The organism is Methylomonas defluvii (genome assembly GCF_033949435.1).
GTDB lineage: Bacteria > Pseudomonadota > Gammaproteobacteria > Methylococcales > Methylomonadaceae > Methylomonas > Methylomonas defluvii.
Map to the genome: position 1 here is coordinate 57,672 of NZ_JAXARY010000013.1, position 105,253 is coordinate 162,924.

Sequence of the window (105,253 nt, forward strand, 5' to 3'; positions counted from 1 at the left end):
TCGACCGAGGCCACGTTGGCCAAGGTACGCACCGGTTGCTCGCCGCTACCCAAATCGATCCGGCCGCCGGCGCTCTCGCGCTGGATTTGCCGCAATTGCCGGGAAATGTCCGACGCCGTGGCGCCCAAGGCTTGTAGCTTGACCGGGTCCAGCGCAATCGTTACTTCCCGGCTGACGCCGCCCACCCGATTGACCGCACCGACGCCGCGTACCGCCAACAGGCGTTTGGCTACCGTGTCTTCCACAAACCAGGACAGCGCTTCTTCGTCGCGCTGCGGTGAACTGACGGTTAAGGCCAAAATCGGCGAACCGGCCAAATCCAGTTTGGTGACGACTGGATCGCGCAGGTCGCCCGGCAAATCGGCGCGGACTTTGGACACTGCCGAACGCACATCGTCCAAGGCTTCCTGCACCGGTTTTTCCAGACGAAATTCGGCGGTAATCGTGGCGCTGCCGTCCTGGACCTTGGAGGTGATGTGTTTCAAACCCTGCAAGGTGGCGATGGCGTTTTCGATTTTCCGTGCCACCTCGGTTTCCAGTTGCGACGGCGAAGCACCGGGCAGCGAGGTCGAAACCGTGATGGTGGGCAAATCCAGATCAGGGAAGTTCTGGATTTTCATCGATTTAAAGCTGAGCAAACCGGCGAAACTGAGCAGCACGAACAACATCATCGCCGGAATGGGGTTACGGATACACCAGGCTGAGACGTTCATTGTGTCACCACCCGCACGCTATCGCCGTCTGCCAAAAACGAGGCACCGCCAGCCACCAACCGGTCTTCGGCGGCCACGCCGGCTAAAATTTCCACCTGGTCGCCGTTTCTGCGGCCCAATTGCACTTTGACCTGCTTGACGCGAGCCCGGTCTTCGGTTTGTTCGGTCAACAAGAATACATAACTAAAGCCATCCCGTAGCGACAGCGCCTCTTGCGGCACCGTTAGCGCCGTGGAACTGCCCAATTCAAATTCGCCGCGGGCGAACATACCGGCACGCAAACCGGTCTGCGCGGCATGAGGTAAGTCAACATAAACCAGGCCATTGCGATTTTGCACATCCAGGGTAGGCGCCAGGAAACGCACTTCACCGTCGATACTGCCAACATTCGGGACCTCCACCCTCACCTTATTGCCCGGTTTCAGTTGCGTCATTTCGGCGGCGGTAAGCTCGCCGCGCCATTCCAGGCGGTTTTGCCGAATCAAGCGAAACAATTCCTGACCTTTCGTGGCGACCGCGCCCAAGGTGGCGCTGCGCGCGGAAATCACGCCGTCGTCGCTGGCCAATACCTTGGTGTATTTCAGGCGTAACAATTGCGCATCCAACTGCGCTTTGGCGGATTGCAGTTTGGCCTCTGCGGTTTTCGCGCCGGTCAGGTACTGGTCCACTTGTTGCGCACTCAACGCTCCGGATACCGAGACCTTGCGAGCCCGCTCGGCGTTAAGCCGCGCTTCGGCCAGATTGGCTTCGGCTTCGGCCACTATTCCCCGGGCTTGCGCGACATCGGCCAATACGCTTTCGTCCGAAAAGGTGGCCAACACCTGGCCTTTTTTAACGGCTTCGCCGATTTGCACGTTAACCGCGCTCAGGCGCAGATCGCCGATTTCGGCGCCGATCACGGCTTCCTGCCAAGCCGCAATCGAACCGTTAGCCGTGAGACTGAGCGGAATATCATGCGTCTGCGGACGGATCGCGGACACACTGAGCGCCGGATTGGCAGCCGGTGCTTCGGTAGATGGCGCGGGCTGGCTGACGCGGCCGATCGCTACACCAATGCCGATTAATAGTAGTAAGGCGGCGAATAGCACGCCTATTTTTCCCTTGGTCATGAGTTTCCTCCGTTGAGCATGTCGTTTTGATTCGGATATAAATGCGTGTTGCCGATGACTCTAAGTTTGGCTGGGCCTGCTGCTGCCGCTTCCGGATTCGGCGACTCGCCAGCATCGGTCCAGCCTCCGCCCGCCGCGCGATACAGCGCGATCCAAGCACCGACCTGTTCCTGCTCCAGTTCTTCTAGCGCCAATTCAGAGGCCAGCACGTTGCGGCGGGCAGTTTCCACATCCAGCAAATTACCCAGTCCGCTTTGGTAGAGCGTTTGCAGCGCCTGAAAGTTTGCCCGGTAACCGCTGACCGCCTCGCGGCCTTGCGGCAAGCGTTGGCGGGTGCTATCCAGACGCACCAGGGCGTCTTCGACTTCCTTGACCGCCGTGCGCACTTTGGCGCGGAAACGGCTTTCCGCTGCTTGGTATTGCACCTTGGCAACTTCCACGTCGGCCGCGCGCTTGCCGGCGTCGAACAGCGGCAAGCTCAGCGTTGGCCCTATCGCCCAAGTCTGTGCCAGCATCAGCGCCGCGCCGTTGATGTTTTGCAGGGTCGGGGTGATGTTGCCGGACAGGCTCAGTTTCGGAAATTGTTTGGCCCGTTGCACACCGATATTGGCGCTGGCCTCGGCAAGATCGCGTTCGGCAGCAGCCACATCGGGCCGTTGCAATAACACCTTGGCCGGTAAGGACGCGATTTCGAACGCTGGCGGAATGGGCAGTTTCGCCGTCTGATCGGCCGAGCCGTTCAGTAACGACCGCAAGTCGGCTTCCGCGAGGCCGGTCATCGCCACCAGGCTTTTGATGGAACGTTCGCACTGGGCTTGTTGTTGCAGCAAGGTTCTGCTGCCTTCGGCGGCACTGGCGGTAGCCAAGGCTACATCGCCCGGTGAGCGGAACCCGCTCTGGCCGGCAGCCGCCGCTACCCGCGCCGATTCGCGGCGCGAATCGCTGTCGGTACGCAATAGTTGCACTTGCGCTTCGCAATAGCGGTAAGACAGGTAGGCATCGGCCACTTCCACCGCTACCGCGACCCTGGCGTCGTGCCAGGAGGCGTTGCGCGATTCCAGTTGGCTTTGGGCCGCTTCCTGCTGCCGGGCCAAACCGCCGAACAAGTCTATTTCCCAGCTGGATTGCAGTCCGGCCGAGAATTGGTTCCAGATGAACGGCGTGCCGCCAAACGAAGACGAGGAGCGTTTGGAGGCGAACTCTGAATCCAGTTTCGGCAGGATGGCCGCATCGGCGCCCACGAGATTTGCTCTAGCTTCTTCGATGCGCGCTCTGGCGTCGGCGACCGAGGCGCTCACCTGTTCGGCGGCGCTTAACAGGCGAGTCAGAGCCGGGTCTTGAAAACGCTCCCACCAGCGCATCAGCTCGGCGGGGTCGCCTTGATGCGCCTGTTGGCGCTTGGCCGCATCGGCTTGCGGCGCTTGCCAGCTCGCAGGCGCCGGCAATGGTTCTGTTTGATAATCAGGGCCGACGGTCGTCAATAAACCGCCGGACCCGCAAGCCGAAAGCAGCAAGGGGATCAGACTCAAACCCAGCGGCCGCGAGATATTATTGTTCATGGTCGCCATCCCGAGCCCGGCGCGCGGCTTCGCCTTCGATCATGGCCAGTGCGTAGCCGGCCAGACGTTCCGCTAGTACGTCGATGTTTTGTGGAGAATTTAAAATTTGCGGGGAAATCATCGAGATGACGTCTTGTCCCACATAGAAATGCACCGCCATGCCTATCATCGCGAAAACCAGCCGATGCAAGTCGTCGTCGATGCCGCTCAATCCCAAATGTTCCTTGAGCAGCAACACCAGGGATTCATGCTGCGGTTTGATTTCCGCATCGATTTCCTGCTGCCAGGCGCCCGTCGGCTCGATCATCTCCCGGAAGTGCAGCTTCATCACAAGCCCAAAGTCCTCGCCTTCTTTCAGCGGCTCCAGGAATTCGCTGAAAAACCGGGTCAATACTTCGGGCAACGGTAAGTCGGCATAGGCCGCGACATCGGAACCGCAACGTGCGTCGCCCATCGGTTCGAAGAATGCGGCGCGATATAGACCGGCCTTATCGCCGAAGTAGTAGCGAATGGCCGAAATATTGGCGCCAGCCGCCTCGCAGATTTCCCGCGTGGAGGCCGCCTTGTAGCCTTTTTCGGCAAACAGCCGCAACGCTGCCATGACCAGCCGGCTGCGTGCGTCGTGAGTTTCGGTTTCGGAGTTTTCAGGTGCGACCATGCTGCCTCTGCGGAAGTGCTTGTTAGAAAAAATCAATCGATTGATTTAAACAATATCAATCAATCGATTGATTGTCAATTTTTGGATTGTGTTTAAAGGACAACTTTTCCTCGATTCCTACCGAAGAATGACTTCCATTGCAGCTGATTTGCACAGAAAAATCAGGTCATATGCCACAGGTAATTGCGTTAAATGACATAGTTTTAAACGTAAGTCTCCCCCTACACCTCCCCTCAACAACCTTACAGCCGAGCACTATTGGAATTGGACGGCTTTATGCGTTTATTGGCACACAGCTTGCGGCAGTTTCCGTCTTTCGTTCACAAAAATCCGGAGCTAGTCGCTTGTCCGTCATCGCCATTAAGCACGATCAGATAGCCGAATTATTTCTGACTCATAAAGAAGCCATCGTCGATTTTTTGCTGCGCAAGGTAAAGTGCCCCGATGCCGCACAAGATCTGAGTCAGGAAACTTATTTGCGTTTGCTGGGCAAGGACAGTCTGACACACACCGACAATCTGCCCGGTTATTTGTTTCGTACCGCCGAACGCCTGTCGATAGACTTTATTCGCCACCATCAGCGCAGCGGTGCAAAAACCCAAGAATTGGACGACGAGCTGACTTGCCCGCTGATGCAACCGGAAGACTTTGCCATTCTTAGCCAACAATGCGAACGCCTGTTGCAGGCTATCGCCAGCCTGCCGCGGCAATGCCGGCATATTTTGCTGCTGCGCAAGATCGACGAACTCACTTATGCCCAAATCGCCGGAAAACTGGGTATTTCCGAGAAAACCGTGCAACGCCAATTGGTCAAGGCCATGTTGCACTGCCATCACATGCTAATCGGCACGCAGCACTAAACCGGCCAATCGATGACGGCGCCCAAGCTTTCGCAACCGCCAAAAATTCTTCAGCAAGCCGCGACGTGGTTTGTGGAGTTACAGTCTGAATCCTGTGATGAGCAGCGGCGTCAAGCATTCGCGCAATGGCTTCTGCAAAATCCAGCGCATCAGACGGCTTACGACGACATCGCCAGCCTTTGGGGCAATCTGGACGAGCTAAAAACCACTGAGGTCGCCGGCTTGAATACCGCGCGTTCCGCAAGGCCCCGCGTCTGGCGAAACGGCAAAATGTTAACCATTAGCCTGCTGCTTGCCACCGTGTTGACCGGCGCATGGCTGGACTTCAAGGCACCCAGCACAGTTTACCAAACAGGCATAGGCGAACGGCAAACCGTGCAACTGGCCGACGGTTCCCAACTGCAATTGAATACCGATACACAACTGCGCGTACGTCTGTCCTGGTGGCGCCGTGAGATCGAGTTGCAGCAAGGCGAAGCCATGTTCAACGTCGCCCATCAGGCCTGGCACCCGTTTACCGTTCATACCGGCAATCTACAGATTAAAGACATCGGCACCGTGTTTAACGTGCGGCATGATAATCACGGCACCGCCGTATCGGTCTTGGAAGGCGAAGTTGCCCTACATGCCGGCCGCAGCTGGTTTGGCGAAAATTTACCCGCCGGCTTCAGCCGCAAAATAGATGCGGGCGGCCACTGGCAAAAACCCGAAAAAACCAATACCAAGCAAGTGGCGGCATGGCTCAACGGCCAACTGTTGTTCGACCACACGCCGCTGACGGAAGTCGTCGCGGAATTGGAGCGTTATCACGCCGTGCGTTTTGCGTTTGCCGATCCTGCCTTGGCCAAGCAAACCCTGAGCGGCAGTTTCAATAGCGCCGATCTCAAGCCGTTTCTGCAGGCCCTGGAAAAAATCCTGCCTATCCGCGTGCAGCGCCAAAAACAAACCGTCGTGCTTTACAGCCGCTAACAAACAGGTGTTCGTGTTTGGGTTAAAAAAATATTCCCCAAACCTGTCCAGTTTGACCTGTCTGCTTCGTTAATGGGGTATGGCGAGTCAAAAAATATTGCCACCCACGACTAACAGGAGACGATCATGGATTGCAAACTTAACACCACACCCGCGAAAAAACCGCGCCGACAGGCGCCCCTGCTGGCGTTGGCCCTAGCCGCTTCAATCGACGCAAGCGCGGCAGGCAGCACCAGCGCAAGCATAGACCTTCCCGCTCAGCCGCTGGCAGCGACGCTGGAGAACTTGGCAAAGTCCACCAATACCAAATTGATCTATGCCGACTCGATGGTGCAAGGCTTGCAAGCCCAGCCGCTGAAGGGCCAATACACTGTACAACAGGCGCTAGAAAAAGTGTTAAGTCAGAATAGCTTACAGTACGAGCAAGTAGGCGAAGGCGTCATTGCGGTTAAAAAAGTCCCCACGCCAAAAACACCAGCCGTTAAGGACGATTCGACTTTCGAACTGGGTGCGGTCACAGTGAGTGATCAAACCGAGAGCATGAAATTAACCAGCAAGGACATTGCCACTTCAGTGGACATCATGTACGCCGATAAAATTGCCGACCAAAACGTATTAACGGCCTACGATTTGTTCCACCGCATGCCCGGCGTTCAAGTGACCCAATTCGGCCAAGGCATCACCACCGGCAAAATGTCGTTTCGCGGCTTCAATGGCGAAGGCCGGGTTAACGCGGTCAAATTATTGATCGACGGCGTACCGAGCAACACCAACAGCGGCGACACCTATTTTATCGACTCGCTGTTTCCGCTGGACATCGAGTCCATAGAAGTGGTGCGCGGCACCAACGATGCCCGCTACGGCCTGCACTCCTTCGCCGGCAACATCAGCATGAACACCACCACCGGCGGCAACTACGCTAAGGCCCGGGCCAGTTTTGGCAGTTTCAATACCCACGACATCCAATCCGGACTGGGTTACGAAAAGGACGGTTTCTCGCAGAACTATCAAATTTCCTACCGCGCCAGCGACGGCTACCGCGACCATAGCGACACCGACAAAAACAGCTTTTCCGGGAAATGGTTCTATACGCCTGACAACCAAAAATACAAAATAGGTTTGATCGCCCGCTGGAGCGAAGCCGGCGCCCAAGAACCCGGCTATATGACTTACCAGGAACAGTTACTCAATCAAACCCAAACCTTCACCCGAAACGCCACTGACGGCGGCAAACGCACGGTTGGCCAGGTCAGCACCCACTTGGACGTCAACCTCAGCCCGACCTTATTCTGGTCGTCCAAGGTCTACGGCACTTTATTCGACGACCAGCGTTATGTCACCTATGGCCCTGGCGCAGCACAGCAAGAACGCGACCGCGACGAAATTCAGTACGGCGCGATGACCTCGCTGACCTACCATCCGGTGGTCAGTTGGCTGGACGACTTTTCGCTGGAAACCGGCTTCGACTTCCAACAACAGGAAAACAAATATCTGCGTTATCTAACCGATAGCAGGGTTCGCCGTAGCAGCGGTTTGCGTAACGACGAAAAGTGGGATTTCTTGAACTACGGCGGCTACATCCAGGCGATCATCAAGCCTTTCAAATGGTTGAAACTGACGCCAGGTTACCGCGCCGACATCGTCGACGGCAGCTTCTTCAGCTATCGTCCCGGCTCAGCGTTTGGCTCCTACCCCCTTAACGACTACGGCACGATTTCGCAACCCAAAATAGGCGCGGTGATTACGCCGATAGAAGGTTACAGCCTTTACGGCAACTGGGGCCGCACCTTCCAGGTCGGCCTGGGCCAAGCCACCTTCATCGGCCGTAACCAAGCGAATATCGGCCCGTCGTTGAACGATGGCTGGGAAGTGGGTATCAAGCTGAAACCGGTCGAGTGGGCCGAGGGCCGGGTCGCCTACTGGTCGCAAAAAGCCAGCAACGAAATTAGCCGCGATCTGGCCAGCGTGGAGTCGAGCCAAATAGGCCCCACACTGCGTCAGGGCGTGGACATTGAAGTCAAGGTTTATCCAACCGATAAAGTCGGGGTTTGGGCCGCCTACTCGTTGCAGGAAGCTAAAGTCACCAATCCACCGGCGGTTTCGGCTGGCACGATGGAATACGTCGCCGGCAATCAGGTCGTCAATACCCCGAATTATTTGTTTTCGGCCGGTATCGACTACCAAATCCTGCCGCAACTGCGCTCTTCGCTGTGGACCAGCGGCCAAGGCGACTACTTTGTCGATCAAGCCAACCAACGCGGCCAATACGGCGAATACGCCCTACTCAACCTGGATTTAGGCTACCAGGTGACCAAGGAAGTGGAATTGCAATTTCAAGCTAAAAACCTGACCGACGTTCGCCGGGAATATGTTTGGTATTCCGAATCATTCGGTGCCACCGCCCAACCGTTCTTCTCGCCCGGCGACGGCATTGCCTTCTACGGCGCCGTCAACGTCAAGTTCGACTACTAAGCTCGTATCGCCATGAAATCGACGGCCAACAAGAAACAGGCTAGACGCCAATTCTGGCTGGCCGTACATTTATACCTCGGGCTGTCGTTGGGCTTGATCATCGCCCTGGTCGGCCTGACCGGCAGCCTTTTGGTGTTTTATATCGATCTGGACGAGTGGCTGAATCCACAGTTGATCATTTCCGAATCCAGCGCCCAGCGGCAAAGCTACGAGGATATTTTTCAAGCCCTACGTCGCGCGGAGCCCACGCGGCAACGCGGCTGGCGGCTGGAAATTCCCGACGATCCACAGCGCGCCATCACCGCCCGCTACTATAAGCCGCAAGAAACCGAGCATCACGGCTTTGCGCCGCTGATGCTGTCGGTCGATCCCTATACAGGCTCGGTACTCGCCAATCGTTTCTGGGGCGAGTTTGCGATGACCTGGCTCTACGACTTGCATTACAAGCTGCTACTGGATAATCCCGGCAAAATTTTGATGGCCATCGTCGGCGGCTTGTTGCTGATTTCCTTGATCAGCGGTGTTTATCTGTGGTGGCCGCCGTTGCATAAATTAAAAAGCGCCTTGAGCCTAAAGCGCCACGCCAGCCGCGAACGCCTAAATTATGATTTACATAAACTGGCGGGCGTCTACAGCTTGATCGTGATGCTGGTATTGGCGGTAACCGGGGTAGCCTTGGAGATTCCGCAATACGTCAATCCGATACTGGGCTATTTCTCGCCTTTGCAAGCATCGCCCGCACCGAAATCGGCCATCACCGAAAACAACCCGGCGCGCATCAGCCTGGATCAAGCCGCCGCGGTCGGCCAAGCCCGGTTTCCGCAGGCGCGCCTGTGTTGGATAGAGACACCGCACGACGCCAATGGCAGCTACCGCATCAATCTGCGCCAGGCCGGCGAGCCCAGTCAGCGCTTTCCCAAAACCAACGTCTGGGTCGATCAATATTCCGGCCAGGTGTTGGCGGTCAGCAACCCCGAAGAACTGGGCGGCTCGGACACAATCATCAACTGGCTGCATCCGCTACATACCGGAGAGGCGTTTGGCTTGACCGGGCAATTGCTGGTGTTGGTTGCCGGCTTGCTCTGCCCGCTGCTGTTCATCACCGGCGTGATACGCTGGCTGCAAAAACGCCGCGGCCGGCAACTGCGTCCTCGGCACCAGCAATCGGTAAAAAACTCGCCCCTACCGCCCGCCTTACAGAATCGATAAGCTCTCTATTGCCTAATTGACAGTCAATAACTCAAGTTGTCTGTCAACACCTAAGTATTTGCAGCAAATCCGCTCGACTCATCTAAAATCTGCATAAATACCTGATCTGTTTCGGTGCTGTCTGCCGCAAATAATCGCTGCCTAATTATTAATTTTATTTGGCCTATCACTCATGTCTCATAGCAATTCCGCCTCAGCCATCATTTATGCGTTCGCCGCTAATCTGGGTATCGCTTTGATCAAAACCGGCGCAGCAGTCTGGACCGGTTCCGGCTCGCTGCTGGCGGAAGCCATTCATTCCTTTGCCGATTGCGGCAATCAGGTCTTGCTGTTTATCGGCATGAAACGCTCGGCGCGGGCGGCAACCCAACACCACCCGATGGGCTATGGCCGGGAAGCGTATATCTGGTCGATGATGGTCGCGATTACGCTATTCTCGGTGGGCGGCTTGTTCTCGATCCACGAAGGTTGTTTGCGTTTTCACGAAGCGCACACCGTGGAAAACGCCGGTATGGCTTTGGCGATACTGGCTATCGCCGTGGTTTTGGAAGGTTTTTCGTTGCGCGCGGCCTTGGGGGCCATGGCAAGCGAACGCGGCGAACGGGGCATGTGGCAATGGTTTAAAGAAACCCAATCCAGCGAATTGATGGTGGTCATCGGCGAGGATCTAGCCGCGCTGCTGGGTCTGGTGATCGCTGCGGCAATGCTGGGCTTGACTATGCTTACCGGTAATTCAATGTACGACGCAGTGGGTTCGATGTTGATTGGTGCATTGTTGGTCGTCGTGGCGGTGTTAGTCGGCCGGGAAGTGCATTCTTTGCTGCTCGGTGAAGCCGATGCGGGGATTCGCGATGCCGTTCGCGGTTATCTGGAAAAGCAAGGCTGCGTCAATCGCGTACTGAATATTTGGGCTATTAGCCACGGCAGCCAAGTGATGCTGGCCATTAAAGCCGAACTGCTGGCGGATTTAAGCGTGGGGGAAGCTGTTGAATTAATTAACGGAATGGAAAAACAGATCAAAACCGACCATCCCCGCATTAATTGGGTCTTTTTCGAAATCGATAATTCTGATTAAATAATATAGTCAAATGTTTAGGCCACATATCTGGAGCAAAGTAATAACTTGAGCACCCTACCCAAAACCCATTTAGCGTTACTTTCTCTAGCTTGCCTAATGCTGCAAAGCGCTCCTGCGGCCGCCAGATATGCGGCGATTGTGATCGACGCCGACACCGGCCGCGTGGTTCACGAAACCGAATCCACTCAACGCTGGTATCCCGCGTCATTGACTAAAGTCATGACTATCTATTTAACCCTGTCGGCATTGGAAAATGGCCGTCTGCGACTGACCGACACCGTGTTTGCATCAAAACACGCCGCCTCGCAACCGCCTTCCAAGCTGGGTTTGCGCACCGGCCAAAGTTTGACGGTGGAACAAGCCATCATGGCCGTCACCACCCGTTCCGCCAACGACGCGGCGGTCGTGCTGGCGGAAAAACTGGGCGGCACGGAAAGCAATTTTGCCGCGATGATGACCCAGCAAGCGCGTACGCTGGGCATGTACAACAGCTCGTTCGAAAACGCCAGCGGCTTGCCGGACGACGGGCAAATCAGCAGCGCCCGCGACCTGGCCTTGTTATCTGCTGCGTTGATTCGCGATTTCCCGCAACATTATCATTATTTTTCGGCGACGGAATTTAACTACAAAGGCCGGGTAATGCCCAATACCAACCGCATCCTGAAAAGCTATCCGGATGCCGACGGCCTGAAAACCGGTTTTACCTGCGGCTCCGGCTACAACCTGATCGCCTCGGCCAAACGCAACGGCCACCGCTTGATAGGCGTGTTACTGGGCGCACACAGTAGCGGCGAACGCTTCGAACAAATGGGTAATTTATTGGACATGGGCTTTGCCAATAGCGAAAAAGGCCTGTTCGGCGAGCATATTTCGCAATTGAAGGATTACAGCGCCCTGCCGCCACCGTTTCAATTGTCGTCCAACCGTTGTGCCGGCAGTGCGGAACAAATGGGTGCCGACTCCGGCAGTAGCCGTTATGAGCCGATTCGCATTAATGCGCCATACAACAGCCGCCGCGAAAAGCTCACGCAATTGGCGCAAGCCAAACCGCAAAGCCGCGGCAATGTTTGGACCGTCAGCATGGGAAGTTTCCCCAGAAAAATCGACGCCGATGTCAATCTACAGCGTGCGCGTAATGCGCTCGGCCCGTTAGCTAAAACCGGGCGGGCCGGCATTGTCAAAACCAAAGTCAAAAACGCCACATCTTGGCGGGCGCAATGGACCGGCTTACAGCAAGACGACAGTCAGGATTTTTGTCGACGCTTGCGCGCCAAACATATGGATTGCAGCGCCTCGCCGCAACCTCGAACCAGCTTTGCAACAGCATCCAACCCGACGAAGCAGCTACGCCGCGTCAGCCATCGCAAATCGTAATTGATAAGTCAGTAATGGGGCGGACGCTCATCGACCGCCCCCGCTTGGCGCTCATCCAGCGCCAGGCTTTTGATCTTGTCGTGCAGCAACTTACAGGTTTCTTCCAGTTTGCCGATTTGCTTTTGCTGGTCCGCCACCACTTGGTTCAACGCCTGAATCAAATCTTCCTGATACGCTTGTTTGATCTCCAATTCGATGAATCTTTCTTCGCTCATGGTCCCGCCGCTGACTGTGTAAATTTGCCATTCTAATCGAAAATCCCGACAGTTTTGCCGCATGCACTCGCACAGCTTCTATAAACTCGCTATCATTGATAAGTCATCAACATAGCGAGGATGCAACTATGGCAACTATTACAGATCCGGTCATTGGCCGTTGGTATAAAGACCTGGAAAGTAATCTCACCTTCAAGGTGGTAGCGATTGAGGGTAACGACGAATCGGTGGAAGTTCAGTTCGCCAACGGCGATTTGGGCGAATACGACAACGAATCCTGGTACGGCTCCACTATCGATTACATCGAAGATCCGGAAGACTGGAGCGCGCCGTTCGACGAGTTGGAAGCCGACGATCTGGGCTACACAGACCCCGATAGACACGCCCGCCCGGATGCGGAAGATTTGGACATTAGCGATTTGTTGGATTGAGATAATTTATGAGAATGACCCCGCAACAATTTCTGGACTGGGAATCCAAGAGTATCACCCTGCTGGCCATGTCCGGCGCCGGCAAAACCACCCTCTCAGCCAAGTTACCCAGGGATAAATGGTTTCATTATTCCGGCGACTACCGCATCGGTACCAAATACCTGGAAGAGCCGATTCTGGACAACATCAAGCAGCAAGCCATGGGCGTACCGTTTTTGCGCGATTTGCTGAAATCCGACTCGATCTACATCTGCAGCAATATCACCGTGGAAAACCTGGCACCCGTATCCAGCTTTCTCGGCAAAATCGGCGATCCGGCTAAAGGCGGCTTGTCGCAAGCCGAATTCAAACGCCGCCAAGCGCTGCATCATCAAGCCGAAATCGCAGCGATGAACGACGTGCCGGACTTTATCCATAAAGCCGAAGACATCTACGGCTACAAACATTTCATTAACGACGCCGGTGGTAGCGTTTGCGAACTGGATTGTCCGGAAGTCCTGGAAAACCTGGCCAAACACACATTGATCGTCTACATCAAAATTCCGCCGGCTTTGGAACAGACCATCATCGACCGCGCCAAAAAAGACCCCAAACCCCTGTACTACCGCCCTGAATTCGTCGATGAAAAACTGGACCAATTCATGAGTGAGCGCGGTTACAGTTCTACCGATCAGATTCCACCGGACGAATTCGTCAGCTGGGTATTTCCGGAGTTGTTCAAAGCCAGGGTACCGCGCTACGAAGCGATTGCCGCCCAGTACGGCTATACCATCAGTGCCGACGAAACCGCTAAAGTCAATAACGAAGACGACTTTATCCGTCTGATTGCCGAGGCGATTGCCCGGCAACAATCTTGAGACCGTTCTTGTAATGCCGCTAGTTGCCCATACTGCTTTACCCACTTTTCAACGTCTGCACGAAGAAGGCGAAGAAATTCTCAGCCCGGACCGCGCCAGCCATCAATCGATTAGAGAATTGCACATCGGCTTGTTGAATATCATGCCGGACGCGGCGCTGGAAGCCACGGAGCGCCAGTTTTTCCGCTTGGTCGGCGCTTGCAATCAGATTGCCCAGTTTCATGTGCATCCGTTTACGATTGCGGGCCTGGAAAGAAGCCCGCAAGCCCTGGCGCATATTCAGCAATATTACGAATCCTTCGAGCAAATCAAGCAAGACGGTCTGGATGCCTTGATTATCAGCGGCGCCAACGTCACCCACGACCATTTGCAGGAGGAAGATTTTTGGCGGCCGTTAACCGAAGTGTTCGAATGGGCCACGCAAAACGTCACCTCGGTACTGTGTTCGTGCCTGGCCACCCATGCCTTTATTCAGCATTGTTACGGTGTGGAGCGCACGCGCCTGCCGGCCAAGCGTTGGGGCGTGTTTTCCCATAAAGTGGTCGATAGGCAGCATCCCCTGGTGGCGGAAATCAACACCCGCTTCGATGTGCCGCATTCGCGTTTTAACGAAGTGTTTCAGCGCGACATGGAAACACACGGACTGAAAGTCCTGGTGACCAGCGAATCCGCCGGTGTGCATCTGGCCGTTAGTCCGGACGGTTTTCGGATTGTGTTTTTCCAGGGTCATCCGGAGTACGACGATATTAGCCTGCTCAAAGAATACAAGCGCGAAGTACTGCGTTATTACAACGGCGAGCGCGACGACTACCCACCCTACCCCGAGCATTATTTCGATAACGAAGTGCAACAGCTACTGGCCGAGTACACAGAACACGTGAAAGAAGCCAAGCTTGGTAACTGCCCACTGCAAGCCATGCCTGAGCAACAAATCATCGAGCACTTGGACATCACCTGGCGGGATTCCGCTAAAGCCGTGTTTAATAACTGGCTGGGGAAGGTTTATCAGATCACCAACGAAGACCGCCGATTGCCGTTCATGGACGGTATTAATCCTGATAATCCGCTGGATTTGTAATGCACGAAGGCTTTCTAAACCAAGCCATCGCACTAGCCTGCGATAACATCGACCAAGGTGGCGGGCCGTTCGGCGCGATTGTCGTTAGAGACGGCGAAATTATTGCCGCCAGCGGGAATCGGGTGACGCCGGATCTGGACCCGACCGCTCACGCCGAAATCGTCGCCATTCGGCTGGCTTGTCAAAAACTAGGCGATTTTCAATTAAGCGGTTGCACGCTCTACACGAGTTGCGAGCCTTGCCCGATGTGCTTGGGCGCCATCTATTGGGCAAGACTGCAAGCCGTTTACTTTGCTTGCGACCGTTTCGACGCCGCTAAAGCCGGGTTCGACGACGGTTTTATTTACACCGAAATCGACAAACCCGCCCTGCAACGCCGGATCGTCATGCAGCAACTCTCGCTCGACTCGGCCAATCGCCCCTTCCAAATGTGGCGGATCAAAACAGATAAAATTCGCTACTGAGCCGCCGCCGGCTGTTCCGCCGGTTTAGCGGTTGCCTCACCTTTAATTTTAAGCAACCAGCCATCCTGACCCAAACAGCCGCTCTCCAATTTGCTTTCTGCGGATTTAGCGGTGACATGCACACGGGCAAATCCCGGCGTCAATGGCGGCAATTTCGCGGTCACAAAGTAAAAGTTCTTTTTATCCACTACATTGACTTTCATTTTTTCGCCACGCGCTTCGGCGGTCACGGTCAATGGATCGGCATTGTGGGAGATATGAAAAGAGATTTCCGTACCCGCATCGACCTCGGCTTTTTGTTCAGGCACAAAATCCCGGAATTTGGGCCTTTTACACTCTTTCAAGCGCTCTTCTTCTTCCGGCGATAAAGCCAGGGCCGCCGTTGAAAACACCATAGCACCCAGCAAGCACGCACCTCTCCAGCGATTTGACAATTTCATGACTAGCTACCCTCTTGTTGTTATTGTAATGTTGGAAACGCCGGTCAATGCGGCGCATCCTTTAAAATACCAGCACTTTGAACTTTAATCAGTTTTCTTGCTTTGTTCAATCTTTGCGCCTTTTACCCACCCGGCTTACGGTTTTAAACTTCTACCCTATCGCCGCCGAGAACATGTAAAATCGCCGCCTTTCCCTTTCTCATTCACAGACATGACGAACTTCAGAGGCACCACCATTCTTTCCGTCAGACGCGGCGACAAAGTCGTGATCGGCGGCGATGGCCAAGTCACCCTGGGCAACACCGTGATGAAGGGCAATGCCCGTAAAGTCAGACGCCTGTACCACGACAAAGTGATTGCCGGTTTCGCCGGCGCGACGGCCGATGCGTTTACCTTATTCGAACATTTCGAAGGCAAGCTGGAAAAACATCGTGGTAATCTGACCCGTGCCGCCGTGGAAATGGCCAAAGACTGGCGCACCGACCGCGCCCTGCGCAAGCTCGAAGCCTTGTTGATCATCGCCGACAGCAAAACCTCGCTGGTCATTTCCGGCACCGGCGACGTCATCGAACCGGAATACGACTTTATCGCCATCGGCTCCGGCGGCGCGTTTGCCCAAAGCGCTGCGCGCGCCTTACTGGAAAATACCGAACTCAGCGCCCGCGAAATCGTCGAGAAATCGCTAGGCATTGCCGCCGATATTTGCATTTACACCAACCACAATCTGCGCATCGAAGAATTAGACGCCGAACCCCAACCGGCACAAGAGTAAAACCATGAGTCAAATGACCCCGAGAGAAATCGTCAGCGAACTGGACAAGCACATCGTCGGCCAAGCCGCAGCCAAACGCTCAGTAGCGATTGCCCTGCGTAACCGCTGGCGCCGTAGCCAGGTTACCGCCGAGCTGCGCGATGAAATCACCCCGAAAAACATTCTAATGATAGGCCCCACCGGCGTCGGTAAAACCGAAATCGCCCGCCGTCTGGCTCGCTTGGCTAACGCGCCTTTCATCAAAATTGAAGCCACCAAATTTACCGAAGTGGGTTATGTCGGCCGCGACGTGGAATCGATTATTCGTGACTTGATCGATAGCGCCGTGAAAACCACCCGCATCTCGGCGATGGAACGTGTGCAAAACCGCGCCGCCGATGCCGCCGAAGAAAAAGTGCTGGATATATTACTGCCACGCGCCGAAGGCGGCATGCTCTCGGAAACCGAGGAATCCACCCGGCAGAAAATGCGCAAAAAACTGCGCGAAGGCGATTTGAACGATAAGGAAATTCAAATCGACGTCGCCGCACCGGCAGTGGGTGTGGAAATCATGGCGCCACCGGGCATGGAAGAAATGACCAGCCAGTTGCAAGGCATGTTTCAAAACCTAGGCAATGGCCGCACCAAAACCCGCAAATTAAAAATTAAAGATGCCTTGAAACAGTTGCAGGAAGAAGAAGCCGGCAAACTGGTCAACGAAGAAGAAATCAAGCAAGCCGCGCTGGAAGCGGTTGAGCAACATGGCATCGTGTTTCTCGACGAAATCGACAAGATCTGCAAACGCGCGGAAATGGGCGGCGGCGAAGTGTCCCGCGAAGGCGTGCAGCGTGATTTATTGCCGCTGGTGGAAGGTAGCACCGTCACCACCAAATACGGCATGATCAAGACCGATCATATTCTGTTTATCGCCTCCGGCGCGTTTCATTTGACCAAGCCGTCGGACTTGATTCCGGAATTGCAAGGCCGCTTTCCAATCAGGGTCGAGCTGAACGCCTTGAGCGCCGACGATTTCGTGCGGATTTTGACCGAGCCGGACGCCTCGCTGACCGAGCAATATCAGGCACTCTTGAAAACCGAAGGCGTAGACGTACAATTTACCGCCGACGGTATTCAGCGCATTGCCGAACTGGGCTGGCAAGTCAACGAAAAAACCGAAAACATTGGCGCCCGCCGTTTACACACCATTCTGGAAAAACTGCTGGAAGACATTTCCTTCAATGCGCCGGATCTGGCCGAAAAATCCATTACCATCGATGCCGCTTACGTGGACTCACACCTGATGGAACTGGCCGACGACGAAGACCTTAGCCGCTACATTTTGTAATTATGCGCGTCAAAATCACCCCCACTCAGCGTTTCCCGACCGAAATCAAGCTGCATAAGGTTTCGGCAATCCTGGAAATTCATTTCGACGACGAGAGTATTTACGAGCTGCCCAGCGAATACCTGCGGGTGTTTACCCAATCGGCAGAAGCGGTCGGCCACGGCCCCGGCCAGGAAACCCTGCAAATCGGCAAGGAAGACGTGACGATTACCGACATCCAGCCGGTGGGCAATTACGCCATCAAACTGGTGTTCAGCGACGGCCACGACACCGGCATTTACAGCTGGGATTTGCTGTATAAATTGGGTTCGGAGTTCCCGTTGCTTTGGTCGCAGTATCTTGAAACCCTGAAAGCCGCCGGCCTCAGCCGCCGCTCGCCCATCCATAATTAAACGACATCATGACAAACGACAATACCACCCATTTTGGTTTCAAACAGGTTCCTAAACAGGAAAAAGTGGCGCTGGTGCGCGGCGTGTTCGACTCGGTCGCCAGCCAGTACGACGTCATGAACGATCTCATGTCGATGGGTATCCACCGCATCTGGAAACGAGTGGCCGTGCAACTGGCGAATGTTCGTGAAGGCGACAGCGTGCTGGACCTGGCGGGCGGTACCGGCGATTTGACCAAACTCTACGAAAAGCGCGTTGGCAAATCCGGCCAGGTGATACTGGCGGACATCAACGCCGCCATGCTGCGCACCGGCCGCGACCGGCTGATCGACCATGGCTTGAGCGGCAATATCCGCTACGCCCAAGTCAATGCCGAATGCCTGCCTTTTGCCGACAACACCTTCGATTGCGTGACCATCGGTTTTGGCTTGCGCAACGTCACTGACAAAGACGCCGCCTTGCGCTCGATGTACCGCGTGTTAAAACCCGGTGGCCGCGTCATCGTGCTGGAATTTTCCCACCCTATCGATCCAATTACAGAAAAAGTCTACGACTTTTATTCCTTCAAACTACTGCCAAAAATCGGCGCCGTGGTGGCGAAGGACGAAGACAGCTACCGTTATCTGGCCGAATCGATCCGCATGCATCCCAAGCAGGACGAACTCAAGCAAATGATGGAAAACGCCGGCCTGGAGCGTTGCGAGTATTTCAACATGACGCAAGGTATCGTTGCCGTACACCGGGGCTATAAATTTTAAGCTCCCGTTCGCCGGTCGTGAAAGCGGAGAATTGCCAATGGCACTAAAACCAGCTCAGCATTACATCAGTGAAGCCGAATACTTGGCCGGCGAAATGATCAGCGACATCAAGCATGAATTGATCGATGGCGAAGTTTACGCAATGGCGGGCGCCAGCCGTAACCACAATTTATTAGTCAGCAATATTGCCCGGATAGTTGGCAATCATTTACAAGACAGTCCCTGCGCCACCTTTTCATCCGATTTAAAAATCAAAGCTGCGGCGAATTTTTTTTACCCCGATGTAATGGTGGTTTGCGCCGATGAAAACGGCGACGAGTACTACACCGAAAAACCGACCATTATCGTTGAAGTACTCTCCAAAGCCACGCGCCGCATCGACAAGACCGTCAAGCTCAATGCATACAAAGCCTTGCCCAGTTTGCAGGAGTACGTGTTGATCGAACAAGACCATGTCGAAGTGGAAGTATTCAAACGCTCGGCGAATTGGTCGTCGGCGCATTACTTTCTCGGCGACAGCCTCACCCTGGAATCAATAGACTTAACCGTGACAGTCAGCGATTTATACCAACGAGTTAATAACGAAGACATGCAAGAGTTTCTGCAACAACAGCAAGCACAGGCGAGTGATGTCGAGCAGCGTTAAGTCCTTATTAATCTCCGCGCTGGAAACCGCACTGAATCGTTATTTAGCGCTGGACGATCACATCGAACAGTATCTAACGCCCATGACCGGCAAAGTCATCGCCCTGCATGTGACGTCTTTCGACAGCAGCCTGTATCTTTGCCCTACCGCGCAAAGCATACAAATTCTGGAGAGCTATCCGGGCAGCGTGGACGCCACGCTCAGCGGTTCATTGTCGGCTTTGGGCTTGATGGGTTTAAGCGCCACACCGATGCGCTCATTGTTCAAAGGCGAAGTCCGCATCGACGGCGACACCCAAGTCGCGCGCCGCCTGCAACGTCTGTTTGAAAAACTGGACATCAACCTGGAAAGCAAAATCGCCCGTTATACCGGCGACGCCTTTGCTCAACGCTTGGGCCAGCTGTTCCGCGGCAGCCGCGACTGGACGCAGCACACCCTGACCACCTTTCGCCTCAACTTAGAGGAATTCCTGCAAGAAGAAACTCGTGAGCTGCCGGCCAAATCGGAAGCCGAGTTATTTTTCCGGGAAATAGACAACTGCCGCAGCGACTGCGACCGCCTCGATGCCCGCCTCGACCGCCTGGAAAACTCGCTCCACTCAACATCCGCGCCTCAATAACAAGGACCTGCCCCGTGATTCGCCCGAAAATTCTGATGCGCCTCATCCACATCAACTGGGTGATGATGTACCACGGCCTGGATGAAATTGTTTTAAAAACCCATCTATTCCGCCCCATCCGCTATCTGGCGTTCTTGTCGCCCAACTACTGGACCAGCAACTCCCGCGAACCGCGCGGCGCCCGCATCCGTAAAACCCTGGAAGACCTGGGGCCGATTTACGTCAAATTCGGCCAAACCCTGTCCACCCGCAAGGATTTACTGCCGGAAGACATCGCCGAAGAACTGGTCAAACTGCAAGATAAGGTGCCGCCGTTTTCCGCCGACACCGCCCGCAAAATCATTGAACAACAACTGGGGCAATCGATAGAAGAGGCCTTCGCCGAATTCGATCCGCAACCGCTGGCCTCGGCATCGGTCGCGCAAGTGCATACCGCTACACTGAACAGCGGCGAAAAAGTCATCGTTAAAGTCTTGCGCCCGGACATCGAAGACAAAATCCATTCCGACGTCGGCTTGCTGTACGAACTGGCGCGCCTGGCAGAACGCTTCTGGAGTGATGCCCGCCGGCTGCGGGCGATGGAAATCGTTGCCGAGTTCGAAAAGACCATTCTCGACGAACTGGATCTGGTCCGCGAAGCCTCCAACGCCAGTGCGATCCGCGCTAATTTCAAGAACTCTGAGATGCTCTACATCCCGGAAATTCATTGGCCGCTGACCCGCCGCAAAGTGTTGGTGATGGAACGCATCTACGGCATTCCGGTCGGCGACATCGACGCCTTGCGCAAAGGCAATGCCGATTTCAAAAAGCTGGCCGAGCGCGGCGTGGAAATCTTTTTCACCCAAGTCTTTCGGGATAATTTCTTCCATGCCGACATGCATCCGGGCAATATTTTCGTGCAATTGCCGGACAAATATCTGGCGGTGGATTTCGGCATCGTCGGCAGCCTGTCCAGCTCGGATCAACGCTATCTGGCCGAAAATTTCCTGGCCTTCTTCAACCACGACTACCGGAAAGTGGCGCAAATGCACATCGAATCCGGCTGGGTGCCGGCGACGACGCGGATCGAAGAATTCGAAGCGGCAATCCGTAGCGTTTGCGAGCCGATTTTTGAAAAACCGCTAAAAGACATTTCTTTTGGTTTGTTGCTGTTACGGCTGTTCCAAACCGCCCGCCGTTTCGATATGGTGGTGCAACCGCAATTGGTATTGCTGCAAAAAACCCTGCTCAACATCGAAGGCCTGGGCCGCCAGCTTTACCCCGATCTAGACTTGTGGCAAACCGCCAAACCTTTCCTGGAAAACTGGTTCAAAGAGCGCGTCGGTCCCGGTAAAAAGATCAAGGAGCTGTTTGCCAAATTCCCGGAAATCGGCGAACAAATTCCTGAAGTGCCCGGCCTGGTATTCCAAGCCCTGCAAAGCGCCGCGCACATGCAGCAGCAGCTTCAGCAGCAGCAAAAAGACATGCTGGAGCTACGCAAACAACTTAAGCGGAATAATACCCGCACGTTGCGGGCGATTCTCAGCGCGGCGGTGTTGATTGCGGCGGCGATAGTGTTGCAGTCGCCGTTGTTGGGGGGGTGAGTTGCCGCTTATCCCTGCGGAAGCATCTGATGGGTAATTTGCAAGACAGGGACGATAGACAAAAGGAAATATGCATTAATAAACATATATTTATCGGGAGAATATATGATATGTGGTAGATATACAGTTAACCATCAAATTACTTGTTAGAGGCTAAACATCTCGTGTCGCATATCCCTCTCCCTTTTCTGAGCTTCGCTGCTGATATCTTGGCCGATACCAGCCGAGGCTTGAGTGGAAACGAAGTTGTGAAATCCTTTAACGCTTACGCTGTCGAGTACAACATCAATATTCCTCATGCGGCGTATCCGTTTGAGGCCCCAAACAAGCGAACGGCGCTGCTAGAAAATCTGAAGTGTTTCCCTCCCCATCTTCAGTTCAAAATTATTAGAGAGTTGTGTGATCACCGAATCTTCTCCAACAAGCAATACGACGAGCTGAAATCACTAAAGGTAAAGCTAGTCTCCCAATTCGCGCACCTCGCACCAAAAGACGAATTTTCTAAGCTTAACGAGACACTCACCGAAGAAACGCGCCACTGGCTCGACAGCTTCCCTAATGCACTAGAGTTGTACTTGCAGGCAATTCAAAAATACAAACACGGAATCTTTAGCAGAAACTTGCTTGATGATCTCCGACTCAGTTTGGAACTATTGCTGAAATGTGTTTTTAAAAACGATAAGTCTCTCGAAAATCAGCTCGGCAATGTCGGTAGTTTCGTCAATGAGGCCGGAGGTTCGAAAGAATTCTCGAATATGTTCTCGAAGCTGATCGACTACTACGCGAAATACCAAAACACATACATCAAACACGATGACGCTGTGGTGGAGGAAGAAATCGAGTTCGTGTTTGAAATTTCATCATCTTTTATGCGCCACATAATTCGGCTTCATGCAAAGTCACCAAGCCTATAACATAGCGATCAACCTCCCTCCATTCGGTCGCTGGACGCTAAGAGGTAAAGGCGCGCAGCCCTTAGGGCGCATTAGCGACAGCGCAATGCGCCGAATGAACATCACATGGCGCAATAGCCGTTGGTTTTTATGCCCACCCGTTTAATAGGCTTTCGTGTTTGGTGTCGCTAACGCGACGGCTGATTTTAATGTCGGGTCTCGGCCCGACAGCCGAGATACTTTTCTTTGCTTGTCCAAAGAAAAGTATCCAAAAGAAAAGACACCCGGATGCCGCTTATTTCCTGCGCTCCGAAGCTTTTGAACGGGGTTGCCGAAAGGGGCTTCCTGCCCCTTCGGCAACGCGCCGCATCCCTGCGGCGCCCCTAGCGGGCTGATCCGTTCAAAAGCTCCGGTGCTCGGCGCGGCATACGGGGAGAAAACCATCCCGGTTTTCGGTGGGGTTTCGAGAGACCGTAGGGCGCATTAGCTTTAGCGTAATGCGCCGAATGAATCGACACACAGCGCAATGCCCGTTGGTTATTGCGCCCTACGAGCTGTTCGAACACATGTTGGCAATCCCTTAATCACTCTGGGCGTGTGCTATCTCGCAAATGGTCCAAACGATGTTTCGCATACCCCTCGTTCCTCCGAATACGCTTCGCTATTCGCAGCTACGCCACTGATTTTTCACCGCGAGGAGAAACCCGGCTAGCCATTTTCGATGGCTTGGAAGACAGTCATAAGGAAATACATTCTATAAAACATAGGCTTATTGCAGCCAGATCGGATTCGTGCTAGATGTGCAGTTAACTATCTAATTCTTTGTTGGGCATCAAAATGGAAAATGTTTCAATGCACTCACAAGTCACAGCAATCGGATTTGTCGAAGCCGTTCGGCTTCATGCGGAAGATGACTTTTGGGGAGGAGAGGAAGCGTGTATTGCGCTGACATCGGAATTTACTTTTGAGGCATTGCAAGGGATTTCTGATTTTTCCCATGTCGAAGTACTGTTTCTTTTCCATGAAGTCGAGCCATCAAAAATTGTCAAGGGCGCGCGCCACCCTCGGAACAATAGCGCGTGGCCAGCCGTAGGCATCTTCGCGCAACGTGGTAAGAATCGGCCAAACCGCATCGGCAGCACGATCTGCCGTGTGATTCGTGTGGAAGGGGCGAAGCTTTTCGTCGCTGAATTGGATGCCATCAATGGCACGCCAGTGCTCGACATCAAACCCGTCATGGCTGAGTTCCTGCCACGCCAGAAAGTTCATCAACCAGTCTGGTCACATGAACTCATGCGTGACTATTGGCTGCACAAGTAGCCCGTAGGGCGCATTAGCTTCTGCGTAATGCGCCGAATGAATCGACACACGGCGCAATGCCCGTTGGTTATTGCGCCCTACGAGCTACGAGCAAAATCCAAAAGAAACGTCAAAGCCCTGAGCTCGCGACGGGGTTTCCCCGTATGCCGCGCCGAGCACCGGAGCTTTTGGTGGGAATAGCCCGAAGGGGTGCGGCAGGGATGCCGCACGTTGGCGAAGGGGCAGGAAGCCCCTTTCGCCAACCCCCGCCAAAAGCTCTGGAGCGCAGGAAACAAGCGGCATCCGGGTGGCTTTTCTTTTGGTGACTTTTCTTTGGCCAAACAAAGAAAAGTTACTCGGCTGTCGGGCCGACAAATCGGCAGGATAGCCGATTTGCATGTGTTAGCACCCGAAGGGCGAAAAACAAGGACGTTTTTCGTGAAACCGACATTAAAACAACCGTCGCGCTAGCGACACCTAAAGTGCGATTGGCGTCTAGTGTTATCGCCTGCCCGCTGGCCTCGATACAGACTTTTAAGTGCAATTTCCCCCAGTTTGAATTAGCATCGTGCGACCATTTTCTTGAAGCGCCAGAACCTTGTACCAGCAATACTTCAATTTCAGCGAATTGCCATTCTCAATCTCGCCTGACCCGCATTTCATGTTCATGAGCGAGCGGCATCAGGAAGGCTTGGCGCATTTGCTGTATGGCATTAATCAAGGGGGTGGGTTTGTCGCTTTGACTGGCGAGGTAGGCACCGGCAAGACCACGTTATGCCACTGCTTGCTGCAGCAATTGCCGGAAAATGTGGATATTGCCTTGATTTTGAACCCTAAATTAACGGCACAGGAATTACTGGCGACGATCTGCGATGAATTGGGCATCAGCCATGCCGGTTTCGCGGCCAAACAGCTGATCGACGCCATCAATCAATACCTGCTGGCCGCTTATTCGCAAGGCCGGCGGACGGTGTTGTTGATCGATGAAGCGCAGAACCTTAGCTTGGATGTTTTGGAGCAAATTCGCTTGCTGACCAATCTGGAAACCAGCAAAGCCAAGCTGTTACAGATCATCTTGGTCGGGCAGCCGGAACTGAATGCGCTGCTGCTTCGCCAGGACTTGCGCCAGCTCAATCAGCGCATCACCGCACGCTATCATTTGTTGCCGCTGTCGCTCGACGAGACGCGGGCTTATATTCGGCACCGGTTGCGGGTCTGCAAGGGTAGTCATCGTCTATTCAACCCCGCGGCCATCGGCAAGATTTATCAGTATTCGCAAGGCGTGCCGCGCTTGATCAACATTCTGTGCGACCGGGCCTTGTTGGGCGCTTACGCCACCAACGCGCGGGAAATCAGCCCGGTGATTATTCGCCGGGCGGCGCAGGAAGTGTTAGGGTCGGTAACAGCCAAACGCCGCTGGTATGCCGCAACCGCCTTGGTTTTGGCAGTCGGCGCTTGGGCGGGATTGCAGTTTTGGTCGCCGCCGGTGCCCGTTGTTGAACCGGCTAAACCGGCTGTTACCCAACCAACCGTGCTGTCGATACCGGCAGCGCCCATTCCCGCCGCCAAACCGATCAGTTTTGCCGATCAGCTGGATCAGGCCGGCCTCAGCTTTGCCGAAGCCGTGACCGAGTCTCTAAAGACTTGGCATCTATCCGCCCCCGCCGGCCGCGCAGCGGATTGCACCGCGGTGGCCGCTCTGGGTTTGAATTGCTCATTCGGCAAGGCCAATTGGCAAGAACTCCTGACATTAAACCGGCCGGCGATTTTGGCTTTTGCCGACCCGAGCGGCGGCAAACGCTATGTGTTGTTGACCGGCGTTGACCATGATTCGGCGATTATCCGTTTGAAGGACACCGTCAAAATCCCGCTGGCGGAACTTTTAACCATCTGGGACGGCAATTATTTGCTGCTGTGGCGGCCGCCGCATCCGGGGATCACGGAAATCGCCCCGCCGCAGCAATCCGCAGCCGTGCTCTGGCTGCGCGAACGGTTAACTAAAATCACCGGCAAACCTGCTGGCGACATGGCGTCCCGAGTTTTCGATGAAACGCTGAAAGCCGAGTTGTCTACTTTCCAACGCCGGCAACATCTGACGCCCGACGGCATAGCCGGCGCCCGCACTCTGATACACCTGGATAACCAAAGCGGTGCCTCTGCTGCGCCTCATTTGGCAATCACCACTCGCTAGGCTTGTTGATATGTCTTACATTTTGAATGCATTGCGCAAATCTGAACGAGAACGCCAAGCCATGCAGCCCGACTCGGTGACCAGCCGCATCGCTATCGAGCAAATGCCGGAACGACACGGCCTGACTAAGATCATCGTGGCACTGGTCCTGTTGAATTTGGCGATTTTGATTTATTTTCTGGGCATCGCGCCGCACTCACCCGCAGACAAAGCGCAACCCCTCGCCAATATCACAGAACCCGCACCACTATCGGCGAAAACCAACCCACCGACACCGGCTAGAGTCTCTCCCGCGCCCAAAATTGAGCCACCGCGCAACCAGGCGCCGGCAGCTGAAAAACTTGCATCCAATACCAAACAAGCAATAGAACGGGTTAAACCGACCGTTGCATCACAACAACCTGTCAAGCCTATCCCGACGGCAATTCCCGATACGACGCCGGCCAGCAAGCCGATTACCGAGCCTGAATCGCGCTCCAGCATCGCTCCACAATCGCACGCGGAACCCGACGAAGCTGCGGCCAAAAAACCGGAACTCGTCAAAACCCCGCCAGCACAGAGCGCCTTGCCCACGTTACAAGACTTGCCCCCAGACGTGCGCCAGTCGCTGCCGGCACTACCGATTAATGTATTTAGCTATTCACCCACACCGGCGGAGCGTTTCGTGATGATAGACATGATCAAATATGTGCCGGGCCAAACTATCAAAGACCAGTTGGAACTGAAGGAAATAGTAGAAGACGGAATCATCGTCCGTTATCAGGGCCGAGTGTTCAAGATCAAACGCTAATAACCGTTGGCGGCACACCTAACGCCTGCCGCCCGGCACATTGGAATTTGTTGCCGCCAAGCTCAAAAACTATATTTGGCTGAAAACTGCACGCGCTGCAACACGCCGTCCCGCCCATCAATCAACTCGCGCGTCGCATAAGTATATTCCACGCCAAACATGGCCTGACTGACCGGGCTCCACAGCAAATTGGCATGCACGGATTGCACCTGACGGCTCAGCACCGTATTTGCGTAACTGGGGTAATCCGCCTGCGCAAAACCATAAGTAACATTAGACCGCCATTGCTTATCCCACCAATGTTGATAAGACAACATACTGCCGTAGGCATTGACCAGCTCGATAGCGCCATGTTGATCCAGCGCCGCGTCGGCGAAAGTGTTATTGGTGGACACGTAGCGCCCGTCGCCTTTGCCGTAATGCGCCATAAAGCGCATATTATCCAAACCGAAGGTACTTATCCGTCCGGCCAAGTTAACCCCGCCGCCCCACTCGGCTTGCCGATAACCGGTCGTGCCATGGGTATAGCGCAACTGCCTGCCGACCGCCGCCAAAGACACATTACCCCAATCCGGATTCAGGTTGAGCCTTGCCATCAAATCCGGATAACGATCAGCGTTGGGTGTCGTGTAATAACCTGCATCCAAATTGGGATTGGTACTTTTACTGGAAGAAGCCTCCAGCGCACTATCGACCCACAAACGGCTGCGCGGCGCCTCCAACGCCACTTGCCACTCCATCGGCGTATCCAGCCAATTAAACGGCTCGCTCCAGCGCACCAAAGGATCGCGCAAGCTCGCGACAGCGCCAGCAGAGCCACCCACATCCAACGTATCCGGCAATGCGGATACGTTGAGAAAGGTAGTCCAGGTTTGTCCGGCCAGGAAATGACCGATGGAGCCGTAAGCATGGCGCAAACGCGGCGTGTATGTGTACATTGCCGGATCGCCGTAAAAGTCAAACTCGATATAGGTGTTGATGTCGCCCCAGTCAGTCGTCGGGGTAAACGATTTGAACCACAAGCGGCTTTCTTTGCCGTGAAAGGTGATTTGCCCACGTTCACCGGCCGCACCCACCGGGATTTGCGCCATCGCCAACTGCTGATCGCCCAGCCTGTCTCGCCCGGCGCTGACGCTGTTAAACAAGGTGTCCATTTTCACGAACCCGCCCAAACCCACCGAAGTGTCTGTGCCGGGAATTTTAAACGTGCCTTTCACATCGCCAACCGTCACCGCCGGTTTCTCTTTGGCCTTATCGCTCACCGAAGCGGAACCGGTGCCGCCCGTCGCTACCGCTGTCGGCGACGCCGCCGCAGCTTGCACCGTGCCGACCGGTGCCTTGCCGGCGGCAACTTGCTCGGGGCGGACATGCTGTAACTCCTGCTCCAGCTGTTCGATCCTGGCATTGGAACGCTCAACCTGGCTCTGTAATTGATTGACTTGCTGACTCAAGGCTTTCAGCAAAGCCTTAATATCTTCGTCGGCCGCTTGCGCGGGATTAACCATCCAACAGCACATCAACATGAAACATCGTTGTAGGAATTTGCTCATTTTCTAACCCCCCAGCTTTCTAAACAACGCATGACAAGAGGTACAGGTGGTATTGATTTCATGCAAGCTATCCGGAATGGCGTCTATATGATTTTGCTCGGCCAGCTGCTGCAATTGGCGCATCTCTTCGCGCAGCTTGCCGGCCAGGGCCAGAAACGTGGTTTGTTCGGCCGCGTTTAACTGCAAACCGGGCATACGGGCAATCATGATCTCGACAGTAGCCGCCAAATCCCGCGCCGCTTCGCCGATTTGCCTTGAATATTTACGGCGCTCCACGTCTAGTTGCTGTTCGGTCATAAACCGCTCCTGCATCAGGCTGTTCATCCGGTCCATCAGTTCATGCAAGCGCTTGTCCCGCACCGCATGTAAGGCCGGCTGGCCGGTTTGGCTGCGCCCACCCTGCAAATACGCATACTGATTATTTTGGCTACAAGCGCTCAACATCAATAGTAGTGCGGCTAGATACAGGGTTTTCATACGTTGCGCTCCGGTTCGATCAATCTGCATGATGCGGCGTTCAGCCGCATCATGGCCTGGTTTAAGTTTACCCGATTCCTGTGTGGATATTTTTTCAGCCGCCATCTAGGGTAGCGTCTGCAGTTTAGGTATCATGCTGCTTCCGTTCTTCCGACAGGATCCCGCCTATGTCACTTTTCGATTCGCTGTCCCAGCACACGGTACTGTTGCCGGATGAACTGCGGACTTTGGCCTCCGACTTTTGCACCAAGCTCGACGAAAAGCTTAGCCCGGAGCAACGCCAGGTTTTCGACAACGCCGTATTTTGCGCTTCGGTACTAAAAGTTTGTGTTTGCAGCCAATTTATCAGCGAAAGCTGGCTGCGCCATCCCGATTTGATTCCGGAGCTGGTGACATCCACCGATCTATTCGCCCCGCTACGCCGCGCCGATTACGCCGCCGCGCTGCAACAAAACGGCAATGCCGACGGTGAACCCGCCTTGGCCAGGCAATTACGCATATTCCGCCGCCGGGAGATGGTCAGAATCGCCTGGCGCGATCTGGCCGGCTGGTCCGATCTGGACGAAACGCTGTCGGATTTAACCGCCTTGGCCGAGGCCTGCATTCAAACCGCGCTGGATTTTTTATACCGGCAGGCTTGCGCGCGCTGGGGCACACCCACGTTGGCCGACGGCACGCCGTTTAACATCGTGGTGCTGGGGATGGGCAAACTAGGCGCCTGGGAATTGAATTATTCTTCCGACATCGACCTGATTTTTGCTTACGCCGAAGACGGCGTCCTCACCGAGAAAAAAGAAATCAGCTACGGCGAATTCTTCACCCGCATCTGTCGTTCCTTGGTGAAAATGCTCGACGAAATTACCGTGGACGGTTTTGTATTCCGTACCGACGTGCGCTTGCGCCCGTTTGGCGACAGCGGCCCGTTGATTATGAATTTCGATGGCATGGAGCAATACTATCTGACCCAAGCCCGGGAATGGGAACGTTATGCGATGATCAAGGCCCGGCAAGTGGCGGGCGATTTCCATACCGGCAAACACCTGGCCGCGCTAATCAAACCGTTTGTGTATCGCCGCTATCTGGATTACGGCGCGTTCGAGGAGTTACGTTCATTAAAATTCCAGATTGCCCAAGAACTGAAACGCCGCGACCGCGCCGACAATGTCAAACTCGGCCCCGGCGGTATCCGTGAGGTGGAGTTCATCGGCCAGGCTTTTCAATTGATCCGCGGCGGCCAAGATGTAGCGTTGCAGCAGCGCGAAATCCAGACCATCCTCAGCGTACTGGAAGAGTTGGGCCTGATGATGGTCGAGGATGTGGCGAGCTTAAAATTTGCCTACCGGTTTTTACGGCGCGTGGAAAACCACATCCAGCAATACCAGGACAGACAAACCCACGACCTACCCGCTAACCCGCTGGTACAACAAATTCTGGCCTATTCACTGGACTTTGAGGATTGGAGCGCGTTCAAAGCCGAACTGGACCAGGTCCGCGAGTCGGTGCAGGATATTTTCGAGCAAGTGTTTTCGCTCAGCGAACAGGACAATAAACAGCAAAGCGCGCGCTTGATCTGGGCCAGCCCCGCGGACAACGAACTGGCGCTGGAAGCACTGGCCGACTATGGCTTTGCCGATCCGCTGAACATCCAAAAAGCGCTCGTCAATTTTAAAGAATCGCATGCGATTAAACGCATGACCAGCAAAGGCGCCGGTGTCCTGGACCGGTTGATGCCGCAATTGATAGAACAAGTGGCAAACAGCGAAAAAAGCGATGCGAGCTTGCTGCGGATTCTGGATTTATTCGAAGCCGTAGCCGGCCGCAACGTCTATCTAGCCTTGCTGGCCGAAAATCCGGACGCGCTGAATCAGCTGATCAAGCTGGCCGCAGCCAGTCCGTGGATTTGCGAATATCTGTCGCTGTATCCGATTCTGTTCGACGAACTGCTGGATACCCGTTCGCTGTACGACCCGCTGCAAAAGCAGGCCTTGCGCGAGGACTTGCAGCGCGAACTGGCGCGCGTCGATACCCAGGACAGCGAACAACTGATGATTGCGCTGCGCCAGTTCAAGCATCTGAATGTGTTGCGGGTGGCCGCCGCCGACATCATGGGCGTGATACCGGTGATGATCGTCAGCGACTATTTAACCTGGACCGCCGAAGCCATTCTGGAGCAGGTATTGCAATGCGCCTGGCAAATGCTGGTCAGCAAGCATGGCCACCCGCCCGGCACCGGCCCCGATCCGCAAAACTTTGCGATCATTGCCTTCGGTAAATTCGGCGGTATCGAACTGGGCTATGGCTCGGATCTGGATTTGGTATTTTTATATGCCTGCGCCGACGGCGACGCGCAAACCAACGGCGAAAAACCGATCAATTCCGGCCAGTTTTATTTACGCCTGGGCCAAAAAATCCGCCACATTCTGGATACCAAAATGCTGTCCGGCATCCTCTACGAAGCGGACTTACGCTTGCGGCCCAACGGTGACTCCGGCTTGCTGGTCACGCATATTGACCATTACGAAGCGTATTTAAAAAACGAGGCCTGGACCTGGGAACACCAAGCCTTGGTGCGCGGCCGTTTCGTGGCCGGCGACGAAAGTTTGAAACACAGCTACGAAGCCATCCGCGGCCGGATTTTAGCCTTACCGCGGGATCGCGAAGAACTGAAAACCCAGGTGCGGGAGATGCGTGAAAAAATGCGCGACAACCTGGCCCCCAAAGACCCGGCAATATTCGATCTAAAGCAAAGCCAGGGCGGCATCGCCGACATTGAGTTTATCGTCCAGTTCGGCGTCCTCGCAGAAACCGCGCAGCAGCCGAGTCTAGCGACTTACACGGACAACGTCCGCCTGTTGGAAGGTTTACAGCAGCACGGTTTTATCTCGCCAACCGATGCCGCCTTGCTAAAACAAGCCTATTGCGCCTACCGCGATTACGGCCATCATCAGGTACTGCAAGGCCTCAGCGCCACCGCACACGGCGACGAATTTCAAGAACTGCGCAAGGAAGTGGAGCGGATTTGGCAGCAGTTTATGCTCTGATACTGAGCTAAAAAATATAGACGGCGAATTCCTCGCCCTAAACTCTAAGACTTGGAGAAATTTATGAAAGCTTGGTTACTGCTGTGTTTGGCAGCGTTCTCGACCGCCCTGGCCGCCAACGGCAAGCCCGGCAAGTTTGATGGGTATGTGCTGGCCTTATCCTGGTCACCCACCTATTGCGAGGAACAGCCCAAAGACCGCGAACAATGCGGCAAAAAACTGGGTTTGGTACTGCATGGCCTTTGGCCGCAATACAACGTTGGTTATCCAAGCTTTTGCACCAAGGAAGCCTACGCACCTAGTCAAGCTCAAGCGTTTCCAGAGCTTTATCCGTCCGAATTTCTGTTCGAACACGAATGGGAAAAGCACGGCACCTGCTCCGGATTAACCCAAGCCGGTTATTTTCAATTATCGCAAGCACTGAAAAGCAAAGTCGCCATCCCGGAGGCCTACCAGCGGCCGCAAAAACCTTTCCGAACCACAGCCGAAGTTTTGAAAAACGCCTTTGCCGACGTCAACCCCTGGCTGAAAGAGCAAGCCATCGCCCCATTCTGCAGCGGCGGCGGACGGTTTTTCAAGGAAATGTTCGTGTGTTTGGATAAGAGCGGCGCGACAGCTAGTTGCAGCGCCGACGTGGTGAAAAGTGCGGCGAAATCTTGCGGGCAAAAGGATTTTTTGGTGCGGAATATTAAATAGCTGCGGGGGCTTTACAGCGATTTCTTGACGCTTGCCAGCCTCGCAACCGAGGGTTAACAGACCTAAACTTGTCATCCACTCTATCTAAACGGAGACGGCCATGCGTAGCGAAATTAATATCAGCCCCAAGGGCTTGCAAGTCAGAGCGATCGCCGGCACCTACGTGGTGCTGCTGGCATTTACCTGCCCGAAAGCCTATTGCAGCGGCTTGCTCGGCTTCGGCATCCAACGCACAGACCATGAAAACGGCGAAATCACTTGGCTGCGCGGCTTAAAGCGCTTCGAGCTACCCGGCGACGACGGCTCCAGCGTTAGCAGCCGTCATCACCCGATCCAGAAATTTCATTGGGGTGACTACACTACCAAGCCTGGGCGCAGTTATACCTACACCGTCCATGCGCTGACCGGCAAACCAGGCGCGTTAAAGACTTTCGATTCGGTAGCCGTGCAAGTCAATTGCGAACAACCCGCCGCCATCGGCAGCCAAGGTCATGCGGTGCATTTCAACCGCAGTGCGGCTGCCAGCCAAGCTTTTGCATCGCGCTTTCCACATTTGCCGGCCGGCGAGATTGTCGATGAAAACGCCCGTCGCTGGCTGTCGCGTGGCCTGGAGGAGGCCCTGATCGCCTATATCGACGCGGCCCAAGCCAAACAAGGCTTACATTTATTTTTATACGAATTTGCCAAAGACGCATTTTTCGAGGCACTTAAACGCGCGAAGCAACGCAAGGTCAGGCTGGAGATTTTGTACGACGGCTTGCTGGACGCCAAAGGCGACGGCCCTTCACTCGACGCCGCGCCGCAGATCAAAAAATACGGCCTGAAAAGCGTCTGCAAAGCCCGCACCGGTGCCGGCTTGAATATCTCGCATAACAAATTTATGGTGTTGAGCAACGGCAAAGGCAAACCGCTATCGGTGTGGACCGGCTCGACCAATTTCACCGATAGCGCGATTTACGGACAATCCAACGTCGGCCACGTGATCAGCGATGCCGCAGCCGCCAAACAATATTTCGAGTGGCATCAAACCGTCTGGAAAAACCCCAGCCTGCCCGGCGCCGACTCGCGGAAAGTGGCGATGGGTTTAACCCAAACGCCGGCCACGACCGCAGCGGGTTCGCATCTGGTACTAAGCCCACGCAAATCTACCGAAGCCATCGGCGAATGCGCGGAATGGGTAACGGCAAGCAAACGCCTGATTTGTTTTACCGCGCCGTTTGCCATGCACGACGACCTGGAAGCGGCCCTGGCCGCAGCGCCTGCTCACGTCTTGGGCTTGTTGAACACCCGCAGTGTAGTCGGTCAAGCCTTGCACGACGCGCCCAACACCCAATTGGCGGCCAGTGCCGCTATAGATGAAAAATCTATTTTGGAGCAATGGCAAGGCCGGCTGCTGGCCGAATCCAAACATCATTCCGGTGCACATGTGCATACCAAAATCCTGCTGGTAGATCCGCTTTCCGACAAGCCCTTGGTCGTCACCGGCTCGGCCAACTTCAGCACCAACTCCTGCCGCTTTAACGACGAAAACCAGTTATTCATCATCGGCGATACCGCGGTCGCCGACGTGTATTTGGGCGAGTTCATGCGCATGTTCGATCATTACTACTTCCGCGACTATGTCAGCTGGACGGCCAAACAAAAGAAAACCGATCCCAAAGCCGGCTTTCTGGACCCTACCGACCAATGGGCTTTGCGATTTTTCGACGGCGGCGAGCGCGAGGTGGCAAGGTTGGCGTTTTTTTAGTTGAGTTAGGCAAGTCCTTAGCGAACCAATTGTTTGGATTAAGTGGCATTCAATGGGCCTCTTTATCCTGAATACAGACGGGCGGTCAATTCCAGGGATTCGGCCTTTCTGATTGTGGGATAATGGAAACGCCGCCTTTGAGGCGGCTTTTAGACCAAGAATGAAGAGGAATCGCCGGTGGCGACAGAGAAAGAGTTGTTGAAGAAGTTTTTAGACCCGCTGAAGGTATGCAAGCGGTACAAACCAAAGTTTGGACAGGGAAATAAAGAAGAAGGCGTATCCCTTCCGCAGTTTCTTGACTTGTACGGGGCCGACCCGTTCTATGCGTGGTGCGGCCTGAATTCTGAACTGATGTATGCAGCCCACAAAGCCGCAGGCGGTATGACCTCGGTGTACCGGCAAATCGGCAAGGGGTGCGAGAACCTTTTTCGTGAAATCATCATCGATGCCACGGGCTACACGGACAGGAACAGCGCCACATGGTCCTACAAGACTAAGACGAGCGCAGGGAAAGACAAAACACTCTCGCTTGATGGTCGCCTCCAATTCGATGACATTACGAACGCTGCGGTGAAGGCACGGGTAAACGAGTGGGTTGCCGAATACTGCCGAATTCTTGGTGCGAAGATCCCCGACCACGGCGCGGTGTTCGAGGTTCGTCAGGGGTACAAGAGCAAGGATAGTAAACGGCAGAACGGCGATATCGACAACATCGCCGTAGCTTGGGCACAAGGCTACATGCCCGTGTTTGCCATCTTCTCCGGTCAGATTGACGGTGATTTGGTCCTTCGCTATCAAAACAGCCGAGGTGGAGTTTTGGTCGGTCGTGCAGACGACGCATCGACCGCATCCCTGTTCGCCTTCTGCAAGGAGGTCTTGGGCTTTGATCTTGCCGACTTTTTCAAGCGCAACTCCCCCGCAATCCAGAAGGAAGTCCAAGAAGCGCTGGAAGCCTTGTTGAATGCTTGAAGTCACGCGCCATTCCGTTAAGCAACGCTCGGACCTCACGTTTAAGCATAACAAGTCGCTCGGTCGCCACGGCTGGCTCCGGCTTACTCCGGCCTACTCTGTAAAGCTGGTGAAGGAGATAATCGCCAGATTCCCCCCCAATATTGCGATTCTTGATCCGTTCTCCGGGACTGCGACCACGACACTTACGGCGGCGGAGCATGGCAACTCTGCGCTTTCATTCGACATCAATCCGTTCTTGATCTGGCTTGGCAATGTGAAGTGTCGGTCATACTCGTCTGATCACTTGGCCTTAGTGCAAGACGGTGCGCAACAGGCTATCGCTCGGGTTCCCGCCTTGATGAAGAAGGACAATTGGACCCCCCGCCTGTTCAACATCGAGCGCTGGTGGTCAGCCGATACACTCCAAGCTCTAGCGGCACTTCGGACAGGACTTGTCGAAGTGTTCGGAGAGCCGGCGAAAGATCGAGCGACCGGGCTGGCGTGGGTGGCCTTCTGTCGGTTGGTGATAGAGACTTCTGCAGCCGCCTTCAATCACGTGTCCATGTCATTCTCGTCGGAGACGATAGACCACGAAGTCGAGCATGTGACAGACCTGTATCTAGTCATTCTCGATGCCGTGCTTGCCTCTAGCGGTACCCAGCTACGCGGCCAGGGGGCGGTTGTTGCGGTGGATGCCCGCGCTATTCCAGAAATGGGGCGGCGCTTCAACCTTGTCGTCACCTCCCCCCCTTATCCGAATCGCATCAGCTATATTAGAGAACTTCGCCCATACATGTATTGGATGAAGTTTCTTGAAGAAGCCCGAGAAGCGGGTGAGATGGATTGGAAGGCGATAGGCGGCACTTGGGGGATCGCTACAAGTCGCCTAAATGAATGGGGACCAAATGGCAAAGTGCTCCCGGAGGTTCTAACTGATGCGGTTGGACGCATCGCAAAGAGCGACGGCAAGAATGCTCAGCTCATGGCGACCTATGTGCTCAAGTACTTCTATGACATGCACCTGCATTTATCGTCGCTACCAAACGTACTGGAGCCGGGTGCAGAGCTTCATTACATTGTCGGCAATTCCAGCTTCTTCGGAAACATGGTTGATACCCCAGCGATTCTGACTGCCTCCCTGCTGATGCTTGGGTACGAAAACACTGATTCGATGGTCATACGGAAGCGGAACTGCAACAAGGCGCTTTTCGAGTATGACGTTACTGCTCGTTGGCCGGGGTAATTACATTTAGGATCAATTTGGGAGTATTCCTCCAACTCAAATTGCCTATTCAATGACAGCAAGCTGCGAGATGCCGGCCACAATCACTCGATTGTATGACCGCGACCGGCGGCAAAGGCCGTGTAATTAGCTTACAGGCTCAGCACTATACGACTGGAAAGGTCACAAACCTACCCCAGGGCCGTAGGGTGGATAAGCGAAGCGTCATCCACCTATTTGCGTTCCCATGGTGGATGGCGCTTCGCTTATCCACCCTACAATTTTTATTATTTGAATGGCCGATTTAAATTTTAAACCGACATTCAAGATAAATACACGAACTTCCGCGTTGGGTCGACTGCGACTACTTCCCTGCTTGATTGACGCTAACCAAAATCCGATACCTCATCTTTACCAAGCTTTACCTTCCCAGTATTGCCAAGCCCGATACCAAAGCATAAACTCCCTGCAGACTTGGCGGGCGGCTTGAGCTAGCGTTCCTGCATCCCGCCAAGCCATATCCTGCTATCCGCTGTCGAAGCCATCGCCACTACTGCCGGTCGGGAAACTATCCGTCATCCTCAAGTAGACATACATTATTGCCATGCAGCAATCGCTCGTTTCCTCCCCAAACCGCCGGCGTCTGCGCTGGCTTGCTCTGTTTTTATTGGCTATCGCGGTCGCAGTTGGCGGCTGGTATTTTGCCAAGCAACCCAAACACGCAAACCAGGACAAAGCCGATAGCGTGGAAGTAACTTTGGGCGATCTGGAAGAAAACGTCACCGCCCAAGGCAAGCTGGAACCCAAGGAATACGTGGATGTCGGTGCGCAGGTGACCGGCCAGTTGCAAAAAATCTACGTTAAAATCGGCGACAACGTCCAGGCCGGCCAATTGCTGGCGCAGATTGACCCACGGATCTACGCCGCTCGCGTTGCGGCCGACGAAGCCAATATCAAAAATTTGCAGGCGCAACTGGCCGGCCAGCAGGCGCAAGTGGTGTTTGCCCAACAACAATACGACCGCAACCGCGAACTGCTGAAAAGCCAGGGCGTCAGCGTCCAGGACTTTCAGAACAGCGAATTCACCTTGAAAAACGCCAAAGCTACCGCCGAATCGCTGCAAGCCCAAATCGAACAGGTGCAATCGACTTTAAACGGCGACAAAACCAATCTGGGTTTCACCAAAATCTTTGCCTCGATGGACGGCACCATGGTCGATCAGAAAGCCCGCGAAGGTCAAACCCTGAACGCCAACCAAACCACTCCCACCATCCTGCAACTGGCCAAACTGGATACGATGACAGTGCGCGCTCAAGTGGCCGAGGCCGACGTGATGCGCCTGCGTTCGGACATGCCGGTGTATTTCACCACGCTGGGTTCCGGCGAACGCCGCTGGCAAGGCGCGGTGCGGCAGATTTTGCCGACACCGGAAGTGATCAATAACGTGGTGCTTTACAACGTGCTGGTGGATGTCGATAACCGCGACCGGCAACTGATGACCGGCATGAGCACCCAGATGTTTTTTGTGCTGGGCAAGGCCGAACAAGTGCCGCTGATTCCTGTGAACGCACTGGGCCCACGCCAACGCAAGGAAGATAAAGCCAGCGGTCATGCTTACCAAATCAAAGTCCTTACCGAACAAGGCGTGCAAGACAAAATCGTCCAAATCGGCTTGAGAACCCGGCGCTTTGCACAAGTGCTGGATGGCCTGACCGTCGGCGACAAACTACAAATCAACGCCGGCATGGACGACAAGGCTAAAAACCGCAAAAACAATCAAGGCTATCCCGGCGCCGGAGTGCCCAGACTATGAGCACCCTGCCCCTGCTGCAACTTGAGCATATTCAACGCTTTTACCCCAACGGCGATGCCATCGTCCGCGCGCTGGACGATGTCTCGCTAAGCATCTGGCCCGGCGAATTTGTGGCGATCATCGGCCAGTCCGGCTCGGGCAAATCCACATTAATGAACCTGATCGGCTGTCTGGATAAAGCCGATGTCGGCAGCTACCAAGTGCTGGGGCAAAATGTCGCGGATTTAGACCCTGACCAACTGGCAGAGCTGCGCCGGGAAAGCTTTGGCTTTGTCTTCCAACGCTACAACCTGTTGAACACAGCAACCGCCACCGAAAATGTGGAAATTCCGGCCTTGTACGCCGGTCTACCTAAAGCCGAACGCCAGCAACGCGCCTTGCAATTGCTCGGCAAACTCGGTTTGGCAGAACGCAGCGGTCACAAACCCATGCAACTGTCCGGCGGCCAACAGCAACGGGTTGCTATCGCCCGCGCCTTGATGAACGATCCGCCGGTCATCCTGGCCGACGAACCTACCGGCGCGCTGGACAGCCAAAGCGGTACGGAAGTGATGGCCTTGTTGAAAGCCTTGCATCAGGAAGGCCGCACCATTTTATTGATCACCCACGACGACAAAGTCGCCGCCCACGCTCAGCGCATCATTCATATCGCCGACGGCAAAATCGTCAGCGACGGCACCGCCAATCAAAGCGGACAGCGATTGGCACCGCCCCAGCACCGCGGCATCGGCGCGGCTGGGTTGCTGGCCGAACTGGGCGAAGCCGCCAAAACGGCGTTGCGCTCCTTACGCGCCAATTTATTTCGTACCGCCCTGACCTTGCTGGGCATTGTGATCGGCGTCGCCGCCGTGGTCACCATGCTGGCGGTCGGCCAGGGCAGCCAGGAAAAAGTGCTGGATCAGATGCGGGCGATGGGCACCAACACCTTGTCGATTCGCCCCGGCCTGACCGGCTTTCGCGGCGGCGGCGACGTGGCGACACTCACTTTGGCCGACGCCGAGGCGATTGCCGAACTGGACAATGTCGAATGGGCGTCGCCCGAGCGCAGCAGTCGCTTGACGGTGCGTTACGGCGCCGTCGATTACGCCACCAGCGTGCAAGGCGTCGCGCCGAGCATGCCTTCGGTGCGCGATTGGCCGGTCGGCAGCGGCGACTTCTTCGACGAACGCGACCAACGCCGCTATGCGCCGGTGATGGTACTGGGCGAAACCGTGCGCAAACTGCTCTTTGTGGAAGGCGAAGACCCTATCGGCCGCTTTGTGATGATAGGCAATATTCCGTTTGAAGTGATCGGCATTATGTCGCCCAAAGGCGCCGATGCGATGGGCAGCGACCGCGACGATGGTGTGTTTGTACCGATCAGCACCGGTTTGATTCGGCTGTTTGGACAGAAATATCTGGGCGGCATTACCGTCAAAGTCCGTGACTTGAACAAAATTGACGACACCCAACAAGCCATCAGCGATTTGTTGATCGCCCGCCACCAAACCGAAGATTTTCGGATACGCAACATGGCCTCCATCATCGAATCGGCCACCGAAACCCAGAACACCTTTACCCTGATGCTGGGCATCGTCGCGGCGATTTCCTTGCTGGTGGGCGGCATCGGCGTGATGAACATCATGCTGGTCAGCGTCACCGAGCGCACCCGCGAAATTGGCATCCGCATCGCCACCGGCGCCCGCCGCCGCGACATCCTGCTGCAATTCAATACCGAAGCGGCGGTGGTCTGCACCCTGGGCGGGCTGATGGGCGTATTGCTGGGCTTTGCTGCCGGTTATCTGCTGAAGTATTTCGAGATGGCGGTATTGTTCTCGCCGTTGCCGGCGATATTGGCCTTCTCCTGCGCCTTCGGCACCGGCTTGCTATTTGGTTATTTACCGGCCCGCAAGGCTGCCCATCTGGACCCGGTCGTGGCCTTGGCGGCGGAATGAATAAAATGGTTAACCTTGACTTCAGGGACTTTCTAACAGCTCAAAAAGACTCCTTCTCCCTCAGGGAGAAGGCTGGGATGAGGGAATCCAATCAACAGCTTACATCACCATGGCTTCCCGGTTTCGTGGGAATGAAGACCCATGGCGATTCGAGAATACGTTTGATCCAGCCTGTGCGTTTGCTATTGGCCGGCACGGTGCTATTGGCGACCGGCTGCAATCTATTGACCGAATACCAACGCCCCGTCGTGGAAACGCCTACGCAATGGCGGGAGGCCGAACAAGCCAACAGCGCCAACATCAATCCGCAATGGTGGCAGGCCTTTGCTAGCGAGCAATTGAACCGATTGATGACCGACGCGCTGGCTTATAACAACGACTTGAACGCCGCCCGGCAGCGTATCGAACAAGCCCGCGCGCAGGCCCGTATCGCCGGTGCCGGGCTATGGCCGGCAGCGACCCTGAACGGCGATTTTACCGATACCCGCAACAACGCCAGCGACACGCAAAAAACCAGCGGCCAGCTGGACATTGCTTACGAAGTGGATTTATGGGGCGCCAATCGGGCCCGGCGCGATGCCGGCAGCGCCCGGCTGCTCAGCCAGGTGTTCGCCCGCGATGCCTTGCAATTGGTAGTGATGGCCGATGTCGGCCAAGCCTATTTCAATTTGCTGGCCATCCAGGAGCGGCGGCAAATCGCCAGCGATTTTTTGAATACGGTCACCGCGATTTTGACCATCATCGAAGCCCGGCAGCGAGCCGGCGCCGCTTACGAACTGGAAGTGGCGCAGCAGCGCACCGCTCAGGCCAACGCCCGCGCCAACCTCGATTTACTGACGCAACAGCAAACCCTGGCGGAAAACACCCTGGCCATTTTGCTGGGCCATCCACCGCAACATCTGGTACTGGAACCGGCGCAATTCGCCGCACTGAGCGTACCGATCATCGCCGCCGAGCAGCCGGCCACATTGTTGCAACGTCGGCCCGACATCGGCCAATTGGAGATGGAATTGATCGCCGCCAACGCCGACATCGCCGTGGCCCGTGCGGCATTTTATCCCAAACTGCAACTCAGCCTGAGCAGCATATTATCCAATCCGCAACCGGCCGGCGTCGCGGCCAGTCTGGCGGCCGGCTTGACCCAGCCTTTGTTTCAGGGCGGCCGCCTGGAAGGCGCCTTGGGTAACGCCCTGGCAACCAATGCCGAATTGGTGGAAAACTACCGGAAAACCGTGTTGACCGCCTTCAAGGAAGTCGAAGACGCGGCCACCACCTACGCCAACTCCAGCCGCCGCCTGCAAGCCCTGCAACACGCCGCCGCCCAGGCCAAACTGGCCTACGACATCTCGCAAAACCGCTACCGGCTCGGAGCGGTCGATTACCAAGCCCTGCTGAACGCGCAAAGCAGCTACCTGACCACCGAAAACAGCCGGGTACAGGCCAGACTGGACGTGCTGGTTGCTCAGGTGCAGATGTATAAGGCGTTGGGGGGCGGTTGGGCGTTGAGTGAGCAGAATACCGATTTGTCCGACTTGGCGCCGGGGCCATGACGGAGGAATTCGGCGCCATGCCCGTTGATTCTTGTAACCAGGGTTTACGGATTAAAAGTCTTGACGGAATGACTTTGCCGTTAGGCTACTGCATAATCACAATACGTCAGGCGAAAAGAAAGGCACCGTACTGAGATTGACGTATTTGCCCTGGAGCTTAGGATGGGCTAAATTTTGTGTGTTTTTTGTTTTTATCAAGGTTCGGTGGCTCCGTTTGACTTTAGTTAATGGCGGGCCCCGTTACCTTAGCGTTGAGCGACCAGCCGATTTCTTTGCAAACAATGGACTACTACCGATGCCAGAACTAACAGACGCAGAACTCAGAGAAAGGGAACTCAGGCTTCAAGAACAGCAATTGGAGCTTGAACAAAAGAAGCTATATGTCGAATTTGCCAAATATGGTTTTGCAGGGACTCTGACTGCTTCGATTATTGGCTTGCTGGCAGTGGTTGGACTCGCAGCGCTGAATGCATTCACAGACGCTAAAATCGAAACTTGGGGCATAGTTGCCGTTGCAGTGATAGTCTTGCTCGGAGCAATAGCATTCGGCTACTTTTCATTGTGGGAGTTACCTAAGATAGCGGGACAGTTCAGCAAGACCAAAACTGGAATTTCCCTGGGCCCGGGTAACAAGGACAAGGACGGCTCGTAGAAAGATAACGTGCGCCAAATCCTAGCGAAAATAGGATGCAGCCGTCAGACACATCAATCGAGACCGTTGCGCCTCGCATGGCTCGGCACAACCTATTTTGGACTGTGGCTCCAGGACCGTAGCCACATTGGAATGCGGCGCAATGCCCGTTGGTTGTTTCGCCCTACGCGGGCTGAATATCACCTTTAGGCTTCCACAGAGGATCCAACAAAACCACAGCATTCCTGTTTTCGGTTTTAGAATCCCATTCCAATTTTCCACTCGTCCATATGCCGGTCACATGACATACATCGGTTAAATCGTAATATCCAAGTGCTAAATGTTTAGCCCTCATACGTCTGGCTGAACTTATTCCCCAAGCGTCCCAAAAATTTTCAGCTCGTAGGGCGCATTAGCGATAGCGTAATGCGCCGCATGTTTGAAGGCCAACATACGCCGCAATACGGCTGCGCCTATTGACGCCCTACAATTGGACTTGTAACACGAAAACCGTAAGGCACCATATCCAACGGGCATTGCGCCGTATTTTAAATTTACTCAAAGTCATATAAATCTCCGTCAATTCCTGCCCAATCTAACGGATAGACGCCCCTTTCAACCCATCGGTGAAAAGTCGAGTATGGCCAGTCTTTTACTCGTTTTACCCAGCCATGTTTTACCGGGTTGTAATGGATATAATCCAAGTGAACTTGAAAATCAGCTTCATCCGGTATCAGGTGTTCCCAATAACGCCGTTGCCATATTCCGCGTTCTCCCCGCTTTATTCTTACGGTCGATCTCCGTTCGGTTTTGGGTATTGCCTTGGAAAATCCAATTTTTATCAGCCGTATTCGCGTAGCGTAGTCGATGTCGTTTTCCGGCAATTCGATCAAACAATGCATGTGTTCGGTAATACCACCCAACCGTGAATTTTGAACGGGTGATGAGTTTTTACCGTTTTGATCGCATCTTTTAACGGTTGAATATGCCGAATCAACAGATCGTTACCATTCCTTTGTAACAAATTGATGGTAAAAAATAGGTATCGCCGGGGTGCCAAATTCTTCGGTAATCCATTTTTTATTTTCAATAGGAAGTTGATTAAATGCGGCGCAATGCCCGTTGGTTATTGCGCCCTACGTTGGACGCCCCAACACTTGCCGCCAGGCCGCATGTTCCTGAATAGTTGCCAATGCCGCTTGCAGCAAACCGGCACCCGGCTCGGTGCGATGCCAGGTGGAGGCACCGGAGGGATGCGGCAGCGGGATGACGTCGGTGTCGTGGCCGTGAAAATTCAGGCGGTGCAAACCGCCGATGACCTCGCTGAGCTTATCCACCTCCAGCATTTGCTGAATCGCCAGTTTGCCGACCGGGATGATCAACTTGGGCTGCAACAGCGCTACCTCCGCTTGCAGCCACCCCGCGCATTGCTGAATTTCCTGCGGATTGGGTACGCGGTCGCCGCCCTTGGGGTTTTTCCCCGGAAAGCAGCGGCACACCGCCGCCATATAGACCCGCTCCCGAAAACTGGCTTCGTCCAGGCCGATCTGGGCAAACCATTTGAACATCGTCTTACCCGCCGTCCAGGCAAACGGCCTGCCCAACACCCCTTCTTTATCGCCGGGTGCCTGACCGATTAGCAACACCGGCGACAATACCGGCTTGCCGCTGACCACCGGGCGGATCATGGCCGGGCAGCGAGTACAGGCCAGCAGCGCTTGACGGTGTTGTTGTAGCAAATGCTGTTGGTCGCTCATGATTGTCGGAATAAAAAAATTAAAAACATCCCTCACCCTAACCCTCTCCTTTATGCCCTGCGGGTACGGAGGGAGAGGGGACTTTTCGATCATTTCGCTCAAAGCGCCAGCTCGATGCCGACCGGGCAATGATCCGAGCCGAACACATCCGGCAGGATGAACGCATCGCTGATTTGCCCGAGCAGCGCCTGGCTGGTCAGTACGTAATCAATCCGCCAACCGATGTTTTTTTCGCGGGCATTGGCGCGATAGCTCCACCAGCTGTAGGCCACGGTATCCGGGTGCAGATGTCGGAAACTGTCGATCAGACCGGCTTCGACAAAATGACTGAAGCCGTCGATCTCGACTTGGGTATAGCCGGCGGATTTGTTGTAGTTGGCTTTGGGGCGGGCGATGTCGATGGCTTGATGGGCAACGTTGAAATCGCCGCAGGCAATCAGCGGTTTTTGGCTTTGCAGTTTCTGCATATAGGCCAGAAATTCTTTATCCCAGGTCTGCCGGTAATCCAGCCGCACCAGGCCGTCGCCGGAGTTGGGCACGTAGACATTCAATAAATAAAATTTTTCGAATTCCGCGACGATGATCCGGCCTTCCTGGTCGTGCTCGGCGATGCCCATGTCGTGCACTACCTGAATTGGCTCCTGCCGGCTTAATATCGCCACCCCGGAATAACCCTTGCGTTCCGCGGAGTTGGAGTACAGGTGATAGCCGTGTATATTTTCCAAAGCCTTGCTGACTTGGTCGTCTTGGGCCTTGGTTTCTTGCAGCAACACGCAGTCGGCGTCGAGCTGGCTGAGCGTATCGGCAAAACCTTTATCTTGCACGGCGCGAATGCCGTTGACGTTCCAGGAGATGATTTTCATGTGGGGTTCCATTGGGATAGACCGAATTGACTGGGTATTTTACCGGCTTGCGCACCGCAACGGGGACGCGATATGAACAATTGGCGCCAGCGTAAACCCTGGCCGGCTGCTGACAATGTCCCGACAGAACATAGATTAACCGCCACGTTAAGCTGGCCGCACCTGATGGCGCTGGGCGTGGGGGCGATTGTCGGCACCGGCATTTTGACTTTGATCGGCGTCGGTGCGGCCAAGGCCGGACCGGGGGTGATCCTCGCGTTTGTGATTGCCGGGGCGATTTGCGCCTGCGCGGCCTTGGCTTATGCGGAGATGGCCACACTGATGCCGGCTGCCGGCGGCGCTTACACCTATGCCTATATCGTCATCGGCGAATGGGCGGCCTGGTTGGTGGGCTGGAGCTTGATTTTAGAATATTCGCTGGTGGTCAGCGCGGTGGCAGTCGGCTGGTCCGGTTACGCGGCACCACTGTTGCAGGAAGGCTTGGGCGTAGCGATGCAGTGGATGCAAGGCCCTGAATTAGGCGGGTTGATCAACCTGCCGGCGATTTTCATCATCCTGGTCGTCACCGCCCTATTGCTGGTCGGCACTAAAGAGAGCGCCAGCGTCAATGCCATGTTAGTGGTAGTCAAGCTCACCGCCTTGCTAGTGTTTATTGCTGTGGTGTTGCCGCTGTTCCAAGCCGAGCATTTCCAGCCTTTTTTGCCGTTTGGTTTCATTAAAACCCCGGGCGCGGACGGCGTCGAGCGTGGGGTAATGGCTGCGGCGGCCATCATCTTTTTTGCCTTCTACGGCTTCGATGCGATTGCCACCGCTGCTGAGGAAACCCGCAACCCCGACCGGGATTTGGCACTGGGTATCGTCGGCTCAATGCTGATCTGCGTGGCCATTTACGTCGTGGTGGCGGTGGCAGCACTGGGCGCCTTGGATTATCAGCGCTTCGCCGACAGCCCGGAACCGCTGGCGCTGATTTTGCGCGAGTTGGGCAAACCTACCGCGGCGCGCTGGCTGGCGGCATCGGCGGTAATCGCTTTGCCGACCGTAGTCCTGGCGTTTTTTTACGGGCAGAGTCGAATTTTCTTTGCGATGGCCCGCGACGGCTTATTGCCGCGCGGCTTGGCCAAGGTGTCGCCACGCGGTACGCCGGTTCGCACCAGTGTGTTTACCGCCGTGATCGTCAGTATCATCGCCGGCGTGTTTCCGCTGGCGGACATCGCCGCACTGGCCAATGCCGGCACGCTGCTGGCATTCTGTGTCGTGGCGGTTTGCATGTTGTTGCTCAGGCATCAACAGCCGGAAATGCCGCGGAAATTCTCGGCACCGTTTGTCTGGATCACCGGGCCGGTGGCAATACTGGGCTGCCTGTATCTGTTTATCAGCCTGCCGAGCACTACGCAGCTGTATTTTCTGATCTGGAACCTGATCGGCTTTGCGGTTTATGGCGTGTACCGTTTGCGGCAGCCCGCGCCCCAAGGCTGACGGGCCGGGTTTGGCTGCATTACATTTTCAGCTTACCGAGTTGCGCCTCGAATTCTTCCAGCGACATCGCCCCGCTCTTACCAACCCGCTGATGGCCGGCATCGAAGAAATAGGTTCTGGGTAATTCGCCATACCAGGCCGGGTCGATCTCGTAACGCAGTTTTTCGGGATTATCGGAGGCGAAAGCCCAATTCTCCAGCCCGCCGAGTTTATGGCTGTCGATGATACGTTTGATCTCCGGCAAGGCTTCCGCGTCGTCGGTGGCTAGCATGACGATTTTCAGAGCCGGATGTTTCTCGTGCAGTTTACCCAGTATGTCCATGTCTTTGAGGCACGACGGACAATCCACCGACCAGATTGCCAGCATTAACGGCTTGTTGGCGTTTACCGCCAAAATCTGTTGATAGCTGCCGGGAGTGAAGGGTTTTATTTCGGGCTGTTCCGCCAAAACCACACCACAGCCAATGAGATTTAAAGCTAGACCAACCAGAATGGTTCTTGTGTTCATAGTATCCTTATTAAATTAGCTGCCAGGGCCGAATTTGCCATCAAAAAACTAAGCACCTTATCGCCAGTCAAGACCACATTCAAGCCCAAACGGCAGAGGTAACGATAAAGTGGCTGTGGTCCAGGTTCAACTCAGGCGATGTAGTCATTTAACATAGTTTATTACTTTGCTTTTACCTACCGGCTGCTTTAACGAATGGTTGAATCTTTTTAAGCCACTCAATCTTGTGCAAACCAATACGCCTATCAAATTATTGAACTATCCGACTTTTTTTAAACATCTCGCTTGTTTAAAAGTTTATGTCTCAGACATAGCACCTTGGAATAGCAAGGCGTATCGCCCAAAAAAACCTAAAAAATCAGTTAAATAACACAGTTTATTAAATATAAAACGCAACTATTAATTTTTTATCAATAAAATCAAAGCCATTTAATCTTGGCCCCAATCTTGCCGGAAATTCGGAATATTTTTTATCCGGAAAACCTGTTAGCTATCAGCATGATCCAGCTCGGAAAATCGCTCAAATTGAGTAGATCAGAAGGCTAAAACAAACTTAGCAATAATCCAGAAATAATAATTACAACCGAGATCAAACGTGAAAAACCAATCCGAAACACTTGATAAATCAGCGTCTTATAGATTGCCGATGCGTTCTTTATTGTCTACTGCTGTTCTGCTGGCTATTACCAGCAATGTCGCCATCGCTGAAACACAGAAGAAAAGTACAGGCGACGCCACGAAACATACGGCAAAAAATGCAGAAGCTTCCAAGCCATCGGACCAGCCCACTGCTAACAATAGTCAAACAGCATCAAAACAAGTGTCGTCGGAAACGCCGGCTGTGGGCGGTAGCACCAAAGACGAAGTGATGGAAGAAATGGTGATCACCGGTGAAGTGGCGAAAGACTCGCATTTCACCTCGCCATCAACCCGCCTATCACGCGCCGAAATTGAACGGCAAAACGCCCAAACCACCGAAGAAGCGGTCAAGTATCAACCGAGCTTGCAGATACGCCAGCGTTATATCGGCGACCCGAATGGCGTGTTAGGCATCCGCGGGGCCGATATGTTCTCGACGGCCAGAAACATGGTGTATGCCGATGGCTTACCGCTGCACAATCAATTGCAGGCTTCTTTTAACGGTGCGCCGCGCTGGTCGATGGTGGGCCCAAACGAAATCGACGCGGTTGACGTGGTTTACGGTCCTTTTTCCGCGGAGTACAGCGGCAACTCCATCGGCGGGGTAGTGAACCTTAAAACCCACATGCCAATGAAAGAAGAGTACTACGCGGAAACCAGCTACTTTGTGCAGCCTTGGGAGAATATTGGCGCGGATGGCGGCACCTTTGACGGCAATCGGCAGTATTTCTCGTACGGCAATCGTTTGGATAAATGGTCTGCGCTGCTTTCCTACAACCGCTTGGAAGCGGAAAGCCAGCCTATGAGTTACTTCATCGATAATACCGGTTTGCGCAATCCTACCGGCGTAACGACCGCAGTCAATGGCGCGGTGCCGATTCTGGACACCCGCGGCACGCCCAGTTATATCTACGGCGACACTGGCCCCGAATTAATCAATACCGATCTGGTTAAACTCAAAGTGGGATACGACATCACGCCGGATTTGCAGGCCATCTTTACCGGCGCGTTCGAGGAACGTACCCGCAAATCCGAAAAACCGCGCAATTATCTGACCTCTGCAAACGGCAATGCCTATTACGGCGATAACAATACCAATTCTCGCGATGCCGTTTACGCGGGAAGAGCATTCAACGTTTTGAACAGCGGATTCGGGCCGTCCGATGACGAACGACAAACCATGCAAATCGGCATGCAGGTAAAAGGGGCGATTACCGACACCTGGGATATAGACACCACATTCAGCTACTTGGATGTAATCAAAGACGAGCGCAGAACCGCTTTTTTTAATCCTGACGATCCGCGTAACCAAAATACCGGCCAACTGCAAGTATTTGACGATTTCAATTGGAAAAACTACGACTTGAAACTGAGCACCCGAGAGTTTTTAGGCTGGAAACCCTTGGAATTTTTAGGCGGTTACCACTTCGACAACTACAACATGAACTTCAAACAGTTCTCCTATAACAGCTATTCGGCCGATCAGATAGGCTCAGAAACCATAGGACGGCGTAACCAAGGTGAAGTCACTACCAATGCGATGTTCGGTCAGTTCGCCTATCACTTTGCGCCGGACTGGGATTTGACATTGGGCGCACGTTACGAGTGGTGGCTGGCGTCCAGTGGCGTGGGCTCTAACCGTGCATTGTCAGATCGTAGCGACGATGCCATCTCCCCGAAAGCATCGTTGGGATTTGAGCCGTCCAATTGGAAATTCCGTTATTCGTTTGGTCGCGCCTACCGCTTTCCGGTCATCGCAGAGCTGTATCAAAACCTCCAGTCGCCGACGAGCATAACCACGGCAAACGAGAATTTAAAGGCCGAGGACGGCTGGCATCATAACTTTATGATCGAATACGGACTGGACAACGGTTATGTGCGGGTCAATGTGTTCCGCGACGACATTCGCAACACTATCCAGCAGGTTAGACGCGCCACCGGCATCTTGACTGAAAATGCCTTCCAAAACATTCCCGCCACCAGCACTACCGGCGTGGAACTGGTGTATGACCAAGCTCGCGTGCTCGACTCTGACTTTGATCTGAATTTCAACGCCACCTGGATGAACGCTATTGTGGAAGACGGCGGGCCGGACATTAACTTTCAAGAAGCGAACGGATCACTTACCCGCTTTAACCTGACCGGCAAAGAACGTATCCGTTTGCCGGAATGGCGTTTTAATGCGCTGGCGACCTATCATGTGAACGAAGCGCTGGATGTCTCAATGGCGGGCCGGTATACCAGCGACTCTTACAACGATATTGATAACAAAGACCACGTCAACAATGTGTTCGGCTCGCAGGACGGTTTTTTCTTCCTGGACTTTAAAACCAGCTACCGCTTTAAGTACGATTTGCTGGGTAAACCTGCGAAAAGCCGCATCTCATTCGGTATCAACAACCTGACGGACAAAACGGCTTATGTGTTCCATCCTTATCCACAAAGAACGTTCTTCCTTGAGGGCGCAATAAGTTTCTAAGTTCTAAGAAATTTTTTAACCCGGCCTTTACACATCGTTGCTCCCGCAAAAGCGGGAGCGCTGCAGCTGCACGAAACTCCTGAGCCGTCTAACGGCTTCCACCTTCCAGGAAATTTAAGAGCCGGGTTAATAATCATCCAATCTGCAAGGCCATGGCGCTAGCACCAAGCCAAGCAAAATCCGCCCCAGCCTCTTTACAACCCATTTGATTTTGCGGATCCTATCCCCACAGTATCCGACCTAGAAAACAGCCCATGACATCAAACCATCGCGTGCCCGCTACCAGTCGCGCCCGCCGCCGCTTTTTAAAACTGGCGGCTGCCGGCTTGGTCACCAGCAGCATGCCGGCGTCTGCACTGTTTCGCTTAACTAATCCCTGTCTCAATCCAGCCGGGACGCCGGCATCAGCCCTCGAAACCGCCGCTTGGCAAGGCATCGATCCGGCAGACTGGTGGGATTGTCACACGCACATCATCGGCTCCGGCGACGGCGGTAGCGGCATTACGCAAACGCCGGATATGCATGCCCCGCTCAAGCACCCGGTGCAAACCCTGCAACATTGGGCTTACGCCAACGCGGCTTGCATCCCTGACACGAACCAAGACACCGCCTTTGTCAAACGCTTACAAGCCTTGCTGGACAACATGCCCAAGGGCGCCAAGGCCATGTTGTATGCGTTTGACCGCGCGCATGGGGCCAGCGGCGACCCGGATCATGCCAATACCGCATTTTTTGTCCCCAACGAGTACGCTCAGCGTTTGGCACAAGCCTATCCAGAGCGCCTCGAATGGGTAGCCAGCATTCATCCTTATCGCCCCGATTGCGTCTCTGTACTGGAACAGGCCGCCGCCAACGGTGCCCGCGCCGTGAAATGGCTGCCGCCGGCGATGGGCATAGACCCGGCTTCGCCGCAATGCGACCGGTTTTATAAAGCGGCGGCACAATTGAACATCCCGATCATCACCCACGGCGGCGAAGAGAACGCATTGCATGGCGCCGACCAGCCTTTGTTCGGCAATCCGCTACGTTTGCGGCGGGCGCTCGATGCCGGCGTTCGGGTGGTGATTGCCCATTGCGCGACATTGGGCCAGGATGTGGATGAAGACGGCCGGGAAGTGCGAAGTTTTGATTTGTTTGCCAAGTTGATGGCCGATAAACAGTGGCAGGACCGGCTATACGGTGACATTTCGGCGATTGTGTTACGCAACCGCGATATGGGCGTAATCAAAACCCTGCTGACGGAAACCAGCTGGCATAGCCGCTTGCTGTACGGCTCGGATTACCCGTTGACCGGCATTTTGCCGTTGATCTCGCCGTCGGCTTTCGCCGAAGCCGGCCTGCTGCCGGACGATGCCGTCGAACCGTTGCTGGCTCTGCAGGAATATCATCCGTTTCGCTTCGATTTTGTGTTGAAACGCAGTTTGTCATGGCAGGGCAAGCGTTTTGCCGACGGTGTATTTGCGACTCGGCCGTTTTTTACGGGCCAACAACGTTAGAGTTAAAAGACTACCGCTACGCCAAAGCGCGTGCTAGCATTGATAGCACCACCCCTTGGAGTTAGCTATGCCCAGCCTTGTTGTTAGAAATCTTGATGAAACGCTGGTTAAGGCTTTGAAAGCCAGAGCTGCCGCCCACCATCGTTCCACAGAAGCAGAACATCGCGCCATCCTGGCGGAGGTTTTGACCGGGCCGCAACGGAAATCTTTTACGGAAGCGCTAGCCGCCATGCCCAATGTCGGTTCGGATACTGACTTTCTGCGTATGGATACCGAGAGCGATTTGACTGATGTATTTGATTGACACGAATGTGATTAGCGAAATCCGCAAAGGCAGCAAGACAAATCCGGGCGTTAACCAGTTCTTTGCCGGCGTCGCCCAAAATGATCACAAGCTGTATATTTCTGTCGTCACCGTCGGTGAATTGCGGCGCGGCGTGGATCTGATTTATCTCCGCGGCGATTTTAGCCAAGGCAAGTTACTCGAGAACTGGCTAAACCAGCTTATGCAGGAATATCGCCATCATGTCTTGCCTATCGACACCGAGATTGCGCTGGTTTGGGGGAAAATGCGCGTACCAAATCCTCAACACCCCTTGGATAAATTGATCGCTGCTACGGCGTTAATTTACGATCTTACCGTTGTCACCCGGAATGTTGGTGACTTTGCCGGCACAGGAATTCGGGTCCTCAATCCATTCGCGGATTAAGCCGTCGCCCGCAGCAAATTCCCATACAACAAGGCTTTGCCGGTTTGGCTCTGCATCCACAGTTGTTTGATTTCGAGTTGGCGTTTAGCAAAACAAGGGGCGGCGGCGCGGGCTAAATCCTGCAAGTCCACTTTGGGAGAATAGGTGTTCAGGACTAAAAACGCCCCCGGATTCATCAAGCCGCGCGCGGTTTCAATCAGGTCGGCCAACTGATTTTCCAGTTTCCATTTTTCGCCCTTGGCCCCCAAACCCCAGGCCGGCGGGTCCATGATGATGCCGTCGTAATGATTGCCGCGTTTCAATTCGCGCTTGGCAAATTTCAAGGCATCTTCCAGCACCCACTGGATGTCGGTCAACCCGCTACGCACCATGTTATCGTGGGTCCAATCCAACATTTGCTTGACTGAATCCACATGCACCACTTCCGCGCCATTCGCCCTGGCCACCAGTGAGGCCGCACCAGTGTAGGCAAACAGGTTTAATAGTTTGTCGCCCGGTTTGACCCGCTCGGCGATGAACCGCCAGTTGGCTTGTTGTTCCGGAAACAAGCCCAGGTGTTTGAATTTGGTGAGTTTCAAGCCGAACTGCAATTGTTGATAAGCAATTTGCCAGTGTTCGACTGCCTGCGGCTTCAATTTTTTCCAGGTGCCTTCCGTGGATGACAGCTCTACAAACTCCCAATCCGCCCTGGCCTGCCAATCCGCCCACGACCAACCGGGCTTGAAATCAGCTTGAATCTCCGGACGTATCGTCACCACTTCGCCCCAACGCTCCAGCTTCTTGCCGTCACCGGCATCCAATAATTCATAATCCGCCCAGCCAACGGCGTATTCGCGCTGCGTATTTCCAGGTACGGCAAAGCTATTGCTGGCTTTGTTTTCAGGTGACTTGCGGCGAATTGGATCGTTGGGCATATTGCTGGCGGCGCACAGAATGGTTAATCGGCGGATTTTATGCCCGAATGCGGAAACAGGCCACCACAAACGGCGAATATCTGACGCTCAGCGGAAGTAAGCTGAATTTAGCGTCTACATGCCCGTTAACCTACTTGCACAGACAACATGGCAATAGCACCCAGCGTGGTTTTGTCCGTGAAAAAACCGACCTGTTCGCCGTCACCTTGCAAGCCCAGGATGTATAGGAGGGGCAGAAAATGTTCGTCTGTCGGGATGGCCAACGCCGCATCGCTTAATTCGCGGTATTTGACGACGGCGCTGTGATCGCCTGCGGCAATCAAGCGTTTAATCCGCTCGGCAAACGCGACGGCCCAGTCATGGGCAGTATCCCGCCAAATCGCCGCTTGCAAGTTGTGCACGATATTACCGCTGCCGACGATCAACACCCCCTCGTCTCGCAAGCAGCGTAAGGCTTTACCCAGTTGGTAATGCTGTTCAGGCGACTTTTTTATATCCAGACTGAGTTGTAAAACCGGGATGTGTGCATCGGGAAACAGATGGCACAAAACCGACCAACTGCCATGATCCAAACCCCAGTCCTGATCAAGCTCAATCCCAGGCATCCGCGCCTTGATCCTCGCCGCCAATGCTGGGCTACCCGGCGTAGGATAGACAAAATCGAATAAGGCTTGTGGAAAGCCGTAAAAATCGTGGATGGTCCGTGGCTGCGACATCGCAGTAACCCGTGTGCCATCGGTTTGCCAATGCGCGGAGATACACAAAATGGCCTTGGGCCTGGGCAGACGTTGCCCTAGTTCCGCCCAAGCCCGACTGTATTCATTATCTTCCAGCGCATTCAACGGGCTGCCGTGACCGATGAATAAGGCCGGCAGCCTCGGCAAGTTTTGGTTGTCGGGCTTGACCGTATTCATCGTCTCTACTCCCATATGTTTACCTCTAAGCCGCGACGTTAAAACGACCGGCTTGGTAATCGTCTATCGCTTGCTCGATCTGCTCGCGAGTGTTCATCACAAACGGCCCGTGCTGCGCTATCGGTTCACGCAAAGGCTTGCCGGCCACCAGGATCAAACGACTGTCTTGCTTGGCCTGCAATATCACCCCATCCGACTCACCGCTGCTTAACACCGCCATGCGTTGCGCAGCTACCGACCGTTCCGCCACAACCACCTCGCCGCGATACACATAAAAAGACGCATTGTGGCCTGCCGGAAGCGACTGACTGAAACTGGCCCCAGCGGGCAAATGCACATCCAGAAACAGCGGCTCGGTATCCGGCCGCTGAATAGCGCCCGCGATGCCATGGCTGCTGCCGGCAATCACCCGCACCTTGACGCCGTTGGCCGTGAGTAATTCCGGAATCTGCTCGCTTTGCACATCTTGATAACCGGCCGGCTGCATTTTCTCGGCAGCCGGTAGATTGATCCACAATTGAAAGCCTTCCAGCATGCCGTCTTTTTGCTCGGGCATTTCCGAATGGATAATCCCGCGCCCCGCCGTCATCCATTGAATGCCGCCGGTTTCCAATAAGCCTTGATGGCCGGCGTTATCGCTATGCCGCATCCGGCCGGTGATCAAATAAGTCAGGGTTTCGAAACCCCGGTGCGGATGATTGGGAAAGCCGGCGATGTAGTCGTTAGGCTTATCGCTGCCGAAGGCATCCAGCATCAAAAATGGATCGAGGCGTAGCTGCAAGGCTTGGCCCAGCACGCGGGTCAATTTCACGCCGGCACCGTCCGAGGTGGCGTGGCCAACCACTAGCTGCTCGATAGCGCGGGACCGCATTACGTCATCGTTTTTAACTGTGTCTGTGTTCATCGCGAATCTCCTATATTAAGGTTAGGTCAGGCCGCCAAGGCGGCGATTTGCGTAGCGGCAGCTTGCAGGGCCAATTGCTCGGCGTCGCCGCCCATCGCCAAGCCTTCCGCATAAATAAACGTGACATCGGTCATGCCCAAAAATCCCAAGACGGTACGCAAATAAGTGCTTTGGCTGTCGGTCTCGGTGCCGCTGTGCTTGCCGCCGGCGGTTTGAATCACATACACCTGTTTGTTTTTCAACAAGCCTTCCACGCCGTTTTCGGTGTATTGAAACGTCACCCTGGCCCGAGCGATAGCATCTATCCAAGCTTTCAGTTGTGCCGGAATCCCAAAGTTATACATCGGCGCGGTTAACACTAGGATGTTGGCGTGCTGAATCTCGGCAATCAAGGCATCGTCCAGCGCCACCCGTTGCGCTTGCTCGGGGTTACGTTGTTCGGCGGGCGTACTCAGCGCAATCAAAGCCGCTTCATCCAGCAAAGGATGCGGGGTTTTCGCCAAGTCGCGTACGGTCAATTGCGCACTCGGTGCTTGCTGCCGTAAGCCGGCAACCAAGCGATCGGCCAGGCGGCTGGAATAGGCGTTTTCGGCGCGGATGCTGGAATTGATTTGCAGAATGTTCATGTTAGTCTCCCAAAGGTGTTGAAGTTGGGTTGACTATACGCCGGGATAATATTGGGCAGAAGACCGGAAAATGGATAACATTGTTCCATTGGAGGAACAATCATGCAGATAGAACCTAACGACTTATGGCTATTCGCCAAAATCGCCGACGCCGGTAGTTTTTCCAAAGCCGGCGAATTGCTGGGTTTGCCTAAGTCAACCCTGTCGCGACGCATCAGCAATTTGGAAAAACAACTGGGCGAGCGTTTGCTGCAACGCACCACCCGGCAACTGAATTTGACCGAATTTGGACTGCGCTTGTTACAACACGGCCGACAGGTCAGCGAGGAAATCGAAGCGGCGATGGCCTTGGCACAACATCGGCAAATCCAGCCCAGCGGTGTACTGCGCATCTCGATGCCCAACGACTTCGCCAATCTGTTTTTGGCGCCACTGCTGGCAGAATTCAGCAACAGCTACCCGGCCATTGCTTTGGAAATTGATCTATCTGCACGGCGGGTGGATTTACTCAGCGAGAGTTTCGATCTGGCGATTCGGATGGGCGATTTGCCCGATGACGCGACGTTGACAGCCAAGCGTCTGAATCTGCAAACCTGGGGCTTGTATGCTTCCGAAGCTTATTTGCAAAAACGCGGCACACCGGCGCACCCCGAAGAATTGTTGGAACACGATGCCCTCAGCCTGTTGGCCGGCAATCGGGAGGCGCCGACCTGGCGCTTGACGAAGGGCGAACAAGAATGGCTAGGTATGCCGCCGATACGCATCCAAGCCAACTCGCCGGAATTATTGGTCAAACTGGCCATGCAGGATCAAGGCATCGTCGCCGCGCCGGATTCTTACGCCAGCACTTACATGCCTAATCAGGAACTGGTGCGCGTGCTGCCGGAATGGTGTTTGCCGCAAACCACGGCCTGGCTGGTGTTCCCTGGCCGGCGTTTGATGCCGACCAAGACCCGGGTGTTTATCGATTTCTTGGAAACGCATTTAAAAGACTTTGCATGAGACATAATCGGCAACTGGGGAAACGGCAAAACCGCCTAGCCGCATAGCTTATTTGTTTGACTGAAATTACCTGTGCCTATAGAATCGCCGCCGCCTAACGCATGGTTAGGAAGCCTGTCATTTCAACAATTTAAGGAAAATTCATGTTTAGATCTTTGGCTATTTCACGCGGTATCGTTCTGTTAGGCGGCGTGCTGGCGATCAGTTCGGCGCAAGCAACCGTGGTTGCCGGCTCGGATTTTATCAAGACCGCAACGACTCATTACGTTATTAACTCAGCGGGAAGCTTTGCTACCTACATCCCCTCTTTTATCGTAGTCGGCGCAGACGGTTCGGAGCCAAGTGAGAATTTCGGACCGTTCAGCATATCTGGGTCGTTTGACGTCGAACGCTATCAAAGCACGGCAAGTCCTTCTACAACGTCTGCAAGCGGTGAAATTACCGACAAGCTATTGTTTACCAACGCCAACGTCACGCTGAACGGCACAATCCATAGCTTCAATTTCCCGAGTTTGTTTAGTCTTATGACCAGCGACACGGCGTTTCAGTCGGAGTCGGCATCTCTCGGTTGTCCTGTCCCACAGGGCCTTATTCCTTCCTGTGTGACAATGCCCAACCCAAACCCATCGTCTTGGTTCGGAACCCTAAGCAATCAATCCATCAGCATGGACGGCTTCGCGGCAGTCGATAACATAAAAGCGGGTTACAGTTATCACATACAGGCGTCCGTGGTCCCGTTGCCAGCAAGTGTCTGGCTATTTGCTTCAGCCCTGGGACTGGCCAGCATCACGCAAAGAAAACAGCGTGTCATAAAATAGTTCGTAAGGCATCGGATCTGCCGAGCGCAAGGCTTTGCATCTTGCTGGATTGATGCAAAGCCCGCGTGTCAAAGATCCTATCAACGTGTTTCCCGCTAATGCCCAGCCGCAGCCAAGCGGGGTATGAAGACGGCTTCCTGCTCAAGCAATCGAGACTCCAAGGCCAAACCTTGTAATTCCACTTGGATATTGCGATCCGGTGCCGCTTGCAGGAAATCGCTCAGCGTTTCCAGAATATCGTGATCGATAAACAGGGCTTTGCCGCCGTCAATGATCAATTCGCTATCGTCGGCGATACCGGCAAGATAATTACGAAGCAAGGCTTTATTTAAAAAAGACACGTCCTTGTGCAGCCTCAGCAAATAGTTGGGCCCATGCTGGGTTAAGGTAATAGCCGCATGGAAGTTGGCCCGCAATACGAAAAAAATACCGCATACCATGCCAATCGCGATACCTTCCAACAAGTCGGTAAATAAAATCGCGAACACGGTAATCGCAAACGGCACAAATTGATTCAGACCTTTTTGGTAAAACTCCACAAACATGGCCGGCTTCGCCAGCTTGTAACCGGTTTGCAACAAGATTGCCGCCAGACAGGCTAATGGGATCATGTTCAGAAAATGCGCGAAAAACAATACGCTGATCAATAACAACACCCCATGGAAAAAGCTGGATACCCGGGTTTGACCGCCGGCATTGATGTTAGCCGAACTGCGCACAATCACGGCCGTGATCGGCAAACCACCTATCAATCCGCTGAGCAGGTTGCCCAGGCCCTGAGCTTTCAATTCGCGATTGGTCGGCGAAACCCGTTTATGCGGATCGAGCTTATCCACCGCTTCGACGCTTAGCAGGGTCTCCAGGCTGGCGATGATGGCCAGGGTGAGCGCGATGCTGTATATCTTGGGATTGCCGAGATAGCTGAAATCCGGCAAGCGCAACTGGTTAACAAAATTGCTGGTGGAGCCAAGTTCCGGCAAGGACACCAAATACTTGACGCCGATGGACCATTCAGGTGCCGCAGCCAAGGCCCAGGCATTGAAAGACACGCCCCAAATCACCGCCAACAACGGCCCTGGAATCATCCGCAAGGCATTAAATTGTTTGATGAAAGCGCTTTCCCAAAAAATCAGAATCAATAAGGCCACGCCAGCCACCAGAGTCGCGCCGGGCGAAATGCCGTGCAGTGAGTGGGTAAACTCGATGAAGCTGGAACTGGCGGTATCCGGCATATAACTCTCGTCCGCCGCGTAGCCCTCATCGTAACCGGTGGCGTGCGGGGTTTGCTTGATGATCAGGATCATACCGATAGCCGCCAACATACCTTTGATCACCGCGGTAGGGAAAAACGCGGCAATCGCCCCGGCCCGAAGGAAACCGAACAGCATTTGGAAAATCCCGGCAAACATCAGGCTCAACAAAAAAGCCTTGTAATTGCCCAAGGTTTCGATGGCGTTGAAGACGATGACCGTCAGGCCAGCCGCGGGGCCGGAGACACTGAGCTGCGAACCGCTGCACAAGGACACCACGATACCGCCGATCATGCCGGCGATAACCCCGGCGAATAAGGGCGCGCCGGACGCCAACGCCACCCCCAAACACAAGGGTAAGGCCACCAGAAATACCACAATGCTGGCCGAAAAATCCTGACGAAAATATTTCAGGTAATCATTAAACTGCATTTTCATAGACGGTCTCCGTGCGGATAACTGGGAGCCTTAATGGGCATATTGATAGATGTTGTGAATCGGCGAAGTGGCGTCGATGTGTATCAACTCATTCAGCAAACCGTCGTGCAAACCGTATACCCAGCCGCGCAAACTGACTTTTTGGCCGGACTTCCAGGCCGATTGCACGATAGAGGTGTGGGCCAGTCGTTGCACTTGTTCGATGACATTCCACTCGATCAATTTGTTGAGTTTGCGTTCGGGCTGCAAATTGTCCAGTTCGTCTTGGTGCAAGCGATACACTTCCTTAATGTGCGTCAACCACTTGTTGGCAATGGCCAAATCGCCGCGTTGCTGGCGCAAGGCTGCTTCAACACCACCGCAGCCATAATGGCCGCAGACGATCACATGCTTGACCTTTAAGGCGTTAATCGCGTACTGCAACACGCTTAAACCGTTAAAATCGGTGGTGATGACTTGATTGGCGATATTGCGGTGCACGAATATTTCGCCGGGTTGGGCATGAACTATGGTATCGACCGGCACACGGCTGTCGGAACAACCTATCCATAAAAACTCCGGATGTTGCTCCTTGGCCATATTGATGAAGTAATCGGGCTGTTTACCGGTCATGGCTTCTGACCAGGCTTTGTTTTCCAGCAGCAATTTGTTGGGAGTCTGCATAAACCCCTCCTCTTGTGTCGTTGCGATGTAAACGATGCGATTCTTAGGCGTCGCACTTAAGCAACCGATGTATTGGAAGATCGTATCGGCGCCGAACAAATAATATCGAATCGAAATATTTATGCAAGCAATAAAGTTTCGATTCGATATTTTTATCGCTAATGAGCATTAGCTTGAGGGGGTATACGCACTGCTTATGCAGACCTAAGCAGTGGTTGTCATGCTGAATTATTTAAGACGTGAAAACCTAGAAGGCAAAAGGCTTACCAAGGTAAGGCCGAGCCATCATATTTAACAAAGCTACCGCTATCGGCCAGACTGAAATTGGCAATCACCTTACGCATGCCCGATACGCTTTCTTCAACGTCGATCAAGCCGTTCGGTCCGCCCATATCCGTTCTAACCCAACCCGGATGCAGAATCAATACGCCGATGGACGAAGGCCATAAATCGATGGACAGGCTTTTCAAGGCCGCATTTAAACCTGCCTTGCTGGAGCGGTACAGAATGCTGCCGCCGCTGGTATTGTCGGTCATGCTGCCCATCAAGCTGCTCAAGGCCACGATCAAGCGTTTGTCACCGCGCTGCACTTGCGGCAGGAAGGCTTCGGCCAATTTCAGCGGAGCCATTACATTGACAGCCAGAACGTTTGCCCAGGTTTGGTAATCCAGTTGCCCGAATCCGCGATCGGCTTGATCGCCGTAAACGCCGGCATTATTCAGCAAGACATCGATTTTGCGGTCGGCTAGCTTGCTTGCCAACGCATCGATTTGACTGAAATCCGCCACGTCCAGGGTCTCGATTTGAATGTGCGAGTATTGTTTGGCAAGCGCCGCCAAATGTTCGGCCTGGTCCGGCTTGCGGCAGGCCGCGATGACCTGGTAATCGGCGGCGGCATATTGCCGGCAAAACTCCAGACCCAAACCGCGATTGGCGCCGGTGATTAAAACAGTTTGCATCGTTACGTCTCCAAACGAGTGATTGAAAAATAAGGGAAGCTATAGTTTTACGTAGTCTTGATAAGTAATTGCCGATTGAACTATTCGTATTTAGCCATGCCTCACCGACACAGTTTTAGCATGAAATTCCCGGAGGCTACTATGCAAATGCAATCAGTTAAATCCAGCACCATCGACGTGATCGGCTACGACGAACAAACCCATAAACTGCGAGTGTCGTTCAAAGACCGGCAAGCTCAGGATTTTTGCCATGTGCCCGAACACCTGTTTGCCGCATTTCTGAAAGCCCGCTCCAAAAACCGATTTTATAAGCGCCACTTCCAGGATTTGTTTCCCTGCTGAAAAAGACCGAAGCCACCATCGATACCCGATAGATTCAAAACCTTGCGTCTATCGGGCCTCATTCACTAGCAAGCCATAACACGGGCAACTTGTTCGCTTATCCCTGCCGTAACTGCTGGTAAAGCCTGATCATGCTGTCGGCGATAGCTTGGTCGGAGCAATACAACACGCCGGAATGATTCATAAACGTCGAGCCGTTCGGATTTAATAGTAACGGTTTGCCGTGTATATCGCTGACCGGCGCGCCGGCTTCCTGGAACAAACAAGCGGTAGCCGCGTAATCCCACACACTACCGCCCCCCTTATCCTGCTTAGGAAATTTGAAATAACACGCCGGCGCCTCAGTCAGCGCTTGGCAGGCATTTAAGGCCGCGCCGCCTTGCAAACGCAGCTTGGCGCCGGTATAGCCCAACTCAACGGCTATTTGCTGCAATGCGGCCTGCGTAGCGTGATACAGCGGATCTTGGGCAAAGCTTTTATCGGTAATGAACGTCAAGACTGGCGCAGGCGGTGCCGGCTTAAAAGCGTGCTGGTTTTGCCAAGCGCCTTCGCCTTTAATCGCGCGGTAAAGCGTCTGAGTCAAGGGATCGTAAACAACGCCAATCAGCGCTTCTCCGGCGCGAGATACCAAGGCGATGGACACCGAATAGCCCGGCACGCCTTCGATAAACGGCAAGGTGCCGTCTAAAGGATCGATACACCAGAAATAGTCGTGTTGCAGACGCGCGCCGTCATCCGGACTTTCTTCCGACAATAAGGCCAAATCGTAACTGGCGCAGGTCGGTCGCAAGGTTTGCAGAATAATCTCCTGACTCAAATGATCGATTTCCGTCACTACCCGAGCAGCCAGACTGGTGCCACCGTCTTTGCTGTTTACAACAACCGCAGTATGCGCAGACTTGGCAATCAATTGTCCGGCCTGCATCGCCGCGGAGATGGCACACTGGCCGAGTAAATACAGATCGTCGGTTGACAAGCGCATCGGTTCTCCTGGTAATTTTATAATTGGGCGATGACTTGCCGCGCCAGCCGCTCGCTATAGCTGCTGGGGGACCAATAGCCGGGACTCCAGCCTTTTAAAAAGCGGTGAAAATCGGTCCAGGCTACTGGATAAAGTGCCCGCCAATCACGTTCGACCGCATCGGCATCGACGGGTTTTTGTTGACGCCGCAACGCCTGTTGCAAAGCCTGAAAATAAATATCCAGCAATTCGCTCTCTCGGCGTTGACATTCTTCCTGGCCCAAACAGCTATCGATAAAATACGCGACATCCTTGATTCCGCAACCGCCGCCGACGTATTGAAAATCCACTGCCGCGACCCGGCTGCCGTCCGCCGAAAAACAAAAATTGGCCAATTTGGCATCGCCGTGCACAAAGGTTTGATAAGGCGTATCGCGCAGTTTTTGATCAATCATCGGCGCGGCATTTTTCAAGACAATATCCTGCAAGGCCTCCCATTCGTTGGGCCGGGTTTGCAGATGCCAATAAGTGCCGGTGGGCCACAAACCACTGGGTTTTTCACCGATAAACGTGGCATGGAAATTGGCCAGCCAATTTAAACATGTGCGTATCTCCCGTTCCCCTGCCCGCGAGCGGCGTTGCGGAAACCCCACCGGATGCAGATCTTCCAAGACCATGACTATATCCTCACCGAACATTTCGAAAGCTAAACACGCCGGGACTCGGCAATCCGCGTCGCAAAGTTTGGCCCAGCCTTGGTACCAAGCCGCCTCTATCTGATAAGAGCGGACTTTGCGCCGATGCGACAGGTCTTCATTGGAACCGGGCGTTTGCAGACTTTGTGCCGACAGTTTTACGTGTTTGACGATCACGCTAGCACTGTCGCAGCCGCTTAAGCCATAGCGCAAAATATAGCCGTAGCCGCTCCACAGACTTTGAATGGTTTCAAGTTGAAATGCATCATCGGCACCGGTCGCCTGAAGCACGAGATCGCGAATGGTATTTTGCATGGGTGGAGAGTGCCTTAAAAGATTGCTATTTTCTGGGAATACGCCGAACGAAAGCCAGGCTCGCGTGTCGGATTGCGGTATCGTTGGTATAGTTCATACCGTCGTATAGCCCATACATTAAACATCACCGCCATGATAGCAACCATGAATTTTGCATCCGATAACTGGGCCGGCGCTCATCCGGCCATTTCCCAACGTTTGTTGGCAGCCTCCGCAGGCTTTTCGGCCCCCTATGGCGCCAGCGCGCTGGATCGCAAAATCGAGCAACAGTTTAACGAGCTATTCGAACGGGAAGTCGCAGTCTATTTCGTCAGCACCGGCACAGCCGCCAATTCGCTGGCACTGGCGGCCGTCAACCGTCCGGGCGGCGTCTCGTTTTGCCATCGAGAAGCACACATGCTGGAAGACGAATGCGGCGCACCGGAGTTTTTCACGCATGGCGCACGGTTGGCGCCAGTGGACGGCGACAACGGCAAAATCGATCCGGAAAATCTGAAAGCGGAAATCGAGCGTTTCCCGCCTAATTTTGTGCATGCCGGCCAACCCATGGCCATTTCCATCACTCAGGCCACCGAGATCGGCACGCTTTATCAACCGGAGGAGATTGCCGCGATTGCCGACATTGCCCAAACTTACGGCTTACCCTTGCACATGGACGGCGCGCGCTTTGCCAATGCGCTAGTCTCGCTGGGGTTAACGCCTGCGGAAATGAGCTGGAAACTAGGGATAGATATTGTGTCTTTCGGCGCCACCAAAAACGGCTGCTGGTGCGCTGAAGCCCTGGTGTTTATGAATCCGGCACAGGCCAAAGATTTACCGTTTATCCGCAAGCGCGCCGCGCAGTTGGTATCTAAAAGCCGGTTTATCGCCTGTCAGTTTGAAGCGTATTTAGACGACGGACTTTGGCTGAATCTCGCCTGCCACGCCAACGCGATGGCGGCGCGTTTGCAAAACGGCATTGCCCACTCAAAATACGCCCGCCTGGCCTGGCATGCAGAAGCCAATGAGGTGTTTGCCGTGCTAGACCAAGCGCAAGCGGACCGCTTGCAACAACAAGGCGCGGTGTTTTACCCCTGGAATCCGCCGCGCGCAAACCCTGGCCTGGTAGCCGACCAGGAAGTATTGGTGCGTTTAGTCACCAGTTTTGCGACACAAGCGGAGCAAGTCGATGCCTTTATCGAGCGTTTGGGCTGAGGCAGCCGATTTTGCGTGTCTATCGTCCCAAACTCCCAGCTGCCATGTACTGGTTAGTCACTCAACAGACCGGCTACGTCAGGCTATGAACTTGCCTGCCACCACAAATGATTTACAGCAGCGCGGCTCATGGCGGCGCAAGATGGCTATTACGCTGCTGATGCTTGGGTTATTTTGCCTGGCCCTATGGTGGCAGCGTTCAGTTCTGCTGGAGTTGTTACTGCAACAGGCCATGAAACAAAGCGCGCTCAGCGCACCCTCGTTGTCGGGGCTGTCGTTTGATTCCAAGCAAGCCAAGCTGGCTGAAATCAGCTTCGGCCTCGCCACACCGACTGGCAACTTATCGGTTGCGATGCAGAATGTTTCAACCGATTACGATCTGGAAAAACGAACTATCAGCAACGTCAGCATCGGTCACGCCGCGCTGAAATTCAACTACCACCCTACCGACCAAGCTGCGACGCAGACATCGGAAAACACTCCCATCAGCTTACCGCTGGACCGATTGAGCATCGCGAAACTGGAAGTTGATGTAGATACGCCTTGGGGCTTGAGCAGCTTTGCTGGTCAAGCGGACGTCACACGAGGTGCGGCCGATGCCATCGATGCAAGGTTTCAGGATGCCCAACAATCCATTCACCTAAATATGGATCCCGGTTTTAGCGCCGCCAAACTCAATGTCCAACGACTGCCAACTGGCAGTATATTCGAACTAAATGCCAGCCAGCTGGATGGCCCAGCCAAGCAAATTAAGCTGGATGCCGGCGCGCTTTCGTTGATCGAATGGCTCAGCAACAGCCTACTGATACCGCAGACTTTGCGGGCAAAAACTCAGTCATACGACTTAGCCAAATTAAGCCCGCTACTAAGCGCCACGCAGCTCAGTGCAAGCGCCACTACGCCGGACAACTTTGCCACGCTGCAAGCTGAAGCCTTTCTGACAAAAGATAAACAGTCTCTGCTGGCTATGGATTTGTCGATGACGAACAAGCAAACAATCGATATGAACGGCCGCCTGGACATGGCCGCCAGCGAGGCATTCGATTTAATCAAGCCCTGGTTACCGGCCATGGCGGCCAGTTGGACGGTTGCCGGCGGCAAGGCACAGGGAAATCTAAAACTGCATCGGCCAAGCAATCAAGACGTTTCCGGAACGGCACAATTGATTATCGCCGATTTGGCCTTGACGGCCGGCGCGGCGAAAATCGAGAACGGCAAGGTGGAACTGAACATTCCGGAGCTGGCGGATCGCGCCGTGGACTTGTCTGCCGAGATACCGACGCTGGGATTGGGTAAAGACTTAATAGCGCAAAATCTTAGTATCAAGGCCCGCTATCTCGATCAGGAACTGACACTAAGCCAAGCCGAGCTGGCACTATTCGGCGGCATCATGGAATTGAAACCGGACAAAATACCGCTGGAGCAAACGCCGATACTGCTGACTTTACGACTGCATGCAGTCGATCTGTCGCAACTTTTAATGAGCCTGGATTATCCAAATATTTCCGGAACCGGCTCAATAGACGGCGAACTACCGTTGCAGTTGTCGGCGGGGGCCATAGATGTGCAAGACGGCAGCCTCAGCGGCACACAGCCGGGTGTGTTACGCTATATGGGACCGGCCGATAGTCAGAATATCGCCTTTAAGGCTCTCAAAAACCTGGTTTACCGGAATCTGCAAGCCAAGGTAAATTATCGCCCAAACGGCGACTATCACCTGGGCTTACGCCTGGAAGGCAATAACCCGGAAGTATTGTCCGGCCATCCGCTGGCGTTTAACCTAAATATCAGCGGCCAGCTACCCGAGTTGCTACAAAAAGGTATTTTAGCCGGCGATTTGGAACGGACCATTTTGGAACAGGCTACCGCCAAACCGGCCGATGCTGGAGCATCGCCCAAACCCCCAAGCGGGGATCAACCACCCAAACCGCCGCCGGCGGACCGGAGGAATCAATGAACTGGAAAGCTGCAAGCAGCGCGGCCATCTTGTGCGGCAGCATCTACCTGACGGGGTGTTCGCCCTCCGTAAGGTTGGAAGCGCCGGACAAACCGATTGAGATCAATATGAACGTCAAAATCGAACACGAAATCCGTCTGAAAGTGGAAAAAGACGTAGACGAATTGCTTTCCAGCCAAAAAGGCTTGTTTTAAAGGAGCGAGTGATGAACAACAAAAATTTGCTATCAATTTTGGCGCCTTTGTTTCTGGGCTTATATCTGACCGCCCTGCCGGTCAACGCCACCGATCTAGCCCAGGCAAAATCGGCTGGGTTGGTGGGTGAACAAATGAACGGTTTCCTGGGCTTGGTCAAGCCCGATGCATCGGCCGAGATAAAAGCCCTGGTTGAGAGCATTAATGCCCAACGCCTGGCGGAATATCAACGCATAGCGGCTAAAAACGGCGTTGCTGTGGAGGAAGTGGGGCGACTGACCGCTCAGAAAGTCATAGGCCAAGCGGCACCGGGACAATTTGTAGAAACGGCTTCCGGCTGGACCCAGCGCTGACAGGCAAGAGCCTATAATGCAATACTGCACGGTATTCAAACGGCTTGAGATTTAGCCGGCAGCAAAGTAAAAATACCGTCATTTGTTCGCAGTGGCACTAATAAGTCAAATTTAGCTATCTCCCGACCTAAACCTGAACATCACCAGCACCACTCGGGAGAAGTTACCTTGCGATCCCACTTAGTCAAGGCGAGCACAACTCGTTAAAACCGCTGACTGGACAAGCAATTAGCTCTCTAAAGCGTCAATAATCAGACGATTCGGTCATTCGCTCACGCCGAGGAGAAACCAGGCACAATGCCCACAAAATCAATGTGCGACAAATTGTCACACTTTTTTATGGACAGCTGCATTTTAATCCAATAGAATGCGCCCACTTTCAGCGAAACGCAGATGATTCGAAAGGATCATGACCGTTAAATGAGGGGGGGATAGGCGACCGTTAATCCGGTATAAGAACAACAATAAACGCAAGAAATTAACCTACCGTACAACGGTAGGCGTCCAATCAATATAAAAAATAAGACCGGACGAAGCCCACTTTACGTGGGCTTTTTTATGCCTGCCGTTCAACTCACAAACCCGCCACTTTTTTATCGTCTTCTTCCTGAAAATTCCTGTAGTTGATGGATATTTTCAAACCGGCAAAGCGGCCGGACATCTTGATCAATTCGGAGGTGGTTTTATCGAACATCAACCTGACTTCGCTCAAAGCTCTGTCCTCGTAACCTTCTTCGATATCCTTGGCATCCAGCCGAAAATGGTAAAGATACACTTCCTGCTTTTCTTCATCGGTGATTTCCAGCGGCTCGCCCAGTTGTTTAATTACCGTGGCTTTTTTTGGCAGCAGCGCGGCTATTTTCTCCATTTGATCAGCCTTGGCTCTCAACTGTTTTTTCTCTTCGTTAATTTCCGCACCGCCCAGCGAACGAAACGAAGCTTCCAGAAACTCCGGTGGAGCGATTTGTAAAAACAAGTTGGAGAAGGTCCAGTCCGTGATTTTATCTTCCTTGTTAAAGGCCAGATCCAGATAAAAACTGATTTCCGGCGCAATCAACTTGCTGTCTTTATCGATCTTACGAAACCAATAGCGCCAGCGTTTGCCGTCGCCGGTATGCTCTTCGCTGCTGGCGTGCAGCTTAGCCAAGGACACAAAATCTTCGCTGAACAGTTTGGGTTGCTTGAAATGCACGGTGAAATCCTCTTTGGAGGTCACCGCAAAATAACGATCAAACTCATCCATTTGCAAATAAGTCTGGTAGGCGTGCAACCAGTGCAAACAACCCGTCATGCTGCTGAGTAATACAAAAGCCAGAGACAGGCGAAAAAAGCGGTTAATTTTAGTCATAGCACCCTCAGTGCCGGGTAGGCGAGTGATTATCAGTTTCGGCTGCCGGATTGGTCAGCAGGTTCTCCACATCAACCTTGTCAAAGTGGTATTGCGCTCCGCAAAATTGGCAATCGACTTCGATGTCGTCGCGTTCCCGCAAAATTGCTTCCAACTCTGACCGCCCCAATGCCGCTAAAGTGCCGCCGATTTTTTGCCGGGAGCAATTGCATTTAAATTCCACTGGCTCCGGATCGTAAATCCTGACCTTTTCTTGATGAAATAAACGGTGCAACAAGTCCTCGCAATCCAGACTCAACAGTTCGTCGGCGGTAACGGTATTCGCCAATATTTCGATGCGTTCCCAGTCGGCTTTGTTCTGATTGCTACTCGGTAACTCCTGGATGAACAGGCCGGCCGCATGGGTTTGATTGGCAAACAGCCACAACCGGGTATCAAGCTGCTCGGACTGAGTGAAATAGGTTCTCAACACATCCGCCAGCGTTTCCGCCTCCACACCGACGATGCCTTGATACGGTTCGGCATTTTCCGATTCCACGGTCAATACCAATCGGCCGCCCTCACCTACCATGTCCAGCAAATTTGCGCCGGCAACAGTGGCCTCACTGCGCACCAAGCCTCTGATTTGCCGTTCATTGCTGGATTGCGCTACCAGGGCTTTCAAATCGCCGCCGCCCTGAATCTGCATGATCATCGCGCCTTTAAACTTGATGGTTGCCGACAACAACACCACCGCCGCCAAGGCTTGTCCCATTTGCGCATCGACGGCATCATTGACTAAATGTTGATATTGTTTGGCTTGCTGCCAACTTTGTTCCAGCCGCACCCATTCGCCACGAACTCCGTGTTCCTCGAAAATAAAGCGGCGTAAGCAATCTTGTTGTTTCATGATTTAGTGGAATCCTCTTGAATAAGCGGAGATTATAATCCGCACACCCTCATCATTCGACCTCGGGATGCACTCATGTCTTTTCTATTCAAAAAAACCGCCATGCCCAGCGCCGACCAAGCCTTACCAGGACGTCAGCAAGCCATAGACAGCGGCCTATTTCACGCCGTCAACGGACATCCTATCCATCCGCCATTTCCGGCGCATCTGCGACAAGCCGTGTTCGGCATGGGCTGTTTCTGGGGTGCCGAGCGTAAATTCTGGCAACAAGCCGGCGTATTCAGCACCGCAGTGGGCTATGCCGGCGGCTTTACGCCCAACCCTACTTATCAGGAAATTTGCACCGGCATGACCGGCCACGCCGAAGTGGTGTTGGTGGTGTTCGACCCGAGCGTAGTGTCTTACCAGGATTTATTGGCAATATTTTGGGAATCTCACAATCCCACCCAAGGCATGCGACAAGGCAACGATGTCGGCACCCAATACCGATCAGTCATCTATTGCCAGGACGACCAATATCAAGCGGCCTTGGCAAGCCAACAACAATACCAAGCAAAATTAACAGCCGCCGGCTTTCCAGCAATAACCACCGAAATCCGCAATGCTCCGACTTTTTATTATGCCGAGGAAGATCATCAACAGTATCTGGCTAAAAACCCGTCCGGTTACTGTGGCTTAGGCGGCCTGGGTGTCTGTTTTTCCAGATAGCCGAATCGCCGAGAAATCCTAAGGCATTATAAGACTTGAGATTATTGTTTCCCCGCCATCCCGGGAGAGTTTTTCCGGTTGACTTTTAGGAAAAAATCCTTCAATTTACGCGCTTGGTGTGGCTCTCCCTCTGCGCTCGGTTATAGCCGAACAAGCCCTAAAGGGCAGTCATCCAAACAGAGCTTTAAAACTAATATTAGTCTTAACAACACAAAACCGTACTCTGTCTCATCAACAGATTACCAGGAGGAAACATATGAAGAAGCCTGTAAAAAACTGGCTGCTTGCTTCGACTGTAGCGACTTTACTTGCTGCACCAACTGTCTCTACCGCTAACAGCGATGTTGAAAAACTGACACAAGACCCAGCCAACTGGGCTACATGGGGCGGCGACTACGCCGGCACACGTTACAGCAAGCTGTCGCAAATCAACGCTCAAAACGTTAAAAACCTGCAACCAGCCTGGTCTTTTTCTACAGGTGTTTTGCGCGGTCATGAAGGCGGCCCTTTGGTTGTTAACGGCGTCATGTTCATCCACACCCCGTTCCCAAACACCGTTTACGCGATCGACCAAAAAACTAAAGCAGTCATCTGGGAATTTACCCCAACCATGGACGCTGACGTCACCATCCCAGTAATGTGCTGCGATACCGTTAACCGCGGTTTGGCTTACGGCGACGGCAAAATCTTCCTGCAACAATCAGACACCGTACTGACTGCGCTGGATGCCAAAACCGGTAAGCGCGTATGGAGCGTACAAAACGGCGACCCTAAATTGGGTATGACCAACACCAACGCACCATTGGTTGTTAAAGATAAAGTCATTACCGGCATTTCCGGTGGTGAGTTTGGCGTACGCGGCTTCTTGGCTGCTTACAACATCCGCACCGGCCAGCTGGAATGGAAAGGCTACAGTATGGGTCCGGATAAAGACACCCTGTTGAAACCAGGCAAATCCACCACTTGGCAAGACGGCAAAGTCACCCCTGTTGGCGCTGACTCTGGCACCAGCACCTGGAAAGGCGACCAATGGAAAATCGGCGGCGGCACTACCTGGGGCTGGTATTCTTACGATCCTAAACTGAACTTGGTTTACTACGGTTCAGGCAACCCATCGACCTGGAACCCTGTACAACGTCCAGGCGACAACAAATGGTCCATGTCTTTGTGGGCGCGTGACGCCGACACCGGTGAAGTTAAATGGGTTTACCAAATGACTCCACACGATGAATGGGACTATGACGGTATCAACGAAACCGTTCTGGTTGACCAAGAAGTCAAAGGCAAAATGCACAAAACCATCGTGCATTTCGACCGTAATGGCTTCGGTTATACCCTGGACCGCGAAACCGGCGAATTGTTGGTTGCTGAGAAATTCGACAAATCCGTCAACTGGGCGTCTCACGTCGATCTGAAATCAGGCCGTCCTGAAGTAGTGCCAGAGTTTTCTACCGAGCACAACGGTGAAGACGTCAACACTGTAGGTACTTGCCCTGCAGCGTTGGGTTCTAAAAACCAACAACCTGTTTCTTACTCTCCACAAACCGGCCTGTTCTACATTTCAGGCAACCATTTGTGCATGGAGTATGAACCCTTTGAAGTTTCATACACCGCGGGTCAACCTTATGTAGGTGCCACGCTGTCGATGATGCCTGCCGGCGCTGACGTGCTGACTGGTAAAAAAGACGGCACCACCAACTTGGGTCAGTTCACTGCGTATGACGCTAAAACCGGCAAAATCGCTTGGTCCAACAAAGAGCAATTCTCTGTATGGTCAGGTTCGGTTGCTACCGCTGGCGGCGTCGTATTCTACGGCACCCTGGAAGGCTACCTGAAAGCAGTTGATGCTAAAACCGGTAAAGAATTGTACAAATTCAAAACTCCGTCCGGCATCATCGGTAACGTCAATACTTGGGAATTTGAAGGCAAACAATACGTTGGCGTTCTGTCAGGTATCGGCGGTTGGGCTGGTATCGGTATCGCTGCCGGTATCGACGACGGTACTTCTGCATCCAGCTCAGAAGGTTTGGGCGCGGTGGGTGCATACAGAAGCTTGAGCTCTTACACCAAATTGGGTGGTACACTGACTGTGTTCGCTCTGCCTAACTAAGATCTAACCCGTTAGATTTCAGTAAAGCAAGCCTTGGCCGAGTAATCGGCCAAGGCTTTTTTACGTATAGACCCCAGCTAAAAGGAAACTGCGATGAAAATGTTCTCACCCGCCTCAAAATTAATAATGACGGCGACCTTGGCTGTATCAGCGATTTCTGTGAACGCCCAAGACAAATTCAGGGTTTGCGCCGACCCGTTAAACCCGCCCTATTCGACCAAAGAACAAACCGGCTACGAAAACAAAATCGCCGCCCTATTTGCCGAACAGTTAGGACAGGAACTGGAATATACCTGGCTACCGGAAAGAATCGGCTTTATCCGCAACACATTGAAAGCCGAGAACGATAACGGCGAAGGTTTTAAATGCGATGTAGTGATGGGCGTGCCAGCCGGCTACGATCTTACCGATACCAGCAAACCCTACTTCCACTCGACTTATGTGCTGCTGATTGCCAAAGGCCGCGGCTGGGACGATATTAAAGACAGCGCACAACTAGCCAATCTCCCATTGGCCAGGCAGGAAAAGCTGAAAATAGCAATGTTCGACCGCGGCCCAGGCACAGAATGGCTGCAAAAAAACGGCTTGCTGGAGCAAGGGATTCCCTACCAAAGCATGACCGGAGACAGCGAACACAACACCGCTATGCAAATCGAAAAAGACTTACGTGCCAAAAAAATAGATATGGTGATACTTTGGGGACCTATGGCGGGATATGTGCAATCGCAAGCCCCAAAAGGCAGTTATATTGCTATACCTATGCAATCTTCACCGGGCTTAAAGTTTGATTTTTCAATAGCCATGGGCCTGCGTCAAGGCGACAACAAACGTAAGCAACAACTGAATGATTTGATCGACAAAAACCTGGATAAAATCCAGGCCATCATCGCAAGTTACGACATTGCCGTATTGCCGATCCCGGCAGACACCGGCAAAAAAGACGACGATTGAAATGCCATTTAAGAGCTAACGTCCAAACAATCTAACCAGATGCGCAAAATGTCCGGCTTTATCATCGGTTAATTGCGACCAATCGAACCGCCAGCGCCAATTTCCTTCGGTTGTGCCTGGCGTGTTCATTCTGTCGGGTGATCCCAACTTCAGAATATCCTGCATCGGTATCACCGCCAGATTGGCAACCGAGCCTAACGCGGCATGAATCAAGGCACTGGGCATGGGCAGGCTAGACCAGCCAAGATAATCGTATATACGCTGTTTCTCGCCGTCATTAAGCCCTTCGAACCAGCCCAGCGTGGTATCGTTATCGTGGGTACCGGTGTAAACCACGCTATTTTTCTGATAATTGCAGGGCAAATAAGGATTGCGACTATCGTCGCCGAAAGCAAACTGCAAAATTTTCATGCCCGGCAAATCGAAATCGTCGCGCAAAGCTTCTACGTCTTCGGTAATAATCCCAAGATCTTCTGCCACCAAGGATAGCGAGGCAAATTGCTCCTGAATAGCCGCCAGCAATTCCGCACCCGGCGCTTTAACCCAACGCCCGTTGATAGCGGTATGCTCGCTGGCCGGAATCTCCCATGCCGCCTCTAAGCCGCGAAAATGATCGATTCGCAAAATATCGAACATTTCGTACTGGGATTTGATTCTATCTAACCACCATTTAAAATCGGTTTTCTGCAAATATTTCCAGTCATAGTGCGGGTTCCCCCAACGCTGACCGTTCTCAGAGAAATAATCGGGCGGCACGCCGGCCACGACATCCATTTCGCCCAAATCGTTAAGTTTGAAGACCGCCCGGTTCGCCCAAACATCGGCACTGTCGTACGATACAAAGATCGGAATATCGCCAAACATCAGTACGCCATGTTTGGCGGCGTAATCTTTCAACTCGTGCCATTGCCGGAAAAACACATACTGCTCGAATTTGATCGTTTCGATCACAGCCTTCAGTAACTGCTTTGATTCATTCAGTGCGCCCGGCTCGCGTTGCTTCAGTGCGTCCGGCCATTGATTCCAGCTTTTATGTCCAAACACATTACGTAAGGCGATAAACAAGGCAAAGTCGTCCAGCCAATCGGCTTTTTCCACGCAGAACTGCTTAAAATCGTGCTGCTGCTCGGCATCAGCCAAGCTTTGAAAACCATAGAACGCTTTCGTTACCAAACAACTTTTGGTGTATTCGGCGTTGGTATGGCAATCGCCGCAACGGTCGGTAGTTTGCAGCCAACCCTTATCGGCTAGCCATTGAATGTTAATCAGGGCAGGATTGCCGGCATGTGCCGACAAGCACTGGTAAGGTGAACCGTCGCCATGCGTCATGCCCAGCGGCAAGGTCTGCCAGACGGTAGCACCTATATCGTGCAGAAAATTAACAAAATTGAAGGCTTCCTTACCCAAATCACCACACTCTCCACGGCCCGGGAGCGATGTTATATGTAACAAAACACCTGCGCGGCGTTTATCCAAGAGAGCACCCATGTTGTTTGTTCCATTTTATTATATTTGAATACCGCGCCGCATTGCGCCGCCCATCGCTGGACTGCCGCAGCCTTGTGTAAACGACAAGGCCAGATAGGGCGGCGGCTCTTCGCCCAGTAAACGATATAGATTGCTCAAATTAAGCCGATATTGTTTTTCAAAATCGCTGACCGCTTCGCCGGGATTATAATCACCGAACCACCAAAACCAATCCGACCCCTCGCAGACGCCCAATTGCACCTGTGCGGCAGCCAATTGTTGCTCGGAGAGTTTGCCGTTGGCGACCGCTTTGTCGAAAGCGTTTTTGACATCAGCCAACATCTCCCAGCCGCAGTTCTTATCGGCATCGCCGATCCAAGTCGAAAACGTACCATACACCCAACTACCGGCCACCAATTTCGGCAAGGACCCAGACTGGGGAGCGGCACTATCCAGATAGTCAGAAAAAGTGGTTAATTCGATACGCGGATGTTCGCTAAGCCGCTTATACAGCGCACTAAGAAAATGATACCCGTTATCCGGAAAATATTCCCAGGCATTTTCGCCATCCATGATTATCGAAACCAGGGGCGTCTGTGGCTCATAATCGGCGATATTTTCCAAGTGCTGAATCAGATCAGCCACCGCATCATCAGCATGCCATTTTGAATATTCAAATCCGATTAAATCCGACAAGCCGTCGTCCCGAAAAAAACAGGCGATCTCCGCAGAACCCAGCTTAAAGGGGCGATGCACAGTAACTGCTTCGCCAAGCGCGCTGGCGCGTATGCTGTTATGCAAGACATTACCGCCACTGGCGGCCCATTTGAAACCAAAATCAGCTAACACTTCCAGGGTCCGCTGACTGATACTGCCTTCAGACGGCCAGCACCCTTGCGGTTCGAAACCGAAAAAATGCCGAAAGGTCGCTAAGCCTTTTTGCAAATGCCAACGCACGCGCTCTTCACCACCGGGGTAATGACTAATACCCGGCAAGGTTACGCCAGGCATTGCCTCGCGGGCACTGTCTATCTCGAGCATCAACGGCATGATGGGGTGCGCATAAGGCGTCACCGACAGTTCGATGCGGCCTTTTCTAGCCAAAGCCTTATAGCGGTAGATAACTTTCGACAACAGATCGCGAATAATTTCAACAATCTCGATCCTGTCATGCAGACTAAAGCCGCTGCCTTTTTCGATTAAGCGTTTGACGCGGTTATCTTTGAGTTTGACCGTCTCGCCCATCCAGACCAAGTGATACCAGACCAAAATGTCGGAAATAAATTGCGCATTCAGGTAATTGACCGAGTCCTGGTGAGCTTCAATCCAGTCTGCCATATTGGTTAGCTTACGAAAAGCCGGATAGCGTTCGATCTGCCGCTCCCGGTTGGCTTTTCGGCAATCGCGTAACAACTTTAAGCGCTTTTCCGGATCGGCGGAAACCGAAGGTTCGACCAAAGCAGCCAACAGAGGGTCCTTGATGGCAATTCTATCGTGCAAATAGCCGTTGACTTGGTTGGAATAATCTTCGATCTGCTCCAATAGGATAGGAGCAAAATTCACCACCGCTTTAGCCCCCGGCACGGCTTCCAGATGCGCGACCATATCCACATAATCCTTGATCACATGCAGATAGGTCCACGGCAACTTGAATTCGCCGCTCTGCATGTCTCGGTACTCAGGCTGGTGCATGTGCCAGCAGAGCACCAGCTTAAGCTTTTTATCGGACATAATTCCGTCTTTGTCCCAGCATATCGGATGTCACCAACACCACGCCGCCCTCGCTGACATGAAAACGTTTTTCGTCTTCCGCCCGGTCCTCGCCGATCACGGTACCTTCCGGTATTTGACAACCCTTTTCGATGATGGCTTTGGTAATCCGGCAATGTCTACCGACATTCACTTCGGGCAAAATCACTGAATCCTGCACCGAGCTGTAGGAGTTAACACGCACCATAGAGAACAGTAAGGAATGGCGCACCGTGGCGCCGGAAATCACGCAACCGCCGGAGACCATAGAGTCGATCGCCTGGCCGCGTCTATCGTCATCGTCAAACACAAATTTAGCCGGTGGCGTTTGCGCTTGATAGGTCCAGATCGGCCAAGTATTGTCGTACAAATTCATATCGGGTTTGACACCGACCAATTCCATATTGGCCGCCCAATAGGCATCGATGGTTCCCACATCGCGCCAATAGCTTTGCTGGCCGCTTTGTAAATCGAGGAACGGATAGGCGTTGACCCGATATTTTTCGATCACTGACGGAATGATGTCCTTACCAAAATCACGGCTGGAGCCTTTGGTATCGGCATCTTTGATCAGTTGTTCGAACAAGAAACCGGCATTGAAAATATAAATACCCATGGAAGCCAACGCCGTGTTTTCCCGGCCGGGCATCACCGGCGGATTTTCGGGCTTTTCCACAAACGCCTTCACCCGGCGATTTTCATCGACGTGCATTACACCAAACGCCTTAGCGTCTTCCAGTGAGACTTCTATACAACCGATCGTCAGATCGGCCTTATTGGCAACGTGATCGGCCAGCATCACCGAATAGTCCATCTTGTAAATATGATCACCAGCCAATACCAATACAAACTCAGGATTACGGGCCCGCAAGATGTCGATGTTCTGATATATCGCATCGGCGGTGCCTTGGTACCAGGAATGTTCGTCATGCCGTTGTTGCGCCGGCATCAAGTCGACATATTCACCAAACTCGCCGCGCAAAAAACCCCAACCCTGCTGGATGTGGCGAATTAGCGAATCAGCTTTATACTGGGTAAGGATACCGATCTTGCGAATGTCGGAGTTAATACAGTTGGATAGAGGAAAGTCGATGATACGGAATTTACCGCCAAACGGCACCGCCGGCTTGGCCCGCCAGTCGGTCATATCCTTCAGCCGCGATCCGCGTCCGCCAGCCAGAATTAACGCAATGGTGTTGCGGGTTAAATCATTGACCCGTCTCTCCGTTTGATGTGTATCGACGACTGACATGTGTATCCTCTTTCAATTAAATAAGCTTTACCGCCCAAAACCGACTGCAACCGACATTTCACAGATTTCTCTACCTGCCACTTGCCGCGTAGAGCCATTATCGTTACTCTTCACGGAAAAGTAAAAACTCAAGCGATTTGATGCTGAAAAGTCGGTCATTACCAAAATTGCTATTCCTGCCAACCGATAACTAACTATAACTGAGGCATTGCAAAATGAACAAGCCAAGCAAAACCAACACGCTTGATTCAGAACTAATCAAACTCACCGAAGCAAAGCATCACGATCCTTTCGCCCTGCTAGGCCGTCATGGTCAAGGCCGCGATAACGTCATCAGAGTGTATTTGCCCTACGCGGAAACCGTAAGAATCAACAGTCCCAAAGGCCCAGAATTCTCTCGTATTCCCGACACCGATTTTTTCGAATACCATCCGGGCAACGAAGCCATCCCCGAGCATTACCCATTATTTTGGACGGACAAGGACGGCTACGACCATCAACACTACGACCCATACTGCTTCGGCCCGGTGCTGCCGGAATTCGACCAACATTTGTTTGCCGAGGGTCGGCATTGGCATATTTACAAAAAGCTTGGCTCGCATCTGCACAGCGTTGCCGATATTCCCGGCGTACATTTTGCGGTTTGGGCGCCGAACGCACAGCGGGTCAGCGTGATCGGCGACTTCAATCGCTGGGACGGCCGCTGCCATCCGATGCGCAGCTTGGGCAGTAGCGGTATCTGGGAAATTTTCATTCCCGGCCTGTCTGCCGGCTGCTTGTACAAGTTTGAAATTCTGAATCGCCATACCGGCCAACTGCTAGTCAAAACCGACCCTTACGGCCAGCAATTCGAATTCCGTCCGCAAACCGCTGCGATTGTCACAGTAGAAGACAGCTATACCTGGCAAGACGGCAGCTGGATGGACCACCGTCCGCAGCACGACTGGCTGCATCAGCCGATGTCGATTTACGAGGTACACTTGGGCTCCTGGCGGCGCGACCATCGCGGCAATTTCCTGAATTATCGCGAGCTTGCCGAGCAGTTGGTGGATTACGTCAAGGAACTGGGGTTTACTCATATCGAGTTATTGCCGGTCACCGAACACCCTCTGGACATTTCCTGGGGTTATCAAACCACCGGTTATTTTGCGCCGACCAGCCGCCACGGCACGCCGGACGATTTCCGTTATTTTGTCGACCACTGCCATCAAAACGGCATCGGCGTAATTTTGGATTGGGTGCCCGCCCACTTTCCAAAAGACAACTTCGCTCTGGGCCGCTTCGACGGCACGCCGCTTTACGAACACGAAGACCCACGTAAAGGCGAGCACCGCGACTGGGGCACCTTGATTTACAACTACAGCCGCAACGAAGTGAAAAACTTCCTGCTGTCCAGCGCCTTCTTCTGGCTGGAGGAATTCCACCTCGACGGCCTGCGGGTCGATGCGGTGGCGTCGATGCTGTATCTGGACTACTCGCGCGACGCCAACGACTGGATTCCGAACATGTACGGCGGTAACGAAAACCTGGAAGCCATCGACTTCCTGCGTCAAATGAATACCGTCACCCACGAGCAGCATCCCGGCACGGTGATCATGGCCGAGGAATCGACCTCGTGGCCGCAAGTGACTCGGCCCACCTGGACCGGTGGCTTGGGCTTCTCGATGAAGTGGAACATGGGCTGGATGCACGACATTCTGCATTACATGCAGGAACAACCGATCCACCGCTCATACCATCATGATTCGCTGACTTTCGGCCTGCTTTACGCATTCACAGAAAACTTTGTGCTGCCGTTCTCGCACGACGAAGTGGTGCACGGCAAAGGCTCGATGTTGAATAAGATGCCGGGCGATGAATGGCAACGCTTTGCCAATTTGCGTCTACTGTACACGATGATGTTTACTTATCCGGGCAAAAAATTGTTGTTCATGGGTTGCGAATTCGGCCAAGGCACCGAGTGGAGTTGCAACCGTACGCTTGATTGGTACGTATTGGACTATCCGCATCACAAAGGCCTGCAAACCCTGGTTAAAGACTTGAATAAACTCTATTCCAGCCATACCGCCCTGCACCGTTACGACTTCGACCATCACGGATTTGAATGGATCGATTGCCACGACTATCAACAATCTATCATTAGTTATCGCCGCAAATCGGCGCATGAAGATTTGATCGTGATCCTGAACTTCACCCCGGTCCCGCGCGAAAGTTACCGGATCGGCGTACCTAATCCCGGCACCTATTACGAGATTTTCAATTCCGATTCTCAATATTACGACGGCAGCAACCTTGGCAATGGCTCGGTGTTGTCAGAACCGCAACCCTGGATGAACCAAGACCACTCCATTTCCGTCACCTTGCCGCCCCTGGCCGGTATTATTTTGAAAATGTAGTTTTAGCGCCATGAAAAAAATTCTGTTCGCGAGCAGCGAAACCCACCCCTTGATCAAGACCGGCGGCCTGGCGGATGTCGCCGGCAGCCTGCCTCTGGCCCTGGCCGCGTTGGGCCAGGACGTGCGCATCATCATGCCCAATTACCAGGGCATCAAGAACTGCGAACCCGGCCGTTACCTATGCACGGTGCGAGTCAACAATTGCGACGTTAACCTACTGGAAACCCGCTTGCCGGACAGTGATGTCATCGTCTGGCTGGTGGATTATCCGCCGTTCTTTAATTTTCCGGGTAACCCATACCTTGATGAAGCCGGACGCCCCTGGCCGAACATTGGTGAGCGCTTTGCGCTGTTTTGCCGCATCATCGTCGAAGTGGCCACCAACCGGGCTTATTTAGACTGGCACGCCGACATTGTGCATTGCAACGATTGGCAAACCGGATTGGTACCGGCACTGCTGTCATTGGAACCCAACCCGCCGGCGACGATTTTTACCATTCACAATATGGCCTACCAAGGACTGTTTCCCGGCAGCACCTACGCCCAGTTAAATCTGCCAGGACAATTACTCCACCCGGACGGTCTGGAATTCCACGGCATGCTGTCCTTTATCAAGGGCGGGTTGAGCTATTCCGACCGTATTACCACGGTGAGCCCCACTTATGCCCAGGAAATCCAGACCCCTGAATTCGGTTACGGCTTGGAAGGCTTGTTGGCGCATAAACAAAGCCAGTTACGCGGCATTCTGAACGGCATTGATGTGTCGGTCTGGAATCCGGCGAACGACGCCTATATCGCAAAGCCTTTCAGCGTCGATACCCTAAAAGACAAGCAAATCAATAAAGCGGCACTCCAACAACAACTGGGCTTGCCGGTGGAATCGGAAACGCCCTTGTTTGGTTTGATTGGCCGCTTGGTCGAACAAAAAGGTATCGATCTGGTACTAAGCTGTTTACAAGAGATGACCACCCTACCCTTGCAATTTGCCTTACTGGGCAGCGGCGATAAAAGCATCGAATACCGCCTGCAGGAATTTGCCCGCTTATATCCGGAAAAAGTATCCATCACCATTGGCTACGACGAACGCTTGGCGCATCAAATCGAAGCCGGCGCCGACATCTTCCTGATGCCTTCGCGCTTCGAACCTTGCGGCTTAAACCAAATGTATAGCCAATGCTATGGCACGATACCTATCGTCAGAAAGACCGGCGGCTTGGCAGACACGGTAGTCGACGCACTTCCGGAAAGTATTGCCAACGGCACCGCCAGCGGCATCTCGTTCAACGATGCGTCGGCGGCCGCGCTGATAGAAGCCATCAAACGCAGCCTGGTGTTATTCCACAATCGACCAGTCTGGAAGAAAATTCAACGTAACGCGATGCTCAAGGATTTCTCCTGGCAAAACAGTGCGAATCAATATCTCGCGCTTTACAATGAAATTTAAACCCTGCTTGGCCGGCTTGATGTTGATAGCCGGCCAAGCACTTGCCGACGAATCGGTGATAGAAGTGATCCCCCTGATGAACCGTCCGGCCTCCGACGTACGCGCTTTACTGGCACCGCTGCTGGATGCCGATGATCGCGTCATCGAGAACGGTGCCAGTCTGATCGTTAAAACCAATCCCGCCAAACTCGGCGAAATCCGGGCCGTCATTCAAAAACTCGACGCCCGGCTCAGCAATTTAGTCATCAGCGTCTTGCAAACCAGTAGCAAAACCGCAGCCGAATTGAACGCAGAAGCGGCCATTGCCGCCACGCCGAATAGGATTCAGATGCACGGCATGATGGGCAACAGCGAAGACTTGCGAAACCGGCAACAACACCAACAATTACGCACCCTGGAAGGCCAGGCGGCCCATATCAAAACCGGACAGGTCCGGCCGGTGCAAAATTACAGCGTATACGACTCGGGCTATGGTTACGGCTCCGCGGTGAGCAGCAATACCCAGATGATTGAAGCCAGTACCGGCTTCGCTGTTACGCCGCGCTTGGCCGGCAACCAGGTCACTCTCGATATAGAACCGTGGTCGGATAGCTTTCAGCGCAACGGCCACATCGAAACCCAATCCGCTCACACCACTTTACGCGCCAATCTCGGCGAATGGGTGGAAATTGCCGGCAACACCGACACTGAACAATCCGACAATCACGGCTTCAACAGTTTCAACCACAGCACCCGGCAAAATGCTTTACGCATTCTGATCAAAGTCGATCAAGCCGATTAATCCGGACCCGCCCTAAACGACAATCCGACCAGATAGCCTCATGGCATTATTTTCGGAATCTGTGCGCGGCAACATAATATCAATATCGACATTGGCGGAAAGCGCATACTTATTGGTTATGATGGCCCGACAAATTCATGCCGATAGCCTTATGAGCATTACTGCCAAATGTTCCGCCACCGTTCTGACATATTTTCTTACGATTATATGTCTGGCAACATCCGGATGGGTATCCGCCCAGGAAACACTGCGGGTGCTCAGTTGGGACGGTTACGCCGATAGTGAAGTGGTTTCGGCATTCCAGCAGCGGTTCGACGTGGCGATAGAGTTAACCCTGGTAACGTCCGACGACGACCTTTGGCAGAAAATCAATGGTGGCAACTATGACGTATTTGCTGTCAATACTGCGGAATTGCAGCGTTATATCGATCAAGGCCTGAGCAGGCCGATCAGCATGACAAATATTCCCAACCATGCCCGGCAGTTGCCGCGTTTCCAAAACTTGCAAGCCATCCCCGGCCTGGTTCGCGGGAACGACACGTATGCTGTCCCTTACACCTACTCGGAAATGGGGCTGATCTATAACCGCAAACTCATTAACACTCCCCCCCAATCCATGTCGGCTATGTGGGACCCAGCCTATCGGGACCGAGTATTGGCTTTTAACGCCAGTAATCACAATTTCTCCATAGTCGGCTTATTAAGGGGCGTATCCAATCCGTTCCGGATGACAGATCCCGAGCTAAAACAGGCCGCTCGCGAATTGGCCAAGTTACGCCGTAATGTGCTGACCTTTTACGCGACCGCGGAGGAAGCGACCAGGCTTTTTGTCAAATATGACATAGCCTTGATTTTCGGTAATTACGGCACCCAGCAACTGAAAGCTCTGCGCGAAGCAGGTGCAGACATTGGTTATGTGATTCCCCGCGAAGGTGCGTTGGCCTGGCTGGATTGCTGGGCCATCACCCAAAATAGCCGGAACCCCGAGTTGGCAGAAAAATGGATTAATTACACCTTGGAAAAATCGGTCAGCGAACGACTCACCCAGCAACACGGCTTGGCAAACACCATTACAGCGCCGGAGAACGACAACACCCAAAACCAACCCATTATTTGGCTGGAACCGATACTCGATCCGCTGGCGCGCAAAACGCTATGGGATAGAATCATTTCCGGTGAAGCACCCGAGGCATTTTAAGTGCGCTCCAGCATAGGCATAAAACTGGGTTTCTGGCTGGCATTGCTGGGCACGCTATCGACAGGCCTGACCGGTTATTATGTCTACGACCGCAGCCGGGCCATGCTGGTGGGAATCGCCAAGGATAAACTGCTCAACGACACCCAAGCCGTGGGAAACCGATTTGCCGATGCGTTGGCAGCTACCGCCAGCAGCGTCAAGTTTCTAAGCAATTTGCCGGTCAGCGCCGACATTGTCTCGGCAACACCTGACGCAAAGTTGGGCATACGTAAAAATCAATTGGCAGAGATTTTTGTCAGCTTGCTGAATGCCCATCCCGAATACAGTCAAATCCGTTTGATCGACACGCAGCATTACGGCAAGGAATTAGTCAGAGTCGATAGAGATCAAGACAACCTCAAAGTGATTGCCGACGCGCAGTTACAAGAGAAAAACCATTTTCCTTACGTATTCGAAACCGTGCCGCTGGCTGCGGAGCAATATTACGTTTCGGAAATCAATTTAAATCAGGAATTAGGCACGCACCTGGGATTCGGCAAACCCACACTGCGGATAGCGATGCCGATCAAGTCGGCCAACGCCACCATCGCAGTGATCGTCATCAATGTCGATTTACAAGGGCTATTCGAGCAAGTACGCGGCAATATTCCCGACGATATTGAATTGCTGCTCAGCAACGACAGAGGGGACTATTTAATTCACCCCGACGCGGCAAAAACCTTTGGATTTGAGAGCGGCCGCAGTTTCCTGATTCAGGAAGACATCCCGAACGTAAAAGCGATTCTGGCTGGCAAACAAGCGCATTCGGTATTCGCGACCAGCGATACGCAAAGTTTGGCCGCTTCTTCACTCGCCGCTTTCGTAAAACTGCCGTTGGGCTCGGAAAGCAGCGGACGCTTCGCCATGCTGGGTTTATATACGCCGCTGAAAAACGTTTTGCAGGAAAGTAAAGCTCTGGGAGTGAGCGTTATCGAAATAACCTTGTTGTTCAGCCTGCTGGCAAGTGCAATTTCGCTAATGTTGGCGCGCGTCCTGGCAAAACCGCTCAATTCGATGACCACCGCCATCGGTCAATTCAAGCTGGGCACGCCGCTGACCGGGTTACCGACACATCGTAACGACGAAATCGGCTATCTGGCGAATAGTTTCATGTCGATGACCGAACAATTAAACTCGCAAATAGCCGAGTTACATGCCTCCGAAGCTAAGTTGCATGCCATTCTCGACAACGCCCCCGTCGGCATTTGGTTGGCCGACCTTGATACGCGCTTTTTGTTTGTGAACCATACTTTTTGCGATGCCCTTGGCCTGCCGGAAACCCGTTTAATTGCCAACGAACCATTGGCCGAGTTGTTCGGCGCGGAGATCGCAGCCCGTTTTTTAAGTGCCGATCAAGCGTGTTTAGCGCAAGCAAATCAAGCACATCAGTCCCTCGAGCAAATAAAATTTGCCGATGGCAAACGGCACACCATACAAATAACCCGCACGCCATTGCAAGACATCAACAAAGAAACGGTCGGTATCATCGGCATAGCCATGGATATTACTGACCGCCAACAAGCGGCCAATCGTGAGCGCGCCCATAACCATGTGCTGGAATTAGTATCCAAAGGCGCGGCACTGCCGGAGATCCTGCAAGCGGTGGTATTGGGTGTAGAGGCCCAAAATCCTAACTTAATTTGTTCGATATTGCTATTAAATAACGAAGGTAATCGCTTGTTCATAGGCTCTGCACCGCATCTACCCGACTTCTACAATTCTGCTGTAGACGGCCTTTACGTAGGCCCCGGTGTCGGCTCATGCGGTACGGCTGCGTATTTCGGCCAGCGAGTGATTGTCGAAGATATTCAAAACCATACTTATTGGGCGCCGTTTACCGAGCTTGCGGCTAGGGCTGGTTTAGGGTCGTGCTGGTCTGAGCCGATACGTGGCGCGTCCGGCCAATTGTTGGGTACTTTTGGTATTTACCAGCGCCATCCCGCAGAGCCAGGAGCAGACGATATTCAGATGATTGAACAGGCCTCGCATTTGGCCGGCATTGCAATCGACCGCAGCCGCAGCAATGAAGAACTGCAATTGGCGTCCTTAGTCTATCAGAACAGCAGCGAAGCGATGGCCGTGACCGACGCACAAGGCATGATTATCAATGTCAATCCGGCTTTCACCGCTTTGACCGGCTACACATTGGACGAAGTCATCGGTAAAAACCATAACATTCTGAACTCGGCGCGGCAGGGCGAACAGTTTTATCAAGCCATGTGGCAAGCCATCAACAGTAGCGGTCACTGGAAAGGCGAAATTTGGAATCGTCGGAAGAACGGCGAGATATTTGCTGAGCAACTGACCATCAATACCATATTTAGCGCGGATGGCCTGCCGCAGCGGCGAGTTGCGTTATTTTCCGACATCACCCAAAAGAAGCAGTCCGAAGAACTGATCTGGACCCAAGCCAATTTCGATCCGCTCACCGGCCTGCCCAACCGCCGCATGTTTCATGACAGGCTGGATCAAGAAATCAAAAAGGCACATCGCAGCGGCTTGCAGGTCGCTTTGATATTGCTTGATCTGGACCGTTTCAAGGAAGTTAACGATACGCTGGGTCACGATATGGGCGATTTATTGTTAAAAGATGCCTCACAACGGCTGCTGCATTGCGTACGCGATTCCGATACTGTCGCCCGATTGGGCGGCGACGAATTCACAGTCATCCTCGGCGAACTTGATGATGCTGAGGATGCCGAACGGGTGGTCAAAAACATCCTGCAAAGACTCGCCGAACCTTTTCAGCTGAAAAGCAAAGTGGCCTACATCTCGGCCAGTATCGGCATCACCCTGTACCCGAAGGACGCCGAGAGAATCGATACCTTAATAAAAAACGCCGATCAGGCAATGTACGCAGCGAAACACCAGGGCCGTAATCGCTATTGTTATTTCACTCCGTCAATGCAGGAAGCCGCTCTAGCGCGCATGCTGATTGCCGACGATTTGCGCCATGCTTTGGAGGCCAACCAATTTGAAGTATATTACCAGCCGGTCGTGGATCTGGGATCCGGCGCCATCCATAAAGCCGAAGCGCTGATCCGCTGGCAACACCCGACACGGGGCATGGTCAGCCCCAGCGAATTTGTGCATATTGCCGAAGATATAGGCCTGATTGCCGAAATCGGTACTTGGGTATTTAAACAAGCGGCAGGACAGGTCAAACAATGGCGTGCCCGATACCATCCGGACTTTCAGATCAGCGTCAACAAGTCGCCGATGCAGTTTTACGACGACCAGTCCCACGGCACTTGGCTGGAATACTTGCAAACACTTGAGCTGCCGGGACAAAGCATCGTCGCGGAAATTACCGAGGGCTTGCTGCTGGACGCCAGTAATGTGGTGAAAGATCAATTACTGGCTTTTCGAGACGCAGGGATACAAGTATCGCTGGACGATTTCGGCACCGGCTATTCGTCGCTGGCTTATCTGAAGAAATTCGATATCGATTATCTGAAAATCGATCAGTCTTTCGTCGGCAATTTGTCGCCGAATTCCAGCGACAAAATTCTCTGCGAAGCGATTATCGTCATGGCGCACAAGCTGGGGATGAAAGTCATCGCGGAAGGCATAGAAACCGAACAACAACGCCAGCTACTGCTGGAAGCGGAGTGCGACTATGGGCAGGGCTATTTATTCTCCAAAGCCCTGCCGGCCGATGCGTTCGAGGAACTACTAATGCTTAATGCCTCAGGCACCAGCGCGCAGAACACAGTTATTTGATCTTCAATTTCAGTAAATGCACTCGCCGATTGTCGGCCCGCAATACCTCGAAACAGAAATCGTCCAGCTCCACCTTCTCGCCTTTCTTCGGAAAATGTTCTAGACGCTGCACGATTAAACCGCCTAGCGTGTCGTATTCGTCGTCTTCCAATGCGGCGGAAAAATAATCGTTGAATTCTTCGATGGGTGTCAGCGCGCTGACGATAAATTCTTTCTCGCTACGCTGAGAAATAAATTCTTGTACTTCGTCGTCATCGTGTTCGTCTTCAATCTTGCCGACGATTTGCTCCAGGACGTCTTCAATCGTCACCAAGCCGGCGGCATTGCCGTATTCGTCGACGACGATGGCCATGTGGTTGCGCTCGGTGCGAAATTCTTTTAGTAACACATTTAAACGTTTGCTTTCCGGCACCACGTTGACCGGGCGCATGACATCCTCGACTTTCAGGGTTTTATCCTTTAAAGCATGAGCCAGTAAATCCTTGGCCAGCAAAACACCAACCACCTTGCTGCGGTCTTCTTCGATGACGGGAAAACGGGAATGAGCAAATTCGACCACTAAAGGAAAGATGGTTTCCAGTTCCGCTTCCCTAGGAACGACGACCATTTGTGAACGCGGAATCATGATGTCTCTGACCCGCATCTCCGCCACATGCATCACGCCTTCCATCATGGCCAGTGCGTCGGAGTCTAACAGATGTTTTTCTTGCGATTCTCTCAATATTTCCAGCAAGTCTTCCTGATCTTGCGGCTCCCCACTCAGAAAATGACCGATGCGCTCGATCAAACTCTTATGGGGTTGACTACTCGGGGGGTTACCATCGCTCATTGCTTTCCATCCTCCATATAAGGGTTTGCTATACCTAATTTGCTCAAAATCTCAATCTCTAATGCTTCCATTTGTTCGGCATCCTGATCCTCTATGTGGTCATACCCTAGCAAATGCAATACGCCGTGTATAGTGATATGCGCCCAATGGTGCTCGGGCAATTTATTTTGCTGCGCAGCTTCCAGCCCTATCAGCGGTGCACAAATCACCAAATCGCCCAGCAAGTCCATGTCCATGCCCGCCGGGGCTTCAAAGGGAAAGCTCAGGATGTTAGTCGGTCCGTTTTTATGCCGATACTGCTGATTCAGCTCTGCGCTTTCCACATCGTCGACCAAACGAATCACCAACTCGCAGTCCGCATCATCCTCAAAGCTTGCTAGCCCGGCGTCCACCCATTGCTGAAACTGCTCGAGTTCGGGATGAGGTGCCGAAGTAGCAATTTGCATGTCGATATAATTCATAGACTACGCCGACGGCATGTGCTCTTTTTCGTAATGCTCGTAGGCGGCGACGATGCGCTGCACCAACGGATGCCGAACCACGTCGCGCACGCCGAAAAAGGTAAAACTGATACCGTCCACATCCTTCAACACTTTCAACACATGTTTCAGACCGGACATTTTTTCGTTGGGCAAATCGATTTGCGTAACATCGCCGGTAATGACGGCAGTGGAACCGAAACCGATCCGGGTCAAAAACATCTTGATTTGTTCCACCGTCGTGTTTTGCGCCTCATCCAGAATAATAAACGAGTCGTTCAAGGTTCTACCGCGCATGAAGGCTAAGGGCGCCACTTCGATGACATTTTTTTCCAGCAATTTTTCGACGCGCTCGAAACCCAACATGTCGTATAGCGCATCGTACAAGGGCCGCAAATAGGGGTCGACTTTCTGCGCCATATCGCCTGGGAGGAAACCTAACTTCTCGCCCGCTTCCACCGCCGGCCGTACCAAAATAATCCGCCGCACGGTCTCATTTTGCAACGCATCAACCGCACACGCGACCGCCAGATAGGTTTTACCGGTACCCGCGGGACCGACACCGAAATTAATGTCATGCGAAATGATCTTGCGCAAATAGTCCTGCTGATTAAAACCGCGACCCTTGATTACACCGCGCTTGGTTTTAATCGCCACCGGCTCCGATTTCACGCTCGGCGCAGCCTGTAGTAACTGGTCGATACTGGCATCCTGCAAACTCAAATGCACTTGCTCCGGAGTGATTTCTTCCCGCTCGGTCAATTCGAACAATTTCTGAATCACCGCACAAGCCGCTTTGACCGCAGCATCGACACCCGTGACCTTGAAATGATTGCTGCGATTGGCGATCTCCACCTGTAAGCGTTGCTCGATTTGGCGGATATGCGCATCCAACTGTCCGCAAAAATTGGACAGGCGTTGCGCATCGGCGGGTAACAGGGTAATTTCTTGCGAAAAAAGGCTGGCGTTCAACACTAGGCGGTCTGCTGGATTTTTTCGATGGACGATTCCACCAGGCGACCCCGTAACGAATTGGGCAAGGCTTCGGCAATATACACGTCGACGAACTGCCCGATCAAGCGCGGATGCCCGGCAAAATTGACGGCGCGGTTATTTTCGGTCCGCCCGGTTAGATGCAACGGGTTTTTCTTGGAGATGCCCTCCACCAACACACTTTGCACGCTACCGATCATCGACTCCGAAATAGCCATGAACATTTCGTTCAGGCGGTCTTTCAAGCGTTTCAAGCGTTGCTCCTTAACAGCCATGCTGACATCGTCGGCAAAGTTGGCCGCCGGCGTGCCCGGTCTGGCACTGAAGATAAAACTGTAAGACAGGTCGTAACCGACTTCCTCGATCAAGGCCATGGTATCTTCAAAATCTTCTTCGGTTTCACCGGGAAAGCCGACGATAAAATCCGACGACAAACTGATGCCTGGCCGCACCGCTTTCATCTTGCGCATGATTTCCAGATAATCTTCGCGCCTATGACCACGCTTCATTTCCGCCAAAATGCGGTTGCTGCCGCTCTGCACGGGCAAATGCAAGTGATTGACCAGCTGCGGAATCTCGGCAAACGCTTCGATAATATCGTCAGTGAATTCTAAAGGATGCGATGTAGTGAAACGAATACGGTCTATACCATCGACAGCGGCAACGCAATGCAACAACAGCGCAAAACTAGCCACATCGCCGTCTTCCATCGCGCCGCGATAAGCATTAACGTTTTGGCCGAGCAGATTGATCTCGCGCACACCTTGTCTAGCCAGCGTTTCGATTTCAGCAATCACATCGTTCAGCGGCCGGCTGACTTCTTCACCGCGAGTGTACGGCACGACACAATAGGTACAGTACTTACTGCACCCTTCCATCACCGATACATAGGCCTTGGGGCCTTCCGCACGCGGTTCCGGTAAATTATCGAATTTTTCGATTTCGGGAAAAGAAATATCTACGACATGTTTACCGCCGCTACGTGCTTGGTTTAACAACTCAGGCAAGCGGTGCAGGGTTTGCGGACCAAACACAATGTCTACATACGGCGCGCGCTTTTGCAGGGCCGCACCTTCCTGGCTGGCTACGCAGCCACCAACACCAATAATCACACCGGGACGTTTATCTTTGATTTTTTTCCAGCGCCCCACGGCGGAAAATACCTTTTCCTGAGCTTTTTCGCGGATCGAACAAGTGTTTAGCAGCAGCACATCGGCTTGTTCCGGAATGTCGGTCAATTCCATGCCGTGCGATGCGATCAATACGTCCCGCATCTTATCGGAATCGTATTCGTTCATTTGACAGCCGTTAGTCTGTATATAAAGTTTTTGCGCCATGCTTGATGAGATACCTCAACTACTCTCACTAACAAAAAACCCCCGTCTCGCGACGGGGGCTCGTAATGGCCGGATTATAAACCCAATTTTCGGCAAATGCTTGTTTTATACGGCAATCCCCACTTGTAGGGCCTCGAACCAATCCAGAAAACGCTTCACATCATCGCCTTTGAACATCCGACCATGTTGCGGGGCCAGTATGTCGATATCCAACTTCCTGACCCGATCAATCCAGGCGCGCTTAGCTTGATTAGAGGGCATCCAACGCTGATGGAAAAAACGCATTTTATCGACGTGCATATCGAAGTTGTCCACAAAGACGGGCGTTCCAGGCGCTTCCAAGGCTGCACCGACATCGCCGGACATCAGGATTTTGGCGTGTGGATCATAAATATGGAAATTAGCGGAGGCATGCAGATAGTGAGCGGGAACAATCTGCAATTCGGTAGTACCGAGATTGATGACTCCGCCATGGTCGGGAATCGGTACATATTCGATAGTTTCGCAGCCGAAGTGCCTTAAAAAACCTTCCCATAATGCTGAGGCATGCAGCTTGGCATTGGGCAGCGCTTGATCCCATAAACCCAAAGATGAAATGATGTCCGGATCTTGATGCGAGGCGAACAAATCAGTAATTTCCTCGACCGGCGCATGGTGTAATACCGCCGCCAGCATTGGCGCAAACAGCTCTATGCCGCCGGGATCGATCAAAAGGCAGCGATTGGCCGTCCTTACCATATATTGGTTGGTATCAATAATTTTCTCGGGCTTGTGTGCGTCGCGGCCAAACATTATCCATTGATAAGCGCCCTCATAAATTTTGGTCATTCTCATGCTAACTGTACCTCTTGGCCATACTGGGTTTGATGGGTGCGCTATTCGGCGACGTTTATAATCGTCAATGCACTCCGGCATTTATGTACTTTGTCGTTGATTATTTGCGCGGCGTTATCGACGCTTTCAGCGACCGCTTGCAGACTTTGCAGATACTCTCCCGCTTGCGACGCTTCTATCCGGGAGTTGGCAGCAATCACCCGCGCCGCCCTGGCCGGATGCATCACATCCGCCAACTTAATCAGTAATTCCGAAACCTGGATAATAAACTCTCGATGACAAATCTGCGTTCTTAACCTGACTTCCTGCAATGGGGTGGCTAAGGAGTCGGCATATCTGGCTCCGACAGCCAACTGCCCCACTTTCTCGAAGCGTCTGCATGCTTCGGTCATGCGCTGTTCATTGACTGTCAGACGATAAAGATGGAATGCGTATTCGTTGATGTTATTGACCAATTCGATCGTATCCTTAGCCAATTCGTTTATGAAGTCCGTGATGGGTTGGAAGCCCTTGGCCTTTTCACCGGCGCGGAAAGCAATCGCTTTGGCATTGGCTGCCGCGAGAGAAATTTCCTTGGCCACTTCCATCACCGCGCTCAATTCGGCGGCTATGGAAGCCACGGCGACAAATTGGGACTTGGTTTGATTGACTTGCATACTGAAAGACCCTCAGATCGACGATAAATTTATTTATAGCTTAGCCGACAAATAAATCCCCGTGCTATTTGAGTTTCCAATAAATGCGCGTCAACCCCGGTTATTTAGGTCGATAATGAGTTGGATCGGTCACACCCAGATTTTGGAAACCGGCCGCGCGCAATCTGCAGGCATCGCACACACCGCAGGCTCTGCCTTTGATATCCGCTGAATAACAGGAAACCGTATCAGCATAATTGACGCCCAGCTCCAAGCCTTTTTGAATAATCTCGGCTTTGCTCAGGGCTATCAGCGGTGTGTGAATTTGAATTTTATGACCTTCCACTCCCGCCTTGGTGCCCAGGTTGGCCATATCCTGAAAAGCTTTGATAAATTCCGGCCGACAATCGGGGTAACCGGAATAATCGACGGCGTTTACGCCGATGAACACATCGTGAGCGTTCACCACTTCCGCCCAACCCAAGGCAAACGCCAGAAATATAGTATTTCTGGCCGGCACATAAGTCACCGGAATGCCGGCTTGCGGCGAAGTCGGCACGTCGATCCGGGCGTCTGTCAACGCGGAACCGCCGATTGCGCTCAAACCGAGGTTGATAATTTTATGATCGGCTACCTGATAGTGCTGTGCAATTCTCCTCGATGCTTCCAATTCGGCATTATGGCGCTGGCCGTAATCGAAACTCAAAGCGTAGCAAGTAAACCCTTGTTGCTTGGCAAGTGCCAAGACCGTTATAGAATCCAGACCGCCGGACAATAAAATGATGGCCGGCCTGGAGCTGCTATTATTTTCCACGCGCGTCGTTCCAAAGAAATTTATGTAATTGAATTTGAAACCGAACCTGCAGTTGGTCGGCCAAAATACGCTCAGCCAGCTCGGTCGGCGACATCACATCCATCACCGGGGAGAACAGTACCTGGCAATGTTCAGCTAAGCGATACAGCTCAAGTTGCTGCTTGGCCCATTGGTAATCGGCCGCATCGGCAATCACGAATTTGACTTGATCGTGGGAGGTTAAATACTGGATATTGTCATATCGATTGCGCTCAAGCTCTCCGGAACTCGGCGTCTTCAAATCCATGACTTTACTGACGCGGCTGTCAACCATCGACACATCCAAGGCTCCGCTGGTTTCCAGCGAAACCTGATAACCAGCATCGAGCAGTCTAACCATTAAAGGATTGCAGCCCGGTTGTGCCAAAGGTTCGCCGCCAGTCACCGTCACATAGCGGGTGTTGTAACGGCCAACTTGCAGGAGAATCTCGTCGATGCTGAGTTTTTCGCCGCCAGTAAACGCATAAGCAGTATCGCAATAGGAACAGCGCAATGGGCAACCGGTCAAACGAATAAAGACGGTGGGCAAACCCACCGTATTCGCTTCACCCTGCAGGGAATAGAATATTTCGGTAATACGTAGCGTTTGCTCCATCCCAACGCCAATTTATTGCGGCATTTGCGCCAGCTTTTTTTCCGCCAAATGTGCGGCAGTCGTGCCTGGATAGCTGGTCGTCACTCGCGTCAGATAATCGCGAGCTTTTGCGGTGTTTTGCAGATCGAATTCGATATAGCCTAGTTTCAGCAAGGCATCAGGGACTTTCGAGCTATTGGGATATTGACTAACCACTTTATTGAATGCGGCGCGCGCCGCGTCGAACTCGCGGTTGATCTTATACGCTTCCGCCAACCAGTACTGAGAATTGTCGGCAAACTCGCCGGCCGGAAAATCCTTCAGCAGCTCCTGAAACATTTTGATGGCTTGGGCATTATGGCCATTGCGTAAAGTGTCGTAAGCCGATTGATACCTTTCCTTTTCGTTGCCTTGTGCCGCTGTCGTGGTCGGCTTATTGTCCACAACGGGCGCAGCCGGAGCAGGGGTCGCAGTTGCAACGGGTGCCGGAGTTGGTGTAGCCGGGGCCGTCGCCGCAGCGGGTTGAGCAGCAATAACCGGCACTTGTCCAGTGGCAGCCGTATCGGCAGGAGCTGGAGCTGGCGTTTGACTTGGCGGCGTTTGCCCACCTGCGGTAAGCGCCTGCACCCGATCATCCAGATCGGAGTACATATTGCTTTGTTTTCTTTGCAAGTCGGCGATGGTCTGGGATTGCTCCTCGACCATGCCGCGCAATTGTTGCACTTCCGACTGTAACTGCTCCAATCTGCCCAATACCTCAAAAATAGCATTGTCAGTGGCGGCCGGCTGCGCATAAGCATTCCCAGCCGGGTAACCCGCACCGTTAGGCGCAGCAACAGCTCCGGCGCTTAGACCGGAGCCAAGCGTCAGTATCAGAAGTGCACGCTTACTCATTGATAGCCAACTTCCACGCGGCGATTTTGTTGCCACGCTGACTCGTCATGACCGGAAACAGCGGGCTTTTCTTCACCGTAGCTCACCACTTCCAATTGGCTTGCGGTAACGCCTTGCGAACGCATCATTCTTTCCACGGATTTTGCCCGTTGCTCACCGAGTGCGATGTTGTACTCACTAGAACCGCGCTCGTCGGCATGGCCGGATAGAATCACGTGTTGGTTAGGGTGAGAAGCCAAATAACGGGCATGCGCTGCTACCACCGGCACGTAATCTTGTTTGACTTGGCTGCTATCCAATTCAAAATAAATCACTTGTTTGGACAATGGATTGTTAGGGTCGCTAAACTCAGGCCCCAGATTCGCGCCGGAACCGGAACCAAAGCTGCTGCCATTGCCTGAACCAAATTGGCTGCCGGACATGGAACCGTCATTGTAACCGCTGGTAGACGCATCAGTTCCTTGGGTAGAATCGGCCAAACCTTCTTCTTCGGTTGAGCTACAGCCTGTTGTTACCAAAATCGCAGTCATGGCCAAAGCCAAATAGGTTTTGTTAAATCTCATCAATTTTCTCCAAATATTAATTAAAACTCAGGTAGCGATAGTGTGAGGGCTATCGCGCTTGCAATCAAGGTGCCCAGGCCGGTTCACGGACCTCGCCACTCTCGAATGCCAATTTCTGTTGCATCGCGCCATCGGTGGATACCACCGATAAGGCCGACCGGCCGCCGCGATTCGCGGCAAACAAGACCATGCTGCCATTAGGCGCAAAACTGGGCGATTCGTCAAGATTACCCTCGGTTAGCACGTTCACAGTGCGCGAGGCCATGTCCATAACCGCAATCTTATAGCCACCGCCACTACCCGTTACCATCGCCAGGCTTCTGCCATCGGCGGAAAAACGGCCTCTGGCGTTATAGTCGCCTTGGAATGTAACCCGGCTAGCTTTGCCCCCCGAAGCTGGCATCAAATAAAGCTGCGGTTTGCCGCCTTGATCAGACGTAAACAAGATAGAGCTGCCATCCGGCGACCAGGTCGGTTCGGTATCGATAGATAAACTGTTGGTCAAGCGCGTCAAAGAGCGGCTACCCAAGTTCAAAACGTAAATATCGGGACTGCCGTCCTTAGAAAGCGTAACCGCCAGACGACTACCGTCCGGTGAAAAAGCCGGCGCACCGTTGATGCCCGGATAAGAGGAAACGCTTTCACGTTGTCCCGTCGCCAAAGTCTGCACCCAGATTTCCGAACGTTTGGTGTGGAAGGATACATAAGCGATTTTGCTGCCGTCAGGCGACCAAGCCGGCGCCATAATAGGTTCCGGAGATTCGGCAATAGTCCGGGGGTTATAACCATCGGCATCGGCCACTTGCAGCATGAACTGCTTGCCATTGCCGCGGCGCACGCTGGTGACATAAGCAATCCGGGTATTGAATGCGCCTTTGCGGCCGGTCAGTTTTTCGTAAATCAGATCACTGATGTGATGCGCGGCACGACGCAATTCGTTAGCGCCGGCCGTCAAACGGTAACCCATCAATAACTGGCCGTTATGCACATTAAACAAATGAAACTGGATGTTGTAGCTGCCACCATTACCGACCACTTGGCCTATCGCCATATAGTCTTGGCCTAGTACCTGCCAATCCTTGAAATTAACCCGCTCGGGTTCGCTGGGCTTGGTCAGCATATCGTCTTCGGACAAGGTTTTGAAAAACCCGCTGCCACCCAAATCAGAACTGATCACATCGGACAATTTAACATTGCCGATAGAACCTTGTTGAGCAAACGGCACGATGGCGATAGGCACCGCAGTTTGCGAACCTTTGGTAATTTCTATGGTTAAACCGGCCGCCTGCGCCACTGTAAACATCCCAGCCAAAATGCCGCCGACTAACATTCTTGTGATTAACATCATTCTCTCGTTTCCGTTTTACTGATTATTCCGGTTTAAACACAAAGGTGAAAACTCTAAATTCCTGATTAAATAAATTTCTATCTTGTGGTACCGGCAAAGGCGAGGCTTTTCTCACTGCATTCTCCGCCGAACGATCAAAAATCGGATCACCACTACTACCAATTACCACAGCGTCCATCACATCACCACTAGCCAACAATTTTACCTGAATTGTGCATCTCAAGCCTTGCGTTGCGTTGATCGGCCGCGTCCAGGCGCCTTCGACTTTGCGCGCAATCATCTGTTTGGCAGAATCAACAGCCTGTTTATCCGATGCCGCTTTTGCCGCAGCCGCCGCGGCTGCTTCCGCAGCCTGCCGTTCTTTTTCCGCTTTTTCAGCCGCCGCTATCGCAGCTTGGCGTTCCTGTTCGGCCTTGGCTTTTGCTGCGGCTTCCGCTGCGAGCCTTTCTTTTTCGGCCTTCTCAGCTTTTTCTGCGGCCAGTTTGGCCTGACGTTCTTTTTCAGCCTTGGCTTTGGCTTCCGCTTCGGCAGCCATGCGTTCCTTTTCAGCTTTTTCCGCCGCTATTTTGGCTTGGCGTTCCTTCTCCGCTTTTTCGGCGGCTAGTTGTTTATCCTTTTCGGCTTTGGCCCTGGCCTCGGCTTCTGCAGCTTGCTTGGCTTTTTCCGCATTAAGCGCCGCCTGTTTCTCCTTCTCGGCCTTGGCTTTCTCGTCAGCTAATTGCTTTTCCTTTTCCGCCTTTGCCTTGGCTTCCGCTTGCTTTGCTTGTTCCTGACGCTTGGCTTCTTCGCTCTTTTGCTCCTGCAGTTTCTTTTGCTGTTCCAGGGCTTTTTGTTCCTGTAACTTCTTTTCCTGCTCCAGCTTTTTGATTTCCGCTTCCTGCTGCTGTTTCTCTCGCGCCGCTTCCGCCAGTTTTTGTTCCTTCAACTTGGCTTCGCGTTCCATTTCCTGTTGTTTTTGCTTTTCCAGCAATTTCTGTTTCTCTACTTCCCTTTGTTTTTCCGCCAACTCCTTCTGTTTTTCCAGTTCGGCTTGTTTCTGTTTTTCCGCGACTTCCTTTTGTTTGTCCAGTTCGGCCTGTTTCTGCTTTTCCGCGGCTTCCTTGGCTTTTTTCTGTTCGAGAGCTTGCCGTTCCTTGGCCTCCTCTAACTTTTTTTCCTCTTCCTTACGCTTCGCAGCGAGCTGTTCCTGCATCTTCTTTTCTTCTAATGCTTCCTGCTTGCGCTTTTCGGCGGCTTCCTGAATTTTTTGCTCTTCCAGCACACGTTGCTTTTTAGCTTGCTGCAACAACTGCTCTTCGGCTTTTCTGGCGTTTTCCAGTTGCTCTTGATGCTGTTTCTCGGCTTGTTGCTTGTTTGTTTCGTTCTGCTTTAAGCGCTCGGCTTCCGCATCGATTTCCGCACCGTCCAATACAGTCGCTTCAATAATGTCCGCGGGCGGCGACATTTGCGCGTCGTCAGTCTCGGTGAGAAAACTGAAACTGAACAACAACACAATCAGAATATGTAGCGCTATCGCCTGCGCGAGCGAAGGTTTAAAACTTTTCATGGTGGTGTTTATTTGCTGTCTGGCGGCGGCGCGGTCATCAAGCCCACTTTGGGGGCACCAGTTTTCTTCAGTTCCACCATCACTTTGACGATGCTGCCGTAATCTACTTCATGGTCGCCGCGCACGTAAAGCTGGGCCTTGGGATTATTTCTGAATACCGCCGCGACTCTGGTTTTAACCGTGTCGACATCGACAGGCGTATCAGCTTCTTCATCGCCGTTGCCAATATCGACGTATAAACTGCCATCCTTCTTGATCGACACGATCACCGGCACCTGGTCTTGTAGATCCACCGACTCGGCCTCGGCTTGCGGCAATTCGACATCGACGCCGGTTTGCACCAGCGGCGCGGTGATCATGAATATCATCAACAGCACAAAAGTAACGTCGATATAGGGGACGACGTTGATTTCAGCCATTACCCCGCGTTTTTTTCGCGATCTGCGATTGCTGCCGCCTACATTCATTTGCTGTGCGCCTGTCTTTGCAGTAATACCACGAACTCGTCGACGAATAACTCGTAACGGCCGGCCAAGCGATCCAAACGGGTAGAGAAGCGGTTATAGGCAATTACCGCTGGAATCGCCGCGAACAAACCAATCGCGGTGGCAATTAACGCTTCTGAAATACCTGGAGCGACATTCGCCAAGGTAGCATTTTTAATTTCGCCCAAAGCGCGGAACGAGTTCATGATGCCCCAGACAGTGCCAAACAGACCGATATACGGACTGGTCGAACCGACTGTCGCCAAAAACGGCAAAGTCTCGTCCAACCTATCCAACTCGCGGGACAATTCGATACGCATGGCCCGTTGCGCACTTTCGACCTGGACAGAGGGTTCGACATCGCCTTTCTGGCGCATCCGCGCAAACTCGCGATAACCCGCTAGAAAGATTTTTTCAATACCTTCCGGCTCGAACCGATCACTGGACATCTTTTTATACAACTCGGCCAAACCGACACCAGACCAAAACTCCTCTTCGAAATCGTCGGTAATGGCTATGGCCTGTTTCAATTCTTTCCGTTTGGAGAAGATGAAGGTCCAGGACGCAACCGATGCCGATAACAGAATGAACATAACAAACTGCACGACGATACTGGCTTCTTTGACCAGCGTCAGGATGGATAAATCGGTATTCATTAGTTTAAATGTTCCAAAATAGCAGAGGGAATAAGTTTGGGCTTCATGCTTTGCGCATCAAGACAGGCAATCCGGATTTCACCCGTGCATAAAGTATCTTGTTGCCGAGTGATCGCTTGTTCAAAGGTAAAATTAGTTTTTTTGTACTCTATAACTTTTGCACTAACGTCCAACAGTTCGTTGAAGCGGGCAGGTTTTAAATAGTCTACTTTCACGGAACGGGCTACAAAAATCAGATTTTGTTCGGCTAGAAGATTATCCTGCTCAAAACCTACACTACGCAGCATTTCGGTTCTGGCCCGTTCAAAAAACTTCAAATAATTCGCGTAAAACACTACGCCGCCCGCATCGGTATCTTCGTAATATACTCGTACCGGCCAGTTAAATTCTTTCATTCGTCTCTTAACGAATTATTAAATATCAAAGATGTCATCGCTACCGATCTGCTGCCTGGGTGCGGGCAGGCCAAAATGACTGTATGCCTTATGCGTGACCACTCGCCCCCTGGGGGTGCGCATAATAAAACCCTGCTGCAGTAAATAAGGTTCCAACACGTCTTCAACCGTGCCACGTTCCTCGCTGATTACCGCAGCCAGCGTATCCAGCCCAACCGGACCGCCTTGAAAATGTTCTATCATGGCGGTCAACAATTTCCGGTCCAGCATGTCGAAGCCTTGCTGGTCTATTTTCAGCATATCCAAGGCTTGTTTGGCAATCTCACGAGTCACCGTGCCGTTGCCTTTGACTTCGGCAAAATCGCGCACTCTACGTAAGAGTCGGTTGGCGATGCGCGGCGTGCCTCGCGAACGGCAGGCGATCTCGTCGGCACCGCCGCCATCCATGCCGATATTCAATAGTTTTGCGGAGCGACTGACGATACTGGCCAGTTCCTCAACGGTGTAAAACTCAAGGCGTTGGACGATACCGAAACGGTCGCGTAAAGGCGATGTCAACAAACCGGCTCGGGTCGTCGCGCCTATCAGCGTAAATGGCGGCAAATCCAGCTTAATCGAGCGGGCTGCCGGGCCTTCGCCTATTATAATATCAATTTGGTAGTCTTCCATAGCCGGATACAGCACCTCTTCCACCGCCGGGCTGAGCCTATGGATTTCGTCGATGAATAACACATCATGGGCTTGCAGATTGGTCAACAAAGCGGCCAAGTCACCAGCTTTATCCAGCACCGGACCAGAGGTTTGGCGAATGTTGACATTCATCTCAGCAGCCACAATGTTGGCCAGCGTGGTTTTCCCCAAACCCGGTGGGCCGAAAATCAACACATGATCCAACGCTTCAGAGCGCGTTACCGCCGCCTGGATAAAAATTTCCATCTGCTCGCGGAGTTCTTTTTGCCCGACATAGTCTTTCAGGCGCTTGGGGCGAATGGCTCGGTCCACTCGCTCTTCGTCATTATTACCGTGCGCAGTAACCAATCTGTCACTTTCGATCATTTAACCGCACCGCGCAGCGCCAGACGAATAATGTCCTCGCAGCTTTTATCTTCCGTGGCCACCGCTTGCACCATCCGCGCCGCGTCCGCTGGCTTATAACCCAAAGCACACAACGCGCTAATCGCTTCTTGCTTGGGACTTGCTGCCGAACCGGGAAGCGAACTTGGTCGATCACTAGCTGCCGATAGTTTGTTTAGTTCCGGCAAACGACCGCGCATTTCGATAATCAAGCGTTCGGCGGTTTTTTGGCCGACGCCCGGCAAGCGCACCAAACCTTTTACATCGTTATCATGGACGCAACGATAGAATTCTTCGGTACTTTGCCCGGACAGAACAGTCAACGCCAGCTTGGGGCCGACGCCATTGACTTTGATCAGAGTTCTGAACAGCATGCGTTCGCTTTCCGTGGCAAAACCGAACAGGATATGCGCATCCTCGCGTACCACCAGATGGGTATGCAGCTTAACTTCTTCACCCAATGCCGGCAGGTCGTAAAAGGTATTCATCGGCGCTTCAATTTCATAGCCGACACCGTGTACATCCAACAACAATTGCGGCGGGGCTTTGTAAATCAATTTACCGCATAAAAAACCAATCATGAAATCGCCTTCTGCAAACGCATCGCGGTCTCCTGATAGTGGCTATGACAAAGGCCAATCGCCAATGCATCGCTAGCATCGATCTGCATGTCGCCTTGAATGCTCAACAAAATTTTCACCATATGCTGCACTTGCTGCTTATCGGCATTGCCCTTGCCTACCAAGGCCTGTTTCACTTGCCTAGCCGCATATTCGAAAACCGGCAGATCTCGATTTAAGGTGGCGCAAATAGCCGCACCCCGAGCCTGGCCCAGCTTCAAAGCCGAATCGGCATTCTTATGCATAAACACTTGCTCGATGGCCATTTGCTCAGGACGGTACAACTCAATCACCTGGCTAACACCATCAAAAATCTGCTTCAAGCGTTCGGGAAACTCGTCGGATTTGATACGAATGCAGCCGCTCGCTACGTAGCGAATACCGCGCGATGTCGACTCCACCACACCGTATCCGGTGATGCGCGAGCCGGGATCTATACCTAAAATTCTGGTCAACAGTGTATTGGTGCGAGTAATTTTGCGGTGTGATTAGGCATCGAGCGCCGTCATGATGTCATCGCTGATGTCGGCATTAGAGTAAACGTCCTGTACATCGTCCAGATCTTCCAAACGGTCGATCAGCTTCAGCATTTTTTCGGCGGATTCGCTATCCAATTCAGTCTTAACGTCGGCATGCATCGTCACTTCGGCGTTTTCCGGCTCGAAGCCCGCAGCAAGCATCGCTTCCTTGACGGTCATATAGTCTTCAGGGGTGGTAAACACGTCGATAGAACCATCGTCGTTGGTGACCACATCCTCGGCACCGGCCTCCATCGCGGCTTCCATCACTGCGTCTTCATCAACACCATTGGCGAAGCTGATAATACCGACCTTGCGAAACATATAAGCCACCGAACCGTCCGTGCCCAAGTTGCCGCCAGCCTTAGAGAAGGCGTGCCTGACATCGGCGACGGTACGATTGCGATTATCGGTCAAGCAATTCACCATCACCGCCGTGCCGCCAGGACCATAACCTTCGTAACGCACCTCTTCGTAAACCACGCCATCGACCGCGCCGATGGCCTTTTTGATGGTGTTGTCGATGGTATCGCGCTTCATGTTAGCACCAAGCGCTTTATCAATAGCGGTACGCAAACTCGGATTATTGGCGGGATCACCGCCACCCGATCCTTTTGCGGCCACGGTAATCTCGCGAATCAGTTTGGTAAAAATCTTGCCGCGTTTTGCGTCCTGCGCGCCTTTGCGATGCTTGATGTTAGCCCACTTACTATGCCCAGCCATTCTATCTCTCTGAATCTGCTAAAAATTTGGAAATTTTACCATCGTCCCGCCGGCTTATCGACCCTTGCTTACAATACTAGCGGCAATATAGCCGCTAACGAAGCATCCGAGACGTAGCTATCCGCTTGCTCTTCCACCAACGGCCTGCGGACTACACCGCCGAAACCGATCATATAGGCACCGGCCAATTTAGCTTCCAGATCGGTCTTGCCATCGCCTATCATGACCAAGGACGAATGATGCATCCTCAGTCGGCGACAAATCCTGGCTTTGCCGCCACTGACGGCCAACGGCGAGTGTCGGGCAAAATCCTGGTAATTACCGTCTTCGTCAAACAGCACATCAACCGCATGCACATGCGCTTCCGGTATGCCCAGTTGTTCCGCCAAAGGTAGTATCGCCTGCCGCAAGCCGCCGCTTATGATGTGGATCAGCTTATTATTGGCTTGCAGGGCTTTAATTGTGTCGCTGACACCGTCAACCATTTCAGCAATATACAACTCGGCGAGCCAGGCTATCGCGGCTTGGTCGGGTTTGATCAAATCCAATCGATTCGCGTAGACATCCTCAAGAGCCAATTCGCCGTTCATGGCTGCATCGGTTAACGCCGCAACCTGTTCGAATAAACCGTTACGCCTAGCCAATTCATCGATACCTTCGACCCGGCTCAGCGTACTGTCGCAATCGAAACAAACAACTTCAAAACTCATAACGCGATCTGCCTTGCTGTGTGCACCGCAGGCACCTCACAAACCGATTTCAATACTTGCTCATTTAAGGGATCAGAGATGCTGATGACCATCATCGCCAATTGATGTTCGTCGGCGATACTGACTTGCATGCGGGTAATATTGATATTGGCAACGCCCAAGATCGAGCTAATCGCCGCAATCACGCCCGGCTTATCATCGTGGCGAGTGATCAGTAACGCGCCTTCCGGCACCACTTCAATTTCGAAATGATTGATACTGACCAAGCGTGGATGTTGATTTCCTAACAACGTTCCCGCCAGAGATACCGACTTATCGGCGCAATGCCCGGTAATTTTGATTAGAGACTGATAGCCTTCCGATTCCTCGGTCTGGGACTCAATTAGCGTTATACCTTGGCGTTTGGCAATGTTCTCAACATTGACGCGGTTAACCGGCGTGGAAAGCTGCCCCCCCAACAAACCGACCATCGCCTCTGCGGAAATCGGCCGAATTTTTACCTCAGCAGCCTTTCCATAAACCGCAACTTCCAATTTTTGAATCGGTTGATCGATCAACCCTACTAAAACCTTACCGAGAATATTAGCAAGGTTCATAAATGGTTGAGCCTTGGATAGCTCTTCTGCCGACAACTTAGGGAGATTCAAAGCATTAACAGCTTCGCCGGTTTGCAAATATTTAACCGCCTGGCGGGCAATTTCGACACTCACCGCCACTTGCGCTTCTTTGGTCGAAGCGCCCAAATGCGGCGTAAATACCACATTATCCAGTGTAAGCAATGGCGAATCCTTGGGGGGCTCTTGCTCATAAACGTCCAGCGCGGCGCCAGCGATCCGGCCGTCTTTCAAAGCATCATATAATGCCGATTCGTCAACCAAGCCGCCGCGCGCGCAATTGATCAACCGTGCAGATTTTTTCATCATCGCCAATTGTTCCCGGCCGATAATGTTTTTGGTTTTTTCCAGCAAAGGGCAATGCAGAGTCAAATAGTCGGCTTGTTTAACCAAAGCCTCCAAATCAACCATTTCCGCGCCATGTATGGCAAAAACATCCGGCGCTACAAACGGATCATAAGCGATCACGCGCATGCCCAAACCGTTGCCGCGTTGCGCGACTATCCGGCCGATAGTACCAAAACCCAGCACTGCCAGAGTTTTATGAGCAATTTCGGCGCCCATCAACTTAGAGCGCTCCCATTTGCCGTCTCTGACCGATTGATTGGCAAACGGTAGATTGCGACTCAAGGAAAACATATGCGCGATAGCGAGTTCCGCGGTCGTGGTGGCATTGGCATCAGGCGTATTCATTACGATAACGCCTTGTTCAGTAGCGGCATTTAAGTCAACATTATCGACCCCTATGCCGGCACGCCCAACCACCTTCAGGCGAGTCGCAGCTTTTAAAACTTTAGCTGTCACCTGAGTATCGCTGCGAATCAATAAGGCGTCGAACTCCGGAATAATCTCACACAACTCGTCTTCATTTAAGCCGGTTTGGATATGTATCTGTATACCGTCCTGGACATTCAAGAAATTAATGCCGTCTTCCGCAAGCTTGTCTGAAATCAGTATCTTTTTCATCGCCATGACTGGATTATTGGATAAAACCGGCATTTTAGCAGCTTTGCTATAATCGCCGTAATGCGCGTTCCCGACAAACAACCAAAGTCTATTACTTATGAGAATAAAATCGGCGCTTGGCGTCCTATCGGTGATCTGTTTACTTGGCGCAATCGCCTGGTGGCTGACTTACACTAAAAGTTTCGCCCCCAACGCCGTTTTTACAACATTGACAGGCGAACGACTGGCAATTGCCGAGCTGAAAGGCAAGCCCGTATTGATAACATTTTGGGCAACCGACTGCCCTAGCTGTCTTGAGGAAATTCCGGATTTGATTGCATTGCATCAGCAAGGCCTGAAAATCATTGCTGTGGCAATGCCATACGACCCGCCTAGCCGCGTGCAAACATTAGCCAAAGAACGTCAGCTTCCTTATCAAGTTGCTCTTGATATAGATGGTAGTCTTGTACATGCTTTTGGTGATGTGCAATTGACCCCAACGATGTTTTTAATAGACAAACAGGGCGTGATCATCATGCACAAAATCGGCGCTTTCGATTTAGCATCTTTAAAAACACTTCTGACGCAATTATAGAAAACTACTTTGTAATTTAGCTATAGAGGTGTTGTCTGGTAACAGTAAATCCGCAAAAGAGAAGGGAGCAGCAGTGGGGTGATTTTGGGTCAAAAAAAAAGCCCTGCTATGGGTAAGCAGGGCTTTTGGTTTAAGAGCTTGGCGATGACCTACTTTCACATGGCAACCTGCCACACTATCATCGGC

Annotated in this window: 98 protein-coding genes and 1 pseudogene (1 of these 99 running past the window's edge); 51 read left to right on the forward strand and 48 right to left on the reverse strand. The window is 53.1% G+C overall.

All coding sequences use genetic code 11. The features are described 5' to 3' along the window. The 4 genes in view from QLH52_RS14505 to QLH52_RS14520 are tightly spaced (each overlapping or abutting the next) and all read right to left on the reverse strand, a layout consistent with a single transcriptional unit that may run on beyond the window. Positions 1–713 carry the start of an efflux RND transporter permease subunit gene (locus QLH52_RS14505; RefSeq protein ID WP_319962045.1) on the reverse strand. Its footprint begins 2,389 nt before the window's first position, so 713 of the gene's 3,102 nt are visible here — the first part of the coding sequence; it begins with the start codon at positions 711–713; its stop codon lies beyond the left edge, outside the window. After that, positions 710–1,822, reverse strand: a complete 1,113-nt coding sequence (locus QLH52_RS14510; protein ID WP_319962046.1) for an efflux RND transporter periplasmic adaptor subunit — start codon at positions 1,820–1,822, stop codon at positions 710–712. The genes QLH52_RS14505 and QLH52_RS14510 overlap by 4 nt, the downstream gene beginning before the upstream one ends. Beyond that, the gene (locus QLH52_RS14515) at positions 1,819–3,381 is read right to left on the reverse strand and encodes an efflux transporter outer membrane subunit (protein WP_319962047.1); all 1,563 of its coding nucleotides are present in this window, start codon (positions 3,379–3,381) and stop codon (positions 1,819–1,821) included. Before QLH52_RS14515 ends, QLH52_RS14510 begins: the two co-directional genes overlap by 4 nt. Next, positions 3,371–4,039 (reverse strand): CerR family C-terminal domain-containing protein, encoded by a 669-nt coding sequence (locus QLH52_RS14520; RefSeq protein WP_033158404.1) that lies wholly within the window; start codon positions 4,037–4,039, stop codon positions 3,371–3,373. Before QLH52_RS14520 ends, QLH52_RS14515 begins: the two co-directional genes overlap by 11 nt. Before the next feature lie 344 nt (positions 4,040–4,383). Here QLH52_RS14520 and QLH52_RS14525 point away from each other — a divergent pair, with 344 nt between their 5' ends. From QLH52_RS14525 to QLH52_RS14550, 6 genes are all read left to right on the forward strand, one after another. Next, positions 4,384–4,899, forward strand: coding sequence for an RNA polymerase sigma factor (locus QLH52_RS14525; RefSeq protein WP_171694371.1), 516 nt, complete (start codon positions 4,384–4,386; stop codon positions 4,897–4,899). A gap of 12 nt (positions 4,900–4,911) precedes the next feature. After that, positions 4,912–5,868, forward strand: a complete 957-nt coding sequence (locus QLH52_RS14530) for a FecR family protein (RefSeq protein WP_319962048.1) — start codon at positions 4,912–4,914, stop codon at positions 5,866–5,868. A 126-nt stretch (positions 5,869–5,994) separates the two neighbouring features. Next, entirely contained in the window at positions 5,995–8,340 is a 2,346-nt protein-coding gene (locus tag QLH52_RS14535; protein ID WP_319962049.1) for a TonB-dependent receptor, read from the forward strand. A 12-nt stretch (positions 8,341–8,352) separates the two neighbouring features. Then, positions 8,353–9,549 (forward strand): PepSY-associated TM helix domain-containing protein, encoded by a 1,197-nt coding sequence (locus tag QLH52_RS14540; RefSeq protein ID WP_319962050.1) that lies wholly within the window; start codon positions 8,353–8,355, stop codon positions 9,547–9,549. 172 nt (positions 9,550–9,721) lie between these two features. Next, positions 9,722–10,624, forward strand: coding sequence for a cation diffusion facilitator family transporter (locus QLH52_RS14545; RefSeq protein ID WP_319962051.1), 903 nt, complete (start codon positions 9,722–9,724; stop codon positions 10,622–10,624). 48 nt (positions 10,625–10,672) lie between these two features. Next, positions 10,673–12,001, forward strand: coding sequence for a D-alanyl-D-alanine carboxypeptidase family protein (locus QLH52_RS14550; protein WP_319962052.1), 1,329 nt, complete (start codon positions 10,673–10,675; stop codon positions 11,999–12,001). Positions 12,002–12,009: 8 nt separating this feature from the next. On the opposite strand, the gene QLH52_RS14555 is transcribed toward QLH52_RS14550, so the two are convergent. Continuing rightward, positions 12,010–12,216: a SlyX family protein gene (locus QLH52_RS14555; protein WP_033158397.1), complete on the reverse strand. Its 207-nt coding sequence runs from the start codon at positions 12,214–12,216 to the stop codon at positions 12,010–12,012. 128 nt (positions 12,217–12,344) lie between these two features. Here QLH52_RS14555 and QLH52_RS14560 point away from each other — a divergent pair, with 128 nt between their 5' ends. The 4 genes from QLH52_RS14560 to QLH52_RS14575 are packed head-to-tail and all read left to right on the forward strand — an operon-like array spanning position 12,345 to position 15,046. After that, positions 12,345–12,647: a DUF6763 family protein gene (locus QLH52_RS14560; RefSeq protein ID WP_033158396.1), complete on the forward strand. Its 303-nt coding sequence runs from the start codon at positions 12,345–12,347 to the stop codon at positions 12,645–12,647. 8 nt (positions 12,648–12,655) lie between these two features. After that, positions 12,656–13,504 carry an ATPase gene (locus tag QLH52_RS14565; RefSeq protein WP_033158395.1) on the forward strand — a complete coding sequence of 283 codons (849 nt, stop codon included), beginning with the start codon at positions 12,656–12,658 and terminating at the stop codon, positions 13,502–13,504. Between the two features lie 13 nt (positions 13,505–13,517). Further along, on the forward strand, positions 13,518–14,582 hold the full coding sequence (gene metA / locus QLH52_RS14570) for a homoserine O-succinyltransferase MetA (RefSeq protein WP_319962053.1): 1,065 nt from the start codon (positions 13,518–13,520) through the stop codon (positions 14,580–14,582). After that, on the forward strand, positions 14,582–15,046 hold the full coding sequence (locus QLH52_RS14575) for a nucleoside deaminase (RefSeq protein ID WP_205451218.1): 465 nt from the start codon (positions 14,582–14,584) through the stop codon (positions 15,044–15,046). The genes metA and QLH52_RS14575 overlap by 1 nt, the downstream gene beginning before the upstream one ends. On the opposite strand, the gene QLH52_RS14580 is transcribed toward QLH52_RS14575, so the two are convergent. Continuing rightward, positions 15,040–15,486, reverse strand: a complete 447-nt coding sequence (locus tag QLH52_RS14580) for a hypothetical protein (protein ID WP_129871437.1) — start codon at positions 15,484–15,486, stop codon at positions 15,040–15,042. The genes QLH52_RS14575 and QLH52_RS14580 overlap by 7 nt on opposite strands. Before the next feature lie 211 nt (positions 15,487–15,697). On the opposite strand from QLH52_RS14580, the gene hslV reads away from it, so the two are divergent. The 11 genes from hslV (at position 15,698) to QLH52_RS14635 (ending at position 26,753) form a co-directional block, all read left to right on the forward strand. Further along, on the forward strand, positions 15,698–16,258 hold the full coding sequence (gene hslV, locus QLH52_RS14585) for an ATP-dependent protease subunit HslV (protein ID WP_020483114.1): 561 nt from the start codon (positions 15,698–15,700) through the stop codon (positions 16,256–16,258). Between the two features lie 4 nt (positions 16,259–16,262). Then, a complete protein-coding gene (hslU, locus tag QLH52_RS14590; protein WP_205451219.1) occupies positions 16,263–17,582 on the forward strand; it encodes an ATP-dependent protease ATPase subunit HslU in 1,320 nt (439 codons plus the stop codon). A 2-nt stretch (positions 17,583–17,584) separates the two neighbouring features. After that, positions 17,585–17,974 carry a gamma-butyrobetaine hydroxylase family protein gene (locus tag QLH52_RS14595; protein ID WP_205451220.1) on the forward strand — a complete coding sequence of 130 codons (390 nt, stop codon included), beginning with the start codon at positions 17,585–17,587 and terminating at the stop codon, positions 17,972–17,974. Positions 17,975–17,982: 8 nt separating this feature from the next. Continuing rightward, the gene (ubiE, locus tag QLH52_RS14600) at positions 17,983–18,732 is read left to right on the forward strand and encodes a bifunctional demethylmenaquinone methyltransferase/2-methoxy-6-polyprenyl-1,4-benzoquinol methylase UbiE (protein ID WP_033158390.1); all 750 of its coding nucleotides are present in this window, start codon (positions 17,983–17,985) and stop codon (positions 18,730–18,732) included. A gap of 37 nt (positions 18,733–18,769) precedes the next feature. Next, the gene (locus QLH52_RS14605; RefSeq protein ID WP_319962054.1) at positions 18,770–19,378 is read left to right on the forward strand and encodes a Uma2 family endonuclease; all 609 of its coding nucleotides are present in this window, start codon (positions 18,770–18,772) and stop codon (positions 19,376–19,378) included. Further along, positions 19,362–19,997, forward strand: coding sequence for a ubiquinone biosynthesis accessory factor UbiJ (locus tag QLH52_RS14610; protein ID WP_319962055.1), 636 nt, complete (start codon positions 19,362–19,364; stop codon positions 19,995–19,997). Before QLH52_RS14605 ends, QLH52_RS14610 begins: the two co-directional genes overlap by 17 nt. A gap of 14 nt (positions 19,998–20,011) precedes the next feature. Further along, complete coding sequence (gene ubiB / locus QLH52_RS14615; RefSeq protein ID WP_319962056.1) at positions 20,012–21,580, forward strand: ubiquinone biosynthesis regulatory protein kinase UbiB; 1,569 nt, start codon at positions 20,012–20,014, stop codon at positions 21,578–21,580. 164 nt (positions 21,581–21,744) lie between these two features. Continuing rightward, positions 21,745–22,494 (forward strand): hypothetical protein, encoded by a 750-nt coding sequence (locus QLH52_RS14620; protein WP_319962057.1) that lies wholly within the window; start codon positions 21,745–21,747, stop codon positions 22,492–22,494. An 831-nt stretch (positions 22,495–23,325) separates the two neighbouring features. Continuing rightward, complete coding sequence (locus QLH52_RS14625; protein WP_319962058.1) at positions 23,326–23,793, forward strand: SAM-dependent methyltransferase; 468 nt, start codon at positions 23,326–23,328, stop codon at positions 23,791–23,793. A 577-nt stretch (positions 23,794–24,370) separates the two neighbouring features. Beyond that, on the forward strand, positions 24,371–25,963 hold the full coding sequence (locus tag QLH52_RS14630; RefSeq protein ID WP_319962059.1) for an ExeA family protein: 1,593 nt from the start codon (positions 24,371–24,373) through the stop codon (positions 25,961–25,963). Positions 25,964–25,973: 10 nt separating this feature from the next. Continuing rightward, positions 25,974–26,753 (forward strand): general secretion pathway protein GspB, encoded by a 780-nt coding sequence (locus tag QLH52_RS14635; protein ID WP_319962060.1) that lies wholly within the window; start codon positions 25,974–25,976, stop codon positions 26,751–26,753. Positions 26,754–26,815: 62 nt separating this feature from the next. Here the strand turns inward: QLH52_RS14635 and QLH52_RS14640 are convergent, their stop codons facing one another. Both QLH52_RS14640 and QLH52_RS14645 read right to left on the reverse strand, forming a co-directional pair. Next, positions 26,816–28,276 carry a DcaP family trimeric outer membrane transporter gene (locus QLH52_RS14640; protein WP_319962061.1) on the reverse strand — a complete coding sequence of 487 codons (1,461 nt, stop codon included), beginning with the start codon at positions 28,274–28,276 and terminating at the stop codon, positions 26,816–26,818. 30 nt (positions 28,277–28,306) lie between these two features. Next, positions 28,307–28,885 carry a cytochrome c gene (locus QLH52_RS14645; RefSeq protein ID WP_319962062.1) on the reverse strand — a complete coding sequence of 193 codons (579 nt, stop codon included), beginning with the start codon at positions 28,883–28,885 and terminating at the stop codon, positions 28,307–28,309. Between the two features lie 62 nt (positions 28,886–28,947). On the opposite strand from QLH52_RS14645, the gene glnE reads away from it, so the two are divergent. The 9 genes from glnE to QLH52_RS14690 all read left to right on the forward strand — a co-directional run bounded on the left by glnE (position 28,948) and on the right by QLH52_RS14690 (position 42,386). Continuing rightward, positions 28,948–31,821 (forward strand): bifunctional [glutamate--ammonia ligase]-adenylyl-L-tyrosine phosphorylase/[glutamate--ammonia-ligase] adenylyltransferase, encoded by a 2,874-nt coding sequence (gene glnE, locus QLH52_RS14650; RefSeq protein ID WP_319962063.1) that lies wholly within the window; start codon positions 28,948–28,950, stop codon positions 31,819–31,821. A gap of 63 nt (positions 31,822–31,884) precedes the next feature. Next, positions 31,885–32,517, forward strand: coding sequence for a ribonuclease T2 family protein (locus QLH52_RS14655; RefSeq protein WP_051670306.1), 633 nt, complete (start codon positions 31,885–31,887; stop codon positions 32,515–32,517). Positions 32,518–32,617: 100 nt separating this feature from the next. Continuing rightward, positions 32,618–34,264: a phospholipase D-like domain-containing protein gene (locus QLH52_RS14660; protein ID WP_319962064.1), complete on the forward strand. Its 1,647-nt coding sequence runs from the start codon at positions 32,618–32,620 to the stop codon at positions 34,262–34,264. Positions 34,265–34,441: 177 nt separating this feature from the next. Next, positions 34,442–35,233 (forward strand): hypothetical protein, encoded by a 792-nt coding sequence (locus tag QLH52_RS14665; RefSeq protein ID WP_033158377.1) that lies wholly within the window; start codon positions 34,442–34,444, stop codon positions 35,231–35,233. Next, positions 35,226–36,458: a DNA adenine methylase gene (locus QLH52_RS14670; RefSeq protein WP_033158376.1), complete on the forward strand. Its 1,233-nt coding sequence runs from the start codon at positions 35,226–35,228 to the stop codon at positions 36,456–36,458. Before QLH52_RS14665 ends, QLH52_RS14670 begins: the two co-directional genes overlap by 8 nt. A 583-nt stretch (positions 36,459–37,041) precedes the next feature. Then, entirely contained in the window at positions 37,042–38,250 is a 1,209-nt protein-coding gene (locus QLH52_RS14675; RefSeq protein ID WP_033158375.1) for an efflux RND transporter periplasmic adaptor subunit, read from the forward strand. Beyond that, the gene (locus QLH52_RS14680; protein ID WP_319962065.1) at positions 38,247–40,184 is read left to right on the forward strand and encodes a MacB family efflux pump subunit; all 1,938 of its coding nucleotides are present in this window, start codon (positions 38,247–38,249) and stop codon (positions 40,182–40,184) included. The genes QLH52_RS14675 and QLH52_RS14680 overlap by 4 nt, the downstream gene beginning before the upstream one ends. Positions 40,185–40,315: 131 nt before the next feature. Beyond that, positions 40,316–41,734, forward strand: a complete 1,419-nt coding sequence (locus QLH52_RS14685) for an efflux transporter outer membrane subunit (protein ID WP_319962066.1) — start codon at positions 40,316–40,318, stop codon at positions 41,732–41,734. Positions 41,735–42,029: 295 nt separating this feature from the next. Beyond that, a complete protein-coding gene (locus tag QLH52_RS14690) occupies positions 42,030–42,386 on the forward strand; it encodes a hypothetical protein (protein WP_319962067.1) in 357 nt (118 codons plus the stop codon). A gap of 533 nt (positions 42,387–42,919) precedes the next feature. Here the strand turns inward: QLH52_RS14690 and QLH52_RS24640 are convergent. The 3 genes and pseudogenes from QLH52_RS24640 to QLH52_RS14705 all read right to left on the reverse strand — a co-directional run bounded on the left by QLH52_RS24640 (position 42,920) and on the right by QLH52_RS14705 (position 44,985). Next, positions 42,920–43,442 (reverse strand): annotated as a pseudogene (locus QLH52_RS24640) (REP-associated tyrosine transposase). Between the two features lie 59 nt (positions 43,443–43,501). Then, entirely contained in the window at positions 43,502–44,122 is a 621-nt protein-coding gene (locus QLH52_RS14700) for a uracil-DNA glycosylase family protein (RefSeq protein ID WP_319962069.1), read from the reverse strand. 98 nt (positions 44,123–44,220) lie between these two features. Beyond that, positions 44,221–44,985 carry an exodeoxyribonuclease III gene (locus QLH52_RS14705; protein WP_319962070.1) on the reverse strand — a complete coding sequence of 255 codons (765 nt, stop codon included), beginning with the start codon at positions 44,983–44,985 and terminating at the stop codon, positions 44,221–44,223. Positions 44,986–45,057: 72 nt separating this feature from the next. Here QLH52_RS14705 and QLH52_RS14710 point away from each other — a divergent pair, with 72 nt between their 5' ends. Next, the gene (locus tag QLH52_RS14710) at positions 45,058–46,461 is read left to right on the forward strand and encodes an amino acid permease (protein ID WP_319962071.1); all 1,404 of its coding nucleotides are present in this window, start codon (positions 45,058–45,060) and stop codon (positions 46,459–46,461) included. A 19-nt stretch (positions 46,462–46,480) separates the two neighbouring features. Here the strand turns inward: QLH52_RS14710 and QLH52_RS14715 are convergent, their stop codons facing one another. Beyond that, a complete protein-coding gene (locus QLH52_RS14715; protein WP_319962072.1) occupies positions 46,481–46,969 on the reverse strand; it encodes a TlpA family protein disulfide reductase in 489 nt (162 codons plus the stop codon). Between the two features lie 595 nt (positions 46,970–47,564). Between QLH52_RS14715 and QLH52_RS14720 the strand changes: the two genes are divergently transcribed. The 4 genes from QLH52_RS14720 (at position 47,565) to QLH52_RS14735 (ending at position 52,293) form a co-directional block, all read left to right on the forward strand. Next, positions 47,565–50,087: a TonB-dependent receptor gene (locus tag QLH52_RS14720; protein WP_319962073.1), complete on the forward strand. Its 2,523-nt coding sequence runs from the start codon at positions 47,565–47,567 to the stop codon at positions 50,085–50,087. 254 nt (positions 50,088–50,341) lie between these two features. After that, positions 50,342–51,583, forward strand: a complete 1,242-nt coding sequence (locus QLH52_RS14725) for an amidohydrolase family protein (RefSeq protein WP_319962074.1) — start codon at positions 50,342–50,344, stop codon at positions 51,581–51,583. A gap of 67 nt (positions 51,584–51,650) precedes the next feature. After that, a complete protein-coding gene (locus QLH52_RS14730) occupies positions 51,651–51,887 on the forward strand; it encodes a FitA-like ribbon-helix-helix domain-containing protein (protein WP_319962076.1) in 237 nt (78 codons plus the stop codon). Further along, positions 51,874–52,293 (forward strand): type II toxin-antitoxin system VapC family toxin, encoded by a 420-nt coding sequence (locus QLH52_RS14735; protein WP_319962077.1) that lies wholly within the window; start codon positions 51,874–51,876, stop codon positions 52,291–52,293. Before QLH52_RS14730 ends, QLH52_RS14735 begins: the two co-directional genes overlap by 14 nt. Here QLH52_RS14735 and QLH52_RS14740 read toward each other — a convergent pair. The 4 genes from QLH52_RS14740 to QLH52_RS14755 are packed head-to-tail and all read right to left on the reverse strand — an operon-like array spanning position 52,290 to position 55,651. Continuing rightward, on the reverse strand, positions 52,290–53,276 hold the full coding sequence (locus tag QLH52_RS14740) for a class I SAM-dependent methyltransferase (RefSeq protein WP_319962078.1): 987 nt from the start codon (positions 53,274–53,276) through the stop codon (positions 52,290–52,292). The genes QLH52_RS14735 and QLH52_RS14740 overlap by 4 nt on opposite strands. A 56-nt stretch (positions 53,277–53,332) precedes the next feature. Then, positions 53,333–54,121, reverse strand: a complete 789-nt coding sequence (ygiD, locus tag QLH52_RS14745; protein WP_319962079.1) for a 4,5-DOPA-extradiol-dioxygenase — start codon at positions 54,119–54,121, stop codon at positions 53,333–53,335. A 25-nt stretch (positions 54,122–54,146) separates the two neighbouring features. After that, positions 54,147–55,025: a pirin family protein gene (locus QLH52_RS14750; RefSeq protein WP_319962080.1), complete on the reverse strand. Its 879-nt coding sequence runs from the start codon at positions 55,023–55,025 to the stop codon at positions 54,147–54,149. Between the two features lie 26 nt (positions 55,026–55,051). Further along, positions 55,052–55,651, reverse strand: coding sequence for an FMN-dependent NADH-azoreductase (locus tag QLH52_RS14755; RefSeq protein ID WP_319962081.1), 600 nt, complete (start codon positions 55,649–55,651; stop codon positions 55,052–55,054). 102 nt (positions 55,652–55,753) lie between these two features. Here QLH52_RS14755 and QLH52_RS14760 point away from each other — a divergent pair, with 102 nt between their 5' ends. Together QLH52_RS14760 and QLH52_RS14765 are read left to right on the forward strand one after the other, a co-directional pair. After that, complete coding sequence (locus tag QLH52_RS14760) at positions 55,754–56,653, forward strand: LysR family transcriptional regulator (protein WP_319962082.1); 900 nt, start codon at positions 55,754–55,756, stop codon at positions 56,651–56,653. Between the two features lie 143 nt (positions 56,654–56,796). After that, positions 56,797–57,471: a hypothetical protein gene (locus tag QLH52_RS14765; protein WP_319962083.1), complete on the forward strand. Its 675-nt coding sequence runs from the start codon at positions 56,797–56,799 to the stop codon at positions 57,469–57,471. A 95-nt stretch (positions 57,472–57,566) separates the two neighbouring features. Here the strand turns inward: QLH52_RS14765 and QLH52_RS14770 are convergent, their stop codons facing one another. The 3 genes from QLH52_RS14770 to QLH52_RS14780 all read right to left on the reverse strand — a co-directional run bounded on the left by QLH52_RS14770 (position 57,567) and on the right by QLH52_RS14780 (position 60,781). Further along, a complete protein-coding gene (locus tag QLH52_RS14770) occupies positions 57,567–59,159 on the reverse strand; it encodes a SulP family inorganic anion transporter (protein ID WP_319962084.1) in 1,593 nt (530 codons plus the stop codon). A gap of 30 nt (positions 59,160–59,189) precedes the next feature. Beyond that, positions 59,190–59,822: a carbonic anhydrase gene (locus tag QLH52_RS14775; protein ID WP_171694331.1), complete on the reverse strand. Its 633-nt coding sequence runs from the start codon at positions 59,820–59,822 to the stop codon at positions 59,190–59,192. 263 nt (positions 59,823–60,085) lie between these two features. Then, complete coding sequence (locus tag QLH52_RS14780; RefSeq protein ID WP_319962085.1) at positions 60,086–60,781, reverse strand: SDR family oxidoreductase; 696 nt, start codon at positions 60,779–60,781, stop codon at positions 60,086–60,088. A gap of 141 nt (positions 60,782–60,922) precedes the next feature. Here QLH52_RS14780 and QLH52_RS14785 point away from each other — a divergent pair, with 141 nt between their 5' ends. Continuing rightward, a complete protein-coding gene (locus QLH52_RS14785; RefSeq protein ID WP_033158359.1) occupies positions 60,923–61,123 on the forward strand; it encodes a KTSC domain-containing protein in 201 nt (66 codons plus the stop codon). A 97-nt stretch (positions 61,124–61,220) separates the two neighbouring features. Here the strand turns inward: QLH52_RS14785 and QLH52_RS14790 are convergent, their stop codons facing one another. Both QLH52_RS14790 and QLH52_RS14795 read right to left on the reverse strand, forming a co-directional pair. Next, positions 61,221–62,105 (reverse strand): 3'(2'),5'-bisphosphate nucleotidase CysQ family protein, encoded by an 885-nt coding sequence (locus tag QLH52_RS14790; RefSeq protein ID WP_319962086.1) that lies wholly within the window; start codon positions 62,103–62,105, stop codon positions 61,221–61,223. Between the two features lie 17 nt (positions 62,106–62,122). After that, complete coding sequence (locus QLH52_RS14795; protein ID WP_319962087.1) at positions 62,123–63,094, reverse strand: oxidoreductase family protein; 972 nt, start codon at positions 63,092–63,094, stop codon at positions 62,123–62,125. Positions 63,095–63,238: 144 nt separating this feature from the next. Between QLH52_RS14795 and QLH52_RS14800 the strand changes: the two genes are divergently transcribed. The 4 genes from QLH52_RS14800 (at position 63,239) to QLH52_RS14815 (ending at position 66,792) form a co-directional block, all read left to right on the forward strand. Next, positions 63,239–64,288: a threonine aldolase family protein gene (locus QLH52_RS14800; RefSeq protein WP_319962088.1), complete on the forward strand. Its 1,050-nt coding sequence runs from the start codon at positions 63,239–63,241 to the stop codon at positions 64,286–64,288. Positions 64,289–64,379: 91 nt separating this feature from the next. Beyond that, entirely contained in the window at positions 64,380–66,245 is a 1,866-nt protein-coding gene (locus QLH52_RS14805; RefSeq protein WP_319962089.1) for an intermembrane phospholipid transport protein YdbH family protein, read from the forward strand. After that, positions 66,242–66,439 carry a YnbE family lipoprotein gene (locus QLH52_RS14810; protein ID WP_064010563.1) on the forward strand — a complete coding sequence of 66 codons (198 nt, stop codon included), beginning with the start codon at positions 66,242–66,244 and terminating at the stop codon, positions 66,437–66,439. Before QLH52_RS14805 ends, QLH52_RS14810 begins: the two co-directional genes overlap by 4 nt. A gap of 11 nt (positions 66,440–66,450) precedes the next feature. Then, entirely contained in the window at positions 66,451–66,792 is a 342-nt protein-coding gene (locus QLH52_RS14815; RefSeq protein WP_171694325.1) for a YdbL family probable chaperone protein, read from the forward strand. Positions 66,793–67,366: 574 nt separating this feature from the next. On the opposite strand, the gene QLH52_RS14820 is transcribed toward QLH52_RS14815, so the two are convergent. After that, positions 67,367–68,140: a hypothetical protein gene (locus QLH52_RS14820; protein ID WP_319962090.1), complete on the reverse strand. Its 774-nt coding sequence runs from the start codon at positions 68,138–68,140 to the stop codon at positions 67,367–67,369. Positions 68,141–68,147: 7 nt separating this feature from the next. Then, positions 68,148–69,029, reverse strand: coding sequence for an Hsp33 family molecular chaperone HslO (gene hslO / locus QLH52_RS14825; RefSeq protein ID WP_319962091.1), 882 nt, complete (start codon positions 69,027–69,029; stop codon positions 68,148–68,150). 75 nt (positions 69,030–69,104) lie between these two features. Between hslO and msrA the strand changes: the two genes are divergently transcribed. From msrA to QLH52_RS14840, 3 genes are all read left to right on the forward strand, one after another. Then, the gene (msrA, locus tag QLH52_RS14830) at positions 69,105–69,737 is read left to right on the forward strand and encodes a peptide-methionine (S)-S-oxide reductase MsrA (protein ID WP_319962092.1); all 633 of its coding nucleotides are present in this window, start codon (positions 69,105–69,107) and stop codon (positions 69,735–69,737) included. A gap of 256 nt (positions 69,738–69,993) precedes the next feature. Then, complete coding sequence (locus QLH52_RS14835; protein ID WP_033158350.1) at positions 69,994–71,847, forward strand: methanol/ethanol family PQQ-dependent dehydrogenase; 1,854 nt, start codon at positions 69,994–69,996, stop codon at positions 71,845–71,847. A 93-nt stretch (positions 71,848–71,940) separates the two neighbouring features. Then, on the forward strand, positions 71,941–72,798 hold the full coding sequence (locus QLH52_RS14840) for a quinoprotein dehydrogenase-associated putative ABC transporter substrate-binding protein (RefSeq protein WP_319962093.1): 858 nt from the start codon (positions 71,941–71,943) through the stop codon (positions 72,796–72,798). A gap of 15 nt (positions 72,799–72,813) precedes the next feature. Here the strand turns inward: QLH52_RS14840 and malQ are convergent, their stop codons facing one another. Genes malQ through glgC form a run of 3 tightly spaced genes read right to left on the reverse strand, consistent with a single transcriptional unit; the run spans position 72,814 to position 77,266 of the window. Then, positions 72,814–74,286, reverse strand: a complete 1,473-nt coding sequence (malQ, locus tag QLH52_RS14845; protein WP_033158348.1) for a 4-alpha-glucanotransferase — start codon at positions 74,284–74,286, stop codon at positions 72,814–72,816. An 18-nt stretch (positions 74,287–74,304) separates the two neighbouring features. Then, positions 74,305–75,996 carry a glycoside hydrolase family 57 protein gene (locus tag QLH52_RS14850; RefSeq protein WP_033158347.1) on the reverse strand — a complete coding sequence of 564 codons (1,692 nt, stop codon included), beginning with the start codon at positions 75,994–75,996 and terminating at the stop codon, positions 74,305–74,307. Then, the gene (gene glgC / locus QLH52_RS14855) at positions 75,986–77,266 is read right to left on the reverse strand and encodes a glucose-1-phosphate adenylyltransferase (RefSeq protein ID WP_033158346.1); all 1,281 of its coding nucleotides are present in this window, start codon (positions 77,264–77,266) and stop codon (positions 75,986–75,988) included. The genes QLH52_RS14850 and glgC overlap by 11 nt, the downstream gene beginning before the upstream one ends. 215 nt (positions 77,267–77,481) lie before the next feature. Between glgC and glgB the strand changes: the two genes are divergently transcribed. The 5 genes from glgB to QLH52_RS14880 all read left to right on the forward strand — a co-directional run bounded on the left by glgB (position 77,482) and on the right by QLH52_RS14880 (position 86,847). After that, positions 77,482–79,662, forward strand: a complete 2,181-nt coding sequence (gene glgB / locus QLH52_RS14860) for a 1,4-alpha-glucan branching protein GlgB (protein WP_033158345.1) — start codon at positions 77,482–77,484, stop codon at positions 79,660–79,662. Positions 79,663–79,672: 10 nt separating this feature from the next. Further along, positions 79,673–81,106 (forward strand): glycogen synthase GlgA, encoded by a 1,434-nt coding sequence (gene glgA, locus QLH52_RS14865; protein ID WP_033158344.1) that lies wholly within the window; start codon positions 79,673–79,675, stop codon positions 81,104–81,106. Continuing rightward, positions 81,096–81,887 (forward strand): type II and III secretion system protein, encoded by a 792-nt coding sequence (locus tag QLH52_RS14870; protein ID WP_319962094.1) that lies wholly within the window; start codon positions 81,096–81,098, stop codon positions 81,885–81,887. Before glgA ends, QLH52_RS14870 begins: the two co-directional genes overlap by 11 nt. A 151-nt stretch (positions 81,888–82,038) precedes the next feature. After that, positions 82,039–83,085: an extracellular solute-binding protein gene (locus tag QLH52_RS14875; protein WP_319962095.1), complete on the forward strand. Its 1,047-nt coding sequence runs from the start codon at positions 82,039–82,041 to the stop codon at positions 83,083–83,085. Beyond that, positions 83,086–86,847, forward strand: a complete 3,762-nt coding sequence (locus tag QLH52_RS14880; protein ID WP_319962096.1) for an EAL domain-containing protein — start codon at positions 83,086–83,088, stop codon at positions 86,845–86,847. Here QLH52_RS14880 and QLH52_RS14885 read toward each other — a convergent pair. The 21 genes from QLH52_RS14885 to serA form a co-directional block, all read right to left on the reverse strand. Then, positions 86,840–87,676 (reverse strand): HlyC/CorC family transporter, encoded by an 837-nt coding sequence (locus QLH52_RS14885; protein ID WP_033158342.1) that lies wholly within the window; start codon positions 87,674–87,676, stop codon positions 86,840–86,842. The genes QLH52_RS14880 and QLH52_RS14885 overlap by 8 nt on opposite strands. Next, positions 87,673–88,137, reverse strand: a complete 465-nt coding sequence (gene ybeY, locus QLH52_RS14890; protein WP_033158341.1) for an rRNA maturation RNase YbeY — start codon at positions 88,135–88,137, stop codon at positions 87,673–87,675. The genes QLH52_RS14885 and ybeY overlap by 4 nt, the downstream gene beginning before the upstream one ends. Before the next feature lie 3 nt (positions 88,138–88,140). Continuing rightward, positions 88,141–89,130, reverse strand: coding sequence for a PhoH family protein (locus QLH52_RS14895; RefSeq protein ID WP_033158340.1), 990 nt, complete (start codon positions 89,128–89,130; stop codon positions 88,141–88,143). Beyond that, the gene (miaB, locus tag QLH52_RS14900) at positions 89,130–90,485 is read right to left on the reverse strand and encodes a tRNA (N6-isopentenyl adenosine(37)-C2)-methylthiotransferase MiaB (RefSeq protein ID WP_051670296.1); all 1,356 of its coding nucleotides are present in this window, start codon (positions 90,483–90,485) and stop codon (positions 89,130–89,132) included. Before miaB ends, QLH52_RS14895 begins: the two co-directional genes overlap by 1 nt. A 105-nt stretch (positions 90,486–90,590) precedes the next feature. Beyond that, positions 90,591–91,319: an oxygen-binding di-iron domain-containing protein gene (locus tag QLH52_RS14905; RefSeq protein ID WP_171694310.1), complete on the reverse strand. Its 729-nt coding sequence runs from the start codon at positions 91,317–91,319 to the stop codon at positions 90,591–90,593. Between the two features lie 41 nt (positions 91,320–91,360). Further along, positions 91,361–91,975, reverse strand: coding sequence for a hypothetical protein (locus QLH52_RS14910; RefSeq protein WP_033158338.1), 615 nt, complete (start codon positions 91,973–91,975; stop codon positions 91,361–91,363). Positions 91,976–92,075: 100 nt separating this feature from the next. Then, positions 92,076–92,768, reverse strand: a complete 693-nt coding sequence (queC, locus tag QLH52_RS14915; protein ID WP_319962097.1) for a 7-cyano-7-deazaguanine synthase QueC — start codon at positions 92,766–92,768, stop codon at positions 92,076–92,078. Beyond that, positions 92,758–93,402, reverse strand: a complete 645-nt coding sequence (gene queE / locus QLH52_RS14920; RefSeq protein WP_319962098.1) for a 7-carboxy-7-deazaguanine synthase QueE — start codon at positions 93,400–93,402, stop codon at positions 92,758–92,760. Before queE ends, queC begins: the two co-directional genes overlap by 11 nt. 12 nt (positions 93,403–93,414) lie before the next feature. Then, positions 93,415–94,275 carry a tol-pal system protein YbgF gene (gene ybgF / locus QLH52_RS14925; protein WP_319962099.1) on the reverse strand — a complete coding sequence of 287 codons (861 nt, stop codon included), beginning with the start codon at positions 94,273–94,275 and terminating at the stop codon, positions 93,415–93,417. Beyond that, the gene (gene pal / locus QLH52_RS14930; RefSeq protein ID WP_205451255.1) at positions 94,272–94,838 is read right to left on the reverse strand and encodes a peptidoglycan-associated lipoprotein Pal; all 567 of its coding nucleotides are present in this window, start codon (positions 94,836–94,838) and stop codon (positions 94,272–94,274) included. Before pal ends, ybgF begins: the two co-directional genes overlap by 4 nt. A gap of 64 nt (positions 94,839–94,902) precedes the next feature. Further along, entirely contained in the window at positions 94,903–96,168 is a 1,266-nt protein-coding gene (tolB, locus tag QLH52_RS14935; RefSeq protein WP_225893123.1) for a Tol-Pal system beta propeller repeat protein TolB, read from the reverse strand. 40 nt (positions 96,169–96,208) lie between these two features. Next, positions 96,209–97,732, reverse strand: a complete 1,524-nt coding sequence (tolA, locus tag QLH52_RS14940) for a cell envelope integrity protein TolA (RefSeq protein ID WP_319962100.1) — start codon at positions 97,730–97,732, stop codon at positions 96,209–96,211. An 8-nt stretch (positions 97,733–97,740) separates the two neighbouring features. Continuing rightward, positions 97,741–98,151: a protein TolR gene (tolR, locus tag QLH52_RS14945; protein ID WP_225587463.1), complete on the reverse strand. Its 411-nt coding sequence runs from the start codon at positions 98,149–98,151 to the stop codon at positions 97,741–97,743. Between the two features lie 44 nt (positions 98,152–98,195). Continuing rightward, positions 98,196–98,873, reverse strand: coding sequence for a protein TolQ (gene tolQ, locus QLH52_RS14950; RefSeq protein WP_020483188.1), 678 nt, complete (start codon positions 98,871–98,873; stop codon positions 98,196–98,198). Continuing rightward, entirely contained in the window at positions 98,873–99,268 is a 396-nt protein-coding gene (gene ybgC, locus QLH52_RS14955) for a tol-pal system-associated acyl-CoA thioesterase (RefSeq protein WP_319962101.1), read from the reverse strand. Before ybgC ends, tolQ begins: the two co-directional genes overlap by 1 nt. 18 nt (positions 99,269–99,286) lie before the next feature. Then, positions 99,287–100,321, reverse strand: a complete 1,035-nt coding sequence (gene ruvB / locus QLH52_RS14960; protein ID WP_240348370.1) for a Holliday junction branch migration DNA helicase RuvB — start codon at positions 100,319–100,321, stop codon at positions 99,287–99,289. Beyond that, on the reverse strand, positions 100,321–100,923 hold the full coding sequence (gene ruvA / locus QLH52_RS14965) for a Holliday junction branch migration protein RuvA (protein ID WP_319962102.1): 603 nt from the start codon (positions 100,921–100,923) through the stop codon (positions 100,321–100,323). The genes ruvB and ruvA overlap by 1 nt, the downstream gene beginning before the upstream one ends. After that, positions 100,920–101,417 carry a crossover junction endodeoxyribonuclease RuvC gene (ruvC, locus tag QLH52_RS14970; protein ID WP_033158328.1) on the reverse strand — a complete coding sequence of 166 codons (498 nt, stop codon included), beginning with the start codon at positions 101,415–101,417 and terminating at the stop codon, positions 100,920–100,922. Before ruvC ends, ruvA begins: the two co-directional genes overlap by 4 nt. Positions 101,418–101,450: 33 nt before the next feature. Next, positions 101,451–102,203 (reverse strand): YebC/PmpR family DNA-binding transcriptional regulator, encoded by a 753-nt coding sequence (locus tag QLH52_RS14975; protein ID WP_171694305.1) that lies wholly within the window; start codon positions 102,201–102,203, stop codon positions 101,451–101,453. 68 nt (positions 102,204–102,271) lie between these two features. After that, positions 102,272–102,913 carry an HAD-IB family phosphatase gene (locus QLH52_RS14980; protein WP_319962103.1) on the reverse strand — a complete coding sequence of 214 codons (642 nt, stop codon included), beginning with the start codon at positions 102,911–102,913 and terminating at the stop codon, positions 102,272–102,274. After that, positions 102,910–104,493, reverse strand: a complete 1,584-nt coding sequence (gene serA / locus QLH52_RS14985) for a phosphoglycerate dehydrogenase (protein WP_319962104.1) — start codon at positions 104,491–104,493, stop codon at positions 102,910–102,912. The genes QLH52_RS14980 and serA overlap by 4 nt, the downstream gene beginning before the upstream one ends. A gap of 97 nt (positions 104,494–104,590) precedes the next feature. Here serA and QLH52_RS14990 point away from each other — a divergent pair, with 97 nt between their 5' ends. After that, on the forward strand, positions 104,591–105,067 hold the full coding sequence (locus QLH52_RS14990) for a TlpA family protein disulfide reductase (RefSeq protein ID WP_033158325.1): 477 nt from the start codon (positions 104,591–104,593) through the stop codon (positions 105,065–105,067). Here the strand turns inward: QLH52_RS14990 and QLH52_RS14995 are convergent. Then, on the reverse strand, positions 105,062–105,253 hold a 192-nt coding region (locus QLH52_RS14995), incomplete at its 5' end, for a hypothetical protein (protein ID WP_319962105.1). The genes QLH52_RS14990 and QLH52_RS14995 overlap by 6 nt on opposite strands.

Bases quoted from the DNA above. Each gene is read 5' to 3' on its own strand.
- QLH52_RS14540 (WP_319962050.1), top strand. From the start codon at position 8,353: ATGAAATCGACGGCCAACAAGAAACAGGCTAGACGCCAATTCTGGCTG.
- QLH52_RS14760 (WP_319962082.1), top strand. From the start codon at position 55,754: ATGCAGATAGAACCTAACGACTTATGGCTATTCGCCAAAATCGCCGAC.
- QLH52_RS14610 (WP_319962055.1), top strand. From the start codon at position 19,362: ATGTCGAGCAGCGTTAAGTCCTTATTAATCTCCGCGCTGGAAACCGCA.
- pal (WP_205451255.1), bottom strand. From the start codon at position 94,838: ATGAGATTTAACAAAACCTATTTGGCTTTGGCCATGACTGCGATTTTG.
- QLH52_RS14595 (WP_205451220.1), top strand. From the start codon at position 17,585: ATGCGCGTCAAAATCACCCCCACTCAGCGTTTCCCGACCGAAATCAAG.
- tolA (WP_319962100.1), bottom strand. From the start codon at position 97,732: ATGAAAAGTTTTAAACCTTCGCTCGCGCAGGCGATAGCGCTACATATT.
- QLH52_RS14780 (WP_319962085.1), bottom strand. From the start codon at position 60,781: ATGCAAACTGTTTTAATCACCGGCGCCAATCGCGGTTTGGGTCTGGAG.
- QLH52_RS14520 (WP_033158404.1), bottom strand. From the start codon at position 4,039: ATGGTCGCACCTGAAAACTCCGAAACCGAAACTCACGACGCACGCAGC.
- QLH52_RS14885 (WP_033158342.1), bottom strand. From the start codon at position 87,676: ATGAGCGATGGTAACCCCCCGAGTAGTCAACCCCATAAGAGTTTGATC.
- ruvA (WP_319962102.1), bottom strand. From the start codon at position 100,923: ATGATTGGTTTTTTATGCGGTAAATTGATTTACAAAGCCCCGCCGCAA.
- QLH52_RS14795 (WP_319962087.1), bottom strand. From the start codon at position 63,094: ATGCAAAATACCATTCGCGATCTCGTGCTTCAGGCGACCGGTGCCGAT.
- QLH52_RS14850 (WP_033158347.1), bottom strand. From the start codon at position 75,996: ATGTCCGATAAAAAGCTTAAGCTGGTGCTCTGCTGGCACATGCACCAG.
- QLH52_RS14810 (WP_064010563.1), top strand. From the start codon at position 66,242: ATGAACTGGAAAGCTGCAAGCAGCGCGGCCATCTTGTGCGGCAGCATC.
- QLH52_RS14735 (WP_319962077.1), top strand. From the start codon at position 51,874: ATGTATTTGATTGACACGAATGTGATTAGCGAAATCCGCAAAGGCAGC.
- glgA (WP_033158344.1), top strand. From the start codon at position 79,673: ATGAAAAAAATTCTGTTCGCGAGCAGCGAAACCCACCCCTTGATCAAG.
- queE (WP_319962098.1), bottom strand. From the start codon at position 93,402: ATGGAGCAAACGCTACGTATTACCGAAATATTCTATTCCCTGCAGGGT.
- QLH52_RS14700 (WP_319962069.1), bottom strand. From the start codon at position 44,122: ATGAGCGACCAACAGCATTTGCTACAACAACACCGTCAAGCGCTGCTG.
- QLH52_RS14545 (WP_319962051.1), top strand. From the start codon at position 9,722: ATGTCTCATAGCAATTCCGCCTCAGCCATCATTTATGCGTTCGCCGCT.
- QLH52_RS14675 (WP_033158375.1), top strand. From the start codon at position 37,042: ATGCAGCAATCGCTCGTTTCCTCCCCAAACCGCCGGCGTCTGCGCTGG.
- QLH52_RS14555 (WP_033158397.1), bottom strand. From the start codon at position 12,216: ATGAGCGAAGAAAGATTCATCGAATTGGAGATCAAACAAGCGTATCAG.
- hslO (WP_319962091.1), bottom strand. From the start codon at position 69,029: ATGAAACAACAAGATTGCTTACGCCGCTTTATTTTCGAGGAACACGGA.
- QLH52_RS14715 (WP_319962072.1), bottom strand. From the start codon at position 46,969: ATGAACACAAGAACCATTCTGGTTGGTCTAGCTTTAAATCTCATTGGC.
- glgB (WP_033158345.1), top strand. From the start codon at position 77,482: ATGAACAAGCCAAGCAAAACCAACACGCTTGATTCAGAACTAATCAAA.
- QLH52_RS14765 (WP_319962083.1), top strand. From the start codon at position 56,797: ATGTTTAGATCTTTGGCTATTTCACGCGGTATCGTTCTGTTAGGCGGC.
- QLH52_RS14605 (WP_319962054.1), top strand. From the start codon at position 18,770: ATGGCACTAAAACCAGCTCAGCATTACATCAGTGAAGCCGAATACTTG.
- QLH52_RS14750 (WP_319962080.1), bottom strand. From the start codon at position 55,025: ATGAACACAGACACAGTTAAAAACGATGACGTAATGCGGTCCCGCGCT.
- QLH52_RS14645 (WP_319962062.1), bottom strand. From the start codon at position 28,885: ATGGCGGCTGAAAAAATATCCACACAGGAATCGGGTAAACTTAAACCA.
- QLH52_RS14560 (WP_033158396.1), top strand. From the start codon at position 12,345: ATGGCAACTATTACAGATCCGGTCATTGGCCGTTGGTATAAAGACCTG.
- QLH52_RS14980 (WP_319962103.1), bottom strand. From the start codon at position 102,913: ATGAGTTTTGAAGTTGTTTGTTTCGATTGCGACAGTACGCTGAGCCGG.
- QLH52_RS14515 (WP_319962047.1), bottom strand. From the start codon at position 3,381: ATGAACAATAATATCTCGCGGCCGCTGGGTTTGAGTCTGATCCCCTTG.
- hslU (WP_205451219.1), top strand. From the start codon at position 16,263: ATGAGTCAAATGACCCCGAGAGAAATCGTCAGCGAACTGGACAAGCAC.
- QLH52_RS14625 (WP_319962058.1), top strand. From the start codon at position 23,326: ATGCACTCACAAGTCACAGCAATCGGATTTGTCGAAGCCGTTCGGCTT.
- QLH52_RS14725 (WP_319962074.1), top strand. From the start codon at position 50,342: ATGACATCAAACCATCGCGTGCCCGCTACCAGTCGCGCCCGCCGCCGC.
- QLH52_RS14870 (WP_319962094.1), top strand. From the start codon at position 81,096: ATGAAATTTAAACCCTGCTTGGCCGGCTTGATGTTGATAGCCGGCCAA.
- QLH52_RS14815 (WP_171694325.1), top strand. From the start codon at position 66,451: ATGAACAACAAAAATTTGCTATCAATTTTGGCGCCTTTGTTTCTGGGC.
- QLH52_RS14685 (WP_319962066.1), top strand. From the start codon at position 40,316: ATGAAGACCCATGGCGATTCGAGAATACGTTTGATCCAGCCTGTGCGT.
- QLH52_RS14530 (WP_319962048.1), top strand. From the start codon at position 4,912: ATGACGGCGCCCAAGCTTTCGCAACCGCCAAAAATTCTTCAGCAAGCC.
- glnE (WP_319962063.1), top strand. From the start codon at position 28,948: ATGTCACTTTTCGATTCGCTGTCCCAGCACACGGTACTGTTGCCGGAT.
- glgC (WP_033158346.1), bottom strand. From the start codon at position 77,266: ATGTCAGTCGTCGATACACATCAAACGGAGAGACGGGTCAATGATTTA.
- QLH52_RS14575 (WP_205451218.1), top strand. From the start codon at position 14,582: ATGCACGAAGGCTTTCTAAACCAAGCCATCGCACTAGCCTGCGATAAC.
- ybgF (WP_319962099.1), bottom strand. From the start codon at position 94,275: ATGAGTAAGCGTGCACTTCTGATACTGACGCTTGGCTCCGGTCTAAGC.
- QLH52_RS14910 (WP_033158338.1), bottom strand. From the start codon at position 91,975: ATGCAAGTCAATCAAACCAAGTCCCAATTTGTCGCCGTGGCTTCCATA.
- QLH52_RS14690 (WP_319962067.1), top strand. From the start codon at position 42,030: ATGCCAGAACTAACAGACGCAGAACTCAGAGAAAGGGAACTCAGGCTT.
- QLH52_RS14580 (WP_129871437.1), bottom strand. From the start codon at position 15,486: ATGAAATTGTCAAATCGCTGGAGAGGTGCGTGCTTGCTGGGTGCTATG.
- QLH52_RS14680 (WP_319962065.1), top strand. From the start codon at position 38,247: ATGAGCACCCTGCCCCTGCTGCAACTTGAGCATATTCAACGCTTTTAC.
- QLH52_RS14565 (WP_033158395.1), top strand. From the start codon at position 12,656: ATGAGAATGACCCCGCAACAATTTCTGGACTGGGAATCCAAGAGTATC.
- QLH52_RS14730 (WP_319962076.1), top strand. From the start codon at position 51,651: ATGCCCAGCCTTGTTGTTAGAAATCTTGATGAAACGCTGGTTAAGGCT.
- QLH52_RS14770 (WP_319962084.1), bottom strand. From the start codon at position 59,159: ATGAAAATGCAGTTTAATGATTACCTGAAATATTTTCGTCAGGATTTT.
- hslV (WP_020483114.1), top strand. From the start codon at position 15,698: ATGACGAACTTCAGAGGCACCACCATTCTTTCCGTCAGACGCGGCGAC.
- ybeY (WP_033158341.1), bottom strand. From the start codon at position 88,137: ATGAATTATATCGACATGCAAATTGCTACTTCGGCACCTCATCCCGAA.
- ybgC (WP_319962101.1), bottom strand. From the start codon at position 99,268: ATGAAAGAATTTAACTGGCCGGTACGAGTATATTACGAAGATACCGAT.
- msrA (WP_319962092.1), top strand. From the start codon at position 69,105: ATGTCTTTTCTATTCAAAAAAACCGCCATGCCCAGCGCCGACCAAGCC.
- ubiE (WP_033158390.1), top strand. From the start codon at position 17,983: ATGACAAACGACAATACCACCCATTTTGGTTTCAAACAGGTTCCTAAA.
- QLH52_RS14705 (WP_319962070.1), bottom strand. From the start codon at position 44,985: ATGAAAATCATCTCCTGGAACGTCAACGGCATTCGCGCCGTGCAAGAT.
- QLH52_RS14635 (WP_319962060.1), top strand. From the start codon at position 25,974: ATGTCTTACATTTTGAATGCATTGCGCAAATCTGAACGAGAACGCCAA.
- QLH52_RS14785 (WP_033158359.1), top strand. From the start codon at position 60,923: ATGCAAATGCAATCAGTTAAATCCAGCACCATCGACGTGATCGGCTAC.
- QLH52_RS14640 (WP_319962061.1), bottom strand. From the start codon at position 28,276: ATGTTGATGTGCTGTTGGATGGTTAATCCCGCGCAAGCGGCCGACGAA.
- miaB (WP_051670296.1), bottom strand. From the start codon at position 90,485: ATGGCGCAAAAACTTTATATACAGACTAACGGCTGTCAAATGAACGAA.
- QLH52_RS14975 (WP_171694305.1), bottom strand. From the start codon at position 102,203: ATGGCTGGGCATAGTAAGTGGGCTAACATCAAGCATCGCAAAGGCGCG.
- QLH52_RS14840 (WP_319962093.1), top strand. From the start codon at position 71,941: ATGAAAATGTTCTCACCCGCCTCAAAATTAATAATGACGGCGACCTTG.
- serA (WP_319962104.1), bottom strand. From the start codon at position 104,493: ATGAAAAAGATACTGATTTCAGACAAGCTTGCGGAAGACGGCATTAAT.
- QLH52_RS14755 (WP_319962081.1), bottom strand. From the start codon at position 55,651: ATGAACATTCTGCAAATCAATTCCAGCATCCGCGCCGAAAACGCCTAT.
- QLH52_RS14535 (WP_319962049.1), top strand. From the start codon at position 5,995: ATGGATTGCAAACTTAACACCACACCCGCGAAAAAACCGCGCCGACAG.
- QLH52_RS14905 (WP_171694310.1), bottom strand. From the start codon at position 91,319: ATGAGAATGACCAAAATTTATGAGGGCGCTTATCAATGGATAATGTTT.
- QLH52_RS14820 (WP_319962090.1), bottom strand. From the start codon at position 68,140: ATGACTAAAATTAACCGCTTTTTTCGCCTGTCTCTGGCTTTTGTATTA.
- QLH52_RS14510 (WP_319962046.1), bottom strand. From the start codon at position 1,822: ATGACCAAGGGAAAAATAGGCGTGCTATTCGCCGCCTTACTACTATTA.
- QLH52_RS14670 (WP_033158376.1), top strand. From the start codon at position 35,226: ATGCTTGAAGTCACGCGCCATTCCGTTAAGCAACGCTCGGACCTCACG.
- tolB (WP_225893123.1), bottom strand. From the start codon at position 96,168: ATGTTAGTCGGCGGCATTTTGGCTGGGATGTTTACAGTGGCGCAGGCG.
- ygiD (WP_319962079.1), bottom strand. From the start codon at position 54,121: ATGAATACGGTCAAGCCCGACAACCAAAACTTGCCGAGGCTGCCGGCC.
- malQ (WP_033158348.1), bottom strand. From the start codon at position 74,286: ATGGGTGCTCTCTTGGATAAACGCCGCGCAGGTGTTTTGTTACATATA.
- QLH52_RS14790 (WP_319962086.1), bottom strand. From the start codon at position 62,105: ATGCGCTTGTCAACCGACGATCTGTATTTACTCGGCCAGTGTGCCATC.
- QLH52_RS14660 (WP_319962064.1), top strand. From the start codon at position 32,618: ATGCGTAGCGAAATTAATATCAGCCCCAAGGGCTTGCAAGTCAGAGCG.
- QLH52_RS14835 (WP_033158350.1), top strand. From the start codon at position 69,994: ATGAAGAAGCCTGTAAAAAACTGGCTGCTTGCTTCGACTGTAGCGACT.
- QLH52_RS14800 (WP_319962088.1), top strand. From the start codon at position 63,239: ATGAATTTTGCATCCGATAACTGGGCCGGCGCTCATCCGGCCATTTCC.
- QLH52_RS14775 (WP_171694331.1), bottom strand. From the start codon at position 59,822: ATGCAGACTCCCAACAAATTGCTGCTGGAAAACAAAGCCTGGTCAGAA.
- metA (WP_319962053.1), top strand. From the start codon at position 13,518: ATGCCGCTAGTTGCCCATACTGCTTTACCCACTTTTCAACGTCTGCAC.
- tolQ (WP_020483188.1), bottom strand. From the start codon at position 98,873: ATGAATACCGATTTATCCATCCTGACGCTGGTCAAAGAAGCCAGTATC.
- QLH52_RS14655 (WP_051670306.1), top strand. From the start codon at position 31,885: ATGAAAGCTTGGTTACTGCTGTGTTTGGCAGCGTTCTCGACCGCCCTG.
- QLH52_RS14710 (WP_319962071.1), top strand. From the start codon at position 45,058: ATGAACAATTGGCGCCAGCGTAAACCCTGGCCGGCTGCTGACAATGTC.
- QLH52_RS14990 (WP_033158325.1), top strand. From the start codon at position 104,591: ATGAGAATAAAATCGGCGCTTGGCGTCCTATCGGTGATCTGTTTACTT.
- tolR (WP_225587463.1), bottom strand. From the start codon at position 98,151: ATGGCTGAAATCAACGTCGTCCCCTATATCGACGTTACTTTTGTGCTG.
- QLH52_RS14875 (WP_319962095.1), top strand. From the start codon at position 82,039: ATGAGCATTACTGCCAAATGTTCCGCCACCGTTCTGACATATTTTCTT.